A 91,455-nucleotide genomic window follows, 5' to 3' on the forward strand; every position below is an offset into this window, starting at 1 on the left:
TCAGGCCATCCTGCCAGAGGGTTTATTGTTGCTGGAGTAGTCCGGTAGCGATGCGTTTTAACAGGTCGTTGAAAATCTATCTGCGTTGCCGAATACCGCGTCAAAAACAGGCTCACAGCCAAAGGCTGAACGTGCTTTAGCACGGCCCCGAAGGGGCGAGCGGAGCGAGTCAAATGCTCATTTAGTTCACTAAACTCCGCTTTTCTGCCTGTGTATTCCTTGTCTCGACTGCCTCGCTCATGTTTTTCAACGGTCCGCAAAGGTCAGTTCAGCAGAAGCTTAGTTCTTCATGAACTGCTTGTAGTTCTCGGGGGTAACCAGCTGGAAGGGGATCCAGTTCCACTGCTCCACATTCTCACCCTTGGCCATTTTCAGAGCCACATCTACCGAGCCTGCACCCTGACCAGCAGCGTCCTGGAATACCGTTACATCCAGGTTGCCTTTTTCGATTTCGGTCAGTGCATCAGGGGTAGCGTCAACGCCACCGATGAAGTAGGGCTTGGGATCAACGCCCGCCTGCTGCAACGCCATGATGGCACCGATGGCCATTTCATCGTTGTTCGCGGCAATGACGTCGATCTTGGTGCCGTTGGTCAGCCAGTTGGTCATCAGGTCGATGGCTTCGTTACGTGACCAGTTGGCTACCTGCTTCTCAACGATTTTCATATCAGGGTGTTTGGCGACGACGTCTTCAACGTCCTTGGTACGCAACTGGGCCGCATTGGTGCCCAGTTCACCGACCATAATGGCCACGTTGCCTTTCTCACCGGCCAGCTTGGCCAGCTCCTGCATTTCCAGGGTGCCGGAATCCAGCTCGTTGGAGCCAACAAAGGCAACGCCTTCAGGCAGCTTGTCGGAATCGGGCTTGCGGTTGACGAATACCAGAGGAATCTTGGCCTCGGTAGCCAGCTTGATCATCTTGCCGGTGGCGGCGCTGTCTACAGGGTTGACGATGATGGCGTCAACACCGGAGGCAATGAAGTTCTGGATCTGACTGACCTGACGGCCGATGTCACCCTGAGCATCTTCAAAGTTGATCTCGGTACTTTGCTTTTTCGCCTCATCAGACATGTTGTTGCGAACGATGGTCAGGAAGTTGTCATCAAAATACGCCATGGAAACCCCAAGGGTGCTGGCCATGGCTGAGGTGCTGCTGATTGCGGAGATGGAAAGCGCCAGTAGCAGTTTTTTGGTATTCATTGTCGAGTCACTCCAGTTACGTTCTTTGTTGTATTTATGCTCACCAGGAGATCCCAGCAGTCACTTCGAGTGAGTGAAGTTGCTGGATGGCAACATCGCTGACGATAAGACGGTCAACCGTTGACAGGCATAAAGGTGCGCCTGAAATGGAAAATTGTCAATGTTTTTTTTGATTGATGGAATTTTTATTCCATTGCGCGAGTGACGTCTTTCCAGAATCAGCTTGCGCGGCTGAAACCTGCGTCATTACTGACTTTTGATCGGTGTGGTCAGGTCGGTGTCGAGGTCAAGACAAGCATAGACGCCGGCTGACTATAGGGAAAGTTTGACCTGAATTGATGGGTGTTGGCTGCGAATATCAGTGGAAATGGAATAGATATTTCATTTTGATTTTGCGCTGGATTAACGGGCATGAGTGCACACTGTAGCCACATTGTGTGGCTGAGGTGCCGCAGACCGAACGCATGCTGTCAAAGGATACATGCTGTCAAAGGATACATGCTGTCAAAGAACTGGTGTCGCCGGGCAAGCTGTGCCGGTCAACACTGATGGCAGTGATCTGCGCTGCTCCGCGCAGAGAAGGTAAAAACAACCGGCAGGAGCCGCCTGCCGGTTGTGAAAGTGATCAGGCAGGTGCCCGCGCCTGATCAATATGGGTAACAGGAGAAAACACAGAGCGTGATGGGTTACCGCCCCCCTCAGCCGTAGAACGCCGGGCGTGCAGGCATGGTAATGGCTTCGATCTGCTGGCTTTCCTGTGCTTTGACGCAGGCATCTGCCGCAACGGCGGCAGCGTAACCATCCCATGAGGAAGCGCCGCGCAACGTGCCACTCTGGACGCCGTCGAGGAAGTCCTGCAGTTCGACGTCATAGGCCGCGATAAAGCGCTGTTTCCAGTCGGTAAGAATGGTGGTGGCGAGCCTGGCGTCCTTGCGTACCAGCAGGCTCTGCGGTTCGGGCAGGTTGGCAATGCCTTCTTCACCGACTACCGAGCACTGAATGTCATAGCCGTAACGGCAGTTGACGAAGATCTCCACATCGATGCGGATACCTCTGGCGGTTTCCAGCAGTACGATCTGCGGATCTTTCAGCTTGCTGTGGGTATGGCGGGTGGCGCGTGGATACAGCACCTGAGCAGACACATAGTCATCATTCAGCAGCCAGCGGAACACATCCAGTTCGTGAATCAGGGTATCTACAATCGCCATTGGTGTAACGTAGGCTTCCGGTACGGTCGGGTTGCGATGAGCGGCATGGACCATCAGTGGCTGGCCGATACTGCCTTCATCAATGGCCTGTTTCAGCAGACGATAGCCACTGTCGTAGGGGCGCATGAAGCCGACCTGCACCATGCGTTTGCCAGCGGCGATCTCGGCTTCAACGATGCGCATGCAGCCTTCAGCGGTGGTGGCCAGTGGCTTTTCACAGAACACGTACTTGCCTGCGGCAATCGCTGCCAGAACGAACTCTTCATGGGTAGGACCCCAGGAGGTCACCAGAATGGCATCTATGTTGTCGGCCTTGATCAGCTCGTGGCCATTTTCATAGACAGTGGCATTCAGGTTCAGGCTGTCGACGACCTTGCGGGCCTGATCCAGGTTCACGTCGGTCACGGCCACGATCTGACCACCGGTCAGGGTCTGAGCGATACGACGAGCATGGTCAGCGCCGATGGCGCCGGTTCCGATAACACCCATTCTGATGGTCATGATGGATTCCTTGTTGACCGCGCTGTCACTGAGCGCGGCTTTAAATAGAAAAAAGAGGGAGCTGAATACACGATCTGCCGTGCGTCGCTTATTTCCAGTACTTGTCGATATAGCGCTGCATTTCCTGACGCATGAAGCGGCTGGACTGTTCGGCACGTTCTTCCCAGGCAAATACGCAACTGGACAGCACGCCGTCAAAACCGATTTCATGCAGGGTCCTGAAGAACACATCCCAGTCAATTTCACCTTCACCCATGTCCAGATGCTGGTGCACACGGGCAGTGGAGCCGGGCGGATTAACGATGTAGCGCAGCTGTGACGATCCCTTGTGGTTAAAGGTGTCAGCCACGCGGGCATGGGCCAGCACGCCCTGAGTGGCGCGAATGGTCTGGGCCAGATCATCCCCGTAGTAAAAGCTGTGCGGGGCGATGTAGGAGCACTTCACCGCGCTGGAATTGATGGTCTTGATGATGTTGACCGCCGGGTCGATCTGTTCCACCCAGTCTTCGGGATGAGGTTCGACACTGAGTGTCAGGCCTTCACGCTCAAGAATCGGGACCAGTACGTCCATGCTGCGCCAGAAGGCATTCTCGCAGGCTTCTGCGGTGTGGGTGCCGCTGCGGTCGGCGGCTGAGCGCTCCGGTGAACCGCCTCGGCCAAATTCGGAAATCAGCAGCGGGGCATCCATTTCGACAGCAATCTCGATAGTGCGCTTCCAGTTGTCCATCGCCATTTCCCACTCATCACGGTAGGGGCTGGACCAGCGGTACATGGGCTGCAGGGTCGCCAGACCGACATCATGATCTTTCAGGGCCTTTTTGAAGGCATGCAGACGCTCCGGATACACCCGTGGACGAGTCCACCACTGCAGAAAGTCAGCGCGGGGCGACAGCTCTATATAGTCGTAGCCCAGTTCCCTGGTCAGACGGCAGATTTCAGGCAGGGACAGATGACGGTGCATGTAGGGGTCGATGGCGATTTTCATTGTTGTAGTCCTCACTCGACGGTCTGTGGCCTGTTACTTGTTACCTGTGGCAACGGCCAGATTAGGGTATCCGCAACCGGCAGCCAGTAAATTCTGGCAAGCCAATCCCTATCCTGCTCATCGGTGATGAGCAGGAGGGAAGCGCAAATACGGTTACATCACATAACAGGTCGTTGAAAATCTATCTGCGTTGCCGAATACCGCGTCAAAAACAGGCTCACAGCCAAAGGCTGAACGTGCTTTAGCACGGCCCCGAAGGGGCGAGCGGAGCGAGTCAAATGCTCATTTAGTCCACTAAACTCCGCTTTTTCGCCTGTTTCTTGTGCCCTCGGGGTATTTCCTTGTCTCGGCTGCCTCGATAACGTTTTTCAACAGCCTGTTAAATAAGGGGTTATTCGGCCAGGCGGGCGCGAATGTAGTCCATGCTGTCCTTGACGGCGGCGATGGGGTCGGGCAGATCCCAGACTTCGGCAGAGAACGGCTCGAACGAGAAGTAGCCGGTGTAGCCGGTGGCCAGCAGCTGCTTGATCTGGCCGATGTTATCCAGACGGTCTTGCGGGCCAACCAGCACGCGGTGGGCATCCAGCATGTCGTTGAAGGAAATGGCCGGATCCTCAACACCGGAAATGTGTACCAGACCGGTCAGGGCGGGGAACATTTCCTGTTCTGCGGCACCCTTGTGGTGGAAGGTGTCGTGCACCAGACCAAAGCGGCCCTGTGCTTTCAGCCCTTCAATGGCGTCCACAGCAACACGCTTGGTGCGCATGGACGAGAAGGGGAAGCCCAGTGCTTCGACAAAACCCTGCAGGCCGTGTCTTTCCAGAATGGGCTGCAGGCCGGTAAGGGCCGTCTTGATGTCATCCACGCTGGCGAACGGGCCATTTTCGTTGAACGGGCACATGACCAGACCGATGGCACCGGCGGCGTTGGCCAGCTGCGCCTGTTTCTCCGCTTTGGCGGCCATCTCGTCATTCCAGACGTTGAAGGGATACAGCGCATTGATGCTCAGTACCCTGATGCCTCTGGCACGAGCGTATTCGCCGATCGCCGTGGCGCGCTGCAGTTCGGTGACACTGTTTTCCTGCACGTCGTTGCGCAGTTCAACCGCATCCACACCGAGACCTGCGGCGGCGTCAATCAGCTGTTCAGCTGTCAGGCCGGGGCAGATCATGTGGTTCAGCGAAAACCTGATGGCGATATCGGACATGTGCGGCTCCTTCAGATAGCTAAGCCTGATGTTGAAGTTTGTTGTTATTGCCCTGTCAGATACTGGCTGGCAGGTATCCCGTTTGCCTTCCGCTGGCGGTGCTATCTGTCCGAAGAGTCAGATATTCGCCGCGGTGTAGGTAAAAAACGGCAAGGTATGCTGCAGCGAACCCTGACCCTGATGACGGGTGGCTTCTTTCATCGCCTTGAGCAGGCGGCCAGCAGCCAGTTCCAGTGGGTGTGAAAGCACCACATCAATGGTGCCATCCGCCAGCGCGACGCGAGTCGCTGCCGTCAGCTCCATGCAGATCACAATCAGCTGTTGCGGGAGCTGATATTCACGCAGAGCCTCGCACACCCCTTCAATACCGCCTCCGGCGATATAGATCGCACCAAGGTCAGGATGCATCTCCAGCATTTCCACTGTTGACGCCTTGGCCAGCGGAATGTCTTCCAGACTGATCACGGTCTCCAGTACCTGTACCTCAGGAGCAAACTCGCGCAGGTAGGCGCGAAAGCTCATCTCGTTCTGTTCCTGATTCTGATAGCGGTGGCTGCCGATCATCAGCCCGATCTTGCTGCTATCCGGGCCGAGCTTGGTCAGGGTCCAGGCGGCCATCCTGCCCACCTTGCGGTAGTCCAGTCCGACGTAGCCTGCACAGTGTTCCGCCGTCAGGTCAGAAATCAGCGCTATCACCGGAATACCCTGCTGTGAAAGCTGGTCGATAGCCTGACTGATCAGCGGGTGGTCTGCTGCCACGATAGCCAGTACGTCGCATTCCTGCGCCAGCCGGTGCATCTGTTCAATGATCTGCCGCGGCACCAGCTCCTCCAGAAACACCACTCTGACATTGTCGTTGCGGTATTCGTGGGCGGTTGCCGTGGTCACAATGGCTTCCCCCAGATCGGCGTAAAACTGCGTTGAACGCTTCTGCAGAATAATGCCCATCCGGCATCCCTGAGCAGGTTCTTCCGCACGTCGCCGAATCAGATTGGTGCGTCTGAAGCCGATACGTTCCGCCGCTTCCAGTACCCGCTGCAGGGTGGCGGGCTTGACCGCTGCGCGTTTATTGATAACGCGGTCAACGGTAGCGACACCGACACCTGCCTCGCGGGCGACATCGGTCATGGTGGGTGTTATGGACATCGTTGCTGGCGTCCTTTGACGTTAGGGCGGTGAGTGCTGATGGCAATGCGGGCTCTCATGGAGCATGCGCACTGAGATCACACCTTGGTCGTCGCCATATTCAATGTCTATCGATTTTTGATAGCTGAATTGCCTTTGAGAGGGGGCAGCTATCAGAGTGCTGAGGTTCAGCTTCTTACTGTTTTTATTCACTGATGTTGTGGGGTGAGAGTCTAATCAGTGCACTCTGAGGTGCAATATGAGGGGATTGGTCGCTATCAAAACTATCAATTTGGTGCGGATTTTTTTGATAGATCTATCAAAAGTAGGGGTGATGCAAGCGATGATTTCCTTCAGGGAGTAATGCGGTAAATACAGCGACTGCCGTTACTCAGCAAATGCTGGCTGCGCTCTACCCGGGCGGGAGCCAGCAGGCGTCTGAACAGCTCCAGTTCGGAGCGGCAGAACTGCTGGCAGCGGCTGGCCGCGGCGCAGATCGGGCAGTGATGCTCAGTCAGAAGATAGCTGCCGTCCGGCTCGACCTGCCATTGCGCCATATAGCCTTCTTCGCTGCGCCGCTGTGCCAGAGCCTGCAAACGTGCTTCCAGATCGGTGCACTCTGCCAGCGCCTTAACGTAGTCGGCTTCACTGTCCTTCTCACGCTGGCTGATCAGCTGATCCAGACCGGCTTCGCCGAACAGCTGACTGATACTGTCCAGCAAGGTGACGGTCAGCTGGGCATGCCGGTCAGGAAAGCGCTGCCAGGCGGCATCGGTCAGAAACCAGCAGCGGCGCGGGCGACCGCGGCCTTCCGCCCGGTCTGTATAGGTCACCAGCCCCTGTTGTTCCAGTGCCTGCAGATGCTGTCGTGCGCCCATGGACGTCATCGACAGCCGTTCGGCCAGCTCAGCTGCACTCATTTCCCCCTGCGTTTTCAGCAGATAGATGATTTTTTCGTCGCTGGCCTGAGGGGGCAGGGCATGGTCTGTACTCATGGGGTTCGCTTTCCAGTGTGATGGGTGGGTTGCATCAGGACGGTGTAGTGGCATCAGCGATCGCTTTGCGCACACGTTTCAGGCGTACCGTCAGTTCTTTCTCCAGCTGCTTGTCACCGCGCTGGGCGGCGGCCTCCAGCCCGGTGCTGAAGGCCTGTTCAGCGGCCGGATGGTCCTGCTGTTCCATGGCCAGCAGGCCAAGCAGTCGCCAGGCGGCAGCGTACTGCGGATCGGCGTCGAGTGCGGCCTGCAGATGCTGACGGGCAAGGTTCAGGTCACCTTGCTGTTGCAGTGCCAGCGCAATGCTCATGCGTAACAGCGGCGAGTCACGGCCACTGTCGAGCATCTTCAGTAAGGGTTCCAGCTTGAGGGTAGCGGACATGATGGGCTCCCGTGCGGTGGTGGATGAAGGCATTATGGTGATCAGGAAGTATTAAAGCAATAAAACGCTTTACTTAATGGCGGGTGCTGGCTCTAATAAATAAACAATTTACTTTATTTAATTGGAGGGTTTCCGCTGTCGGGCCAGAATGGCCCAGACGATGAGCGGGTAACCATGATCTGTCAGTACTGGATGAAGGAGTCCATCCATGTCAGCACCACAATCAGCGTCATCGCCTGCCAATGAGCCTGTACGCGGGTATCGGCGCCTGTTGATCTCGCCCACCATGGCCGTGCTGTTTGTCACGGTATTTCTGTCCGTAGCGGGTTTCAGCCTGCCTTCCCCGGTCTTTGCACCGCTGTTACTGGAGCCGCAATCCGGCTTCTTTCCGCTGTCGGTGACGGATGTGGAGAGGAAAATCTGGCTGGGCGTGCTGATCGCTGTCTATCCGCTGTTGCAGCTGTTTGGTGCCCCCTGGCTGGGGCGAATGTCCGACCGCTATGGACGCAAATCCATGCTGCTGCTGTCTTTGCTGGGCGTCGCGGCGGGCTATCTGGTCATGGCGCTGGGGATGGCTCAGGACTCGCTGCTGGTGATGCTGCTGGGCCGCATGATCGAAGGCTGGTTCTGTGGCAATGTGGCCATTGCTCAGGCCATGGCTGCGGATATCAGCAGTCATGAGGAAAGGCCGCGTCATTTTGCCCTGCTCAGTATTGCGATGAATCTGGGCTGGGTGGTCGGCCCCATTATTGGCGGCTATGTGGCGAGCTGGACCGGTGAGTTCAGCATGGTGGGCTGGCTTGCCGCCGGGCTGGTGTTACTGAATGCGCTCTTTGCGCAGCTGGCGTTGCAGGAAGGTCAGCGTACTGTCGTCAGCAGCGACCCGGACATTACGCCGTCAGTGCCCCAGCAAGGTAACTGGCAGCTGCTGGTGGCCGCCCACCTGCGCCCGCTGTTTATCCTCACGGTGCTGAGCTATGCCACGGTGCAGCTGTATTTCACGTACTTCAACATGTGGCTGGTTGATCGCTTCACCTATTCACCGGTAGAGCTGGCTCACTGCGCCGTGCTGGTCAGCATGCCGATGATGCTCGGCTCCTGGCTTGGCAGCCGCATGGCCAGTCGCTTTGACAACACCACGCTGGGTATTGTCGGGCACAGTGTGATGGCGCTCGGTGTGTTGCTGTTTATCTTCCCTGAACAGCTGTGGGGGCTGGCACTTACGTTTCTGCCTGCCGGTATCGGCATGACGATTGGCGAGCTGGCGACGGCGGTGGCGGTTTCCAAAGCCGCTTCGGCCCGGCAGCAGGGGCAGGCGATGGGGCTGTATCGTGGCTTGACCGTCGCCTGTGAAATTCTCGCCGTCGCTCTGGGAAGTCTGCTGGTGATCTTCAATGTTGCCCTGACTTTTGTGCTGGCGGCACTTTTCAGTGCCCTGTGTGCGCTGGGCTTTCTGCGGCTGCGGCGACAACAGGCTCAGCAGCAGGTCAGTGAGCTCCTGCTGCGTCGGCATATCCCCAGAGTGTTGTGGAAGGACGTAGGGCTGGAGCAGAAGGGAGAGTAATTCTATAAAACGCGAAGACAGGGCAGAGATGAAGTCAGGCAGAGAAGAATACCGATGTGTACCTCTCTGCCTTTTGTCATCATCGCCAGTCAGATGAGACGACTGCCCGCGACTTTTTTGAGTTGTTTGGCAAAGGCTTTGTTGTCACCTTCGACATTGATCAGGATGGCCTCGCCGGGAAAGTCCATGACTTGCAGATGCTGTAGTACCGACAGTGCCAGCTTCTTATCGAAGAGGCCAAACTTGGTAGCAACCTTGTATCCCAGTACGAAGCAAGGGCGCTCAGGGAAGAAGTACACCTTTTTACGGACCAGAAAGGCGTTGGTCAGACCTTCAATTTTACGTAGTCGTTGCTGAAGGTCGGCAATGCTGGCCTCCCCCAGTTCATGGGGCAGGAAGGTGCTGCTGACATGCAGCTGGTTTCGCTCCTTGTGGGCGAAATACTCATCATGTTCACGCTGTCTAACCTTGTCATACAGATCGGCAGCAACCTCATGCTGACCCAATTGCCAGAAGTACTGCGCCAACTGTCGGTAGCCACCGATCATGAACTCCGGATCCTTGTTGATGACCTCATGCATCAGTTCAACACCCTGTTCCTCGGTGTTGCGCAACAATAATTGAGCAAGGGCGAAAGCGACTTGCAGGTCATCAGGCAGTTGCTCATTCAGGGCACGCAGTTGTGCAGTCGCACTTGCCAGATCGTTTTCATAATGAGCAGTCAGCTGGGCGCGATCATAAAGTTCCTGAGGGCTCAGAGTTTCGCCATCACTCACACGCTGATTTAGTGTGGCCAGCTGTTGTCTGGCCTCCTGAACTGTCTCAAAGCGTTCTTTCCAATGCTCTGCTACATCGGCGCTCCATTGCTGGTCAAAGTGATCCAGTAACGGCTGTTTCATTGCCCCAAGCAGTTCGAGGGCACTGTTTCCGGATGCCGGCGGGATCCACTGGGCTGTCGCCTGAAAAGCCTGAAGTCGGTCCTGCAGACTAGGATGGGTATCGTCGAACGTAGTTTGCTGGCGCAAATTGTCCGCAATCCAACCTTCATAGTCTGAAGTCAGCTGCTGCCTGATGCTCAAGCCAAACTCGCTGAAAGGCTGTGCCGCAGGACAGGCGGTATGCTCAGCCTGGCGGTGGATGTCTGGCCAGAATCGTTCACGCATATAACTATTGGCGACTTGTACACCTGTCAGCGCCTGAGCCAGGGCGGCAGGTGAGGTCAGTCGGGCGGCAACTGCATCAGCTTCGTACTCATTGGCCCGAGCCAGCGGAAAGGAATAGGCGTTGAAGCGGGGAATAAACCAGGACAGGAAAGGCTTGAACAAGTAGGTTACCCAGCCTTCCACACCTTCCAGCTGGCTTAGCAGCTGACTCCAGCGCAACCTTAGCCGATAAAGCCAATTACCCAGACGGCCGTGGCCACCTGATAAATGGCCATATTCGTGGGCCAGAACTGCCTTGAATTGTTCCGGCGTGAGCGTATGCATCAGTGGCAACCCAAGAATCAGGTAATTGCGATACCAGCCAAAAATGCCCAGACGGGGAGATTGCACAACGGCTGCATTCAGATCATCAGTGACCAGCACGTGGTCAAAGCGAGGGGCACGCAGTGCGGTGCGAATGCTATCAATCATTGCGAACAGCTCTGGTGCATCTGCCGCACTGATTTCCATTCCCTGAGGGCGAGGTACCTTGATATACATGGCCTTCAGCGTCAGCCATAACAGTGGCACGACAATAATCAGCAGTTTCACTCCGATCAGATGCAGTTTGGCAACTGACAGGGCCACAGCCAGAGTCATTACCAGCAGGAGCGCTAAAATGGCCAGCAAGTAGGCATTGCCTGCCAGTGCCAGCAAAAATACACGCAGTTTGTAGCTTGTCGGGTTGGCTTGAGCTTGCTTTTCCAGCGCGGTAACGCGTCGCTCAAATTCATCTTGAGTCATTGCAGCATCCATGTGTCAGAAGAGAGCCGGTTCTCAGCTCGGTGTCGCGAGTATAAAGAGTGTCAATTTGTAAGTCTTTTGTAATTGGCGGAAATATTTTGAATTTTATTGGCCGATATGAGTTGCCCCGAGCATCGCATCTGAAGGCGCGGTGTCGTGATCACTGACAACCTCCCGTCACAACCGTTTGCCAGATTACCTCTGCACTTTTTATGTCAAAGGCGGGTGTTAGGATGAGTACCGAGCTAAGGAGGCATCTCAATGAGACGTGAATCACGCAGTGCTAAACGGATACCTGTTGTCTCAAGGCTGGTCAGTGGCGTTTCACTCAGCCTGCTGCTGGTGGCCTCCTGTGCGCAGGCGGCCAGTATTACCTCTATCACGCCGTTGGGGCAGGCCCATGTGCCTTATCTGACGCAATTTCAGGGCACCACCATTGGAGGGCTGTCCGGCCTGAGCTGGTCTGCCGAGCAGCAGCATTTTGTTGCTATCAGTGATGACCGCAGTGAGCGCCAGCCAGCGCGCTTCTATACTTTCACGGTGCAGCTGTTCAATGGCAGGCTGACGGATGCCAGTGTGCAGTGGCAGCGCTTTACCACCTTGCTTGATCGTGACGGTAAGCCTTATGCAGAAAATGCGCTGGACCCGGAGGGCATCGCGCTGACCGGTAGTGATCGCGTTTATGTGTCCTCAGAGGGGGATGGCATCCGCCAGATTGCTCCCTTTATTAACGGTTACGACCTGCAGGGGCGCTGGCAGCAGTCACTGCCGATGCCCACGACGTTCTGGCCGGCGTCGGTGTTTGACCGCCTTAATCAGGGGATTCGTAATAATGACGCCTTTGAAAGCCTGACGGTAACACCAGACCGCGCCACCCTGTATTCCGCAACCGAAACAGCGCTCAAACAGGACGGCGAGGAGTCTACCCAGACGCATGGCAGCCCGGCGCGCATTCTGCAATACGCTCTGGCCGATGGCCGTTTGCTGCATCAATACCGTTACGACATCGATCCGGTGATTCCGCCCACGGGGACTTCGGTATCCGGTGGCTCTATCGGTCTTGCCGACATGCTGGCACTGGACAATCAGGGTACCTTACTGGCATTGGAACGCACTTACGTCAAAGGCGCGGGCAACCGGATTCGTCTGTACGAGGTGTCTCTGGCGGGGGCGACCGACATCAATACGCTGAAAAGCATCAGGGGCAACCAGCAAATTGTGCCAGCCAGTAAGAGACTAGTGGCTGATCTGGCAGACGATCTCAACGTGCCGCTGGACAACTTTGAAGGGCTGGCACTGGGCCCGAGGCTGGATGAGGGTCAGTACCTGTTGCTGCTGATCTCCGATGATAACTTCTCTGATAAGCAGCGGACTCTGATCGCAGGATTTGCCGTGACCATTTTGCCGTGACTATAAAGCATAGCTGTCGGGTTGCGTGTTGTGTTTGCACCCTGGCCGTATTAGGGATAGTTTTACGCGAAACTAAAAATAAGTTTTAAGTGAAACTAATTATAGGGAGATCGGTTACATGCAGACCGTGGCTGCTGACCTAGAGCTGTTCAGCTATTTCCGCTCATCGACGGCATATCGCCTGCGCATCGCGCTGAATCTGAAAGGCATTGACTACCGCATCACCCCGATCAACCTGCTCAAGGGCGAGCAGCGCAGCGAGGCCTATCTGCAGGTCAATCCACAGGGGCTGGTACCGGCCCTGCGGCTAGGGGATGGCCGCGTCCTGACCCAGTCCATGGCGATTCTGGAATGGCTGGAGGTGACCTATCCGCAGGCACCGTTATATCCCGACGATAGCTGGCAGCAGGCGCAGGTGCGCAGCCTGTGTATGGAGATCAGCTGTGATATCCATCCGCTGAACAACCTGCGTATTCTCAAGTATCTGGTCGGGCCGCTGGGGCGCAGCGATGAAGAAAAAACGGCCTGGTATCACCACTGGTTACATCAGGGATTCAGGGTGCTGGAAGCCCAGTTACCTGACTCGACCTACGCCGGCGGTGAACAGCCCAATATGGTGGACGTCTGCCTGATCCCGCAACTATACAACGCTTACCGGTTCGGACTGGACATGACGTCTTACCCGCGTATGCAGAACATCTATCACCACTGCAATCAGCTGGATGCCTTTATTCAGGCGGCACCGGAGCAGCAGCCTGACGCCGTGTAGTCTGCCCTCTGCTAAAACTGGCAGACACTGCCTGCCAGTCGCACGCGCCCAAATCCGGCATTGGCAGCCTGCGGTGTGATGGCGGCAAGCCGATCCAGACGAATATCCTGATCACCCGTGGCGCCGCGCAGGCGCAAGAATTCTTCCTTGTCGGCATTGACGAGGGTGGTAATGGCTTTGGCCTCAAAACGGCTGCCATCGGTCAGCTCGACCAGCAGCACGTAGCCGCGCATGCAGGCGATTTCCAGATAGTCGTGCAGATCACAGGAGATAGGCTGGTAGTGTGCTGATGAGTCAGACATGGCGTAGTGCTCGATTAACAGAGGTGGTTTTTCTTTGCCTGCTGCGGTGATGGCAAGCAAGAGCTGCCGATGAGGAAATGACAGGAATGAGCAAGCTGCAGTGCTGTTTGAGGTCGTCACTATGGGCGACAGCAAGGTGCTTGCCGCCCAATCGATCCCAGGGGGAGCTGACTACTTCAGTTTGACGATATCGCCCTTTAACGCGACCCCTGCCATGATTCCACCAGCATGGCACTCGAATTCTGAAGGACTGTTGACTTCATTCTTCTTGTAATAGCTATGAATGTTGACAATCGCGTTACCGCCCTCTTTTTTGGCGCGATCCTGCAATGATATCAAGGCTGACAACAACGCCCATTGGCAGGCCGCCTCATCGGTTTTACCTACGGCATTGGTCTTTTTATTGGTAACCACTCCCTCCAGTAGCTGCTTGGTCACCTGGCCGTGTTTCTGGTTGCCAAAGTAGAGCTGAATACTGGGATCCAACTTGGTTTTGAAGTCGGCGCTTTGCATGGCGCTGGCCAGAGGCAGCATATGCTTGGTATCGCGGGCCATGGCAATTGGAGAGGAGACAATGAGAGCCGACATGGCCAGTGGGGTAATAAAGTGGGCAAGTTTCACCGCAGCATCCTTTCTCGTATTAGCTTGGAGGCCCCGGATTATAAGGAACTCACAGAGTTCGAACAATCTGAAACTCTTTTATGTAATTTTGTTTCAATAGATTGTAAAAGTGGTTACAATCGCGCTCCGCAAAAATACTCCGCCTGGATTCTTTACTAAAGCTAGGCTTGCTTTTCTATTTCTTACTCTTTTGATCGCAGTTGCTGATTGCTGGGCGAGGGCCTAAGACAACAGGGACGTACAGGTTGGGGCCGTAAGTCTTGCTTGAATTCAATCTACATAGCTGGGCTGTGAATGTATCCGGCATCTGTGAGCTCAATAAGCCAGACTCCTGTACTCAAGAAGCGGGCTCCGGGCTTTTTCCTGCCATGCTGCGTCGTAGGTTGTCAGCCTTTGGAAGATTAGCCGCGACCACGTCGACTGAGCTGATCTCCCCTGACGAGTCAATACCGGTTGTGTTTGCCTCACGTCACGGTGATGCACACCGAACTCTTGAGTTGCTGCAAGCTCTGGCCTCCGGTGGAGATGTGTCTCCTGCTTCGTTCAGTATGTCGGTACATAACGCAGTAGCAGGAATACTGTCGATTGCTCGGGGCGACACAAGTGCTGTGACCGCTGTTGCAGCGGCAGACAATCTATTGCTGGCAGCGTTGTTAGAGGCATCTGCTCAACTGCAAGATGCACCACGCGTGTTGTGTGTACTGTGTGATTTGCCGTTACCCGCTCTGTATCCAGCGATTGAGGATGCTCCCACGGACCCATGGGCCCTGGCGTTACTGTTGGAGCGACCTGAGATCTCTGGCACTTCAGGTGATCGATATCTGCTGCAGCAAGCTATGCAAGTTGCGCTTCCAGCATACTCATCAGGTCCTGCTTTACTGCCGCTATTGCAAGGTGTGGTCACTAGGCTGTCTCTGCAAGCTGGATCTCCCGGCTGGGTGCTGACGCGCCGAGAGGAGGGGTTGCCATGACCATGTTGGGACGCATCTGGCGCTGGTGTGGGACGGCATTCAGCTTTCTGTTGTTTGGTGTTGGGGGGCTGCTGCTGAGTCTGGTGGTATTTCCTTTGCTCAGGTTGCTACCGGGTACTTCACAGCAACGCCAACGACGGGCTAAGTGTGTGATACACCGTACCTTTCGCTGTTACATCCTGATTATGCGTCTTTTAGGTGTTCTGACCTTTTCAGTAAAGGATCAGGAGCGTTTGCAAGGGGCCTCGTTGGTTCTGGCCAATCATCCATCGCTACTGGATGTCGTGTTTCTTATCGCCTTGATTCCCAATGCCAATTGTGTGGTTAAGGGGCGTCTGACTCGCCATCTTTGGACGCGTGGCCCAATTCAACAAGCCGGTTACATCCTCAATGAAGATGGCGAAGATGTCATCGAGACGGCCGCTCAGGCGATGGCAAGAGGCGACACACTGATTGTCTTCCCTGAAGGTACTCGTACTACGCCGGGAGCCTCACTGAGCCTGAAACGGGGTGCTGCACAGATTGCACTGCGTTGCCGAGCCGACATTACCCCGGTAATCATCCACTGCAGTCCGACCACCCTGACTAAGGAAGACCGGTGGTACGAGGTACCGGATGAGCGCGTGCATTTTACCTTGCAGATTAAACCCACTATTGCTGTCGCTCCCTATCTGGATGATGAAGTGACGTCGCGTTCTGCGCGTACTCTGGCAAGAGATTTAACCCACTATTTCAATCAAGAGGTTTCTGTCCATGAGCAGTCTGCACTTGGAACTGAAGAATATGATCATCGATGTGCTTGACCTGGAGGACATCGCTCCGGCTGACATTATTGATGCTGAAGCTCTGTTCGGGGATGGCTTGGGATTGGATTCCATCGATGCACTGGAGTTGGGGCTGGCACTGCAAAAACGTTACGGCATAAAACTTAATGCCGATTCAGAAGATACCCGTAAGCATTTCGCTAGCGTCAATGCGCTGGTTGATCTGGTCTCCAGCCAACGCATCTAAGGGCCAAGTGTGATGAATAGTCGTGAGGAAATTTTTGCGCGAATCAGTGCCATTCTGCAGGAGCTGTTTGAGGTCGATGCAGCAGATATTCACCTGCAGGCCAATCTCTACAGTGATCTGGATATTGACAGCATTGACGCCGTTGATCTGGTGGTTGAGCTGCAGAAAATTACCGGCAAGCGCATCAAGCCAGAAGACTTCAAATCTGTGCGTACTGTGCAGGATGTCGTGGTGGAGGTGGATAAGCTGGTGAACGGGACCACCGCCTAAAATGCTCAAAACGCTGCTGATCATAGTGTCGCTGTGCTATCCGCTGCTGGTGTACTTCCTGCTGAGGCAGGTCACCGCTGCGTGGTTGCTGCCACTGATGTTCGCGTTGCTACTGTGGCGGGCATGCAGTAGTCGTGATGTCGTCGAGCGGCGAGTATTGCTGCTGGCCCTGGTTATCGCCGTAGCACTGGTGCTGTGGTTGTCCCCAACCCAGACGTTGAAGCTTTATCCGGTCCTGATGAATGTTTCGATGCTGATGCTGTTTGCGCTGAGCCTGCGCCAGAAGCACAGCATGATTGAGCGTATTGCCCGCCTCAAGGAGCCGAATCTATCTGCAGAGGGGGTGCGTTATACCCGATGTGTGACCTGGGTCTGGACTGGCTTCTTTGCGTGTAACGGGGTCGTCGCCCTGGCAACAGTATTCATGAGTGACCAAATCTGGGGTGTGTATAACGGTGTGCTGGCCTATGCACTGATCGGCATTCTACTTGCCGGAGAGTGGCTGGTACGCAGAAGAATAAAGACCTCTGCGGTCAGCGAATAGCTATAGATAGAGTGATGACTGATAACTTTGCCACGACTTTAAAAATCGCCGATGACTGGCTGGCTGGTGTAATTCATGGTGAGCAGGACCGGATTGTTGCCGTGGATCGCGGACAGGTATTGCGACGGGAGCAGTTGCTGACACGAGTCCGTTACTGGTGCGCTTGTATCCAGCAGCACGACAGTGGTTCATTGTGGGGCCTGTACAACCCGGATGCCTTTGAGTTTTCTGCACAGCTTCTGGCGCTATGGTTGAGTGGTAAAACCGCTTGTCTGCCGGGGGATAATTTGCCAGAAACCCGTGCTGCGCTGCTGGAGCGGGTCTCCGCTGTGCTAGGAGACTGGGAGGGGGCGGTAACTGATAGTGCGAATGGGCAAGGCGTGCCGAGTCTGAGCTTGCCCGCGGCCGACGCGCTGGTAGTTGAAGTTTATACGTCTGGCTCGACTGGAGCGCCCAAGGCGATAGGCAAGAAGCTGCGGCAGCTAACGGCTGAGCTTCAGGCTCATGCTCAGCACTGGCCTTATCAGCCTGACGAAGTCGTGTTATCCACCGTCAGCCATCAGCACATCTACGGCTTGTTGTTTCGTATTCTCAGGCCTCTTGCCGAAGGGGTTCCCTTCGAACGCCGCCTCTGCCATTACCTGGAAGACCTGTACATCACGAGTCAATGCTATGGCCAGTCAACGCTGATCAGTAGCCCATCACACCTTGAACGGTTACCGCAAACGCCAGAATGGCAGATGCTGGGGAGGCGCTGGCAGCGAGTATTTTCCTCGGCAGCACCGCTATCACGGCAAACCAGTCTGCGTAACCAGACCTTCTTCGGCATGCCTATTGTTGAAATCTATGGCAGTTCGGAAACCGGCGGTATCGCATGGCGTATACAGCGTCCTGAACAGGAAGCCTGCTGGACACCGTTGGCCGGCGTAACGTTGCGCAGTGATCAGAATCAGTTGCTGGAGTTGCGTTCGCCGCATTTGCCAGATACAGGCTGGTACACCCAGCCAGATCGTATTGAATGGCAAGGAGAGGGCAGTGGCTTCCTGTTGTTGGGCCGTACAGATCGCATCGCCAAGATAGAAGGTAAACGCTTGTCACTTACCGCAATGGAACAGGCGTTGAACTCCCTTGGCGAGGTTGAGAAAGCGCATGCACTGGTGCTTTCTGGACGCCGCGACGAGGTCGCCGTAGTGCTGCAGTTGAGCCGCTGGGGTCAGCAGCAACGTCAGGCACTGGGACAACATGAACTGTTACGGGGTCTGAAAGCGGCCTTGGCGAGGCAGTTTGAGGCGGTGGTCTTACCACGTCGTTGGCGCATCGTGGAAGTGCTGCCGTGGAACAGCCAGGGCAAGCTGACTCAGCAGGCACTGCAGGCACTTTTTGCCCATACCGCCACTGCTCGACCTGCGTTGCCGCTGACAATCCAGTGTGATGTTACGGGCAATGAGGCGTGTTTGCAGTTGCAGATCCCCGATGAACTGCTCTATTTCGACGGGCACTTTGACCAGGCACCGATTCTGCCGGGGGTGGTGCAGGTGCACTGGGCTCAGTATTTTGCCAAAGAGTGCTTTGCTGAACAGTTCGGTACGCTGGGAGCCTTTGTCGGTCTTGAGCGCGTCAAATTCCAGCAACTGCTGCGGCCGTCCATGGCCCTGGAGTTGTTGCTGCAGCTGGAGCCTGACAAGGGCTATTTAACCTTCCAATATCGTACGGCAACTGTACCGTTTTCTTCGGGTAGGTTTCGCTATGTCGTTGAGTAGTATGCGTACTGCCATTCTTATTCCTGTCTACAACCACGAAGAGGCTATCGGTCTGACACTGCAGGCGGTGATGGCCTTTGGTTATCCGATCTTGCTGGTGGATGACGGTAGTCATCAGGGTTGCCAGCGAGTGCTGGAGTCCTTGCAACACGCTCATGCCGAGCAGGTGATGTTGCTGCGGCGTACTCACAACGGAGGTAAAGGTGCCGCGGTCAAGAGTGGTCTGCTTGAGTTGGAGCGACTTGGTTTCACTCATGCCGTGCAGGTCGATGCTGACGGTCAACATGACATTGAGCGACTACCGCAGTTACTGGCTGCTGCTGTTGATCATCCCGGCGCGCTGGTCAGTGGCTATCCGGAGTATGACGACAGTGTGCCTAAAGGTCGCTATCTGGCGCGCTATCTGACCCACGTGTGGGTGTGGATCAATACCTTGTCTCTGCAGATCAGAGATTCCATGTGTGGGTTTCGCGTTTATCCGGTACCTCAGGTCAATCAAATGCTGGCCAATGTCAAAACAGGGGATCGTATGGAGTTTGATCCTGAGCTGCTGGTGCACTGGTGCTGGCAGGGAGGCAGGCTGATCAATATACCGGTCCGGGTACACTACCCACTCGATGGGGTGTCTCATTTTCGTGTCCTGCATGACAACCTGCTGATTTCCCGGATGCATGCCAGCTTATTCTTCGGCATGTTGTGGCGTCTGCCACGTCTGTTACAGCGGCGGCTGCGCTCGGGCAAAGGAGCGCCCGGTGGCTAAGTCAGAAAGTGCCAAAGCCGCTCACTGGGCACAGCTGAGCGAGTCCGGCACCGTATTGGGCATGCGTCTTCTGTTGCTCGTCTACCGCTTGTTTGGACGTAGTGCGTTCTATCTGATTCTTTATCCTGTGATGGTGTACTACTACTGGCGTACGCCTGTGGCACGGGCGGCATCGCAACAGTTTCTGGCCAGAATACGGGTCCTGGAGCCGCAGGCAGTTCCTCGGTACTGGGCTGGTCTACGCCATTTTATGGCCTTTGGCGATGCTATCCTGGACAAGTTCCTGGCGTGGATGGGACGGATTCGCCGTGACGATGTGCAGTTCGACGAGCAGGCATCCATCGCACAGCTCGACCAGTCAGGCCGGGGGGGCGTCATTGTGGTGTCCCACCTGGGCAATATTGAAGTGTGCAGAGCCCTGGCGTATCGCCTGCCCGGCATTCGGCTGACCATTCTGGTACATACCCGGCATGCGGCGAAGTTTAATGCGTTGCTGTCCAGGCTGGCACCTGAATCACCGATCAATTTATTGCAGGTGACAGAGATGACGCCAGCGACTGCGATGTTGCTGGCTGAGAGGGTGGACGCGGGCGAATACGTGGTCATCGCCGGAGACAGGATTCCGGTATCGGGTGAGCTGCGCGTTTCTGGCGTCTCGTTCCTCGGTGCCAGGGCATTATTCCCTCAGGGGCCCTTTATTCTGGCTGCCCTGCTGCGCTGTCCAGTGATGCTGATGTTCTGCATAAAGCAGGGCAGCGGCTATCGTATCTATCTGGAACATTTTCTCGATGGTATCCACTTACCGCGCAAAAGCCGGCAACAAGCCCTGGATGCGGTGTTGCAGCAGTATGCGCAGCGCCTTGAGCACTATTGCCGCATAGCGCCCATGCAGTGGTTCAATTTCTTCCCTTTCTGGTGTGGCAATGACCAGGTCGAACAGTCTGACACAGTGGTAGATCGTAACAATGGATGAAGTCGTAGTATTTGATGGAACCCCCCTGAGTATCGAGCAGATCGTGGCGGTGGCCGAGTTACGTGGTAAGGCTGTGCTCAGCAGAACGACTGCGTATCAGCTCCGGATAGAAAAAGGGCCGGCGTTCTTGCAGCGACTGTTGGCTGAAGATGGCGAAATTTATGGCGTTACCACCGGCTACGGCGACTCCTGCACTACCAGTATTCCGGCTGAGTTGGTGGCTGAACTGCCTACTCATCTATATACCTTTCATGGCTGTGGAAGCGGCCGCATGCTCAACGACGAGGAAAGTCGAGCGGTAGTGGCCGCCCGTCTTGCCTCCCTGGCACAAGGTCATTCCGGCGTGACCTGGGCATTATTGGAGCAGCTGGAGCGATTGCTGGAGCATGACATTCTGCCGCAGATTCCGGCTGAAGGGTCGGTGGGGGCCAGTGGTGATCTGACGCCGTTATCCTATCTGGCTGCGGTGCTGTGTGGCGAGCGGGAAGTCCGTTACCGTGGCACCGTGCGTCCTACCGCCGAGGTGTTTGCCGAGCTGGACATTACGCCGTTACGACTAAAACCCAAGGAAGGCCTGGCACTGATGAATGGCACAGCAGTGATGACAGGTCTGGCCTGCCTGGCCTGGCATCGGGCCGACTATCTGGCGCGACTGGCGACCCGTATTACCGCTCTTAATACTCTGGTGCTGAAAGGCAATGCCCATCATTTCGATGAGCGTCTGTTTGCTGTCAAACCTCACCCAGGTCAGCAACAGATAGCACGCTGGCTGCGTGAGGACCTGCACTGCACGACGCCACCACGCAATTCGCAACGCTTGCAGGATCGCTACTCGTTACGCTGTGCACCGCATGTCATCGGTGTGCTGCAGGATGCGTTGTATTCGTTGCGAGGCTTTATCGAGAATGAACTCAACAGCGCCAATGACAATCCGATCATTGATGCTGAGGGTGAGCATGTGCTGCATGGCGGGCATTTCTACGGTGGCCATGTGGCCTTTGCTATGGATTCACTGAAGAACGCCATTGCCAATATCGCTGATCTGCTAGACCGGCAAATGGCGCAATTGATGGACATCCGCTACAACAATGGCCTGCCGTCCAATCTGTCTGGTGCCAGTGGCCCGCGCGCCGCCATTAATCACGGCCTCAAGGCCGTGCAGATCGCCGTCTCGGCCTGGACAGCCGAAGCCCTGAAACTGACTATGCCCGCCAGTGTCTTCTCGCGCTCAACTGAGTGCCACAATCAGGACAAAGTCAGCATGGGTACCATTGCCGCACGCGACTGTATCAGGGTTCTGCAACTGACTGAGCAGGTAGCAGCGGCGGTTTTGCTGGCGGCAACCCAGGGTTTGGAGCTGCGGCGTCGGCAGGGCGATCTGAGTGCCGAGGCATTACCTCAGGCGCTGGCTGCCAGCCACGAAGATGTGCGCCAATACGCCGCCTTTATTAATGAAGATCGTCGTCTTGATGGCGAGTTGAGTGCTCTGGTGGGGGCGATTCAGCGTCGCGAATGGTCCTTGTATGTCTCCTCAGCGCCAGCCGTGCTGGCGGGGGAGAACAACCATGCATAAGGCCGAAGTCGAGCTGGAAATTCCTTTTCATGATGTCGATATGATGGAAGTGGCCTGGCATGGGCATTATGTGCGCTATCTGGAACTGGCGCGCTGCAAACTGCTCGACAGCATCGATTACAACTACCCGCAAATGAAGGCCTCGGGATATGCATGGCCGGTCATTGAGCTAAACCTGCGCTATGCCCGCCCTCTGCGTTTTCAGCAGCGCATTCGGGTAGAGGCACAGGTAGTGGAGTGGGAGAACCGTCTCAAGGTGGCCTATACCATTCGCGACGCGGTGACCAATGAGCGGTTGACCCGTGCCCATACGGTGCAGGTTGCGGTGGAGATAGCCAGTGGTGAAATGCTATTTGCCTCGCCAGCCGTATTGCTGCAGCAACTGGGGGTCACGCTATGACCGGCCTGCGTTATTTTTGGTTGCTGCTGTTGTCACTTTCACCCCTCCTGGCCCAGGCATTGACCTTTACTGATCTGAGCCGATTGACACAGACTCCGGCGACGTTGTCCGGCCAGTTTCAGCAGCACAAGTACTTACAGGCGCTGGACACCACCATCGACTCCAATGGGCAGTTCAGCTATCGCCGCGATAAAGAAATTCGCTGGCAAACGCTGGCTCCGGTCGCTGATTTGCTGGTGATGACACCGCAGGGGTTGAGTGGCAGCAATACGGCCGCTGCTATGGCGGGGAATACGGATAGTAATCCCACTCTGGCCCTGGTGGGCACCCTGTTCTTTGCGGTGATGAGTGCCGACTGGCAGGTGCTGCAGCAGCATTTCAGTTTGACGGGCTCAGAGCAGGGGAAGGAGTGGAAGGCGACGTTGATTCCCCTTGATGATGACATCCGACTGGCAGTACAGCGTATAGAGCTGCAGGGGGATGCGTATCTGCATCATCTGGAGCTGTATGAAGTCAGTGGTGATCAGGTTCGGATCGAGTTTACAGATCTGACACCATGACTTCAGCGCAGTCCATAAACAACAAGCCTGTATTGGGGGCACTGCTCTGGGCGGTGGTGCTGGTGGTTGTTGTCATCCTGGCCTGGCTGCGTGAGCCGCAGCTGGACTCGAGCATCCTGGCCTTGTTGCCGAAGGAGAGCAGACAGCCTCTGCAACAGCAGGCCATTGATCAACTGGGGCAGGAATTTTCCAGGCGTCTGCTACTGCTTGTCCAGGCCGACAGTGCAGAGCAGGGCCGACACTTGGCCACCCAATTAGCGCAGCAACTTCAGCATGATCCCGGTATTGCTGAGCTGCAATGGCAGATTACCGCACAGCGGCTGCAGCAGCTCAGCCAGTTTTATCAACCATGGCGTTATCAGGTACTGGCACCGGCTCTTCAGCAGCCATTGCAGCAGGGGCAGTTTCATGACGTTGAGCAGCAGGCGCTGCGTCGGCTGCTAAGCCCCATCAGTGGCACGGCTGTCGATCTGATCAAGGACCCCTTTGCTTTGTTGCCTGCGTTACTCGACAGCTATCGGAATGAGCAGATTGCCGCTGATCATGGCCTGTTGCGGTTGGTTATGGCGGACAAACCGACCTATCTGCTGCTGGCTACTCTGTCTGGCGATGGTTTTGCCATGCCATTGCAGCAAACCTTGGTGCCTAAGTTGCTGCAGCTGCAGCAGCATGTACGTGAGCAAGGTGGACAGCTGTATCTCTCCGGCATGTTAATGCATGCCGCAGCCGGTGCGGCGCAGGCGCGAGGGGAAATATCAACCATCGGGCTGGTCTCGACGCTGGGTATCATTCTGTTGGTGCTGATCGCCTTTCGTCGCTGGTATATGCCGCTAATTGTATTGTTGCCGGTGGTGGTGGGATGTATTTTTGCTGTTGCCGTGACCGCTTTGTTCTTTGGTCGCCTGCATCTGATAACGCTGGCGTTTGGGGCGGGGCTGGTTGGGGTGTCGGTGGACTATGCCTTGCACTATCTGGCGGCTCATGGCCAGCCTGACGAGCGAAGCGTATTGCGGCGGATCCTGCCAGGGCTGCTGCTAGGGGGGGGCTCGAGCGTGCTGGCTTACGCAGCACAGGCGCTGGCGCCATTTCCCGGGCTGCGGCAGATGGCTTGTTTTGCCGTGGCAGGCCTGACGGGGGCCTGGTTGTCAGTTGTGCTGTGGTACCCCTGTTTGCTGGCGACTTTGCCGGTATCAGCCAGCCCAGTCGCTGCGACAGTAAAGCGAATGGTGCAGCGTATTCCCGCATTGCCAGCTGGTAAAGCGTCCACCCTGCTTGGTCTGCTGGCTGTTGTTGCCGTTGCACTGCTGGCATCAGGTCAGGCCAAAGACGACCTGCGGTTATTGCAGACTTCGCCGCAGCGTTTGCTGGATCAGGACATCAAGGTGGGAAAATTACTGGGGCAGAGCAGCAGCACACGTTTTCTGCTGGTGATGGCTCCAGACAATGAAACCTTGCTGCAGCGTGAAGAGCAACTGCTTGTCGGACTGCAAACGTTGCAGCAGCGTTATCCACGCCTGACGTTTGCCAGCCTTAGTCACTGGGTGCCCTCACAACGTGCTCAGGCTGCGAATCTGCAGCTGGTACGGCGACTCTATGCAGAGCAGGCCATGCTCTTCTTTCAGCAGTTATCTCGTCCCGAGCTGGCTAACCAGGCCAATGCTGCCCTTCTGGGTGATGGCGAGGCCTATTTGACGGTCGATGCCTGGCTGCGTTCGCCCTTGCAAGCCTGGGCTCCCGGCTTGTGGCTGCAAGGCGAGAGCGGGCAGGTCGCTGGTGTCATTCGTCTGGCGGCAGCCGAAGAGGTGGATGCTGATGCATTGAGCTCACTGGCCTCGACCGTGCCAGATACACAGTATGTGGATCATGTCAGGGACATCTCCGCGGTGCTGAACCACTATCGTCAGCAGATCAGTTTCTGGGTGGCGGGGGCCTATCTGCTGGTGTTGCTGTTACTGGTCTGGCGCTATGGCCGTCAGAGCTGGTTGGTGGTGGGGCCTCCTTTGGTCGCGGCACTGCTGGTGGCGGGGGTGTTGAGTCATATGGCTAATGGGCTGAACCTTTTCCACCTTTTGGCTTTGCTGCTGGTGCTGGGTCTGGGTCTGGATATGGGCATCTTTTTGCAGGAGGGCGAGAGCGAGGCTCATGTCTGGCTGGCAGTGAGTCTGTCGATGCTGACCTCGTTGCTGGCTTTTGGTTTGCTCGTGTTAAGTACTACTCCCTTGTTGCATGACTTTGGTTTGACGGTTCTGCTCGGACTGGGGGGGATATGGATGATGTCCATCGTTACGCGCAGTACGGCGCGCGATATATCGGTTGAAAACAGGAGTTTGTCACTGAATGAAAACTACGAACGGAATCGTTGATGCGTTGGTGATTGGCGCAGGACCGGCCGGGGTGCTGGTGTCGACGCTACTGCATCGCCTTGGCCATCGGGTGCAGGTGGTGGAGCAGAATCACTTTCCGCGCTTCTCCATTGGTGAAAGTCTGCTGCCTCAGTGCATGGCATTTCTTGCACAGGCAGACATGCTGGCCGCTGTCAGTCGTCAGGGCTATCAGTTTAAGAACGGCGCCGCCTTCGCTAAGACGGGGGAATATGAAGCGTTTGATTTCACCGACAAGTTCAGTGATGGGCCTGGTACCACTTTTCAAGTACCGCGGGCACCTTTCGATCAGGTGCTGGCTCAAGAGGCACAGCGTCAGGGGGTGCTGATCCGCTTTGGTCAGCGGGTTGAGTCTATTAGCCGTGACCAGGGCATCTCTCAGGTACAGGTCACCGATAAAGATGGCAATGTCGATACGATTGCTGCGCGTTTTGTGCTGGATGCCAGTGGCTTTGGGCGGGTGTTGCCACGATTGCTGGGATTGGAGGTGCCTTCGGATTTTCCGGCACGCAAGTCGGTAATGACCCATATCGAAGATGGTATTGATGATCCGGCCTATGACCGTCACAAGATTCTGATTACTGTGCATCCGCAGCACGCGGACGTGTGGTTCTGGCTGATACCATTCAGCAATGGCCGATGCTCCGTGGGGGTGGTGGGAGAGGTTGAGTTCTTCAAGGGTTACCACTGCGATGATGAGCAGCTGCTCAGGCAATTGATTGGTGAGGCTGGTTCACTGGCCACCTTGCTGCGTCATGCCCGTTTCGATACACCCTGCCGCTCCCATACTGGCTATGCCGCTAATGTCAGCCGCTTATTTGGTGAGGGCTTTGCCTTGTTGGGTAATGCCGGTGAATTCCTCGATCCGGTATTCTCCTCGGGCGTCACCATTGCCATGAAATCTGCCACCCTGGCGGCTGAGGCGTTGGATCGTCAGCTACGCGGTGAAGACGTGGACTGGCAAGCGGTCTACGCCGACCCGCTAAAGCAGGGGGTCGACACCTTCCGTGAGTTTGTGACTGCCTGGTATGACGGGCGTTTGCAGCATGTCATTTTTTCACGCAATAAAAATCCTGAAATTCGTCGGATGATCAGCGCTGTGCTGGCCGGTTATGCCTGGGATGAGAGCAACCCTTACGTGAAGGAGCCGGGGCGCTTGAGTACGCTGGCAGAATTGTGTCGGGAGCATCCATGAGCAAATGGTGGGTGCTGACAGTCATGCTGTGGCTTGGAGGGTGCGCCGTGCGTCCTTCGGCGCCACCGCCGTTACAGCTGTTGTCCATGGCGGGTGCCCCTCATGAAACAGGGGTGCTCAAACAAAAGGTGACACTGCAAAAGACCCGGGCTGTTCACTTCATCAGTGTTCTTCGTTTTGATCGGCAGGGGCTGCAAGGGGTTATTCTGCTGCCAACCGGGCAGACCGTGCTGAACTATCGCTATGCTGAACAACTGCAAACCACGCCAGCACATCCCCAACTTCCTGTGCAGGACATGCTGGCGCTGCTGCAGTTTGCGCTATGGCCAGCCACCGCTTTGCAAGCGTACCCGGAAGCCAATGCAGGCTGGCGTCTGCAACTGAGCGAAACCCAGCGTCAACTGTTCTGGTATGAGCAGCCGGTCTTGAGGGTGCGCTATGAGCATGAGCAGATTGATATCGATAACTATCAGAAAGGTTATTCACTGCACGTTGAGAATCTAGGGTCGTAGTGTGAGCGAAGTACATTGTTATATACAGGCCGTAGGCATGGTATCGGCTGCAGGCGACTCGTCGGCAACAGCGCTACAGAATGCGTGTGCGGGAAAGGAGTGTCTGACCTGGGAAGACCTGCCTGGTCGGAAAGGGCTGTTACCTGTGGGGCGGGTCAAAGGTGAGTTGCCTTGCGTTGAGGCTGAACAGGCACACTGGCATAGCCGCAACAACCAGCTGGCTTTGGCTGCCCTGCAGCAGATGTCGTCTCAGGTAGCTACGGCAATCGCGCGCTTTGGTCAGACACGTATTGGTGTTGTGATAGGTACCAGCACATCGGGTGTGGCAGACAACGAGGTGGCATTACAGGATTGGCGGGACGATTCTGCGTTGCCTGCTCACTTTGACTATCGACGTCAGGAGCTGGGGGCACCGGCTGCTTTTATTGCTCAGCACCTGCAGCTGGAGGGGCCGGCCTACGTGATTTCCACTGCCTGTTCATCGGGTGCCAAAGCCCTGGCATCGGCCAGAAGGTTACTGCGTGCCGGAGTCTGTGATGCGGTGATAGCTGGAGGTGTGGACAGCTTGTCGCAGCTGACCATCGCTGGCTTTAGTGCACTGGAGTCAGTAAGTGAACAGCGCTGCAACCCATTCAGCCAGCGGCGTGCAGGCATCAATATCGGTGAAGGTGCGGGGCTGTTTCTGCTCAGTCGTGAGCCTGCCAGAGTGGCGTTGCTGGGGGTAGGTGAGGGATCGGATGCCCATCATATTTCTGCCCCGGATCCCAGTGGCGCTGGCGCTGAACGGGTGATGCGGGCTGCTTTGGCTGATGCCGGGCTGCAGGCAGCGCAGATCGGCTACATCAATCTGCATGGTACGGCGACGCCGCTGAATGACAGCATGGAGGCCAAAGCCGTAAATCGAGTATTTGGCGCACACGTGCCTTGCAGTTCGACCAAACCCTTAACCGGCCATGCGTTAGGGGCAGCGGGTGCCATTGAGGCCGCCTTGTGCTGGCAGTTGCTCCAGCAAGGCAGGGCTGGGCAAACAGTAGCGCTGCCGGTGCATTTGTGGGATGGCGTAAGCGATCCGGAGATGGCAGCGATCAGGCTGGTCGAGCAGGGGGATCGTGGTGTAGTGGACTTTGTGTTGAGCTCATCTTTCGCCTTTGGTGGTAACAACATCGCTTTGATTCTGGGGAGAGTCAATGAAGCCGACCTTTAGTGTCACAGAAGTCGTCCCCCAGTCAGCAACCATGAGCCTGTTATCGGAGCTGGCTGACTATGGCGATGGCTGGTTGGAAACGCGGGTACATATCAATCCTTCCACCTTATTTTTGCAGGCAGAAGGTGTGCCTGGGTGGATTGGTATCGAATACATGGCACAGACGATCGGCGCACACGCCGGACTGTTGGAGCGTCAGCAAGGAAGAGCGCCTGAGATAGGCTTTCTGGTGGGTACCCGTCGCTATCTTTGCTCCAAGCCCTGGTTTTTGCTGGGAGAGACTCTGACCATTAGGGCTGAACAGAGCTATCGGGCAGATAATGGTCTGATGGTATTTGAATGTGAGATCAGAATTGATGATGCCCAGGTGGCATCAGCAGCACTTAATGTATACCAACCCGATGACGTGGCAGGCTACGTAGCGGGAGAGGTGTCTGGAGAAGTAAACGAATGAGTAACACGATACTGGTGACCGGTGCTAGCCGCGGTATCGGCGCTGCTATTGCAGAGCAATTGGCAAACGATGGTTTTGATCTTGTACTGCATTGCCGTTCCAGTATGGCAGAGCTCGCAGAGATGGCGGAAAAGATACGGGCGCAGGGCCGACGGGTACGTACTCTGCAGTTTGACGTGGCAGACCGCGCGGCCTGCCGCACGCAGCTGGAACAGGATATTGAGCTGCATGGTGCTTACTACGGAGTGGTATGTAATGCCGGGCTGACCCGTGACAATGCCTTTCCGGCCCTGACCGATGATGACTGGGATCAGGTACTGCGTACCAATCTGGATGGTCTTTACAATGTGCTGCATCCGGTCATCATGCCGATGATTCGTCGTCGCCAACCAGGGCGTATCGTGGCGTTATCCTCGGTATCCGGCATCATCGGCAATCGTGGTCAGGTCAATTACAGCGCCTCAAAGGCAGGTATCATCGGTGCCTGCAAGGCTCTGGCGGTGGAGTTGGGTAAGCGCAAGATCACGGTTAATTGTGTCGCTCCGGGCCTGGTCGATACCGGTATGACTGCCGAACTGCCCGTGGAGGAAATCCTCAAGGCAGTGCCTATGCAGCGAATGGGAAGGCCTGAAGAAGTCGCCGCCGCGGTCTCCTTTCTTTGCTCTGCTCAGGCGGGATATATCACCCGGCAAGTATTAGCTGTTAATGGGGGGCTGTGCTGATGAAGCGTGTTGTTATCACGGGCATGGCCGGTCTTTCTCCTATTGGCCATGACTGGAGCAGCATCCGCCAGCGGCTGAATGATCTGCAAACGGGCATTGAGCACATGTCCGACTGGGCGGCCTATGAGGGGTTGAATACGCGCCTTGCTGCACCGATCAGAGACTTCGTGATGCCAGCGCACTACAACCGTAAAGCCTTGCGCAGCATGGGACGTATTGCGCAGATGGCGACATTGGCAACAGAGCGCGCCCTGCAAGATGCCCATCTGCTTAATGATCCTGTTTTGCAGTCAGGGCAGGTGGGAGTGGCCTATGGTTCATCGGCAGGCTCCTGCAAGGCGATTGCCGAGTTCGGTAACATGCTGCTCAACTATTCTACCGGCGGCCTGAATGCCAACTCTTATATCAAGATGATGGCGCATACCGCACCGGTGAATATTGGCGTGCATTTTGGTCTGCGTGGTCGGGTCATCACCACTTCCAGTGCCTGTACCTCTGGTAGCCAGGGGATTGGGTATGCCTATGAGACGATTAAATATGGCCTGCAGAAGGTGATGGTGGCAGGGGGGGCTGAGGAACTGTCGCCTACGGAAGCAGCGGTTTTTGACACCCTCTATGCCACCAGCGTGCGCAATGATGAGCCAAGCATGACGCCACGCCCGTTTGATGCCGGACGTGATGGATTGGTCATCGGTGAAGGGGCAGGAACTCTGATATTGGAGGAGCTGGAACATGCCCAGGCGCGTGGCGCCCGGATCTACGCCGAAGTGGTGGGATTTGGCACCAACTCTGACGGTATGCATGTTACGCAGCCATCCAGTGACACCATGGAGGCGGCAATACGCCTGGCATTGGCCGATGCCGGTGTCGAGGCTGGCCAGATTGGCTACGTTAGTGCACATGGTACGGCCACAGACCGTGGTGACGTCGCAGAAAGCCATGCCACCCATGCTGTCTTTGGTCAGCAGGCTGCAATCAGCGCGTTTAAAAGTTTTACCGGCCATACACTCGGTGCCTGTGGTGCACTGGAAGCATGGGTTGCCATTGAAATGATGAATAGTGGCTGGTTCCATGCCACGGCCAATCTGCTCTCGGTTGATCCGCAGTGTGCCGATCTTGATTACATTGTTGCAGCCGGGCGCCGGTTAGAGACTGAGTACGTGATGAGCAACAACTTCGCCTTCGGTGGCATCAATACCTCGCTGATTTTCAAGCGTTGGCACGGTTAGATAGCTATAGGGCACAGTCATTGACCGCTGTGCCCCGGCTCCTCGTCTGGATTACTTCGCCGGGGAGTCCTAACAGGTCGTTGAAAATCTATCTGCGTTGCCGAATACCGCGTCAAAAACAGGCTCAAAATGCTCATTTAGTTCACTAAACTCCGCTTTTTCGCCTGTTCTTTCCTTGTCTCGGCTGCCTCGATAACGTTTTTCAACAGCCTGCTAAGGCTCGGTGATAAATGGCAGATGAGCGTGCTGGTAGCGTGGCAGTTTTATCTGCTGACGCAGGTGGATGAAGGTTTCGAGCACTACCTGCAAGCCATGCTGGCGTACCAACCAGCCGGGGATCATGCCATCGGGGTCGATGCTACCCTGATAACGGATCTGTACTTTCCCATTTGCCAGTGGGGTCAAGGTCCAACGTGCTTGTAGATAGCGTATCTGTATCCCTGTTTCACTGGCCTGTGGATCGTAACGGTTATGTATACTCAGCGTCAGCACCTGATGGCTGTCCTGGCTGAGTATGGAGCGGGTGACGGCCCAGCGCTCATGCACCAGCAGCGTTCCTTTAAAGCGGGTTTTGACTACATCTTCCTGATCTGAGTCGTGTTGCAGCAGGGTGACGGACTTTACCTGACTGATCCAGTCGCTGGCATGCTCGGTATCTTGCAGCATTGCTACGAAAGCGGCCAGGCTGGTGGTGAGCTCGGTTTCAGCGCGAACGTTAAAACGATGCTGGTTGTCCTGACGATACTGCACCGTCACGTTGTTTGTTGTACGCCACAATGTCCATGGTTCGGCACGTGCTGTTGATATTCCACAAAGTAGAATCAGTGCGAGCCACGATGAAACCTGCCGTAGTTGCTGCAGGTGTGCTGGAGTTTTTAGCTTTCCATTTGGCTGGCATACCTGCCTATCCATGTTCTTCTTCCCTGCTAGTGATCCACACATTCCTAAAATGTTGGCTGTTACCATCTGTTATTGCTGATGGCAGTATAGCCTACGCTTAAAAATCAACGATCTACATTGCCTTCTGGTGCGTGCCTGAGCGCTATGAACAGGTTCCTGGCTAAACCTGTGGGTTTGCGCTGCTGACTGTTCAGTTCCCTCGGCACCAGCACATCCTTAGCAAGCAGGATGGAACAAGCTGGCCACAACCCATTCCTGCAGGGAATCAGTCTTGTGCCTTCTTTTCGTTTTTGTCCGCCCGGACAAGTTGTTAAGCTTGCCGCCGTTCTGAACCTGGACGGCAATAATGGAACTGGAAATTACCACCCTGATCGTACTCGCGCTGGTTGCCCTGGTGGCTGGCTTTATTGACTCCATGGCTGGTGGCGGCGGGCTGATCACCATTCCGGCATTGCTGGCGGCAGGGGTGCCACCGACCATGGCGCTGGCGACCAACAAACTGCAAAGCAGTTTTGGCTCGTTTGCGGCCACGCTGTACTTCCTCAAACGCGGCATGATTGATCTGGCGTCGATGAAGTGGGCCGTCATCTGCACCTTCGTTGGCAGCGCACTGGGCACATTGCTGGTGCAGCAGATTGATTCCAGCCAGCTGAGCCGGATTCTGCCTTATCTGCTGGTGGGCTTTGCCTGCTATTTCCTGTTTTCCCCCCGTATCAGTGACAGCGACAGCCATCGCCGCCTGAGCTACAACGCCTTTGCGCTGCTGGTGGGAACAGGGGTGGGTTTCTACGATGGTTTCTTTGGCCCCGGAACCGGTTCCTTCTTCGCCATGGCCTTTGTGGCACTGGCCGGGCTGGGGATGGCGAAAGCGACGGCGCATACCAAGTTACTGAATTTCACCTCCAACATGGCCTCGCTGCTGTTCTTTATCATCGGTGGCAAAGTGTTGTGGACGGTAGGTCTGACCATGGCCATTGGGCAGATTCTGGGCGCGCGTCTGGGGTCGCGGATGGTGGTGGCCAAAGGGGTGAAGCTGATTCGTCCGCTACTGGTGACTGTCTCGCTGGTGATGTGTGGCCGCCTGTTGTGGCAGGGGCATCCTGAATGGTTTGCCTGGATCGGTGCCGGTCTGAAAGCAGTACTGCCGGTGTAGAAAACGGGGCTGGCTGCAGCGGGGAGTGCTTGCTGCAGCCATACGCACTTCAGTTATACGCTCAGCGGTCAATTCTGGTTGTTATATCCCTTCTTTTAACTGAGACGGTTGGCTGCGGGCAAAGTGGGCCTGCAGACAATCGATCAGACGTTGTACCCGCGGGCGCTCATAGACACTGGGTCGAAACAGCAGATTGATGGGGCGCTCAATCACAATAGGCAACGCAAAACGCTGGCTGGCCGGGATTTGCATGATGTCGGCCACTCCCAGTGGAATCACCGCAGGCATCAGGCCCAGCCGGCCTATATGGGCCACAGCAAAGAACGAGTTCATCTGCATCACCGGGTCCAGCCCTGCCTCTAGTAACAGCGGTTCCAGATGGCGATTGCTGGGAATACTCAGATCAATGCTCAGGCAGGCCAGTCGCTGACGATAATCCGGTGGCTGGTGATGCACCAGAATCAGCGGCTCCTGCATCAGGGTGCGATGGCTCAGACCCGGTGGAATCTTGATCTGTCCTGCACCGATACCGACCACGGCATCGCCGCTGCGCACTCGCTCAACGATGATGGGGGTGTGGTGGCTGGCAAAACTGAGGTGGGCATCCTGGCGCACGTAATCCTGCAGGAAGGGGCCGATATAGGCCGTCAGGATCGTCTCCGATGCGGCAATCTGCAGTGCGGTGGTATCGACGGTGCTGAGCTGGTCAAACAGCAGTCCTTTCAGTTCTCCCAGTGTCGGTGCCACAGTGAGCAGCAAGGCACGGGCATCCGCAGTCAGGCGTACCTGCCGGCCATCCGGCTCAATCAGCTTCTTGCCGAGACGATGCTCAAGATTGGCAATACGCTTGCTCACCGCCGACTGGGTTATGAACAACCGGCTGGCAGCACGGCTCATGGTGCCCTCACGCGCCAGCACTTCCAGTGTTTCCAGGCCTTCCAGCAGCATGGGGATTACCTATTCCTGAGGGGAATCAGAAGGGTAGTGAGGTGGCCGGTCCACGGTCAAGATGGAAAGGCTATGGATTGATAAGGCTTATCAGGATTTCTCAACCATTTTCTCTTCTGGCTGTTTATACTGCCCCTGCCTCTTTGGTTATAACCTTATGTCTATATAGATCTGGTAGTGATTGCCAGAGGCTTCCGGTAATAGCCCGTTCCCCGTCAGTCGTGCCACTGCATAGGTTAAAAGCATGTCGTTAGCGCGTTACTTTCCCTTTTTGCGCTGGGCCAGACCCACGCCCAGGGCGATGTTTGCCGATGCCAGAGCGGGTTTCAGTGTCGGGCTGGTGTTGGTGCCGCAGGCGGTTGCCTACGCCACGCTGGCGGGAATGCCACCGGAAACTGGGCTCTATGCGGCCATGATCCCCTCCATCATCGGTGTGCTGTGGGGCTCGTCGTCGTTACTGGCGGCGGGGCCGGTCGCCCTGACCGGGCTGCTGACCTTTGGCTCATTGCAGAATATGGGCACGCCGGGCTCGGCAGAGTGGGTGACGGCAGCCATGTGGCTGGCCATCTATTCCGGTCTGATTCAGTTTGCCCTGGGGGCCTTCAAGCTAGGGGCCATTGCCAACTTTGTCTCATTCCCGGCGCTGAAGGGGTTTATCAACGCTGCTGCGCTGATCATCATCTCGTCCCAGTTACCGGCATTGTTGGGTATCGAAGGGGGATGGAGCCTGCCTCATGTGCAGCAATGGGCATCCAGCCTGCTGATGCTGGACCTGACGACCATAACGACGCTCGCCATCGGCGCAGGGTCATTTGTCTTTCTGCTGGGTTTCAAGAAATGGATGCCGCAGCAACCGGCGGTGCTCTATGTCTGTCTGCTGGGCATTCTGATCAGTTATCTGACCGGCTTTGTTGGCGAGGGTGGCGCCGTTGTCGGTGCCTTGCCCAGCGGCTTGCCATCGCTGGTCATGCCGCAGGTGCTGACCTTTGATCAGCATCGCATGCTGCTGCCTGCAGCCCTGATTGTAGCGCTGGTGAGCTTTACCGAAGCCATGTCCAGTGCCCGCACCCTGTCGCGCAAGCGGGGCGAGCGATGGGATGAGAATCAGGAGCTGATCGGCCAGGGGCTGGCCAAGGTGGCCAGTGGCTTTTTCGGCGCTTTTCCTATCAGTGGCTCGTTTTCCCGTTCTGCGCTGAATCTGTACGTGGGGGCGACCAGCGGCTGGTCGTCGATCTATGCCGCGCTCTGTGTAGCCATCAGCCTGATGTTTTTCACCGGGCAACTGGCCCTGCTCCCCAAAGCAGTGCTGGCCGCGGTCATCATTGTGCCGGTACTGAACCTGCTGGATTTTGGTGTTTTCCTGAAGCTGGGCAAGAGCAGCCCTGAGGATGCACTGACGGCAGGCGTCACCTTTGTCACCACCCTGATCTCTGTGCCTCATTTACACTGGGGCGTGCTGTCTGGCTTTCTGCTGGCCATGCTTATCTCGGTTTACCGTCGCAGCCGTCCACGCATCATGGAAGTGGGCCTGCATGCGGAAGACCGGGTTTTCAGAGACAGGCAGCGCTGCGATCTGCCCCGGCTGCAGCGGCAGGTGCTGATGGTGCGTATCGACTCGGCGCTGATCTACACCACGGCACCGGCGCTGGAAAGTTTTGTACTGGATCATCTTGATGCCGAAACCCGGGAGGTGGTGATCCTCTGTGGCGGGATCAACGACATTGATGCCACCGGCATCGAGATGCTGACGGAGCTGTACCATTATCTCGACAAGCGACAGATTCGGCTGCGGCTGGCATCGGTAAAGCTGCAGGTCTGGCAGCGACTGGAGCGGGCGGGGTTCACCACGCTGATTGGCAGCAAGCAATGCTTCCTGACTGATGCGGATGTGATCCGCAGTTATGCCCCCGCACTCGCTCAAGTGTCCTAGGAGCCTGTCGGACTTAACACTAGTCTTACTGCGACAAAGCCGATTTTGGGCATTTTGCCCCCTCTCTTTCGTTAAATAGAATCACTATTCGCCTCAAGAGAGTGGACAAACTGCCTCAAATCGGACTTTGCCTCATGACAGCCGGTCAAGTCCGACAGGCTCCTAGCGGCAGCGTATTTCTCCCGGCGTTAAAACAACAACAGCCTCATTGCGAGGCTGTTGTTGTTTGTGCGGTGAGTGTTACATCACCAGCAGCAGGAGGGCGCCGAACAGGATGCGGTAGATACCAAAGGCCACGAACGTGAAGTGCGCCAGAAAGCGGATAAACAGCTTCATCACGATATAGGCGCTGATAAAGGCCACGATAAAACCGACAAGCAGCGGCATAAAGGACTCACCGGCAAACTCATGGTAGTGCTTGAGCAGATCGTAACCGCTGGCCGCCAGCATCACCGGCAAGGCCAGCAGGAAAGAAAACTCGGCACTGGCCTTGCGACTGAGGCCCACCAGCATGGCTCCGATAATGGTTGAGCCGGCACGGCTGGTGCCGGGGATCAGCGCAAACACCTGCGCAATGCCTATCCACAGGGCCTGTTTGTAGCTGAGGTTTTCCACATCGGTCACCGTGGCACGTTCCTCCTTGTAGAAGCGTTCAACGATAAGAAAAACGATACCACCGACGATAAACATGATGGCAACGATTTCGGGTGAGAACAGGGCCTTGATCTGCTTGCTGAACAGGAAGCCCACGGCACCTACCGGAATGAACGCCAGTATGACCTTCTTCCATAGCTCAACGTGTCTGAAGGTGAACTTGTCCGCGTAGTTGGCGGTCACGGCCAGAATGGCCGCCAGCTGGATAATCACCTCAAAGGCTTTGTTTTCGGCATTCTGATCCATGCCCAGCCATTGGCTGGCAATAATCAGGTGGCCGGTGGAAGAAATAGGCAGAAATTCAGTGATGCCTTCAACAAGGCCAAGCACCAGGGCTTGCAATATATCCATATCGACGATCCGTAGCAGAGTCGCGGAGGGAATTGAGAAGGCGGCTATCTTGGCATAACAAAATGTTTCCGCAAACCAGAGGGTGGGAAGGGATCAAGGAATATCGACTACCCTTAGAACTTGCCCCATTCTGACGTGCGCTGCATATAACAGCGTCAAGTGCGCCTTTACGGTTCTGCAGTCAGTGGCTGTGTGACGTCGTTCGCCACTGTTGAACAGCCAGTTATTGTTGGCCTCCGGGCCACAGGAGCGTCTTCACAATCTGCTGCGCGTCGGCTACCGGGCGTTGAAGAGACCGTCGGAATGCACCTTTACCCACCGTAAACGCCGCTTCCTCAGCTCTTTCTGCCTTGACTGGCTTTGGCTCGCGAGATCGTGAACACGGTCCGGGAGCGGCAGGAACCTGATATGAAACTACTGATTGGTGAAAACCACAGCTGCTTTGACATGTACACCCTGCAGGGGCTGATGGCCGCGGGGATGTGTATCGTCCGCGCCAGCTCAGGGGTGGAGCTGATGCAGAAACTGCAGCGTGATCGCTTTGATGTGGTGGTACTGGAGTCGGGGGACCTGGGGGGGATGACCAGCCGCGATATCTTTCTCGGCGTCCGCAGTGCTGGTCTGCAGGTGCCGGTGCTGTTCCTCTACAACGAAGCCCAGCGACCGCCCCTGCCTGCGCCTGTACCGGGTACTGACCAGCTCTGTTGTCCCATTTCCCTGAGTGTATTGCTGAGCCACCTGCAGACGCTTGAAAAGGGTCTGCCGACACCGGCGACTGATCAGCATTTCCGTCTGGCTGATCTGGATGTGGATCTGGATCGTCACTGTGCCAGCCGTGCAGGCTGCCCGCTCAGTCTGACCGAGCAGGAGTTTCGTCTGCTGGCGTTGCTGATCAGGCATCAGGGCCGCCCGGTGTCGCTGGCGGCCATCGGGCTGGCATTGCAGGACACCAGCCCGGATAGTGCACCTGAACGGCTGGAGCTGGCCATCCGTCAGTTGCGGGAAAAGGTGGATGAAGCGCACAAGGTGCACCTCATCCATAGCACGCCGGACAGGGGATATGTTCTCGAAGTCTCATAGAGCGGACAGGGCCCGGCATGCGATGCCGGGCAGCGTCGTTATGGCTGTACAGGAGGCTGCTGCGCAGCAGGCTGCCCGGGAATACGGGTGATTTCGCCTGCCTTCAGCGTTTGCCGATGGGTCAGTAACGGGAACAGTTTCATCCACAGTGCGACAACGGCCAGGGTGCCGAGCCCGCCTACCACAATGGCGGGCACCACGCCGAGCCAGGCGGCAGTCACACCGGATTCAAATTCCCCCAGCTGGTTGGAGGTGCCGATAAAAATGGAGTTGGCGGCACTGACGCGGCCGCGCATTTCGTCTGGCGTTTCCAGCTGTACCAGCGTAGAGCGGATGACCACGCTGATCATGTCCGACGCCCCCAGCACCCAGAGTGCCAGCAGTGACAGCAACAGGTGGGTAGACAGACCAAAAGCAATGGTGGCCAGCCCGAACATCGCCACCGCGGCGAACATGATCTTGCCTACATTGCGTCGCAGCGGGCGGCGGGCCAGATACACGGACATCATCACTGCTCCCAGCGCGGGTGCACAGCGTAGCAGACCGAGCCCCCACGGGCCGGTGTGCAGAATATCTTTGGCAACGATGGGCAGCAGGGCCGTGGCACCGCCAAGCAGGACGGCAAACATATCCAGAGAGATGGAGCCGAGGATCATCGGATTACGGCGAATAAAGACCATCCCGCCCAGCAGTGATTCCATGCTGACCGGCGCTTTGGCGGGCGCCTTGTACTCATACTGCAGGTTGAGCAGAAAGATCGCTGAAATCAGGAAGCACACCACACTGCTGCCATACAGGGCGGTCGGGCCAATCAGGTAGATCAGGCCGCCCAGGGCCGGGCCTGCAATTACAGTGGCTTCGCGGGCAGAAGCCATAAGAGCCACCGCACGTGACAGCAGATCAGGCGTTATCAGGTTGGGCAGCAGTGCCTGCGTGGCGGGCATCTCAAAGGCACGGGTCGCTCCCAGTGCGGCGGCACAGGCATAGATCATGGTGGCGCTGATGGAGTGGGTGAGATTGCCCAGCACCAGCACCGATACCGTGATGGCCATCACCAGCCGACAGATCAGCACGATGATGCGGCGGTTGTACTGATCAACCATATGGCCAGCCACCAGTGTCAGCGCCAGTTGTGGCAGAAACTGGGCCAGACCGACCAGACCCAGATTGAGGGCGCTGTTGGTGAGGTCGTACATCTGCCAGCCGATGCCCACGGCGAGCATCTGGAAGGCAAAGGAGGATGCGATCTGGCCAATCCAGAAGCGCATGAAAGCTTGGTGTTTCAGCAGGGACGTTTCCACTGTGTTGATCCGGGTGCGGTAGTGCGGAAGGGAAAGGTCCAGTAGTGTACCCGACTTGATTTTTATTTAAACAAACGATTAAACAACGTTGGTCGGCCAGGCCGGAACAATCCGCTGACGGAGTGCCCGGCTCAGCCAGCGATCATTGCTGACCGCTGTATCCGGAGGAAGGGTTACAGGAACATACCGCCTGATGCTTCAATTCTCTGCGCATTGATCCAGCGGTTGTCGTCGGAGAGCAGTGAGGCAATCACGCCGCCAATATCATCGGGCAGGCCAACCCGGCCGAGGGCCGTCTGTGAGGCGACAAAGTTGTTCACCTGCTCGTTGTCGCGTACCACACCACCGCCAAAGTCGGTCTCGATGGCACCGGGTGCCACCACGTTGACGGCAATCCCCCGTGCTCCCAGTTCCTTGGCCATGTAGCGGGTCAGCACTTCGATGCCGCCTTTCATCGCTGCATAGGCGGCGTATCCGGGCAGGGCAAAGCGGGCCAGACCGGTCGACAGGTTGACGATACGACCGCCATCCGCCATCAGTGGCAGCAGGGCCTGAGTCAGGAAGAAGGTGCCCTTGAGATGGATATTCATCAGGGTATCGAACTGTTCTTCAGTGGTTTCCATAAAGCTGGCGTGAATGCCGATACCGGCATTGTTGACCAGAAAATCGAAATGCTCGCGCTGCCAGTGCTGTGCCAGTGTCTGTTTTACCGTTGCGGCAAACGCGGGGAAGCTGCTGGCAACGGCCACATCCAGCTGCAGGGCCATGGCTCTGGCACCGGCTGCCGCGACCGCCGCGACGACTTCTTCCGCCTCAGCCTGCTGGCTGCGATAGGTGAAAATCACATCCACCCCTTTGCGGGCCAGATGCATGACGGTATTCCTGCCCAGACCACGGCTGCCGCCGGTTACGATTGCGATTTTGTTGCTCATGCTGTGCTCCATCTTTTGCTGGTGAAGGGCTGCTGGTGAAGAGCTGCCGGTGAAAGGCTGCGGGTGCGCTGACGCAGTGGAATGCAGCTCAATGCAGATCAGAACGGGCTCTTTGTCTGTGCCTGAATGCAGGCTGGTGTGACGGGAGCCTGATCTGTTGAAAGGCAGTCTATATTTCGTATCTGACCGGATAAATCAGCTATCCGTGTTTATACTGTTCGCCATGTCCGAACAGTAGGTGAGCTGATGAAAGAGCTGGATGCCATGCAAATCTTTATAAGGGTAGCTGAGCTGGCCAGTTTTACTGCTGCCGCTGACAGCCTGCGGCTACCCAAGTCCAGCGTTTCCACGGCGATCCAGCAGCTGGAAGAAATGCTCGATACCCGCCTGCTGCACCGGACTACCCGCCGTGTCAGCATGACGCCGGACGGTCAGGTGTTCTATGAACGCAGCAAGGACCTGCTGGCGGATATGGATGACCTGCGCACGCTGTTTCGGCATGAACAATCACAGCTGCAGGGGCGGCTGCGGGTGGATATGCCACTGGCGGTGGCACGTGACGTGGTGTTACCCAGACTGTCTGAGTTTCTGCAGCAGCATCCGGCTCTGAATATCGAAGTATGCAGCACCGACCGGCGTGTCGATCTGGTACGCGAGGGCTTTGACTGCGTTTTGCGCGCCGGGCATCTGGGCGACAGCAATCTGATCGCCGTGCCGGTCGGCCAGTATTACAACGTCAATTGCATCAGTGCCGGTTACGCCGCACGTTTCGGCATTCCTCAGACTCTGGATGATCTGGCCGGGCACCGGCTGGTGCATTACGTGGTCGAGCTGGGTGGCCGCCCCGATGACTTTGAATACCATGACCCTGCTCTGCCGCAGCAAACGGGCTATGTCCCGATGGCCGGTGCGGTAACCGTCAATAACTCCGAAGCCTATCTCAGCGCCTGTCTGGCCGGGCTTGGTATTATCCAGACCCCGCTGACCGGGGTGAAATCCTACCTTGCCTCCGGCGCATTGATTGAGGTGCTGCCTGAGTTTCGTCTGGCGCCGATGCCACTCTCTTTCGTTTATGCCAATCGTCGCCATTTGCCACGGCGGGTGAGGGTATTTATGGACTGGGTCAGGGAGATCATGGGCGAGAAGCTGCTTTAATTGCCTTTAAAACTACCTTTTACAGCCAGGCTGGAAGGGCTTGTTCCCCGCACATGTCATACGGGCTGATGGCAGAGTCGATGATTGTTTTTATTTCGTGAAGACATCTTTTGGAATTTTTGCGCTCTTTTTTCGTTGTCTGCCTCCTCATCGCCAGATAAAAACAAGGTCCTGACACCACACTCTCGCAGCGCCCGGCGCTGCCGATGGATGCGTGGACTAACAAGAAAAGGAGGTGGGAATGAGTAGCTTCAATGTCGGCGTTATCGGCATCGGTGATATCAGCGATGTCTATTTCGATAACCTGAAACTGTTCGATATTGTCAGGGTGCTGGGCTGTGCCGGACGTGATCTGGGCAAGGCCGAGGCCAAGGCGGCACAGCATGGCATTCCGCGAGCCTACCGCGATGCGATGGCGCTGATTGCAGACCCCGACATCGACATCATCCTTAACCTCACTCATCCCGCGGTACATGCCGAACTGAATCTGGCCGCACTGGCCGCAGGCAAGCATGTGTACAGTGAGAAGCCACTGGCCGCCAGCTTTGCCGATGGTCAGCGGATCATGGCTCTGGCGAAAGACAAAGGCCTGCGCGTGGGGTGTGCGCCGGATACCTTTCTCGGTGGCCGCTTGCAGGCCTGTCGCAAACTGATTGATGACGGCGTTATTGGTCAGGTTACCGCTGCCAGTGCCTTTGCTGTCAGCCATGGCATGGAGTGGTTTCATCCCAATCCTGCCTTTGTTTATCAGCAGGACTGCGGCCCGCTGCTGGATATCGGGCCCTATTATGTGACGGCACTCTTGTCTCTGCTCGGAACGGTCGAAAGTGGCTGTGCCCTGTCCAACCGCGCTTTTGCACAACGCACCATGCACTACGGCCCGCAGCAGGGGGAAACCTTCGAGGTCGGGGTAGATACCCATATCTCGGGCAATCTGGCGTTCAGCAACGGTGCAGTTGCTACTATCGTGACCAGTTTTGATGTCTGGGATTCGGAGCTGCCACGGTTGGAAATCTACGGCACCAAAGGCACGCTGTGCTTGCGGGATGTGGACCCTTGCGACGGTCCGAACCTGTTTGGTGGCACCTTGCTGCTCAGGACCGAGAGTAACTATCGCTGGAAAAACATGCCGCGCCAGACGCCCGGCAGTGACTGGATTGAGGTGGAAAGCCGCCATCCGTTTAACTCCGTCAGCCATGCCCGGAACAGCCGTGGTATCGGGCTGGTCGACATGGCCTACGCCATTCGCGATCAGCGCCCGGAGCGCGCCAGTGGGGCGATGGCACTGCATGCGCTGGAGGTGATGGATAAGCTGATCAACTCCGCCAGAAGCCGGACATTCTTTACCACCGAGACCCGCTTTGAGCGCCCGGCTGCGTTACCGATCGACTTTCCGGCCAGCGAGGGCTGAGCAGCGCTGATGAGGCAGCGGCTGCGTTACTGTTCCTGCAGGCGCAGCAGCTGCTCGAAGTCTTCCGCGCCCGGCCCCAGCGGCTGACCGAAACTGAACTCTACATAGTTACCGTTAGGGTCACGCAGGCCACAGTAATACCCCACCGGGAATGCCTCCTGACGGGGTGCCCAGACCAGACAACCGGCCGCCTCTGCGCGCGCGGCCAGTTTGTCCACCTCGGCTCTGGAGCCGAGGGCAAAGCCAAAATGACGGTAATCATTACCGGCCAGCTGCAAGTCTTGCCCACCGTTCATCAGTACAAAGATAAAATCGCTTTCCCGCCCGGGTTCGGCCATCCAGACAATCTGTTTGGCACCATGGCGCCGCTCGTGAATGGTGTACATGCCACAGTAGTCGGCGTAGAACGACACGCAGGCATCAAGATCGACCACATGCAGCGCAATATGGGTTATCCGCGGGCTGGGCATAGGCACCTCACTGATGGCGCTGGCTGACAGAACAATGAGCTGTTTATGGCCCCCGCAGGGGGGATTTCAACGCATTCACGTGCAGGAACCGGTTCTTACTCTTCACCACTACAAAACCGTTGTCGCTTTTAGCTACTACCAAATCGTTGTCACTCTTCACCAATACAAAACCGTTATCACTCTGAACAGGCCAAATAACCGTGACCCTGCTACCCTTGCCGACAGCGATCGCGATGGTCTGTAACAGGCCATCACACATCAGGGAAAAGGAAACTCCATGGCACAGGTAGTCGCAGTCAGCTGTTCAGAGCAGCACACATTTTCCAAACAGCCCGCCCGTCAGATTGAGCTGATCAAGGGCGAAGGGGTGGTGGGCGATGCCCATCGCGGCGTCACCGTACAGCATCGCTCCCGCGTCGCCAAAGATCCCAATCAGCCTAATTTGCGCCAGGTTCATCTGATCCAGCAGGAGCTGATCGAAGAGCTGCAGGGCAGAGGGTTTGCGGTCGAAGCGGGGACCATGGGCGAAAATATCACGACCTGTGGTCTTGATCTGCTGGCGCTGCCCACTGGCAGTGTGCTGACAATCGGGGAAACGGTGCGCATCGAGGTGACGGGATTACGCAACCCCTGTGCTCAGCTTGACCGCTATCAGCAGGGGCTGACCGCTGCAGTACTGGATCGGGATGAGCATGGTCAGCTGATCCGGCGCGCCGGTGTCATGGGTGTTGTGCTGCATGGCGGACCGGTGCAGGCGGGGGATAGTATTGCGATTAGCCTGCCTGCGTTACCCCATGCCCCTCTGGCGCCAGTATAAGAGTGCGGCGGAGCGAGCATACCCGATGGTGGGGCAAGCAAGATCGCTTGCCCGAACAGGAGTTACACGGATGAAACTGACCAGAAAGTCACTGGATCAGGCCGTTGAACAGCAGATTATCAGTGCTGATCAGGCCGAGCGGTTATGGGGGTTCTGGCGTAGCCAGCATGCCAATACGCCGCAATTCGACTTTACCCATGTGCTGTATTATCTCGGCGGCATGATCGCCATCGGCGCCATGACGCTGTTTATGAACCTCGGCTGGGAGGAGTTCGGTGGCTGGGGGGTGTTCTTTATTTCGTTGCTGTATGCCGGAGTGGGCCTGTGGTTTTCCCGCCATTTTGCCGACAGGGGGCTGATGATACCGGCGGGCATTTGCGCCACCTTCGCTGTTGCCCTGACGCCGCTGGCCATCTATGGCCTGCAGCAGGCACTGGGGGTCTGGCCTGATGACTCACCTTACCGCGATTACCATCGCTATATTCGCTGGCACTGGCTGTATATGGAGCTGGGAACGCTGGCGGTGGGGTGCATGGTGCTGTGGCGCTACCGTTATCCTTTTCTGGTGATGCCGATTGCCGTCACCCTCTGGTACATGTCCATGGACCTGACCACCATGCTTAACGGTGGGGACTATTCGTGGGAGCTGCGCAAGCTGGTGTCGCTTTATTGCGGTGCGCTGATGATCGGGCTGGCGCTGTGGGTGGATATCCGTTCACGCTTCAGTGCCGACTATGCGTTCTGGATCTACCTGTTTGGCGTGATGGCATTTTGGGGCGGCATGACGCTGCAGCATTCCGACAGTGAACTGAACAAGTTTATTTACTGCTGTATCAACCTGCTGATGATCGTTGTCGGAGTGGTGCTGATGCGCCGGGTGTTTGTGGTCTTTGGGGCTATTGGTGCCTGTCTGTACCTGGGGCATCTGGCGCAGGATGTGTTTGAAGACAGCTGGCTGTTTCCCGTCGCCCTGACCGCCATCGGCCTGCTGGTGATCTACCTCGGTGTACTCTGGCAAACGCAGGAACAGGCGCTGACTCAGCGTGCCCGCCAGCTGTTACCGACTGCCTTGCGGGAACTGCTGGAGCACCGTCAGTGATGGATATCTCAACCGCGCTGCGCCGGGGTGTTCATCGTTTTGTCGGCCTGGTGGTGATGGTGCCGAGCACGCTGATCGCCCTGTATCTGTCGATGACAGGGATTGGCTTTGAGCTGGGAGCCTATCAGCACCAGTCATCGCTGTATGCGGCGATGGCGGTACTGGTGGTCTTTGTAACGGGCTGGAGTGGCCTTTGTGCACTCTGGCTTTTGTACTTTTCCGTCAACCAGCAACGCCAGCTGCTCAAGCCGAAAACCGCAAGAATCGGAATGGGCTTACTGCTGTTCAGTTGCATTGCACTGATGCTGCTGTCTGGCGGTAACGTGCGTGTGCGGATTCTGCTCCATGGCTGGCCACTCTGGGCCGTGGCCTACTTCTATCTTGCCCATCGTGAGCTGCTGGCCAGCAAACCATAGCGAGCTGCCATAGCAGGGAAAATTGTAGGAAAACTGGTATCAAAGTGTCACAGCGCAGTCATCCGCCCTTCGTACGCTCAGGTCTCCACATGACTTGGCACAGAGGATGGATAGTCAGATGGCACATATGGAAAACACATCGGGTGCTATGCCATCAGGAGGGGTGGGCGGGATCTCTCGTATCAGCTGGTTCTTCGCCGCGCTGTTTCTGATCACCACCCTGTATTTTCTCAACTGGGGCCTGGGTTATACCCAGCACAACGCTCCCCTGATCTTCGTTCTTGCCTGCCTGTTCGGGCTGTTCATGGCGTTCAATATTGGCGGCAACGATGTCGCCAACTCCTTTGGTACCAGCGTCGGTGCCGGCACGCTCAGCATCAAACAGGCGCTGGTGATTGCGGCCATTTTCGAGGTCAGCGGCGCGATGATTGCCGGTGGTGAAGTCACCAAGACCATTCGTGACGGTATCGTCGATCTGTCACGGATGACCATCGCCCCCATGCAGTTTGTCTACATCATGATGTCGGCCTTGCTGGCCGCGGCACTGTGGCTGCTGTTTGCCACCAAAAAGGGCTACCCGGTTTCCACGACCCATTCCATCGTCGGCGGTATCGTCGGCAGCTCCATTACGCTGGGGATTCTGCTGAGCGGCACTGACTCGGCGCTGGCCTTGGTGCAGTGGGGCAAGATCGGCACGATTGCCCTGTCCTGGGTGATCTCACCGGTGCTGGGCGGCGCAGTGGCCTACGCGCTGTTCTACCTGATCAAGAAGCACATTCTCAACTACAACGACGATGCTGACCGGCAGCTGAAAAATATCAAACTGCAGAAGAAAGAGCTGAAGAAGGAGCACAAGAAAGCCTTCGAGCGCATGAGCGAGATTCAGCAGATTGCCTACACCTCGGCCATGGCGCGTGATGCCCATGCACGGGAAGACGATGACTTCGACCCGGCCGAGTTTGAGACGGACTACTACCGCAAGCAGCATGAGCTGGAAAGCCAGAAAGGCGATGTGCGTGCCAATCAGGCGCTGGAAATGTACGTCCCTGCGGTGGCCGCGCTGGGGGTGATGATCATCTCTGCCATGCTGATCTTCAAAGGCCTGAAGAACATGCATCTGGGCCTGTCGACCATCGACAACGTGCTGATCATGCTGATGGTCGCGGCAGCAGTGTGGATGGTGGTGTATATCTTTACCCGCACCCTGAAGGGCAAGTCGCTGGATACTTCTACCTTCCTGCTGTTCAGCTGGATGCAGGTGTTTACCGCCTCGGGCTTTGCGTTCAGCCACGGTGCCAATGATATCGCCAACGCTATCGGCCCCTTTGCTGCCATCATGGATGTGCTGCGTACCGGCGAAGTCGGCTCACAGGCAGCGGTCCCTCCTGCGGCGATGCTGACGTTCGGTGTCGCACTGATTGTCGGGCTCTGGTTTATCGGTAAGGAAGTGATCGCCACCGTTGGTCATAACCTGACCAAGATGCATCCCGCATCAGGCTTCTCGGCGGAGCTGGGGGCGGCCATTGTGGTGCTGCTGGCGTCCACCTTCGGCATTCCGGTATCCAGCACTCATATCCTGATCGGTGCCGTACTGGGTATTGGTCTGGTCAATCACCAGACCAACTGGGGCATGATGAAACCTATCGCTCTGGCCTGGATCATCACCCTGCCTGCAGCAGCGATACTCAGCGCCGTTATTTTTCTGGGGCTGCAGGCCGCGTTTTAACCGGTACACAACAACGTTTTAACGGTTACACATAAACTGTTAATGGGTGAAAAACTGTTAATGGGTACATAAAAACCAAGGGCCGGATAATTCGGCCCTTAGTTTATTCAGCAAGGCTGATCAGGGATCACGCCTTGGCCAGCTCAGCCTCGACCGCCTCAGAGATGGCGGCGGAATCCGGGGTGATACCGGGTGCCAGACGGGCCGCGATCTGGCCATCACGGCCAATTACGAACTTCTCGAAATTCCACACCACTTCAGGGGCCGCAGTCGGCTCGATCTGATAACCGCGCAGCATGGTTTCCATGGCTTCACGCTGGACAGTGGTGGGTTCAGCGCTGGTCAGATGGGCATACAGCGGATGCTTGTCTGCCCCCGTCACTACGATCTTGCTGAACATGGGAAAGGTTACATCGTAGGTGGAAGTGCAGAACTGCTGGATTTCCTCGTCAGTGCCCGGCTCCTGTCCCTTGAAGTCATTGGCGGGGAAGCCCAGCACCTCAAAACCGCGTTCCTGATAGGTCTTGTAGAGCTTCTCCAGCCCTTCGTACTGTTTGGTCAGGCCACACTTGGAGGCCACATTCACCACCAGCAGCACTTTGCCTTTGTAGCTTTCCAGCGTTGTTGCTTCACCTTTGATGGTGTTGACCGGGATAGTGTAGAAATCGGACATGAGGTTTCCTTAGGGTTCGTTTGGTCTTGAGAAAGCCGTTACTCGGGGTCAGCAACCAGAGCGCTGATCAGCTCTCCATATTGCTGCTGCAGGGGGAGATCAAGCCTTATCCAAGGTTGTTTGTCATGTCATAAGAGTGTTTCAGCACTACGAATATTTGTACTCTGTGACTTTCGCCTGGCACTTGAGTGAACTGCACTTTGCAGTAGGCCACCATAAAAACAACAGGAACCCTCATGCTCGATGACGCTATCACCCTGAAAAAGCTGGAAGTCTTTCTAACCTTTATGCAGACCGGCACGTTGGCGGAGGCAGCATCGGCGCTGGGGATGAGCACCGTTAGTATCCATCGTGCCATTCACTCGCTGGAGGAAGGGCTGAAGTGTCCGCTGTTCCGGCAGGAAGGGCGCCTGCTGACACCGCTGCCCAGTGCCCGGGTGCTGGAGGAGCAGGGGCGACAGGTGCTGGCTGCGCTGGAAGAAGCCGTCAAGGCGACCCGCGAGACAGCAGGTATCCACTCCAATCAGTTCAAACTGGGAGCGCTGTATTCCCTGACGCTGGCGACGGTGCCCAAGCTGATTGCCGGCCTCAAGTTACGCAAGGGCGATCTCAATATCGAGCTGACCCTCGATTCCAATCAGGTGCTGTTCCGTAAACTGCGTTCACTGGAGCTGGATGCCATTCTGGTGTCGCTGGACCGTGATTTCAGCGAGCCGGACTGTCTGGCGCTGCCGCTATTCAGTGATGACATCTTTCTCGCTGCGCCGCTGGGATCACCCTATGCCGACAGTCAGGAGGTGGGGCTGCCCGAGCTGAAAGATGCCACCTTCGTCACCCTGACGCAGGGGTTTGCCACCTACACCGACAGCTTTCGTGCCTTTGAGCGGGCCGGGTTTACTCCCAATGTGGTCATGCAGGTCAGTGATATTTTCTCGCTGATCAGCATGGTCAGCGCCGGGATGGGTTATGCCCTGTTACCGGGGCGCGTAGAGGCGGTGTTTGAAAACAAGATTCAGCTGATTCCCCTCAAGGACCCGTGCCGGATGCAGCAGCATATTGCCATGGTGTGTCTGGCCAGCCGTGAGCGCGATCCGCGTATCCTGCACTGTATCGCCGAGTGTCGGGCTTATGCCCGGCAGTATCTGCAGGAGAAGCAGGGTGTGTAGGCCATCCTTTTCGGCTATTGATAGAAGCGCGGTGGCCAACAGTGGCTGCCTGACTTTCCCACTGGTAATGGAATCCCATCATGCATGTTGCGCTCGAATCCCCTAATCAACCCGATGTTATCGCCCTGATCAGCGAGCTGGATGCCTATCAGGACACGCTCTACCCGCCCGAAGCACGCTACGCCCTTGATCTCTCCTCCCTGCAGCAGCCCAACGTGATATTCGCCGTGGCACGCAATGATGAAGGTGCGGCGCTTGGTTGTGGTGCGGTGGTGTTGCAACAGGGCTTCGGCGAAATCAAACGGATGTATGTCCGTTCCGCCGTAAGGGGGCAGGGCACGGCGCGGCAGATTATCGAAACGCTGGAAGCAGCCGCGCTGGATCGTGACTGCACCTTGCTGATGCTGGAGACCGGTCCGTATCAGACCGAAGCGTTGGCGTTTTACAGCAGGCAGGGGTATGCACGCTGTGCGCCCTTTGGGGATTATCCTGATCATCCGTTGAGTGTTTTTATGCAGCGTTTGTTGGTAAAGCAGTGATCCACACTCACTTCCACTCTTACCAAAAAGCCCCGTCCTCAGGACGGGGCAAACGCTATGACGCGGGTAAATCAGGCGGCAATGCCGCGGACGATAAAGAACAGGAGTGACGGGCCAAGCAGGCAGCCAAGGGCGGTGTAGAACGCCGCGGTGAGGCAGCCGTAAGGCACCAGTTTGGGATCGGTGGCGGCAAGGCCTGCGGCGACACCGCTGGACGTGCCCATCAGGCCGCCGAAGATAACAGCGGTACGCGGGTTGTTAAGGCCGATATAGGGCGCAACAAAGGGCGTGGCGATCATCACCAGAATGGCTTTGACCAGACCGGCTGCGATGGAGAGCGCCATCACCTCGGAGCTGGCACCAATGGCCGCCCCCGTGACCGGGCCGACGATGTAGGTCACGGCACCTGCGCCGATGGTGGTCAGGCTGACCGCATCGGTATAGCCAAAGGCCAGCGCCACCACCACACCGGCGACGAACGAGGAGCCAATCCCGAACAGCAGGGAAATCACGCCGGGCACACCTGCGCGTTTCAGCTCATCGATGTTCACCCCGAAGGCCGTGGCGACAATGGCGAAATCGCGCAGCATCGCACCCCCCATCAGACCAATGCCGGACAGCACGGAAATATCCACCAGCCCCTTCTTACCGCCGGTAAACAGGCCACCGAAGTAGGCCAGCAGCAAGCCAAGAAAAATAGCGATGGCGGAGCCGTGCAGGCGGCCTTGGGTAAAGCGTTGGGAAATCCAGTAGGACAGCCACATGGTGGCACCGATCACGGCAAAGCCACTGACCAGACCGTAACTGCTGATGACTTTTTGCAGAGCTTCGTACATGGCGGCACCTTAGGCTTGAGAAGTGGCAGATTCGGCTTTGACGCTGTTAGCGGTGGCGACGGGCTTTCCCATTTTGTCGAGCAGTGGTACCAGCGCGAACCCCGCAATCACGGCCACCACCCCGGCGGTAATGGCCATCGGGCCGCCGCTCAGTGCGCCGTACACATTTTGCTGGGCGGCCATGGCGACCACCACGGGGATATACACCGCGCTCCAGAACTCGATGCCCTGTTCCGTCTTGGGGTTCATCAAACCGCGCTTTTGCAGATAGGTGCCGGCAAAGATCAGCAGGATCATGGCGATCCCGACGCCGCCGACGTTGGCCGGTACGCCGATGGCAATACCGAGTAGTTGACCGATATAGATACCCGCCAGGGTACAGATGGACAGTAGTGCGACTCCGTAAATGATCATGGTGTGTCTCCAGCTTGGCTATTGTTTTTATTGCCTGTTAGAACGCGTTTACGGTCTTGCTTTACCTTTTCAGATTAAAAAGGCGGTACTGCAGTTTTCGTTGCTTTGTGGTCCTCATCGTCAGGGGGAGGCTATCCCGCTCATACCCGTACATCTCAGTGCTCTTTGGTTCTTTTCAGTGCTCTTCAGTTCTCTTCTGCTCGTCTTCAGTTCTCCGCCCGAAAGCCGTGCTGGCTGCTGACAGCAAGGCACTGACCCTGTGGCAGCAGACGCCTGAACAGGCTGGTCAGCGTGGCGCCCGGCGGCATTTCCAGCACCCGTTCGATGCCACGTTCCACCAGCATCTGGCTGGCAGCATGCCACCTTACCTGCCGGGCCATATTCCAGGCCAGATCATCAGCGATGTCCTCCGCCTTGCGGATAACTCTGGCCCGTGCCGCGCTGATATAGGCGCAGCGCGGCGGGCTGAATTCGACGCTGGCCACGGCATGTTGCAACGCTGCTGCAGGCTCCTGCAGCAGCGGGCAGTGAGATGGCACACTGACTTCCAGCAGGCGGGCGGCGCAGCTTTCCTGCTGCTGTACCAGTGTTGCCGCGGCCTGCAGGGCGTCAGAGCGACCGGCCAGTACCCACTGGTTCCCTGCATTCAGATTGGCCAGCCAGACGGGCTGCTGCTGTGCCTGCAGTTGCGCCACACTGCGTTCGACACAATCCAGACTGGCACCGACCAGTGCCAGCATGCCGTACCCCTGTGGAAAGGCCTGCTGCATCAGCTCGCCGCGCAGGCGGACCAGCCTGATCGCATCGGCAAAACTCAGGCTGTCAGCGATGACGGCTGCAGCATAGGCGCCAATGGACAAGCCCATCACGTAATCGGCCGTGATGTCCTGATGACGCAGCCAGCGCGCCCAGGCCACCCCGCTGATCAGCAGTGCCAGTTGCACATTACGGCTGTGCAGCAGTGCTTCAGCGCTGTCCAGATCGCTGAGAGGCTGCGCCAGCAGGCTTTCTGCCTCCTCCTGCACCTGATGAAACACCCCATGATCCGGCCAGCCCTGCAGCATGCCCGGTTGCTGTGCACCCTGACCGGGGAAGGTGAACGCCGTCAGCATGGGCTTGTCTCTGCGGGCGTTGCCGATTCGGCCGGGCAGGCGTGTGGCCTTGCCTGCCAGGGATCGGTCACCAGCTGCGGGCCAGCATTGCTCTTGAGCAAAATGCCTTGGCGCAATACCGGGCCCGGCCGGTTGTCGCTTTGCGCTGCCCACTCCGCCAGAGCGACGGCGCCCAGTGGCGTTTCCAGCTGAATATCCACCCGGCACAGTGGCGACAGGCCGAGCAGCTGCGACTGCCATTCTTGCGCCAGTGCCGGGCTGATGTGCGAAGGCGTGCGGATCAGCAGATCCAGATCACTGTCGTCATGCAGCAGTGGCTGTCCGCTGGCCAGTTCATAACCGAGACTGCCGGTAATGCCCCAGCGCAGGCCAAGCTCAGCCGCCCGCCCGGCAAGCTGATCGAGCATGCGCAATACCGGATGCGTCAGGCGCAGCGGGTGTCGGCACCAGCGCTGTTCGCTCACCAGCTGCTCCGGTGTCAGGCGCTCCAGCACTGCCGCACGCGGCAGGTAAGCGGCATAACGTTCAGCTTTGCTGGCACCTCGTACTCCGACGGGCAGCAGGTTGGCCGACGGAGGCTGGTCCCGGCGGATCACCACCGGACCCTGCACCTGTGCCAGCCACGCAGGAAGAGGGGTGATGCTTTCTGCTCCCGGCTGGGGGGCGGGCAGTAGTGCCGAGCGCGCCGCCCACAGCAGGTCATGCGCGGTCCAGTCACTCTCCTGCGCTGTGCCGGGCTGCCCAGCGGAGACGGCACGCTGCATCAGTGTGACTCCGGCTGCCAGCTCTGGCGCAAGCACTGTCTGACTTGCCGCGAGGCACCGCGATGTTCGCCCTGCAGGCGGCACTGCAGATGGCGATCATCAGCAGGCAGTTGCTGCAAAGCCTGCGTCAGCGCCTGCCGAACCCGCTCAATGTCCGCTTTATCGGGGTCGTCGGCATGCTGCACCGGAATCAGGCCTTCAATCAGCCCAAGGCTGGCGAAACTGTGTACGTCGTAGGCCATCGGCGGAATGCTGGCGGCCAGCTCATCCAGCTCGGCTTCACTGCGCAGGGTGACCCGTGCCGCTGAAGCCTTACCCATGGCGTGGATCAGTACCTTGCTGTCATCCAGCGCGAAGATGCGGTTGGCCTGATAACCGTGGGCGAGGAAGGCGCCCGACATGGCCTTGCCGACCAGCAGCGACAGCAGCGGATGGCCAGCCAGCCGTGCTCCGGCATAGGCAGCAGCGGCAGCGGCCAGCGCCTGATGGATACCCAGTGCTTCTTCGCGGCGGCCATAGGCCTGACTGGGCACATCGACGATGGCGATCAGTGCGCGTTTGACGGGCAGTTCAGCGTCAGCCCGTTGCGTCTCTTCAATCAGACTGGCCAGCGCCCAGCCTTCCAGCAGGCCGACTTCACCCTGACGGGCGCGGGGGAAGTGATTGCTGGCGTCAGGCCGGATAAGGATAAAACGACAGGCACGTCCGCCCAGCTCGCCATCGGCATAGCACACCGAGGGCACGGCGGCGCAGCGCCAGTCCGTTGCTGCGATCAGTGCCTGGCTCCATTGCTCACCCCGGCTGCTGCCCCAGTGCAGGTGGCCTGCCTCTGGCTGCGGTGCCGAAGCAGCAGGCTGTTGCAGGGCGAAGGCCAGCAATGTGCGGGCCTGCAAAGCGCTGATCTGGGTGTCGGTGTCGAGCTGCTGCAGGGCGGCCAGCATGGAGTCGGCACGGTCAGTGCGGTGGCTGGCGGGCAGGCCCTGTTGCAGCAGGCGGAGGGTCGCAGCACGCACAGCATCAGCATCATCACTGACAAAGGCATCCACCAGCGTACTGGCTACGCGCTGCTCGCCACCGGTCAGGCTCCAGATAAACGGGCGGTCGCGGGAGTCGTATTCGGCCACGCCGGCTTCCTGCTCGATGACCTGCGGGCCATTCAGGCCCAGACGGCCTTCCCGCGTCATCAGCAGATAGCTGCACAAGCCTGCTGCGATACCCATGCCGCCAAAGCAGCCGACCGGGCCGGTAATGATGCCAATAACGGGCTGATACTGGCGCAGCTCCACCACTGCCGCATGGATTTCAGCAATAGCCGCCAAACCCAGATTGGCCTCCTGCAGGCGCACTCCGCCGGTTTCCAGCACCAGTACCGCGCAGGTGGGAATACCCTGACGGTTGTCTTCAATCGCCAGCTCCAGTGCACCCGCTATCTTGGCCCCGGCCACTTCACCGAGGCTACCGCCCTGAAAGGCACCTTCGATGGCGGCCACCACGGCAGGCTGGCCATTCAGCCGCCCCTTGCCGATCACCACGCCGTCATCAAACTGGGTGACGATGCCTTGTTTCGGCAACCAAGGTGACGTCAGTCGGGCGAAGGGGTCCAGCAGTTCGGTAAAACTGCCGGGGTCGAGCAGGGCGGCGACCCGTTCACGGGCGCTGAGTTCAATAAAGTTGGCAGGTTGCCATCCTGTTGCGACGGGCTCAGCCATGGCTCACCTCCTGATCCTGCAGGGCCAGCTCCAGCGCCTGCTCAATGCGCAGACGAATGACACCGGGAGTAGCGGCGAAGTCGTGAATATCCATGCGCATGGCAGGGAAGGGCTGCACCGCTTCGATGCGCTCCAGCACCTGACGCCAGCGCGTTTCGCTGCTGGGGCTGGAGGTGAGGATATGAATATCGGCCTGTGCGGTGGTGCAGGGCTCGATCATCACTTCAAGATCACCGGAGCCGACGTAACCGACGAGGGCCCGGCGTTTGACGCCTGTATGGGCAGGGCGTTGAAAATGCAGGTTTTCCATCACTGCTCCTTATCGTTGTTGTTATCTGCACAGAGACTGTCGACGAACAGGGTGGCGGCCAGCAGATCAGCGGCACCTCCGGCGGAAGCGTTCAGTGCCAGCAGCTGCTGTTCCAGTTGCAGCAGTGCCCGGCGGCCAGCCAGTGCGCCACAGCCTCCCAGCGCCAGCACCTGCTGCGCGCCGGTTTGCAGAGTACGCAACCCGGCCATGCCTGCACGCGAGAGCACGCAGGTATCACTGAGGTGAGTCATGATCGCCAGCAGCGCATTGAGGCGGGCAATGGTTTCGCTGTCGCCGCGCTGACGGCTGCTGCGTAACTGCGGCAATGCCTGTTGCTGAATCTGCGGGAAGCCTTGCTGCGCCTGCTCCCGCGCACCGCTGACAGCATAGCGCTGGCAGGCCGTGCTGCCCTTGCTGGCAGAGCGCTGATGCAGCAGCGCCGGGTCAGGTAAGCGGGCCAGACGGGCGGCACCGTGCAGCAGCTGATCACTGTGAGTGCGGGTAATCAGGCCATCGGCGCTGTGTTGCGCGGCGGCGGCAGTCAGCAGACCCAGTGCCCAGATCGCGCCCCGATGTGTGTTTACACCGCCGGTGGTGGCCAGCATCGCCGCTTCCGCTTCACGCCCCAGCAGACCCAGCCGGGCCCGCAGATACAGTGGGTTATCGCTGTGCTGAGCGGCGGCGGCCATCTGCGCAAAATAGGGCTCCAGACAGCGTGCCGAATCCAGCATCAGCTGCAGATGCATATCGCTGTGCACGCCCTGACCACGCTGATCCACCAGTGCCGGTTTGGGGCTGAGCAGGGCTTCCTGTTCCAGCGCCCAGCGCGCGCTGGCGGCCAGTTGTCGGGCGCTGTCATGGGGAGTGAGCCTGCTGACAGGCTGCAATGAGGGGAGTGACATCGCTCAGCCTCCTTACCAGCTGCGGAATTTGGCGGGCGGCTGATACAGGCCACCGGACCAGTTTTGCAGCTCACCGATGCTTTTGGCTGCCAGCAGATTGCGGCTGGCATCGGCACGGCGAATACCAAGATCTTCGGGGTAGGCCACCAGCCCTTCCTCACGCAGGCGGGCGGTTTCCTTCGCATCCTGTTGCAAGCCAATGGGGGTTATCCCGGCCACGGCGGCAATCATGGCGCGGCGCTCATCCGAGCTGCTGGCCTTGTAGAGGTAGGCGATGCCGTCTTCGGTCAGCACGTGGGTGACGTCCTGCGCATAGATCATCACTGGTGCCAGTGGCATCTGATAATCACGGGCCATGGCCAGCGCATCCAGCTCTTGCACAAAGGTGGGCTTGTTGCTGTCCTGAAAGGTTTCCACCATCTGCACCACCAGCTTGCGGCCTTTGCTCAGCAGCGAGTTGTCGGTGACCATATCCAGCCAGGCTTTGGAGGCATGACGGCGGCCACCGGGGTCATGGCCCATGTTCGGCGCGCCGCCAAATCCGGCCAGACGGCCACGGGTGACGGTAGAGGAATGGCCTTCGCCATCCACCTGCAGGGTCGAGCCGATAAACATATCGACGGCGTACTGACCGGCCAGCTGACAGAAGGCGCGATTGGAGCGCATGGAGCCGTCGCGGCCGGTGAAAAACACATCCGGGCGGGCGGCGATATAGTCTTCCATCCCCAGTTCCGTGCCGAAGCAGTGCACGCTCTCGACCCAGCCTGACTCAATGGCCGGGATCAGGGTGGGATGGGGGTTCAGTGTCCAGTGGCGGCAGATCTTGCCTTTCAGCCCCAGTTGCTCGCCGTAGGTGGGTAACAGCAGCTCGATGGCGGCGGTATTGAAGCCGATGCCGTGGTTGAGCGACTGCACCTGATGGCGGGCATAGATACCGCGAATGGCCATCATCCCCATCAGCACATGCAGCGGAGTGATCAGGCGTGGGTCACGGGTAAACAGCGGCTCGATAAAGAAGGGCTTGTCGGCCTGTACGATAAAGTCGACCCAGGAGGCGGGCACATCGACGCGCGGCAGATCGCTGACATCATCGACAATCTCGTTGACCTGAAAGATCACGATGCCATCACGGAAGGCGGTCGCTTCCACCAGTGCCGGAGTGTCTTCGGTGCTGGGGCCAGTGTAGATATTGCCCTGACGATCCGCCTTGAAGCCTGCCAGCAGCGCCACCTGCGGGTTGAGATCGACAAACAGGCGGGCATACAGCTCGATATAGGTGTGGATGGCGCCGATCTCCAGCAGATCATCTTCCAGCAGCTGGCCGATGCGCAGGCTTTGCGGGCCGGAGAAGGAGAAGTCGAGCTTGCGGGCGATGCCTTTCTCGAACAGATCGAGATGCTCAGGGCGGCCGACGCTGGGCATGATCAGATGCAGATGGTTAACCACTGCCGGGCTGACCTCTGCCAGCGAGCGGGAGAGAAAGTCCGCCTGCTTCTGGTTGTTGCCTTCCAGCACCACCTTGTCACCGGGGCAGATCAGACGTTCCAGCGCCGTGACAATATCGGCCGTGGGGATAATCGGGCCACTGGCCAGATCGCTGAGGCGTTGCAGGCGTCGGTTCTTCTCCTGACGCCGGGTTTGCCAGTTGACTGGCGAAGCCATGGAGGCGTGCATGGTGTGTCCTCAAGTAGGGTTATTGTTTTTTCCAACACCCTAGGCCTGCGGAGCAGGGGCATCAATCAAGCTTGAGGATAGATCGTTACTCTGAGGGTAATGGTTGGGGGAGAGGAAGCGGTAATAGTGTTGTAATGTGGGCTAAAATGTTTTTCGAACACGGAGGAGGGATACATGAGTCAAGTTTGGAGAGAAGTCGCTGACCCAAGAAAGCATAGAGATTACATGTCTACCCGGAATGAGGGCGGAATCTCAATAGAGGTTCCTAAAGATAATTTGCTTAAACAGTGGGTATATTTCGCTCATGTGTGTAATTTCACTTTTCAGTTTTCCAGTATTGAACAAGTGAAAATGTGCAGGGAATATTTTTTAAAAAAGACCCATCCCTCGACAAGAGAAATAGGGCATGATCTTGAACACTATTGGCACTTTTGGTTTTCTAAATTACCCAAAGGAATAAAAAGAAAAAAACAAAGAGAGATGATTGTCAGAGCACTGGATGTAATTCTTGCTAATTGGAGTTAGCAAATATTTTTATTTTAGATTTTGAATCATGGTTTTAATTAATGGACTGCTTTTTTCTGATGATTAATACTTCGCTCAAACCTCGCTTTTGACACCGCTAAGCAGGTAAAAGTGTTGGGTTGAGCGATTTGGAGGAGGCTGCATTGTTTTGCTGCTGTAGTAAATTTTAAGCAACTTGTTATATGTTTTCTTACCTTTTTCGCGTTTTAAAAGCCGATACTATGCAGTTCCATAGTCTTGGGTTGTTAGATTCTGTCTTTTCTTTAAGCTCTGCCTTCAATTTTCCGATTGCTTTGTTTTTTCTATCAATGTCTTTTCTTTGCTCCCGTAGCTTGCCCACTCTTTTTTTCTTGTCAAGTATTAAATTTCGGTATCTATTCTGAAGCTCCCTGATTAAAGTTCGTAGTTCGTCGTTTGTTAAAGTATCGTCAGGATTTTTAAGTAGAGGATCTTTATCTATGCTCATCTGAAAGCTCTATATTATGGCAACGCTAATGAAAGACAAAAGAGCAGCTTGCGAGCTCTCACTTGCAGCAGAATTGCTGAGTCTCATTTCTAAGGTACCTGTGGAACGCCAGCTGCTTTGGCAATGCTCTGTATAGCCTGCTCAAGGGAGCTTTTTTGTTTTCGTAAATCTCCGTTATCTTGTCTCCCGTAAGCCATCACACAAGCAGCAACCGCATCAACGAAAAACGTGGAAGCAATGCGGGTCATCATCGTTGAGTAGGCCCATGCTTCTGAAGCCATTTTGTGCTTTTGGGAAGGAGATGCATCCAAAGCCAAAAGCCAAAGTAAGGTGTCTTCACCAGTAAGGTGACTAGCGCCACTTAGACGGTGGTAACTCTCGTAGTAGTCCGTCTTTCGGCCCATTGCCTCGAAACGGTAAAAGAGTGCTTTTGGCCATTCTGTATTTTTTTCGATTGGTTCGATGGAACATTGACTTTCGATGTGATCTACGTATAGGTGTAGCGTGCGAATTAATTCACTCCTCTCGTTAATCATTACAGAAATATTCTCTGCATAAGATTTGCTTTGAATTGCGCCCTTCCATTCCTTTAACTTTCGCTCATGTTCGTTTAACCAAGAGCGAAAAAAATGAAGGAGCGTACTCGACGTACCGAATGTTGCGAGGTACATAACATTTATTGAGCCCTCAACAACGGTCCTTGCAAGTACTTCAGCGCTTGCAGGAGATCCTGTGGCCATGGCAACAAGCATACCCTCTGAATGTTCAAAGACTCGTCCCAGAAGGTTGAGAAGGCTATGAATTCGAAATCCCGACTTTTTATCAGCGGGATCCAGTTCCCCAAGGTAGCCAATGGCAATGCGCTCTGCATCGTAGATAGCATCGGCGGCCACGAATACGTCACGAAGATCTGCCTTAGGAGCGATTTTAAATTTTTTTCTGAAATATGCCAAGTTGTTCATGTAGTTGTAATTCCCCCTGTGCTTACATTTTATTCTTGACTGAATGCGACTTATTATATTTCACCTCTATAGAAGGCATGGCTCTAGTAATGGAAGTTATATTGTATTTTTCCAAATTTGATTTTTTCAGATTTTGTATTCTTGATTTTTATTTTTGGTAAATATTCTAATAAAAGATTTTTCTATAATGAAGAAACACAACTAGAAAATGATAAATATGGCCAGCGTTAGTGTATTCGCATACTTTTTCCATTTCGGCCCCTAACTCCCCTCATCCTCCTTCCCCGGCATATGGGTAATCAGATAATCCAGAAAGGCTTTAACAGCGTGGGGCAGGGTGCGGCCGCTTAAGGTTTGCACTTCGATATTGCGCACATCCATACCACGGTCGCGAATACGCACGGCGCTGACCTGACCGCTGGCAATCATATGGCGCATGGAGATTTCGCCCGCCAGTGACACGCCGCCGTCAAAGGCGGAGAAGCGGTTCAGGGCCGCCATGTAGTTACTGACCAGGGCGGGCTCAAACAGCAGGCGCTGGCGGCTGCAGCAGATGTCAAACAGCTGGCGCACGGTGGTGTCCTGCTCGGGGACGGCGATGGGGTAGGGCTGCAGTTGCGCCAGTGACACCGTCTTACGTCTGGCCAGCGGATGCTGCGGGTGCAGCACCGCGTAGATCGGCGAGGGCTGGCGGTAGGCGACGTGAATATCCTTGGCCGGGGTGAGGCTGAAGGTAATGCCGATATCGGCGTCACCATGGCGAACGCGGCGCGATACTTCCGCCGGTGCGCTGACGTTGATATGAAAATGGATCCCTTCGTGCTCACGGCGGAAGTCGGCAATGCTGAAGGGCAGGAACTCCATGGCGAAGCCCTCCGAGCACGACACTCTGACATGGCCGCGATGCAGCCCCTCCAGCGCCTTGATTTCCGCCACTACCCGGTCTGATTCCAGCGCGGTCTTGCGGGCATGGGCGGCGAGCAGTTCACCGGCGGCGCTCAGCATCATGCCGCGCGGGCGGCGCTCAAACAGCACGGTGCCGAGTAAATCTTCAAGGCTGGCAATCTGTCGGCTGATGGCGCTGGGCGCCACATTGAGACGGGTTGAGGCCTCGCTGATGGAGCCGGTGCGCGCCACTTCGAGGAAGTAGCGCATGGCGGTATCTTGCAGCTGGGAGGCTTTGTTCATGGCATCTGCACACCTTTTTCAGGCTGTTGTAATCACATTTTCACAATCTGCGCGGGTTGCTCTCACCGCGTTAAACAGTCCTTCGGACGGCTGCTTCAGGCAATCAAGACGCCGCTTTCTCCGCTCTTTTCGCCTTGTCTGGCCTCGGTTTGCGCGATTGTGTACAGGTTTGAGGGCGGGCACGACGGCCCATTTATACCCTGCTTTATCACGCCATAGCTTTGCTTTTTCGGCAACGACAGTTTGCGAATATTATTATTGTGGCAATGATTTTCTTGGCATAGGTTGAAAAGCAGTTGCAGTACTTCGCTTGCTTTTGGATCCGGTAAAAAAGGAAATGCCTTATGCCTACGCCATGCTTTGCCTTGTCCCGTCCGCGCCTCGCTTTACTCAACACCCTGCTGGCCTGTTCCCTGACGGCACTGTCAGGCGCTGCGCTGGCCAACAAGGCTGACGATACCCTGGTCTACGCCTCTGACAGCGAGCCTGAAAACGTCAGCCCCTATCACAACAACCTGCGCGAAGGGGTCATTCTGGCCCATCTGGCATGGGATACCCTGCTGTACCGCGATCCTGCTTCCGGCGACTACAAGCCCATGCTGGCCACCGACTGGCAATGGGAAGACCCGACTCATCTGCTGCTGCATCTGCGCAAGGGCGTGACCTTCCATAACGGCGATCCGTTCACTGCCGACGATGTGGTGTTTACCTTCAACTACGTCACCTCGCCCGATTCCAAGGTGGTAACCCGCCAGAACACTGACTGGATCGACCATGCCGAAAAGGTGGATGACTTTACCGTGCGACTGGTGCTGAAGAAGCCATTCCCGGCGGCGTTTGAATATCTGTCTGGCCCGACGCCGATCTACCCGGCCAAGTACTTCCAGAAAGTGGGTCTTGAAGGGTTCAGTAAGGCGCCCATCGGCACCGGCCCTTACAAGATCACAGCCGTGCTCAGCGGTCAGGGCGTCAATCTGGAGCGCAATGACAACTACTTTGCCGACAGCCCCATCGGCAAGCCTGCCATTGGCAAGCTGAAGTTTGAGGTGATTCCCGATGCGGATACCCGCATTGCCCAGCTGATGACCGGCGCGGTGGACTGGATCTGGCGTGTGCCGTCGGATCAGGCTGACTCGATGAAGAGCATGCCCAATCTTGAGGTGCTGAGTGGCGAGACCATGCGTGTCGGCTATCTGGCGCTGGATGACCGTGGCACCTCGTCGCCTGATTCACCGTTCAAGAACGTGAAAGTGCGTGAGGCGATCAACTACGCCATCAACCGTGATGCGCTGGCGAATGAGCTGATTCGCGGTGGCAGCCAGCCGCTCTATACCCCCTGTTTCCCGCAGCAGTTTGGCTGTGATACCGAGGCGGCGGTGAAGTACCCCTATGATCCGGCCAAAGCCAAGGAGCTGCTGAAGGAAGCGGGCTACCCCAAAGGCTTTGAGACTGACATCTATGCCTATCGCGAGCGTGATCTGGCCGAGGCGATGATCGGTGATCTGCGCAAGGTGGGCATCACCGCCAAGCTGCATTACCTGACCTATGCGGCGCTGCGTACCGAGCAGCGTGCAGGCAAGACGCCCATCGTATTCCAGACCTGGGGCTCGTTCTCGGTGAATGATGTGTCGGCCTTTACCTCGGTCTACTTCAACGGTGGCGCCGATGATCAGGCGCAGGACCCGCAAGTGCAGCAGTGGCTGGCAGCGGCGGATACCTCCATCGACCCGGCGGTGCGCAAGGAAAACTACAGCAAGGCCATTGCACGCATCACCAAGGAGGCCTACTGGGCACCGATGTTCTCCTACTCCAGTAACTACGCCTTCAATAACGAGCTGAACTTCAAGGCCTATGCCGACGAGTTGCCACGCTTCTATGAGGCCAGCTGGAAGTAACAACCTGCTTCGCGAGTGATTAGCGGAGCGATGGCACAAGACCTGCTGAGAGGTTGATGCAGCGTGGTCTTGTGCGGTGACTGGCACCCAGCCCCACTCTGACAAGAGGAAACTGAGCCGGATACGAGGCGGTAGTGATACGGCCTCAGTACCCGCAGGTAAAGGAGTGAATCTATGTTGGCGTTTGTTGTGCGTCGATTGTTGGTGGCGCTGAGTGTCGCCTTCACGGTATCCGTGGTCAGCTTTATGCTGCTGCACCTTTCTGGTGATCTGGCGACGTCCATTGCCGGTCCCGAGGCCACCGCTGAGCAGGTGGAAGACATCCGCAAACAGTTCGGGCTCGATCAGCCTATCGTCATGCAGTATCTGCACTGGCTGTGGGATGCACTGCACTTTGATTTTGGCCGTTCCTACTACTTTCAGGACACGGTGATGGGGCTGATCGGCGAGCGCCTGCCCATTACCCTCACTCTGGGCGGCATTGCGCTGGCCGTCGCCACTCTGATTGCCATCCCGCTTGGTGTGCTGGCAGCCATCAAACAGGACACCTGGATCGACCGGCTGGCACTGCTGATCGCGGTGATTGGTCAGGCCATGCCCAGCTTCTGGTTTGGTCTGGCGCTGATCGTCATCTTCGCTGTCAATCTGCACTGGCTGCCCGCGGGCGGCAACGCTACCTGGCAGCACTTTATCCTCCCCGCCATTGCACTGGGGTATTACGCCACCCCGGCGATGATGCGTCTGACCCGTACCGGCATGCTGGAAGTGCTGGGCTCTGACTATATCCGTACCGCCCGGGCCAAGGGCCTGAATGAGCGCACGGTGATCTTCAAGCATGCGCTGCGCAATGCGGTGATCCCTGTGGTGGCACTGATGGCTGTGGAGCTGGGCTTTATGCTCGGTGGCTCGGTGGTAATCGAGTCGGTGTTTTCCCTCAAGGGGCTGGGCCAGCTGGCCTGGGATGCCATCGCCCGCAATGACTATCCGGTGGTGCAGGCCGTGGTGCTGATTATCGCCGTGTTCTATATCGCCCTGACTTTCCTCGCCGACGTGATCAACGCCATGCTTGATCCACGCCTGCGTGTTCGCTAGGAGGACTGACCATGTCACAGCCTGCTGTATCTCTGTCGCCTGCGACCTCCCTGTTACCCGTCGTTCCCGAGTGGCGGCGCATGCTGAACCGGGTGCTGGGCCATCATGGCCTGACTCTGGGCGCTGCCGTACTGGGCCTGATTGTGCTGGCGGCGCTGTTCGCCCCCTGGCTGGCACCTCATGACCCTTATGCGCAGGACGTCAGCCAGCGCATGATTCCGCCGATCTGGCACGACAAGGGCACCTGGGATCATGTTCTCGGTACCGATAAGCTCGGTCGCGATTACCTCAGTCGCCTGCTTTATGGTGCACGGATTTCCCTCACCATCGGCTTGGTGGCGGCCCTGATCTCCGGTCTGATCGGCACCACGCTGGGCGTGCTGGCCGGTTACTTCGGTGGCCGGGTTGATGCGGTCATCAGCTACATCATTACAACCCGACTGGCCCTGCCGGTGATTCTGGTGGCACTGGCCATGGCTTCGCTGGTGGGTGGCTCGCTGCAGGTGGTGATCATCCTGCTGGGGCTGCTGCTGTGGGACCGCTTTGCCGTGGTGGCACGCTCAACCACCCAGCAGCTGCGCGATGCCGAATTTATCGCCTCGGCCAAGGTGCTCGGTGCGTCTACGCCCTACATTCTGGTGCGTGAGCTGCTGCCCAACATCCTCAGCTCGCTGATTGTGGTGGTTACGCTGGAAATGGCCCACGCCATTCTGCTGGAGGCGACCCTGTCGTTCCTAGGCCTGGGTGTACAGCCACCGCTGCCTTCCTGGGGGCTGATGGTGGCAGAAGGGAAGGCCTACATGTTCTTCCAGCCCTGGGTCATCGCCGTTCCCGGTATTGCCCTGATGATTCTGGTGCTGGCCATCAATCTGGTGGGTGATGGCCTGCGGGATATGAATGCACCGGAAGGTCGCAACTGACCTGATAAGGAGAACGTCATGAGTGTATTGCTCGATGTGAAAAACCTGCAGGTCGATCTGCCGACCGCCAATGGCATGCTGCACGCGGTGCGCGGGATCGACTTTCAGGTCAATCGTGGCGAGATGCTGTGCATCGTCGGCGAGTCAGGCTGTGGCAAGTCGATGACGTCGATGGCGCTGATGGGCTTGCTGCCCAAGCGCGCGCAGTGTACTGCCGAGCGTATGGCCTTTGATGGCACCGATCTGCTGACGCTGTCGAAAAAGGAGCGCAATCAGATTCGTGGCATGCGCATGTCGATGATCTTTCAGGAGCCGATGACCTCACTGAATCCGTCTTACACCCTCGGCAACCAGCTCTGTGAAGGCATTCTCAAGCACAAGAAGATCAGCCGCAGCGAAGCCCGTGAGCGGGCGATCTATCTGCTTGAACGGGCCGGCGTCCCGTACGCGGCAGAACGGCTGGAGCAGTATCCGCATCAGCTGTCTGGCGGTTTGCGCCAGCGGGTGATGATCGCCATGGCGCTGATGTGTGAGCCTGACCTGATCATCGCCGATGAGCCGACCACGGCGCTGGATGTGACCATTCAGGCGCAGATACTGCGGTTGATCCGCGAGTTACAGCAGGAATTTGGTACGGCGGTGATTTTCATCACCCACGATCTCGGTGTGGTGGCGCGGATCGCCGACTGGGTGGCGGTGATGTACGCCGGTCAGGTGGTGGAAACCGCGTCTGCCCGGCAGCTGTTTTCGTCACCGGTGCATCCTTATACCCAGGGGCTGCTGAACTGTATTCCGGTGCCGGGGCGCACTGCTCCCGGTAGCCATCTGCAGGCGATTCCCGGCGTGGTGCCCAGTCTGGTGGGCGAGCTGCAGGGCTGTGCTTTCCGTAATCGCTGTGATCGTGCCAGTACCGAGTGCACCCGCAGCCAGCCGCAGTTGATCAGTGTTGACGGCGGGCAGCATCAGGTGCGCTGCCCGGTCATGACGCAGCAATGGCAGGAGGCAGTGTGATGCCTGATTTCGCTCTCGAACTGTGTGGTTTGTCACGGTACTTCCAGCTGAAGAAAGGGCTGTTCAAACCGGCCACCGTACTGAAGGCGGTGAACAATGTTTCGCTGCGCATTCCTCCCGGTCAGACACTGGGGCTGGTTGGCGAGTCCGGGTGCGGTAAGAGCACGCTGGCCAAGATGATTCTGGGGCTGCTGCCGCCCAGTGAAGGGGATGTACTGATCAATGACAAAGCTATTGATCTCAGTGATCGCCTGGCGCTGGCCAGACAGATCCAGCCGATCTTTCAGGACCCCTATTCCTCCCTCAACCCGCGCAAGACCATCGAGCAGATCATCCGCCTGCCGTTGCAGCTGCACGGGGTCGGGGATGCCGCCAGTCAGCGCAGGGCGGTGAAGGACATCAGTGATCTGGTGGGGCTGCCCGAGCGTTTGCTGCGTCAGTATCCCGGCCAGCTGTCCGGTGGTCAGCGTCAGCGGGTGGCTATCGCCCGGGCACTGATTCTCAAGCCGGCCATTCTGGTCTGTGATGAGCCGACCTCGGCGCTGGACGTGTCGGTGCAGGCTCAGATTCTCAATTTGCTGCTCGATCTCAAGCAGGAGCTGGGGCTGACCTATCTGTTTATCAGCCACAACCTCGGCGTGGTCGAGCATCTGGTCGACAAAGTGGCGGTGATGTATCGCGGCCAGATTGTCGAGCAGGGGGACCGTGACGCCATCTTCCACCATGCGCAGCATCCTTATACTCAGGCGTTGCTGTCATCGGTGCTGACGCCTGAGCCGGGGTTGGGGCTGCCGGAGTTGCCTGACAGCAGTCAGTGGGCTCAGGCCTCCTGAGCCGGTGGGCGATCGGCCACACGGCGTTGAAAAGATCTTCGGAGTGCACATTCAGGCTGACTGAACTGTGCTTCTTCCGTTCTTTTCGCTCTGTCTGGCCTCGGCTCGCGAGGTCGTGCTAGATGCGACAGAACACGCTCTGAACATTTCCTGACGTTGAATACGCCCTCCCTCTGGCAGGCCGCTGTCTGCCGGGGTTGGGGGAGCTTTGCCCTCATTGCGTTGTGACGCAGTACATTTTGAAGTAACAAAAACTGCCCGTTGCGGGTAGCTAAGGAGTTTGCCATGAGTCGCCAGCAGGCCATCCAGGCCGTGGAAGCCTACTTTGATGATGGTCGTTTCTTTACCGATCTGAACGAGCGGGTGCGTATCAAGAGCGAAAGCCAGAACCCGGAAAGAATTGCTGAACTGCATCGTTACCTGCACGAGATCATCGTGCCGCAACTGGAGGCACTGGGCTTTCGCTGGCAGCTGGTGGACAACCCGGCCGCCACGGAGCATGAGAAAGCCTGGCCGTTCCTGCTGGCTGAACGCATTGAAGACCCGGCCGCGCTGACGGTGCTGACCTACGGCCACGGCGATGTGGTCCGCGGCTATGACAGCCAGTGGAAAGCGGGCCTGTCACCCTGGGAAGTGGTGGTGCAGGGCGACCGCTGGTATGGCCGTGGGACGGCAGACAACAAGGGCCAGCATACGATCAATCTGGCGGCGCTGACGCAGGTGCTGGAGCAGCGGCAGGGCAAGCTCGGCTTTAACGTCAGGATCATTCTGGAGATGGGCGAGGAGTCCGGTTCGCCGGGGCTGGGTGCGGTGTGTGCCACTTACAAGGAGCAGTTGCAGGCCGATGTGTTTATTGCTTCCGATGGCCCCCGACTGGGTGCGGATCATCCCACGGTGTTTCTCGGCTCGCGGGGCTCTTTCAACTTCGATCTGACCGTCAGGCTGCGTGACAGCGGACATCACTCCGGCAACTGGGGCGGGCTGCTGAGCAATGCCGGCACCCGGCTGGCCCACGCCTGGGCATCCATGGTTGACAGCAAGGGGCGCATTCTGGTGCCGGGATTATTGCCGGACAGCCTGCCGCAGTCAGTACGCGATGCGCTGAAGGACATCAGCGTTGGTGGTGGCCCCAATGACCCGGAAGTGGATCCGCAGTGGGGAGAGCCGGGGCTGACCCCCACCGAGCGTGTATTTGGCTGGAATACGCTGGAGATGCTGGCCTGCAAGACCGGTAACCCGGAGGCGCCGGTCAATGCTATTCCCGGGCTGGCGTCGGCCCATTGCCAGATCCGCTATGTGGTGGGCAGCGACAGTCAGCACTTTATCGAGCACATCCGCGCGCATCTGGATCAGCATGGTTTCACCGATGTTGAGGCAGCCGCCCACGGTATGACGCAGATGGAGGCAACCCGGCTTGATCCGCAGGATCCGTGGGTGCAGTGGGCCTTGTCGTCGCTGGCACAGACCACCGGTAAGACGCCGGTACTGTTGCCGAATCTCGGTGGCTCGCTCCCTAACGATGTGTTTGCTCATATCCTCGGCCTGCCCACGCTGTGGGTGCCGCACTCCTATCCGGCCTGCAGCCAGCATGCCCCCAACGAGCATGTGCTGGCACCGGTCTGCCGGGAGGCGCTGCAGATCATGGCGGGCCTGTTCTGGGATCTGGCCGAGCAGGGCGAGGGTATCCGCCAGCAGCGGCAGCAGTAAACGCGACGGTGCTCCGGTTCCCCATCAGGCAGGTGCTGGTGGGGAACCGGGTAATGTCATGGGGCAGTTTTATTGACTCGACAGGGTAGCTGACTTGGCGTCAGATACAGTCTTTCTAATCCTCTCCTCATTTTTCATCTGTTCTGACAAGGAGCACTGCGATGACTTCCCTCTTGGCCGCCGAACCCCAGCAGCAGGGTGAGCTGTCCCGGCTGATGGCCGCCTGTGCCGATCAGGTTTGCGACTGGCTGGCGGGTCAGCAGCAGGCCATGATCGACTGCCTGCAGGCGTTGGTGGATACCGATTCCAACAGCTATGACCGCGATGGCGTCAATGCCGCCGGTGCGCTGATTCAAAGCTGGCTGGAAGCGGATGGTATCGAGTGTGTCTGGCACGCCAACGAGACGTACGGCGATGCGCTGGAGGCCCGCATTGGCGGGGGCCAGCAAGCGCCGGTGCTGCTGATGGGCCACCGCGATACGGTGTTCCCTAAAGGGACGGTTGAACAGCGGCCCTTTACCCGCGAGGGCATGAAGGCCTTTGGCCCGGGCGTGGCGGATATGAAGTCGGGGCTGGTGCTGAACTGCTTTGTGTTACGCGCCCTGCATCAGCTGCAGCAGCAGGGGAAGATGGCAATGCTGCCATTTCCGGTCGTGGCCCTGTTTACGGGCGATGAAGAAATTGGCTCGCCCGAGGGCCGGCATACTATTCGGCGGGTTGTCGAAGGCGCTCGCGCCGTCTTCAATGCGGAGCCGGGGCGCATCAGCGGCAATGTGGTGTCGGCCCGCAAAGGCGGCGCCAGCTTTGAAATCCAGGTACAGGGCAAGGCCGCGCATTCCGGCGTCAATCATGCCGATGGGGCCAGCGCTATCGGTGCGCTGGCTCATATCATTACTGCCCTGCACGGTCTGACGGACTACGAGGCAGGTGTCACTACCAACGTCGGTCTGATCTGCGGTGGGATGTCATCCAATACCGTGGCCGCCAGTGCTACCGCCAAGCTGGATCTGCGCTTTGTGACGCTGGAGCAGCGCGACCAGGCCTTTGCCCGGATTGAGGCGATTGTGGCGGCGGAGCATGTGCCGGGCACTTGTGCCAGCCTGATCCTGAAGTCGGAGTTTTCACCCTTTGAGGCGCGCATGAGTGAGCAGTTGCTGGCGTTGTACAAACAGCAGGCCGCAATCGTCGGATTTGCCGTTGATGGTGAGTTTACCGGGGGCTGCTCTGATGCAGGCTTCACCTCATCCATGGGGGTACCGACACTGTGTGGCACCGGGCCAGTGGGCGCGAAAATGCATACCGATGCGGAATTCTGTCTGCTCGATACCTTCGTCCCGCGGGCGCAGGCAGTGGCTCGCTCGGTATTGATGCTGGCGGCTGACTGACGGCAGGTTCACTTTTTTCAGGCAAAAAAAGGGCCCGGCGGGGGCGCCGGGCCAAGATGCGAGTAAGTCGCTCTTACTCTCAACCAACTTTACAAACACCAACGCAGTTGTGAGGGAATCCCAACTGCACGTACCAACAACGAAAGATCCTTAAGACAAAGAAGTAACGCAATAGTGATTAATGAACGTTGAAAACACCCACCTCACAATAAGCGCTCGCTCCTGCTGAGACAGTCAGGTTGTGCTGTTACCCCGCACCAATGACTTAAACCGAATCCATCAGACCAACCGGTCAATCCGTCCCATATCAAGAGTGAGGCCTGTTCTCGCTTCCCGATAAACATTGGATAGGTAACGTGAGCCGCCAAGAAGCGGAGTTGCATCAGCGTACAAGTTGCCTTGCGCTGAAGGTGTGCCCACCGCGCTGACTGATGCCTGGTTTCCTGCCGCATACGTCAGTCAGCACTGCGTGGTGGGTATGGAGACTATCGTCCGTGACGTTCCAGTCCTTGAAAGGCTTACAACATGAGCGTGGTGATCAGGCCTTGAACTGGGTCATCCAGCTCTTCATGGCGCTGCTGTAGGCATCGCTCAGCTCATCGAACACTTTGCTGCTGGCATCGCGTGCTTCCAGCATCAGGCCCATCTGCTTCTGGGCATTGCTGACGAACTTGCTGTCCAGGTTCTTGGCATAGACCGCCTGAGCATCGAAGGCAGCCACGATGTCTTTGGCAGAGGCCAGCTGCTTGGCCTGGTTGATGCTGCTGGAGACCAGCTCACGGCTGTATTCGGAATATTCTTTCAGCATGGTTTCGGCAGTCTTCTTACCGATTTCGCCCAGTTCGATCATGGGCTGATACACTTTCTTGATGTCTTCGAAGGCTGTCTTATACATAATGCGCTCCTCGTATGTTGCGCTGCACAAAGTTGATATGGATGATTTTTAAACAGCACTGGCATTATGTCAACAGCTATTTTGTGCGGTGCAATATAGAAAATTGTTTCAGCCTGAGCGGGTCTTTCCGGAGTGAAAGTAACGCTCTGATTTTATTGAATTTGGGCTTCAGGTAAGTGTGCCATAAGGTATGTTTCAGACTGTTGTCAGGCTTGGAGGAGTGAGACTCAGGGCAAACTGCACAGTTCTTTTGACATGGCAGATGGCGGTGAAGAGGGCATTTTTATCCAGTATAAAAACAGCAAAGCGCCATGTGAGGCGCTTTGCTGTTGTCTGGGGCAGTAACGTCGGGCAATTAGCCCGACTGGGTGGCCTGAATGGCTGTCAGGGCGATGGTAAAGACGATGTCTTCCACCAGTGCGCCGCGTGACAAGTCGTTCACCGGCTTGCGCATGCCTTGCAGCATGGGGCCGATACTGATGACGTTGGCACTGCGCTGGACCGCCTTGTAGGTGGTATTGCCGGTGTTCAGATCCGGGAAGATGAAGACCGTCGCCTTGCCCGCTACGGTGCTGCCCGGCGCCTTGCTGTGCGCGACGTTTTCCATGACGGCCGCATCGTATTGCAGCGGGCCGTCAATCAGCAGGTCAGGGCGGCGTTCACGGGCGATTCGGGTGGCGGTGATGACCTTGTCTACATCGGCACCGGTGCCGGAGCCGAGAGTGCTGTAGCTGATCATCGCCACGCGCGGCTCAACACCGAAGGCCCGGGCGGAGTCGGCACTCTGGATGGCAATCATCGCCAGCTCTTCAGCATTGGGGTCGGGGTTGATGGCGCAGTCGCCATACACCAGCACCTGATCGGGCAGACACATAAAGAAGATCGACGAGACCAGACTGTAACCCGGTGCCGTCTTGATCAGCTGCAGCGCAGGGCGGATGGTATTGGCTGTGGTGTGTACCGCACCGGAGACCAGTCCGTCGACCGTACCCTGATGCAGCATCATGGTGCCCAGTACCACATGGTCCTGCAGCTGTTCTTCGGCAATCAGATCAGTCATGCCTTTGCTCTTGCGCAGCTCGACCATCGGCGCCACGTAATCACGCCGCACGCTGTTGGGGTCGACGACCTCCACACCTTCACCGAGCACCACGCCACTCTGCTGGGCGATAAGACGGATTTCCTCCGGGTTACCGAGCAGTACGCAGCGGGCGATCTTGCGTTCGGCACAGATGGCCGCGGCCTTGATGGTGCGCGGCTCGTTGCCTTCGGGCAGAACGATGGTCTTGCTGGCGCGACGGGCGCGCTCGATCAGCTGGTAGCGGAAGGCCGGTGGCGACAGACGGCGCACATAGTCGCTGCTGCGGAAACTTTGCAGCCACTGATGATCGATATGCAGAGCACCTTCTTCCTTGACCTTGTTGATACGCTCGGCGTCATCCAGTGGCACTTCCTGATTGAAGCGCTGCATGGTGATGGCTGTCTGCCATGAGCCGGTAGAAATGGCCATCATCGGCAGGCCGCTGCGCATGGCCTGTTCACACAGGCTCATCACTGAGGGAGCGGGAGTGAAGCCGCCGGTAAATACCAGTGCCGCAATTTCCACCCCGTTGAGTGCGGCAAGACAGGTGGCCAGCACCACGTCATCACGATCACCGGGGGCGAACACCAGCGTACCGGGGCGCAGTTCATCAATGACGTTGGCCACACTGCGGGCCATCATGGCGATGCGCGTGACACGGCGTACCACCATGGCTCCCTCATTGATGATGGTGGCGTCGAAATAGCGGGCAATATCCAGTGCGCGGGGGGCGCTCAGGCCAGGCGTCCAGGGCAGGGTGCCCAGCAGGCGGAAGTCGTTGCTGAACAGAGTGCTTTGCTCACGCACCTGCTCGGCGCTGATGCTCTGGGTGAAGGTACGGTCCATGCTGGCATCTGGGCGGGTACGCCCTTCACGGTCGATGGGCGCTCCCAGTTTGTTGACGATGCAGCCCAGTACCCGTTTGTGTTCGATACCGCCATAGGCACGGGCGGTGATCTCGATGTGATCTTCCAGTTCGGCGGGGGTATCAATCCCCGGTGCGGCCACCAGCACAATCTCGGCATCCAGCGCACTGGCAATGGCCTTGTTGAGACGGGTCGAATAGTAGTGGCTCTGGGTCGGTACCAGCCCTTCGATGATAACCACATCGCAGTCATCAGGGCGGTAGTCTTCAAAACGACCGACGATTTCCTCCAGCAGTTCATCACCGCGATCTTCACTGAGCAGCCCTTCGATATAGCGAATTTCCAGCGGCGGCGCGATGGGATGCTTGCAGGAGGAAGCGAGCATCTGGGTAGAGCGCTCGGGGCCGCTGTCGCCGGGATGCAGCTGGGCAATGGGCTTGAAGAAATGCACCTTGATACCTTGCTGATCCATGGCATGGAACAGACCCAGTGCCGCTGTGGTGAGGCCGACACCCAGACCGGTCGGCACCAGCATCAGTGTTCTGATCATGCTTGCTCTCCTTGCGCGGCCGCTGCCAGCGCGACGCTGTCACGGGCAATCATCAGTTCTTCATTGGTGGGAATAACCCATGCCGCGGCGTGGCCGTTCTGACTGATCTTGCCTGCCTTGCCACGAATACACTGCTCGTTGGCTTCGCTGTCCAGCTGCAGACCCAAAAAGCCCAGCCAGTCGAGGGTGCGGGCTCGGATAAGCGAGGAGTTCTCGCCGATGCCACCGGTAAATACCAGCGCATCCAGACGGCCAAGGGGAATCATCAGCTCGCCGACGGCCTTGGCCAGACGATAGGCATAGATTTCCAGCGTCAGCTGTGCCTGCTCGTGGCCATTTGCTGCGGCTTCCTCGATGGTGCGGCAGTCATTGCTGAGGCCGGAAAGGCCCAGCAGCCCGCTCTTTTTCCACAGGATGGCATCGATTTCGTCAGTGCTTTTGTTCAGGCGATGAGCCAGATAGGCAATGATGCCCGGGTCAATGGAGCCGCAACGGGTGCCGTGCACAACGCCTTCAAGCGGGGTCAGGCCCATGGTGGTATCAACCGAGTGGCCATGCTTCACGGCGGTCAGGCTGGCACCATTACCCAGGTGAGCGATGATCAGCTTCAGCTCGGCCGCGGGCTTGTTCAGCAGGCGGGCGGCTTCAGCGGTGACATAGCGGCAACTGGTACCGTGGAAGCCGTAGCGGCGTACGCCAAGATCCCGGTAGTACTCGTAAGGCAGCGGGTAGAGGTAAGCGTAATCCGGCATTTGCTGATGGAAGGCCGTATCAAACACGGCCACCTGTGGCAGCTGCGGGAAGGCTTCCTGAGCGGCTTCGATCCCCAGCAGGTTGGCCGGGTTATGCAGCGGTGCCAGATTACTGCAGTCGGCAATACGCTGCTGACTCAGGCTGTCGATCAGAATGGCTTCACGGAAATGTTCGCCACCGTGGACCACACGATGGCCAATCGCCGTCAGCGACTGCACCAGCGCCGGATATCCCAGCAGGTACGTGACCAGTGCTTGCAGTGCAGACTTGTGAGTATGGGGTGTCAGTGCCTGTGTCTGCTTCGCACCGTTCTGCTTGAAGACGATTTCAGCATCGTCACTGCCCAGACGCTCGGCCATGCCTGACAAGGGCTGTTCGCCAGTGCTGGCATCGATGACCGCGAATTTGAGGGAGGAACTCCCGCAGTTGAGGACCAGTACATAGCTGGTCGCGCCGCTGGCGGGGGTACTGTTGATTGAGGCATCGTTCGTAGATGTCATGCGCACACTTCACTGAATAGTTGAATTCCTACCCCATAACGACCACGAGCCTGCGCTACCGCTGTCTTGAGAGCGGGGAAGGGCAGAGCTCAGGATTATTGTTGTTATGAAGCGTGAGGGGCACGTCGTTGAGTAACCATAGCCCATCCACGGTAATGGGCCACTTTTCCTGTCAGAACCTGTTTTCGATCTGCTGTGCGTCGGCCACCCGGCGTTGCAAAAACCTGCAGAATGCGCATTTACCGCCAGTAAACGCCGCTTCTTCAGCTCTTTTCGCCTTGTTTGGGCCTGACTCGCGAGATCGTGAACAGGTTCCTGGCAGTGGATTCTGCCTTGTTGTTATGGGTTGCCTGCAACCGGGCTGAGGTTGCAGAGCGGGTCAGTCACAAGGCTACCTGAGCGCGTGTGACAGAATAAGGGCAAACGTTACACCGCGGGGATGTCGCTGCTAAAGCGCATGGACAGGTCCACCGCCTTGCAATCTTTGGTCAGACCGCCGATGGAAATATAGTCAACGCCGGTTTCGGCGATGGGGACCAGCGTCAGGTCGGTCACGTTACCCGAGGCTTCCAGTTTGGCCCGGCCTGCGGTGAAGGCAACCGCATCACGCATCTGCTGCAGGGTAAAGTTATCCAGCATGATGATATCGGCACCGGCCTCCAGAGCCTGTTGCAGTTCGTTATGGTTTTCCACCTCGACTTCCACTGGCTTGCCGGGCGCCAGTTCGCGCGCCTTGCTGACGGCCTGGGCAATGCCACCGCAGGCCATGATGTGGTTTTCCTTGATCAGGAAAGCATCAAACAGGCCAATGCGATGATTGAAACAGCCCCCCAGGGTGACTGCATATTTCTGCGCCATACGCAAACCGGGCAGAGTTTTACGGGTGTCGAGAATACGCACCTGGGTATGGTCTACCAGATCAGCGTAATGGCGGCAGCGGCTGGAAGTGGCGGACAAGGTTTGCAGAAAGTTCAGGGCAGTACGCTCGGCGGTCAGCAAGGAGCGGGCAGGCCCAATCAGGCTGAACAGGCGGGTATTGGGGCAGACCTGATCGCCTTCGTTGATATGCCATTGCACCTTGATCTGCGGGTCTACCTGACGGAAAACTTCATCCACCCAGGGGCGGCCACTGATGACGGCTTCATCACGGGAAATCACCGTAGCGGCAGCCATACGCTCTGCGGGAATCAGCGCCGCCGTGATATCACCGGCACCTATATCTTCTGCCAGTGCATTGCGTACGGTGTCTTCAATTCCCAGATGCTGCATTATTTTTCTACCTTGTAGTCGCTGGTATGAGTAGGTTTTGCTAATTCGCGATGCTGCCCGGCACGTAAATACGTTTTGTGCGCTGCAGACGCTGACTGCTCCATGCTCGCCATTTACCGGGCAAATCATTAACCGAGTAATTGAGCAGTGTGAAATCGAGAGTGCGGGATTTTACTGAACTTTAGTGGTAAAACCCAAGCGCAGTTGCCCCTGATGTGTAACCTTCAGGCTGAATTCACAGAACTTTTTGCCGAAGATCATGACTTTATCCATTCCTCTGAGCATTACCGATGGCTGGCTTGATTTGGCCCGCAAAGTACCGTCGCCCAACCATAATGAGCGACCTGCGGATGAGGTCAGTTTGCTGGTGATTCACAATATCAGCCTGCCGCCCTGTCAGTTTGGCGGCCCCTATATCGAGCAGCTATTTACCAACTGCCTTGATCCGGATGCACACCCGTTTTTTGCCGAGATTGCTTCGCTGCGTGTGGCGGCACATCTGCTGATTCGTCGCGATGGTGAACTGGCGCAGTTCGTCAGCTTTGACCAGCGCGCGTGGCACGCTGGCGTATCGAGTTTTGCCGGGCGGGAGGGCTGCAATGATTTCTCCATCGGCATCGAGATGGAAGGCTCTGACTTCGAGCCCTTCACTGCGGTGCAGTATCAGCAGCTGGCTGCGGTCACGGAGGCGATTCAGCGAGCCTATCCGCAGATCAGTGCTGAACGTATTACCGGCCATAGTGATATTGCCCCCGGGCGCAAGACGGACCCGGGCCCGTATTTCGACTGGGAGCACTACCGGGCCTTGCTTCCTGCTTCAGCAAAATCGTGACGCTTTTGCTAACGAGAATGGTTGGCTTTTATACTTGGCTGCGACCAGATCAGAGTGAGAGCGCCAACCGTGATGGATAAAGTGCTGGAAGTGAAGGGCCTGCAGTGCAGCTATGATGGGCAGCCGGTAGTCAGCGAGGTCAGCTTTCATCTGCATGAGGGTGAAATCGCCTGCCTGCTTGGCCCCAGCGGTTGCGGCAAGACCACCGTGTTGCGGGCGCTGGCGGGGTTCAATGCCGTCGATGGCGGAGAAATTGAACTCTATGGGCGGGTGCTGTCTGCTGCAGGTGTGCACCTGCCACCTGAGCAGCGTCGCATCGGCATGGTATTTCAGGACTATGCGCTGTTTCCGCATCTGACCGTCGCGCAGAACATTGCCTTCGGCCTGAAGGGCGTAAGCCGTAAGGACGCCGATACCCGGGTCAGCGAACTGTTAAGTCTGGTGCAGCTGGAAGGAAAGGGGCAGCGCTATCCCCACGAACTTTCCGGCGGCCAGCAGCAGCGAGTAGCACTGGCCCGTGCACTGGCACCCCGGCCCGATCTGTTGCTGATGGATGAACCGTTCTCCAATCTGGATACCGATCTGCGTCGTCATCTGGCTCGTGAAGTACGGGAGATTCTCAAACAGCAGGGCATCCCCGCGGTGCTCGTGACCCACGATCAGGAAGAAGCCTTCGCCTTCTCCGACAAGGTCGGTGTGCTGGCGGAGGGTCGTCTGCATCAGTGGGATTCTCCCTATAACCTCTATTATTCTCCCAGCAGCCCGCGGGTAGCGGCCTTTGTCGGCAAGGGTGAATTTATTCCCGGCACCGTGCGTGATGGTTTGCTTTGTACCGACGTGGGTAATGTGATGCTGACCTGCAATCAATGGCAGGACGGTGATGAGGTGCAGCTGTTTGTGCGTCCTCATGAAATTGTCCCCGCTGATGCTGAAGGGGCTCAGGCACAGATTCTGGCCAAGGAGTTCCTCGGCACGACCACCCTTTATACGCTGCAGCTGTCGAGCGGGCGGCTGGTGTCATCGGCTGTCGACAGCCATATTGATCTGCAGGTGGGCGACGCTGTCACTGTCAGTCTGCAGCCGCCCCGGCCGGTAACCTTTGCCGCTGCCTGACTGACCTGTGCCTGTTCACAGTCGGCACAGGCCGTCAGCAACATATCAGCAGCATAAAAGACGCAGAGCGCGTCTTTTATGCTTTCCGGGGGCTGTATGTTTTTCAGCCGCGTCAGGTAGTGCAGAGACGTTATTGGATGCGATAGCGGCGGGTTGCCGTGATCGTGCGGCTCAGCAGAATGACCGGAATAATCCCCACCAGTACGATCAGCAGCGCTGCCAGCGAGGCCTCTGGCAGGCGTTCATCCGAGGCATACTGATAGACGTGAATGGCCAGTGTGTCGAAATTGAAAGGGCGCAGCACCAGTGTGGTCGGCAGCTCCTTCATGCAGTCGACAAACACTACCAGTACGGCGGTCAGCAAGCCGCCGCGTATCAGCGGCAGATGCACTTTCACCAGCGTCTGGCTGGCGTTATAGCCCATCGAGCGGCAGGCCATGTCCATGGACGGCGTCACCTTGCCCAGACTGGATTCCACAGAGCCTGCAGATATAGCCAGAAAGCGCACGCTATAGGCAAACAGCAGAGTAAAGAGGGTGCCACTGAGCAGCAGGCCGGTGGAGATGCCGAGACTGCTGCGCAGCCAGCCATCCAGGGTGTTATCGAACGCGGCAAAGGGAATGATGATACCGATGGCCAGTACCGCACTGGGCATGGCGTAACCCAGCGTGGCTGCCTGCGTCATGCTGCTCAGCAGGCGACTTCTATGCAGGCGTTTGGCGTAGGCCAGTAACAGGCCCAGCACGGTGCAGAACACGGCAGCGGCCAGTGCCAGTGCCAGACTGTTCCAGGCCAGCCGGAGGAAGTCCGGGCTCCAGCTTTGTTCAGCGTGCCGCCAGGCGTAACGGGTCAGATCCAGCAGAGGCACGATGAAGCCTGCGAACACGGGCAGCACACAGGCGGTCCAGGCCAGCACTGCTCTGAATCCGCGTAACCGGTGTAGCTGGATGGCCTTGAAGCGATCCCCCTGCTGAAACTGGCGCTGCCGTGAACGTCCCTGCTTTTCCATGACAATCAGCACGACCACGAAGATCAGCATCAGGGCGGCAAGCTGTGCTGCACCGCCCAGATTGCCCATGTTCAGCCAGGTATCGTAGATGCCTGCCGTAAGTGTTTTAACGGCAAAAAAATCGACGGTACCAAAGTCGTTGAGGGTCTCCATCATCACCAGTGACAGACCGACCGCAATGGCCGGGCGGGCCATGGGTAACGACACGCGCAGAAATGCCTGTAATGGCGTGCAACCCAGCGTCCGTGCAGCATCTTTCACGGTGGCTGCCTGTTCAAGAAAGCTGGCTCTGGCCAGCAGATAAACATAGGGATAGAGCACCAGTCCCAGCATCCAGATGGCACCACCCAGACTGCGAATAGGAGGAAACCAGTAATCGCGCTGTGTCTTCCAGCTGAATAGCTCCCGCAGCCATGCCTGCAGTGGCCCTGAATATTCCAGCAGGTCGGTATAGACATAGGCGATCACATAGGCCGGTACCGCCATGGGTAAGAGCAGCGCCCACTCGAAAACGCGGCGTCCGGGAAAGTGGTAGGTGCTGATCAGCCAGGCACTGACAATGCCGATGGACCCCGCCAGTACGCCTACTCCCAGCATCAGTGTGAGGGTGGTTATAACATAGTTGGGCAGGACAGTGGACAGCAGGTGGGGCCAGATATTGTCAGCGGGAAACAGTGCCAGCCAGAAAATCGACAGCAGCGGCAAGGCAACCATGATGGCGGCCACAGCAGCACTCAATAGCCAGCCCTGGCCGTTGATACTGCGCTGTCTGGAGTAGGAGAGGAATGCCATGTTAGGGATTCTCTGCATTGCCACGTCAGGGCTCAAGATCGTTGGCAAGGTCTTGCTCAGGATCTGCTGCGGCAGAAAATAAAAACCGAAAGCAGCATGCCGCTTTCGGTGACTATGAATATCAGCCCATCGGGCCAGTCACTGGCTGAGAACAAGAGATGCAGGCCAAGGGGGAGACCTCATCTGCCAGTGTGTTATCCACTTCCGCTGTGGGGTGATTGATCCTGCTTAGTTATCGAAGCCAACCTTGTCGACCAGCTTGCTGGCCGCTTCACGGGTCTCGGCAATCTTCACCAGCGGCAGTTCATCCTGTTTGAAGTCGCCCAGGTAACTTTGCAGCAGTTCGGAGCGCTGCACGCCTGCCTTGACCGGAAACTCCTGATTCAGGTCGGCATACATATGCTGGGCTTCGTCCTGACTGAGGAACTCCATCAGTTTGATGGCGTTGTCCTTGTGCGGGGCATACTTGGCCAGGGAGATGCCGGAGATATTCATATGGGTACCGCGATCCTGCTGATTGGGCGCAATGGGAGTTACCTGTTTGGCCCACTCGATCTCTTCAGGGTTTTCCTGATTGTTCAGCATCTTGAAGAAGTAGTAGGAGTTGCCAATGGCCAGATCGCACTGACCTTCTGCAATAGCGCGAATTTGTGCCCGGTCGTTCCCTTCAGGGCGGCGCGCCAGATTGGCTTTGACACCCGTTAGCCATTGCTCGGCTTCAGCCTCGCCGTGATGGCTGATCATCGAGCCGATCAGGCCCAGGTTGTAATTGTGTTTACCGCTGCGGGTACAGATGCGGCCCTGCCATTTAGGATCGGCCAGCTGCTCGTAGGAAGTGATTTCACCCTGCTGAACGCGGTCTTTGGATGCATAAATCAGGCGGGCCCGCGACGTCAGTGCAAACCAGTGGTTGTCCGGGTCCTGAAAGTGCTGGGGAATATTCTGCTCCAGCAGTTCACTGGTCACCGGCTGGCTCAGACCACGGGTTTTGACATCGTGTACTACACCAATATCTACCGTCATGATCAGATCGGCCGGGCTGTTCTGACCCTCATTCTGCAGGCGTTCCAGCAGGCCTTTGTCAGCGTAGACCACATTGACCTTGACCCCGGTTTTCTGGGTGAACTGATCAAACATCGGTTGAATCAGAAAGGGGGCGCGATAGGAATAAACATTCACTTCTTCTGCCGCGTTGACTGAAGTGGTGATGGCGGCAACCGTTAACAACAAGACTGACGGTTTAAACATGACTCTCTCCGGACTGCATCTGCCCAACAACAGGTCATTGCGAGGAGATGCTAGGGTGAACTCAGGATAAAACGCGAATCAGTCTCATTGAACGTAAAAAATGAGTCAATATTTTTTGCACTTTTTGTGCAATTTTTAAAGCTCTGCCTGAGTGGACAAGTGTCTGTGTTTGGATGCGTTCGCTGAAAAGCATTACAGGAGCCTGAGCTCCTGTAATGTGGGGACGAGGGTGTGTGAGGGCAGGTTACTGGCTCAGCTGCACCCAGATTTCACCCACCGGGTTACCACGGCTGTCGGTGGCGACCACCGCGTAGCGCTTGCCTTCACCATGCTCCGAGTACTGACGGAGCAGCCGTGACTTGTCGGGCTCAATCAGATAGCCACGATCATCATTGGGCATTTTGCTGGGGGTTTCGGGTACCCAGCCGCGGAAGTTGAGCGTGACCGTCTCATCATTGCTGCCATCGCCGAAGCTACTGATCAGCTCCAGCCGGTCAGCCGGTGCCAGTTTGAGCGTATCGCCACTGAGCAGAACGTGATGTTTGTCATTGACTGCGACCACGAAGACACGGGTGACGTTCTGGCGATGATCATGCTGTTCCTGCTTTTGCTTGTCGGCATAGCGCGCATACTGCTCGTCACTCAGGGCTTTGATATCAATGCTGCCAAACTTCTGGCCTTCCTTGCGGAATACCATCTGGGTGTCCTTGCCAACCCTGAAGCTTTGCTTGAAGTCATTGAGGTTGCCATAGCCCAGCAGATCCATGGTCACGCCGCGCTTGTAGTCGGTGCCGATATCCACCACCTGAACCTCATCATTACGGCGGATAGTCAGGGTGTCCTTGTCTTTCAGCATGTGCGGCACGCCATTGACCATCACTTCGGTGTAGTGCAGCCCTGAAGTGGGAATCAGGATACGTGGGGCTTCAGCGACAATACCCAGGCGTTCCATAAAGGCATTGATCACCAGATTGTGATAGAGAATCTTGTCTTCCAGTGAGGGCAGATTTTTCGATGCTTCAACGCCAAAAGCTGGCAGGCACTCCTTGCGCAGTGCGTAATAGGTTGCTGTTTTACGCATCTCTGAATAAGGGGTATCCGGATCGGCGGTACGGGTATTGAAGAAGTGCAGGTGATGCTGCTCGTTGCTGATCCTGCTGTTCACTTCGCCCAGCACGCTGTCCGCCATTTCCTGCAATGGCAGCACGGAACCGTCATCGCAGGTGAAGTTGGCGCTGTCAGCAATCAGTGACTGCCCGTAGCGATTGGGGTTACGCAGGCTGTCTACATAGACCGGTGAGTGATAACCCCAGCCGTCATGCAGGTGCAGAAACAGGTCGGCCTGTGACATCAGTTCCTTGAGCTTGCCAACCACCTGATACATCGGGCCGGTCTTAGCCTCATCGTGGAATTGGCGATTCATATCTCCATCGGGGCCGCGATCACCCAGGATGATGGACTTCAGGTTGGCACGAGGAACGACGATCAGGTTGCCTTTCTCCAGCACCAGATCAGGGTAAAGGTCAGCAGACAGATAGCCGCCCGGCTCATCACCCTGTATCCCGCCGATCAGCAGCAGGGTTTTTCCATCCTGGCGACCCTTGACGTAATAGACATTCAGCTCGTAATCAGAGCCTGCAAAAAACACTTCGTGGCTGCTGCTTGGGCGGGTGTCGGCACGCACCGTACAGGTGCAGCTGAGCATTGCCGCCAGACTCAGGGCAAGACTAGTTATTTTTTTCATTTCAATGCAGTCCAGGACTCGGAAACAATACTGAAGTCGCCAGGACAGCCGCTCAGCATCAGTGTTTTGATACCCACGTCAGAGTAATTGTCACTCTGGTAGTTCTGCTTAAAAGTGACGCGGTAGAGATCGCCCTTGACCGGGGCAATCTGCAGATTGGAATAGCTGATCTTCTGCTCGGGACGCTGGGCAAAAATGCCACTTTTGTAGACCTGCCAGTCGGCCAGCTTCTTGCCGCCATCATAGGTGAACTGGGGGTTATAGAGCGCCAGATATTCGAAAATCTCGTTTTTGCTCCAGGTGTCGATCCACTTGTCAACGAAGCGGGTTGCCTCTGCCGTCAGAATAGGCTGGATGGGCAGGGCGATGCTGTCCTCGGCCACCAGACTCAGCTTGTCACCATCAGGCTTGAAGAACAGGCGCTTGTGGTCGTAGGAGAACAGATTGGCTGCGCAGTAGGTCTGATTGAAGTCGAACACGACCTGCTTGCCGTCTTCTTTAAAAGCATAGATATTGCTGATCTTGATATCGCGCTCGGGGTAGGCTGCTGCCAGTGCCTTCTTCTTCGCTACCCAGGCATCACGGTTGAGGCCGTTGGCATCATGGAAGGTGGGGTGAAGAATTTTGGCCAGTGAGGTGATGTCGGCGTTGTTCCAGTCCTTGAAGAAGGCATCCAGCTGTTTAAACAGACTGGCCTTTCGCGCCTCGTAGGCGGCAGGTGTCATGAACTCAGTCTTGGGGCTGATGATGATATTGGTGCCCGGTTTGAGCACGGGTTCCAGTTCACGGATTTCCTTGTTCTGGAACGCTACACAGCCACGCGTGGCGACTTTACTAGGATCGTTGTCATCTCGACCGTGCAGCCAGATGCCGCTGCCATTACGACCTTCAATGCGGTCCAGCGGGTTGGGGTAATCCAGCGGGAAGGCGCCGCTGCCATAGACGGGAGCCAGCTGTGAGTCGGGAATGAACTTCTCGATACGGTAAACCCCTTCCGGCGTTTTCAGGTCGCCTTCGCTCTGTTTGTCGCCGTCCTGCTGACCGAATTGCAGGTGAGTAATTTCTCGCACTACATGGGGGATATCATTCTCCATGTGCACCAGATAGGCATTCTTGCGCTGCTTATCGATCAGAATGGAGGTGGTAGGCTCGGCATCCCGGCTAAATAGATGAGCAGGCAGCTGCGAAGCTAGTTTCTTCTCTTCTGCTGTAGGCTCATCGGCATGGCTGACTGAGCTGAGTGTCAGCGCGGTCGTCAGCACTGCAAGCAGCAATCTGCCTTGCTTTTTCAAGGGTACCGACAAACGCTCGCGGCGATATCTGATCTTGGCTGCTTGGTCCATGGACAGTATTGCTTCCACATGTCAGGAATAATGAAGGCACTAACTGAAGCAACAGCACGACGGCAGCTGAGTTAAAGGGACTGGTAACCTGCTTCATCTGGTGAGCTTGCGGCCCCTGCGGAAAAGCTGAATTCAGGGTGCGAGGACAATAGTTTTACAGCACTCAGCGTTAAGACACTGACAGCCAGATGAAGACAAAGTGTGCAGAGATACCCTGAGAAAGCACTCGTCGGTTGGTGCTCCATCCACCACCTGATCCAGAGTAGCAACGGTTGATCTGATCGCCTGGGGTGGTTAAGCGTACCCTGAGGCAACGCTTTATTTAGAACCAATTCGTATTGTTTCAAAAATTCAATCTGCGGCATTCTACCTGTGGCCGTATATTGCTGCAAACGCTGCCGAGCATCTCCACATTTTTATGCGAACAGGTGTGCGGGAGCAGGTGCTGCTATTATTATCCCTGCTCATCGATGTGGACTTTGCCTGGCAGCAGACCGACAGTTAGCGGACGTGAAAAGGGTGAGTTTGGCGGGTGACCGCGTAGGGCATATACTCTAGCGACGTTGTCCGAGGGGGGGGCGCTCTTTGTGCGTTAACCGTTGGTCCTCTGGTGGCTGCGAACCAAGGTGAGTTTGCTGCAACGTTTAGGTGTACTCTGTTTTATTGACACGGATATCAAGGAATTCATCCATGCCCTATATTGAACGAAATGCCGATGGGCAGATCATCGCAGTGTACGCTGTGGAGCAGCCGCAAGCTCACGAGTTTCTTGAGCCAGATGATCAGGAGCTGCAACAGTTTCTGTTTCAGGATAACGGTCGCACCTTTGCCTACATGCGCCAGTCTGACCTTGAGCTGCAGCGCGTCCTTGAGGATGTGATCGATCTGCTGATCGATAAGGGCATACTGATGTTTACCGACCTTCCGGTTGAGGCCCAGAAAAAGCTGGTTGGGCGTAAGCGAGTACGTCAGGTTCTGAAAAATCGCAACACTATTCTGGGTACTGACGACGAGGATGATCCTCTGCCGTTATAGCCTTCCAGCACGCGCCCGGGCTGAATTGCAATTGCTTTGGGGCGTCGCTACAATCGCCTCACCTCTGGCCCCGTCACCACTGGCGTAGTGGTCTTTCATGCAGATTTTGAAAGGGAAATGCGCTGTTGGTTTCCCTTTTTCGAGCCAAAAATACCTCCGATGAAAGCGCACAAGATTACAACCGCGCCTGTCCCAATGCGTTGGGTGGGGCCTATCAGAATCAGTGGCAATATCATGGATGCAGAGGTCTCAGTGCCCCTGGCAACCTATGAATCCCCCCTTTGGCCCTCTGTTGGTCGTGGTGCCCGCGTTTCCATGCTGTGCGAAGGCGGTATCAAGGCCACGCTTGTCGATGAGCGTATGTCTCGCTCCATCCTGCTGGAAGCCGCCGATGCCGGCGCCGCACTTAGCGCCATTACCAGCCTCAATTGTCGTCGTGACGAAATGCAGGCAGTGGTATCCACCAGCAGCCGCTTTGCCCGCCTGATCGATGTGCGTCATCAGATCCTGGGGAACCTGTTATTCGTCCGCCTGGAATTCACCACAGGCGACGCCTCCGGCCACAATATGGTGACCAACGCCGCTGATCATCTGATGCGCTGGATCCTGCAGAGCTATCCGCAGCTCAGTTACAGTTCCATTTCCGGCAATTTCTGCTCAGACAAAAAGCCTACCGCCGTGAATGGCATTCTTGGTCGTGGTAAGAACGTCATCACCGAGATTCTGATCCCCCGTGACATCTGTGAGCGTCGGTTGAAAACCACGCCGGAGAAAGTGGTTGATCTCAATATCAAAAAGAACCTGATCGGCACTATGCTGGCGGGGGGACTGCGCAGTGCCAATGCGCACTACGCCAATATGCTGTTGGCTTTCTATCTGGCTACTGGGCAGGATGCGGCCAATATCGTTGAGGGTTCGCAGGGGATGACCCACGCCGAAGTGCGTAATGGCGATCTGTATTTTTCCTGTACCCTGCCTAATCTGATCGTAGGTTCCGTGGGTAATGGCAAGGGGCTGGATTTTGTTGAAGACAATCTGACCCGACTGGGCTGCCGTGAGCCCCGTGAGACCGGTGCCAATGCCCGCCGTCTGGCCGTCATTTGTGCGGCAACTGTACTTTGCGGTGAGTTGTCACTGCTGGCGGCCCAAACCAATCCTGGCGAGTTGATGGAAGCGCATATTCAGCTGGAGCGCGGATGAGTAACTCGACCAATGATCGCAAGATTGAGCATATCCGCGTAATTGAAGAAGACCCTGACACTGATCGTCAGGGTGACCATTTTGCCTCCTGGCACCTGATGCATCGCGCCCTGCCGGAAATTGACTACGCTGAGGTTGATCCTGGCGTGAGCTTTCTTGGCAAACGTCTGTCCTTTCCCCTGCTGATCTCTTCCATGACGGGGGGCGATCACGAGCTGGTGCTGCGGGTCAACCGCAATCTGGCGCAGGCTGCCGAAGCAACCGGTGTCGCCATGGGCGTTGGCTCCCAGCGGGTGATGTTCACCCATCCCGAATCCTGCAACAGCTTTGCCTTGCGCCAGTGGGCACCAACCACGGTGCTGCTGGGGAATCTCGGTGCCGTTCAGCTCAACTATGGTTTCGGGCTGGAGGAAGCACAAAGTGCTATCAACATCATGCAGGCGGATGGTCTATTCTTGCACCTGAACCCGCTGCAGGAAGCTGTGCAGCCGGAAGGTGACCGCAACTTTAAAGGGCTCGCTGCCAAGATCGCTGCTTTGCAGGCTGAGCTGACCACGCCGCTGATTCTGAAGGAGGTCGGCTGTGGTATGACGCCAGCTGATATCGAACTGGGGTTGGCGGCTGGTATTCGTTATTTTGATCTCGCCGGTAGCGGTGGTACGTCGTGGAGCCGTATTGAGCATCATCGGCGTGGCCGTGGCGATCTTGGCCTGCGGATGCAGGACTGGGGTATCCCGACGCCGGTTGCGCTGGACTGGGCCCGTCCGTATCAGGAAAGAGCGACATTTATCGCCAGTGGTGGGCTGCGTAACGGTTTGGACATGATCAAGTCTGTTATACTCGGCGGCTCTCTGTGTGGCCTGGCTGCGCCCTTGCTGAAGCCTGCCATGGAGTCTGCCGAGGCCGTGATTGCCGTGATAGAAGGGGTTAAGCAGGAGTTCACCACCGCGATGTTTTTGCTGGGGGTAACCCGTGTTGAACAGCTCCACCTAAATGATGCCTTGCTTTGGCGCAGGTAACAGGAACTGAGTCTCTATATGAAGGTTGGCATTGAAGATATTTGTTTCTACACCGCCAGTTATTACCTGGACTTACAGGTATTGGCTGAGGTGCACCAGATAGATGTAGAGAAGTTCTATGCTGGTATCGGGCAAGAGCAGATGAGCATGGCTGCGCCAGACGAAGACATCGTCACTATGGCAGCGGCTGCGGCTCTCCCGGTAGTGGAAGGTCAGGACAAAAGCGCCATCCGTACCCTGCTGTTTGCCAGTGAAAGTGGTATCGATCAGTCCAAATCCGCTGGCGTCTATGTGCATCGCCTGCTGGAGCTGGACCCCGCCTGCCGTGTTGTAGAGCTGAAGCAGGCGTGTTACAGCGCCACTTCCGCCATCCAGATGGCCTGTGCTCTGGTTGCCCGTCAGCCACAGCAGAAGGTGCTGGTGATAGCCTCCGACATTGCTCGTTATGATCTGGATTCGTCCGGCGAGCCGACGCAGGGCTGTGGAGCCGTGGCGATGCTGATCAGTGCCGATCCTAAAATCATGGAAGTGGAGCCGGTATCCGGGCTCTACACCGAAGATGTGATGGACTTCTGGCGTCCCAACTATCGTGGAACGGCGCTAGTAGATGGCAAGTACTCCACCAAGGTCTATCTGAAGTCTCTCAAACACGCCTGGCTGGATTATCAGCAGCAGGGCGGGCATGCGTTCTCTGAGTTCAACTATTTTTGCTATCACCAGCCTTTTACCCGTATGGCGCAAAAGGCCCACAGCCATTTGCTGAAACAGGTTGGTGCCAGTTTGTCTGCGGCAGAAGCCGAAGCTCAGATTGCCGATACCCTAAGCTACAACCGCAGTATCGGCAACAGCTACACCGCCTCAATCTATATCGGCCTGACGTCCCTGCTGGAAAATGCAGAGCATGACCTGGCTGGTCAGCGCGTCGGCTTCTTCAGCTATGGCTCGGGTTGCGTGGCAGAGCTGTTCTCTGGTGTGGTACAGCCGGGCTATCAGGCTCATCTGCACAAAGACTATCACCAGACTTTGCTTGCCCGTCGCCAGTCGGTGGATTACGCCACGTATCGTCGCCTGTATGACTACCCCAATCCGGTTGATGGCGGCGAGCATGCTATTGCCGCTGAAACTACCGGTCCTTTCCGTCTGGCTGCTATCAGCCAGCACAAGCGCATCTACGAAAAAACAGCATCATGATTCAGGCCAGTGCCCCCGCGAAAGTCATCGTCAGTGGTGATCACTCAGCAGTCTACGGGGCACCTGCTCTGGTAGCTGCCGTCTCTCCCCGTGCCCGAGTACGACTGGCTAAGGTCGACTCACCGGTCGTGCGCCTGCATGCCGATGGCGAAACCACTGAGCTGACCGTGGCAGAGACGCTGGAGCTGCAGGAAGAGCTGGACGAGCTGCACGATGCCTTTATGGAAGGTGAGATTCGCGTCGACGAGATTATGGAGTCAGGCCGCGAGCTGTTCTTCTATACCATGGCGCAGTGGCTGCAGCCTGATGCTCGCAGCGGCGTTGAGCTGTGGCTGGAGTCAGATATCCCGGTCAGCAGTGGTTTGGGCTCGTCTGCTGCAACTATCGCGGCGGCATGTAAGGCTGCAGGGGAGTTCTTCGGCGAACCCTTTGAAGACAATGATGCGCTGATCGCACTGGTCAAATTTATCGAGCGTCTGCAACACGGCCGTGGCAGTGCCATGGACGCATCTGCTGTGGTGACAGGCGGCGTGATTCGCCTGATTGATGGCAAGGTCATGCCCAGTGCACCGCTGGATGCTGACTGGTGGGTGGTGTTTACCGGTAAGGCCGCCTGCTCCACCGGTGAGTGCGTGGCCAGAGTGCGTGAGCGTTTTGCCACATCGCCGGTCTGGCAGGATTTTGCTGAGGTCACCCGCAGTATGACGGCGGCGCTGGCAGAGCAGAACGAAGCGTACCTGCAGGCCGCTATTCGCGAAAATCACCGGCTGCTGGTTAAGATTGGTGTGGTGCCGAAGCTGATCGATGGCTTTATCGCCGAGATTGAAGCACTGGGCGGTGCGGCCAAGGTCTGTGGCGCAGGCAGTATCCGTGGTGACAATGCGGGCGTCGTGCTGGTGCGCGGTGTGAACCCCACCGAGCTGGCGGCCAGACATGGTTTCAAATGTACAACCATCACAGGTGAGCACGACGGTGTACGCCTGGAATAAGATTCGTACCTCTGCCCCCGGTAACCTGATGGTGATGGGGGAACATGCCGTATTGCATGGCCAGTGGGCCCTGGGGGCGGCGGTGGATAAGCGTATCCACCTTGAGCTGCAACCTCGGGCAGACCGGCAGGTCATTATCCATTCCGCTCTGGCGGAATATCACAGTGATCTGGATCAGCTGGAAGACCACCCCAATCTGAGCTTTGTGCTCAAGGTCATCACGCTGATGCAGCCGCAGTCTGGCTTCGAGCTGACCATTGTTTCCGAGTTCAGTCATACCGTTGGCCTTGGCTCCTCCGCCGCCGTAACCGTCGCGCTGGTGGCGGCACTGATGGCCTGGCACGCCGGTCATGCCAGTCTCGACCGCCGAATTCTGCTGGCTACCGCCCATGAAACCGTACTGGCCGTGCAGGGCCGTGGCTCGGGTACGGATCTGGCAACCAGTGTGCACGGCGGACTGATTGCCTATCGCATGGCACAGCGCGAAGTAATCCCTCTCCCCGGTTTATGGCCCATTGCGCTGGTCTACGCGGGCTACAAGACACCGACTCCGGTGGTCATACGCCATATTGCGGCCGCTGCGGAAGCCAACACCGCGCTGTATGACAGCCTCTACCAGCTGATGGGTGACTGCGCCGAACAGGCCATGGCCGCACTGGAAGTGTCGGATCTCCCCGGGTTTGCCCGTTGTCTGAACATGCAGCATGGCTTGCTGGATGCGCTGGGAGTCTGCGATGCGAGTCTGGCGGATATCGTTTATCGCCTGCGTGGCATGGACGGAGTACTGGCTGCGAAGATTTCAGGCTCTGGTCTGGGCGACTGCATTCTGGCGCTGGGCAGAGTGGAGCCAGACCTGTTGCCCTACGAAGTGATTGATGTAGCCATGAGTGACCGAGGAGTGGAAATTGAGTTTGTCGCCTGCTGAAGCCCTGCGCCTGTACCTGCCGGAGTGCACTCCTGTACTGCAAACGCAGGCAGAAGCCTTTGCACCGAGCAATATCGCCCTGTGCAAGTACTGGGGCAAGCGTCAGGCCGCCCTGAATCTGCCGGTCAACAGCTCGCTGTCCATCAGTCTGGGAGAGCTTGGCACTCGTACCCGGCTGCAGGTGATCGATGCTCCAAGTGATGAAGTCTGGCTTAACGGTCAGCAGCTGGATGCCGACAGTCGCTTTGTTCGCAAGGTGTCGCAATTCATTGATCTGTTCCGCTCCCTGACACCTGCCCGTTTTCGGGTGACCACCCACAACAATATTCCTACTGCTGCCGGGCTGGCATCATCAGCCTCCGGATTTGCGGCTCTGACGCTGGCACTGGCGGGCATCTATGCGATTCCTCGCGATGGCCGCAGCCTGTCTCGTATCGCGCGGATGGGCAGCGGCAGTGCATCACGTTCGCTGTTCTGCGGTTTTGCCCAATGGCATAAAGGTGAGCTGGACGACGGCAGTGACAGCTTTGCCGAGGTACTGTCTGAAGCGTGGCCCGACCTGCGTATCGGGGTGGTGGAAATTACCACTGCCGAGAAAAGCGTCGATTCCCGTGCGGGGATGACCCGTACCACCGACAGCTGTCTGCTTTATGAAAAATGGCCACAGCAGGCTGCCCGTGATTTGCAGACCTTACGCCAGGCTATTGCTGCACAGGATTTCACCTTGCTGGGCGAGACCGCCGAGCACAACGCCCTGTCCATGCACGCCACCATGATCGCCTCCTGGCCGCCGCTGTTGTATTGGCAGCCCGCCAGTATTGAGGCCATGCAGCAGGTCTGGCAGTGCCGGGCGCAGGGCATTGAGGTGTATTTCACTATGGATGCCGGCCCCAACATCAAACTGCTGTTCCAGCAGCACAGTATTGAGGCTGTACGTGCCTGTTTCCCCACCATGACGGTTGTTGATCCCTGGCATGGTCCTGACCCCCTGCAAGGCTGAAGTGCCCTGGGCACAGATTAAAGGCATCATCTTCGACAAGGACGGTACCCTGGTGGATTTCTACCCCACCTGGATACCGCTCTATCATCTGGCCCTGCGTGAGCTGGCGCGTCGGGCGCCACTGGCTGCAGGGCAGGATGCAACCTTTGCGCAGTTGCTTAGCGTCAGTGGCTTTACTGACGGACAACGGCTGAACCCTGACTCGCCACTGGTACACAGTGACCCCGAGACGATCCTGCGTCTGTGGGGCAGTGTACTGGGTGTTCATCAGGTGGATGTGCTGGAAGGGTGGGTCGCGCCGGTGTTTGCCGAGCATTACTTGCAACACCTGCGTACACCCTGTGATTTGCCCGCACTCTGCCGCTGGCTGAGCGAGCGCAAGCTGGTTCTGGCTCTGGTCACGTCAGACTCACAGCACTATGGTGACGCCGCGGTGAAGGCGCTGGGGATAGCACCGTGGATCACGCCCGTCATCGGTTCAGATCAGGGGCTGGCTGCCAAGCCTGATCCGGCCATGGTGCATGCCTGTCTGCAACGTTGGCAGCTGGACGCTTCCCGGATCGCGGTGATTGGCGATCATCCGAAAGACCTGCAAATGGGTCGTGCGGCAGGGGCCGGGCGTGTCATCGGCGTGCTCAGCGGTGCCAGCAGCGCTGCCGAGCTGGCGCCCTGGTGCGATGAAATCTGGCCCCATATTGGCTATTTACGGTCAGTGCTAACTCAGGTCTGACCCTGTCAACATCATCTCCCGGGTTACGCTTGCTGCAACCCTTGTGCGCTGAGTTTGTCACTGTCGCAACGCTTGTGATGGCTTGGCTTGGCTTGGCTTGGACGGATCAACGCTTTTGCTCGCTCTTGTTGCTGTTGCTGTTGCTGTTGCTGTTGCTGTTGCTGTTGCTGTTGCTGTTGCTGTTGCTGTTGCTGTTGCTGTTGCTGTTGCT

General features: G+C 57.1%; 87 protein-coding genes. 50 read left to right on the forward strand and 37 right to left on the reverse strand.

Annotation, left to right across the window (positions count from 1 at the left end):
* Positions 1-279: 279 nt before the first annotated feature.
* The 7 genes from WH50_RS12060 to WH50_RS12095 form a co-directional block, all read right to left on the reverse strand.
* Complete coding sequence (locus WH50_RS12060; protein ID WP_110187532.1) at positions 280-1,200, reverse strand: sugar ABC transporter substrate-binding protein; 921 nt, start codon at positions 1,198-1,200, stop codon at positions 280-282.
* Between the two features lie 698 nt (positions 1,201-1,898).
* Positions 1,899-2,909 (reverse strand): bifunctional inositol 2-dehydrogenase/D-chiro-inositol 1-dehydrogenase, encoded by a 1,011-nt coding sequence (gene iolG, locus WH50_RS12070; protein ID WP_110187534.1) that lies wholly within the window; start codon positions 2,907-2,909, stop codon positions 1,899-1,901.
* An 88-nt stretch (positions 2,910-2,997) separates the two neighbouring features.
* Positions 2,998-3,894, reverse strand: a complete 897-nt coding sequence (locus tag WH50_RS12075) for a sugar phosphate isomerase/epimerase family protein (protein WP_110187535.1) — start codon at positions 3,892-3,894, stop codon at positions 2,998-3,000.
* 391 nt (positions 3,895-4,285) lie between these two features.
* The gene (locus tag WH50_RS12080; protein WP_110187536.1) at positions 4,286-5,101 is read right to left on the reverse strand and encodes a TIM barrel protein; all 816 of its coding nucleotides are present in this window, start codon (positions 5,099-5,101) and stop codon (positions 4,286-4,288) included.
* A gap of 117 nt (positions 5,102-5,218) precedes the next feature.
* Entirely contained in the window at positions 5,219-6,247 is a 1,029-nt protein-coding gene (locus WH50_RS12085) for a LacI family DNA-binding transcriptional regulator (RefSeq protein WP_207780281.1), read from the reverse strand.
* Positions 6,248-6,579: 332 nt separating this feature from the next.
* A complete protein-coding gene (locus WH50_RS12090) occupies positions 6,580-7,221 on the reverse strand; it encodes a helix-turn-helix transcriptional regulator (RefSeq protein ID WP_110187537.1) in 642 nt (213 codons plus the stop codon).
* A 34-nt stretch (positions 7,222-7,255) separates the two neighbouring features.
* A complete protein-coding gene (locus WH50_RS12095) occupies positions 7,256-7,603 on the reverse strand; it encodes a tetratricopeptide repeat protein (RefSeq protein ID WP_110187604.1) in 348 nt (115 codons plus the stop codon).
* Between the two features lie 208 nt (positions 7,604-7,811).
* Between WH50_RS12095 and WH50_RS12100 the strand changes: the two genes are divergently transcribed.
* Positions 7,812-9,167, forward strand: a complete 1,356-nt coding sequence (locus tag WH50_RS12100; protein WP_110187538.1) for an MFS transporter — start codon at positions 7,812-7,814, stop codon at positions 9,165-9,167.
* A gap of 89 nt (positions 9,168-9,256) precedes the next feature.
* Here the strand turns inward: WH50_RS12100 and WH50_RS12105 are convergent, their stop codons facing one another.
* Entirely contained in the window at positions 9,257-11,113 is a 1,857-nt protein-coding gene (locus WH50_RS12105; protein ID WP_165838407.1) for a M48 family metallopeptidase, read from the reverse strand.
* A gap of 261 nt (positions 11,114-11,374) precedes the next feature.
* Here WH50_RS12105 and WH50_RS12110 point away from each other — a divergent pair, with 261 nt between their 5' ends.
* Together WH50_RS12110 and maiA are read left to right on the forward strand one after the other, a co-directional pair.
* On the forward strand, positions 11,375-12,523 hold the full coding sequence (locus tag WH50_RS12110; protein WP_110187540.1) for an esterase-like activity of phytase family protein: 1,149 nt from the start codon (positions 11,375-11,377) through the stop codon (positions 12,521-12,523).
* 118 nt (positions 12,524-12,641) lie between these two features.
* Positions 12,642-13,292: a maleylacetoacetate isomerase gene (maiA, locus tag WH50_RS12115; RefSeq protein WP_110187541.1), complete on the forward strand. Its 651-nt coding sequence runs from the start codon at positions 12,642-12,644 to the stop codon at positions 13,290-13,292.
* 11 nt (positions 13,293-13,303) lie between these two features.
* Here the strand turns inward: maiA and WH50_RS12120 are convergent, their stop codons facing one another.
* Together WH50_RS12120 and WH50_RS12125 are read right to left on the reverse strand one after the other, a co-directional pair.
* Positions 13,304-13,594 carry a Rho-binding antiterminator gene (locus WH50_RS12120; RefSeq protein WP_110187605.1) on the reverse strand — a complete coding sequence of 97 codons (291 nt, stop codon included), beginning with the start codon at positions 13,592-13,594 and terminating at the stop codon, positions 13,304-13,306.
* Between the two features lie 171 nt (positions 13,595-13,765).
* Positions 13,766-14,215: an excinuclease ATPase subunit gene (locus WH50_RS12125; RefSeq protein WP_243410091.1), complete on the reverse strand. Its 450-nt coding sequence runs from the start codon at positions 14,213-14,215 to the stop codon at positions 13,766-13,768.
* Positions 14,216-14,505: 290 nt separating this feature from the next.
* On the opposite strand from WH50_RS12125, the gene WH50_RS27270 reads away from it, so the two are divergent.
* From WH50_RS27270 to WH50_RS12215, 18 genes are read left to right on the forward strand one after another with little or no spacing between them, the layout of a single operon-like run.
* Complete coding sequence (locus WH50_RS27270) at positions 14,506-15,186, forward strand: beta-ketoacyl synthase chain length factor (protein WP_412053329.1); 681 nt, start codon at positions 14,506-14,508, stop codon at positions 15,184-15,186.
* Positions 15,183-15,989: a lysophospholipid acyltransferase family protein gene (locus tag WH50_RS12135; protein ID WP_243410092.1), complete on the forward strand. Its 807-nt coding sequence runs from the start codon at positions 15,183-15,185 to the stop codon at positions 15,987-15,989. The genes WH50_RS27270 and WH50_RS12135 overlap by 4 nt, the downstream gene beginning before the upstream one ends.
* Positions 15,940-16,197 (forward strand): phosphopantetheine-binding protein, encoded by a 258-nt coding sequence (locus tag WH50_RS12140; protein WP_110187543.1) that lies wholly within the window; start codon positions 15,940-15,942, stop codon positions 16,195-16,197. The genes WH50_RS12135 and WH50_RS12140 overlap by 50 nt, the downstream gene beginning before the upstream one ends.
* A gap of 12 nt (positions 16,198-16,209) precedes the next feature.
* Positions 16,210-16,467, forward strand: a complete 258-nt coding sequence (locus tag WH50_RS12145) for an acyl carrier protein (protein ID WP_110187544.1) — start codon at positions 16,210-16,212, stop codon at positions 16,465-16,467.
* A 1-nt stretch (position 16,468) separates the two neighbouring features.
* The gene (locus tag WH50_RS12150; protein ID WP_110187545.1) at positions 16,469-17,011 is read left to right on the forward strand and encodes a COG4648 family protein; all 543 of its coding nucleotides are present in this window, start codon (positions 16,469-16,471) and stop codon (positions 17,009-17,011) included.
* Positions 17,012-17,025: 14 nt separating this feature from the next.
* Complete coding sequence (locus WH50_RS12155) at positions 17,026-18,771, forward strand: ApeI family dehydratase (RefSeq protein WP_110187546.1); 1,746 nt, start codon at positions 17,026-17,028, stop codon at positions 18,769-18,771.
* A complete protein-coding gene (locus WH50_RS12160; RefSeq protein WP_110187547.1) occupies positions 18,758-19,531 on the forward strand; it encodes a glycosyltransferase family 2 protein in 774 nt (257 codons plus the stop codon). Before WH50_RS12155 ends, WH50_RS12160 begins: the two co-directional genes overlap by 14 nt.
* The gene (locus WH50_RS12165; protein ID WP_110187548.1) at positions 19,524-20,504 is read left to right on the forward strand and encodes an LpxL/LpxP family acyltransferase; all 981 of its coding nucleotides are present in this window, start codon (positions 19,524-19,526) and stop codon (positions 20,502-20,504) included. The genes WH50_RS12160 and WH50_RS12165 overlap by 8 nt, the downstream gene beginning before the upstream one ends.
* Positions 20,497-22,077 carry an HAL/PAL/TAL family ammonia-lyase gene (locus WH50_RS12170; protein ID WP_110187549.1) on the forward strand — a complete coding sequence of 527 codons (1,581 nt, stop codon included), beginning with the start codon at positions 20,497-20,499 and terminating at the stop codon, positions 22,075-22,077. The genes WH50_RS12165 and WH50_RS12170 overlap by 8 nt, the downstream gene beginning before the upstream one ends.
* Positions 22,070-22,477, forward strand: coding sequence for an acyl-CoA thioesterase (locus tag WH50_RS12175; protein WP_110187550.1), 408 nt, complete (start codon positions 22,070-22,072; stop codon positions 22,475-22,477). The genes WH50_RS12170 and WH50_RS12175 overlap by 8 nt, the downstream gene beginning before the upstream one ends.
* Complete coding sequence (locus WH50_RS12180; RefSeq protein WP_110187551.1) at positions 22,474-23,037, forward strand: outer membrane lipoprotein carrier protein LolA; 564 nt, start codon at positions 22,474-22,476, stop codon at positions 23,035-23,037. The genes WH50_RS12175 and WH50_RS12180 overlap by 4 nt, the downstream gene beginning before the upstream one ends.
* Positions 23,034-25,400: an MMPL family transporter gene (locus WH50_RS12185; protein ID WP_110187552.1), complete on the forward strand. Its 2,367-nt coding sequence runs from the start codon at positions 23,034-23,036 to the stop codon at positions 25,398-25,400. Before WH50_RS12180 ends, WH50_RS12185 begins: the two co-directional genes overlap by 4 nt.
* Entirely contained in the window at positions 25,375-26,613 is a 1,239-nt protein-coding gene (locus tag WH50_RS12190) for an NAD(P)/FAD-dependent oxidoreductase (RefSeq protein ID WP_110187553.1), read from the forward strand. The genes WH50_RS12185 and WH50_RS12190 overlap by 26 nt, the downstream gene beginning before the upstream one ends.
* Entirely contained in the window at positions 26,610-27,125 is a 516-nt protein-coding gene (locus WH50_RS12195; RefSeq protein WP_110187554.1) for a DUF3261 domain-containing protein, read from the forward strand. The genes WH50_RS12190 and WH50_RS12195 overlap by 4 nt, the downstream gene beginning before the upstream one ends.
* 1 nt (position 27,126) lies before the next feature.
* A complete protein-coding gene (locus WH50_RS12200) occupies positions 27,127-28,329 on the forward strand; it encodes a beta-ketoacyl-[acyl-carrier-protein] synthase family protein (protein WP_110187555.1) in 1,203 nt (400 codons plus the stop codon).
* Positions 28,313-28,783 (forward strand): hotdog family protein, encoded by a 471-nt coding sequence (locus WH50_RS12205; protein WP_133251319.1) that lies wholly within the window; start codon positions 28,313-28,315, stop codon positions 28,781-28,783. The genes WH50_RS12200 and WH50_RS12205 overlap by 17 nt, the downstream gene beginning before the upstream one ends.
* Complete coding sequence (gene fabG / locus WH50_RS12210) at positions 28,780-29,505, forward strand: 3-oxoacyl-ACP reductase FabG (protein WP_110187557.1); 726 nt, start codon at positions 28,780-28,782, stop codon at positions 29,503-29,505. The genes WH50_RS12205 and fabG overlap by 4 nt, the downstream gene beginning before the upstream one ends.
* Positions 29,505-30,734 (forward strand): beta-ketoacyl-ACP synthase, encoded by a 1,230-nt coding sequence (locus tag WH50_RS12215; RefSeq protein WP_110187558.1) that lies wholly within the window; start codon positions 29,505-29,507, stop codon positions 30,732-30,734. The genes fabG and WH50_RS12215 overlap by 1 nt, the downstream gene beginning before the upstream one ends.
* Positions 30,735-30,947: 213 nt before the next feature.
* Here WH50_RS12215 and WH50_RS12220 read toward each other — a convergent pair whose 3' ends face one another.
* Complete coding sequence (locus WH50_RS12220) at positions 30,948-31,700, reverse strand: START domain-containing protein (protein WP_110187559.1); 753 nt, start codon at positions 31,698-31,700, stop codon at positions 30,948-30,950.
* 280 nt (positions 31,701-31,980) lie between these two features.
* On the opposite strand from WH50_RS12220, the gene WH50_RS12225 reads away from it, so the two are divergent.
* Positions 31,981-32,787, forward strand: coding sequence for a TSUP family transporter (locus WH50_RS12225; protein ID WP_110187560.1), 807 nt, complete (start codon positions 31,981-31,983; stop codon positions 32,785-32,787).
* Between the two features lie 81 nt (positions 32,788-32,868).
* Here WH50_RS12225 and WH50_RS12230 read toward each other — a convergent pair whose 3' ends face one another.
* Complete coding sequence (locus tag WH50_RS12230; protein WP_110187561.1) at positions 32,869-33,735, reverse strand: LysR family transcriptional regulator; 867 nt, start codon at positions 33,733-33,735, stop codon at positions 32,869-32,871.
* Between the two features lie 244 nt (positions 33,736-33,979).
* Here WH50_RS12230 and WH50_RS12235 point away from each other — a divergent pair, with 244 nt between their 5' ends.
* Entirely contained in the window at positions 33,980-35,665 is a 1,686-nt protein-coding gene (locus WH50_RS12235) for a SulP family inorganic anion transporter (RefSeq protein WP_110187562.1), read from the forward strand.
* A 240-nt stretch (positions 35,666-35,905) separates the two neighbouring features.
* Here the strand turns inward: WH50_RS12235 and WH50_RS12240 are convergent, their stop codons facing one another.
* Positions 35,906-36,670, reverse strand: coding sequence for an undecaprenyl-diphosphate phosphatase (locus tag WH50_RS12240; RefSeq protein WP_110187563.1), 765 nt, complete (start codon positions 36,668-36,670; stop codon positions 35,906-35,908).
* 408 nt (positions 36,671-37,078) lie between these two features.
* On the opposite strand from WH50_RS12240, the gene WH50_RS12245 reads away from it, so the two are divergent.
* Positions 37,079-37,750 (forward strand): winged helix-turn-helix domain-containing protein, encoded by a 672-nt coding sequence (locus WH50_RS12245; RefSeq protein WP_110187564.1) that lies wholly within the window; start codon positions 37,079-37,081, stop codon positions 37,748-37,750.
* Positions 37,751-37,788: 38 nt separating this feature from the next.
* Here WH50_RS12245 and WH50_RS12250 read toward each other — a convergent pair whose 3' ends face one another.
* Positions 37,789-39,051: an MFS transporter gene (locus WH50_RS12250; RefSeq protein WP_110187565.1), complete on the reverse strand. Its 1,263-nt coding sequence runs from the start codon at positions 39,049-39,051 to the stop codon at positions 37,789-37,791.
* Positions 39,052-39,224: 173 nt separating this feature from the next.
* Positions 39,225-39,983 carry an SDR family NAD(P)-dependent oxidoreductase gene (locus tag WH50_RS12255; RefSeq protein ID WP_110187608.1) on the reverse strand — a complete coding sequence of 253 codons (759 nt, stop codon included), beginning with the start codon at positions 39,981-39,983 and terminating at the stop codon, positions 39,225-39,227.
* A gap of 246 nt (positions 39,984-40,229) precedes the next feature.
* On the opposite strand from WH50_RS12255, the gene WH50_RS12260 reads away from it, so the two are divergent.
* Together WH50_RS12260 and WH50_RS12265 are read left to right on the forward strand one after the other, a co-directional pair.
* Positions 40,230-41,138 (forward strand): LysR family transcriptional regulator, encoded by a 909-nt coding sequence (locus WH50_RS12260; RefSeq protein WP_207780283.1) that lies wholly within the window; start codon positions 40,230-40,232, stop codon positions 41,136-41,138.
* A 241-nt stretch (positions 41,139-41,379) separates the two neighbouring features.
* Entirely contained in the window at positions 41,380-42,549 is a 1,170-nt protein-coding gene (locus WH50_RS12265) for a Gfo/Idh/MocA family protein (RefSeq protein ID WP_110187567.1), read from the forward strand.
* A 26-nt stretch (positions 42,550-42,575) separates the two neighbouring features.
* Here WH50_RS12265 and WH50_RS12270 read toward each other — a convergent pair whose 3' ends face one another.
* Entirely contained in the window at positions 42,576-43,019 is a 444-nt protein-coding gene (locus WH50_RS12270; RefSeq protein WP_104156540.1) for a VOC family protein, read from the reverse strand.
* A 277-nt stretch (positions 43,020-43,296) separates the two neighbouring features.
* On the opposite strand from WH50_RS12270, the gene WH50_RS12280 reads away from it, so the two are divergent.
* From WH50_RS12280 to WH50_RS12295, 4 genes are all read left to right on the forward strand, one after another.
* Entirely contained in the window at positions 43,297-43,836 is a 540-nt protein-coding gene (locus tag WH50_RS12280; protein ID WP_110187569.1) for an MOSC domain-containing protein, read from the forward strand.
* A gap of 70 nt (positions 43,837-43,906) precedes the next feature.
* Positions 43,907-44,935, forward strand: coding sequence for a DUF2157 domain-containing protein (locus WH50_RS12285; protein ID WP_110187570.1), 1,029 nt, complete (start codon positions 43,907-43,909; stop codon positions 44,933-44,935).
* Entirely contained in the window at positions 44,935-45,351 is a 417-nt protein-coding gene (locus WH50_RS12290; RefSeq protein ID WP_110187571.1) for a hypothetical protein, read from the forward strand. The genes WH50_RS12285 and WH50_RS12290 overlap by 1 nt, the downstream gene beginning before the upstream one ends.
* Before the next feature lie 118 nt (positions 45,352-45,469).
* On the forward strand, positions 45,470-47,077 hold the full coding sequence (locus WH50_RS12295; protein ID WP_207780284.1) for an inorganic phosphate transporter: 1,608 nt from the start codon (positions 45,470-45,472) through the stop codon (positions 47,075-47,077).
* A 127-nt stretch (positions 47,078-47,204) separates the two neighbouring features.
* Here the strand turns inward: WH50_RS12295 and WH50_RS12300 are convergent, their stop codons facing one another.
* Positions 47,205-47,750 carry a glutathione peroxidase gene (locus WH50_RS12300; RefSeq protein WP_110187572.1) on the reverse strand — a complete coding sequence of 182 codons (546 nt, stop codon included), beginning with the start codon at positions 47,748-47,750 and terminating at the stop codon, positions 47,205-47,207.
* Between the two features lie 236 nt (positions 47,751-47,986).
* Here WH50_RS12300 and WH50_RS12305 point away from each other — a divergent pair, with 236 nt between their 5' ends.
* Together WH50_RS12305 and WH50_RS12310 are read left to right on the forward strand one after the other, a co-directional pair.
* Complete coding sequence (locus WH50_RS12305; RefSeq protein WP_104151641.1) at positions 47,987-48,916, forward strand: LysR family transcriptional regulator; 930 nt, start codon at positions 47,987-47,989, stop codon at positions 48,914-48,916.
* Between the two features lie 80 nt (positions 48,917-48,996).
* Positions 48,997-49,455: a GNAT family N-acetyltransferase gene (locus tag WH50_RS12310; protein WP_110187573.1), complete on the forward strand. Its 459-nt coding sequence runs from the start codon at positions 48,997-48,999 to the stop codon at positions 49,453-49,455.
* A gap of 71 nt (positions 49,456-49,526) precedes the next feature.
* Here the strand turns inward: WH50_RS12310 and madM are convergent, their stop codons facing one another.
* The 8 genes from madM to mdcA form a co-directional block, all read right to left on the reverse strand.
* Positions 49,527-50,291, reverse strand: coding sequence for a malonate transporter subunit MadM (gene madM / locus WH50_RS12315; protein WP_110187574.1), 765 nt, complete (start codon positions 50,289-50,291; stop codon positions 49,527-49,529).
* A gap of 9 nt (positions 50,292-50,300) precedes the next feature.
* A complete protein-coding gene (madL, locus tag WH50_RS12320; RefSeq protein ID WP_110187575.1) occupies positions 50,301-50,705 on the reverse strand; it encodes a malonate transporter subunit MadL in 405 nt (134 codons plus the stop codon).
* 206 nt (positions 50,706-50,911) lie between these two features.
* Positions 50,912-51,817 (reverse strand): ACP S-malonyltransferase, encoded by a 906-nt coding sequence (locus WH50_RS12325; RefSeq protein WP_110187576.1) that lies wholly within the window; start codon positions 51,815-51,817, stop codon positions 50,912-50,914.
* Positions 51,811-52,581, reverse strand: a complete 771-nt coding sequence (locus tag WH50_RS12330) for a malonate decarboxylase holo-ACP synthase (protein WP_110187577.1) — start codon at positions 52,579-52,581, stop codon at positions 51,811-51,813. The genes WH50_RS12325 and WH50_RS12330 overlap by 7 nt, the downstream gene beginning before the upstream one ends.
* Entirely contained in the window at positions 52,581-54,290 is a 1,710-nt protein-coding gene (locus tag WH50_RS12335; RefSeq protein WP_110187578.1) for a biotin-independent malonate decarboxylase subunit beta, read from the reverse strand. The genes WH50_RS12330 and WH50_RS12335 overlap by 1 nt, the downstream gene beginning before the upstream one ends.
* Positions 54,283-54,600: a malonate decarboxylase acyl carrier protein gene (gene mdcC, locus WH50_RS12340; RefSeq protein ID WP_104151648.1), complete on the reverse strand. Its 318-nt coding sequence runs from the start codon at positions 54,598-54,600 to the stop codon at positions 54,283-54,285. The genes WH50_RS12335 and mdcC overlap by 8 nt, the downstream gene beginning before the upstream one ends.
* Positions 54,600-55,502, reverse strand: a complete 903-nt coding sequence (locus WH50_RS12345) for a triphosphoribosyl-dephospho-CoA synthase (RefSeq protein ID WP_110187579.1) — start codon at positions 55,500-55,502, stop codon at positions 54,600-54,602. Before WH50_RS12345 ends, mdcC begins: the two co-directional genes overlap by 1 nt.
* 12 nt (positions 55,503-55,514) lie before the next feature.
* Positions 55,515-57,176 (reverse strand): malonate decarboxylase subunit alpha, encoded by a 1,662-nt coding sequence (mdcA, locus tag WH50_RS12350; protein WP_110187580.1) that lies wholly within the window; start codon positions 57,174-57,176, stop codon positions 55,515-55,517.
* A gap of 174 nt (positions 57,177-57,350) precedes the next feature.
* Here mdcA and WH50_RS12355 point away from each other — a divergent pair, with 174 nt between their 5' ends.
* On the forward strand, positions 57,351-57,701 hold the full coding sequence (locus tag WH50_RS12355) for a hypothetical protein (protein ID WP_110187581.1): 351 nt from the start codon (positions 57,351-57,353) through the stop codon (positions 57,699-57,701).
* 190 nt (positions 57,702-57,891) lie between these two features.
* Here WH50_RS12355 and WH50_RS12360 read toward each other — a convergent pair whose 3' ends face one another.
* The 3 genes from WH50_RS12360 to WH50_RS12370 all read right to left on the reverse strand — a co-directional run bounded on the left by WH50_RS12360 (position 57,892) and on the right by WH50_RS12370 (position 60,317).
* On the reverse strand, positions 57,892-58,167 hold the full coding sequence (locus WH50_RS12360) for a hypothetical protein (protein WP_110187582.1): 276 nt from the start codon (positions 58,165-58,167) through the stop codon (positions 57,892-57,894).
* An 89-nt stretch (positions 58,168-58,256) separates the two neighbouring features.
* Entirely contained in the window at positions 58,257-59,129 is an 873-nt protein-coding gene (locus WH50_RS12365) for a DUF5677 domain-containing protein (protein ID WP_110187583.1), read from the reverse strand.
* 261 nt (positions 59,130-59,390) lie between these two features.
* Positions 59,391-60,317, reverse strand: a complete 927-nt coding sequence (locus WH50_RS12370; protein WP_104151655.1) for a LysR family transcriptional regulator — start codon at positions 60,315-60,317, stop codon at positions 59,391-59,393.
* A gap of 344 nt (positions 60,318-60,661) precedes the next feature.
* Here WH50_RS12370 and WH50_RS12375 point away from each other — a divergent pair, with 344 nt between their 5' ends.
* The 7 genes from WH50_RS12375 (at position 60,662) to WH50_RS12405 (ending at position 69,160) form a co-directional block, all read left to right on the forward strand.
* Positions 60,662-62,212, forward strand: a complete 1,551-nt coding sequence (locus WH50_RS12375) for an ABC transporter substrate-binding protein (RefSeq protein ID WP_104151656.1) — start codon at positions 60,662-60,664, stop codon at positions 62,210-62,212.
* Positions 62,213-62,386: 174 nt separating this feature from the next.
* Positions 62,387-63,304 carry an ABC transporter permease gene (locus WH50_RS12380; RefSeq protein ID WP_104151657.1) on the forward strand — a complete coding sequence of 306 codons (918 nt, stop codon included), beginning with the start codon at positions 62,387-62,389 and terminating at the stop codon, positions 63,302-63,304.
* A gap of 11 nt (positions 63,305-63,315) precedes the next feature.
* A complete protein-coding gene (locus tag WH50_RS12385) occupies positions 63,316-64,224 on the forward strand; it encodes an ABC transporter permease (protein ID WP_104151658.1) in 909 nt (302 codons plus the stop codon).
* A gap of 18 nt (positions 64,225-64,242) precedes the next feature.
* On the forward strand, positions 64,243-65,235 hold the full coding sequence (locus WH50_RS12390) for an ABC transporter ATP-binding protein (protein WP_110187584.1): 993 nt from the start codon (positions 64,243-64,245) through the stop codon (positions 65,233-65,235).
* The gene (locus WH50_RS12395) at positions 65,235-66,068 is read left to right on the forward strand and encodes an ATP-binding cassette domain-containing protein (protein ID WP_110187585.1); all 834 of its coding nucleotides are present in this window, start codon (positions 65,235-65,237) and stop codon (positions 66,066-66,068) included. Before WH50_RS12390 ends, WH50_RS12395 begins: the two co-directional genes overlap by 1 nt.
* A 285-nt stretch (positions 66,069-66,353) precedes the next feature.
* Positions 66,354-67,775 carry a M20 family metallopeptidase gene (locus WH50_RS12400; protein WP_110187586.1) on the forward strand — a complete coding sequence of 474 codons (1,422 nt, stop codon included), beginning with the start codon at positions 66,354-66,356 and terminating at the stop codon, positions 67,773-67,775.
* Positions 67,776-67,936: 161 nt separating this feature from the next.
* Complete coding sequence (locus WH50_RS12405) at positions 67,937-69,160, forward strand: M20 family metallopeptidase (RefSeq protein WP_207780285.1); 1,224 nt, start codon at positions 67,937-67,939, stop codon at positions 69,158-69,160.
* Positions 69,161-69,698: 538 nt separating this feature from the next.
* Here the strand turns inward: WH50_RS12405 and WH50_RS12410 are convergent.
* From WH50_RS12410 to nadC, 4 genes are all read right to left on the reverse strand, one after another.
* Entirely contained in the window at positions 69,699-70,055 is a 357-nt protein-coding gene (locus tag WH50_RS12410; protein ID WP_104151662.1) for a phasin family protein, read from the reverse strand.
* Between the two features lie 355 nt (positions 70,056-70,410).
* On the reverse strand, positions 70,411-72,552 hold the full coding sequence (gene pta, locus WH50_RS12415; protein WP_110187587.1) for a phosphate acetyltransferase: 2,142 nt from the start codon (positions 72,550-72,552) through the stop codon (positions 70,411-70,413).
* Positions 72,549-73,805, reverse strand: coding sequence for an acetate kinase (locus WH50_RS12420; protein WP_110187588.1), 1,257 nt, complete (start codon positions 73,803-73,805; stop codon positions 72,549-72,551). The genes pta and WH50_RS12420 overlap by 4 nt, the downstream gene beginning before the upstream one ends.
* 426 nt (positions 73,806-74,231) lie before the next feature.
* Entirely contained in the window at positions 74,232-75,074 is an 843-nt protein-coding gene (gene nadC / locus WH50_RS12425) for a carboxylating nicotinate-nucleotide diphosphorylase (RefSeq protein WP_110187589.1), read from the reverse strand.
* A gap of 259 nt (positions 75,075-75,333) precedes the next feature.
* Here nadC and ampD point away from each other — a divergent pair, with 259 nt between their 5' ends.
* Together ampD and WH50_RS12435 are read left to right on the forward strand one after the other, a co-directional pair.
* Entirely contained in the window at positions 75,334-75,906 is a 573-nt protein-coding gene (gene ampD / locus WH50_RS12430) for a 1,6-anhydro-N-acetylmuramyl-L-alanine amidase AmpD (RefSeq protein WP_110187590.1), read from the forward strand.
* 72 nt (positions 75,907-75,978) lie between these two features.
* Positions 75,979-77,019: an ABC transporter ATP-binding protein gene (locus WH50_RS12435; RefSeq protein ID WP_110187591.1), complete on the forward strand. Its 1,041-nt coding sequence runs from the start codon at positions 75,979-75,981 to the stop codon at positions 77,017-77,019.
* 130 nt (positions 77,020-77,149) lie between these two features.
* Here WH50_RS12435 and WH50_RS12440 read toward each other — a convergent pair whose 3' ends face one another.
* The 4 genes from WH50_RS12440 to WH50_RS12455 form a co-directional block, all read right to left on the reverse strand.
* Entirely contained in the window at positions 77,150-78,820 is a 1,671-nt protein-coding gene (locus tag WH50_RS12440) for an ABC transporter permease (protein ID WP_243410093.1), read from the reverse strand.
* Between the two features lie 228 nt (positions 78,821-79,048).
* Positions 79,049-80,068, reverse strand: coding sequence for a Fe(3+) ABC transporter substrate-binding protein (locus tag WH50_RS12445; protein ID WP_110187593.1), 1,020 nt, complete (start codon positions 80,066-80,068; stop codon positions 79,049-79,051).
* A gap of 244 nt (positions 80,069-80,312) precedes the next feature.
* Positions 80,313-81,812 carry a M14/M99 family metallopeptidase gene (locus tag WH50_RS12450; RefSeq protein ID WP_110187594.1) on the reverse strand — a complete coding sequence of 500 codons (1,500 nt, stop codon included), beginning with the start codon at positions 81,810-81,812 and terminating at the stop codon, positions 80,313-80,315.
* Positions 81,809-83,155 (reverse strand): L,D-transpeptidase family protein, encoded by a 1,347-nt coding sequence (locus WH50_RS12455; RefSeq protein ID WP_110187595.1) that lies wholly within the window; start codon positions 83,153-83,155, stop codon positions 81,809-81,811. The genes WH50_RS12450 and WH50_RS12455 overlap by 4 nt, the downstream gene beginning before the upstream one ends.
* Before the next feature lie 690 nt (positions 83,156-83,845).
* Here WH50_RS12455 and WH50_RS12460 point away from each other — a divergent pair.
* The 8 genes from WH50_RS12460 (at position 83,846) to WH50_RS12495 (ending at position 91,244) form a co-directional block, all read left to right on the forward strand.
* Positions 83,846-84,190 carry a hypothetical protein gene (locus WH50_RS12460; RefSeq protein ID WP_110187596.1) on the forward strand — a complete coding sequence of 115 codons (345 nt, stop codon included), beginning with the start codon at positions 83,846-83,848 and terminating at the stop codon, positions 84,188-84,190.
* Positions 84,191-84,349: 159 nt separating this feature from the next.
* Positions 84,350-85,390: a hydroxymethylglutaryl-CoA reductase gene (locus WH50_RS12465; protein ID WP_110187597.1), complete on the forward strand. Its 1,041-nt coding sequence runs from the start codon at positions 84,350-84,352 to the stop codon at positions 85,388-85,390.
* Positions 85,387-86,409, forward strand: a complete 1,023-nt coding sequence (gene fni / locus WH50_RS12470) for a type 2 isopentenyl-diphosphate Delta-isomerase (RefSeq protein WP_110187598.1) — start codon at positions 85,387-85,389, stop codon at positions 86,407-86,409. Before WH50_RS12465 ends, fni begins: the two co-directional genes overlap by 4 nt.
* 18 nt (positions 86,410-86,427) lie before the next feature.
* Entirely contained in the window at positions 86,428-87,600 is a 1,173-nt protein-coding gene (locus tag WH50_RS12475) for a hydroxymethylglutaryl-CoA synthase (protein ID WP_110187599.1), read from the forward strand.
* Positions 87,597-88,589: a mevalonate kinase family protein gene (locus WH50_RS12480; protein ID WP_104151677.1), complete on the forward strand. Its 993-nt coding sequence runs from the start codon at positions 87,597-87,599 to the stop codon at positions 88,587-88,589. The genes WH50_RS12475 and WH50_RS12480 overlap by 4 nt, the downstream gene beginning before the upstream one ends.
* Positions 88,573-89,514, forward strand: a complete 942-nt coding sequence (locus WH50_RS12485) for a mevalonate kinase family protein (protein ID WP_243410095.1) — start codon at positions 88,573-88,575, stop codon at positions 89,512-89,514. The genes WH50_RS12480 and WH50_RS12485 overlap by 17 nt, the downstream gene beginning before the upstream one ends.
* The gene (mvaD, locus tag WH50_RS12490) at positions 89,495-90,514 is read left to right on the forward strand and encodes a diphosphomevalonate decarboxylase (protein WP_110187601.1); all 1,020 of its coding nucleotides are present in this window, start codon (positions 89,495-89,497) and stop codon (positions 90,512-90,514) included. Before WH50_RS12485 ends, mvaD begins: the two co-directional genes overlap by 20 nt.
* The gene (locus WH50_RS12495; RefSeq protein ID WP_110187602.1) at positions 90,489-91,244 is read left to right on the forward strand and encodes an HAD family hydrolase; all 756 of its coding nucleotides are present in this window, start codon (positions 90,489-90,491) and stop codon (positions 91,242-91,244) included. The genes mvaD and WH50_RS12495 overlap by 26 nt, the downstream gene beginning before the upstream one ends.
* A gap of 23 nt (positions 91,245-91,267) precedes the next feature.
* Here the strand turns inward: WH50_RS12495 and WH50_RS26330 are convergent.
* Positions 91,268-91,455, reverse strand: a 188-nt coding sequence (locus tag WH50_RS26330) for a hypothetical protein (protein WP_207780286.1), incomplete at its 5' end; no start/stop codon positions are given.

Origin of the sequence: Pokkaliibacter plantistimulans (assembly GCF_003194385.1) — a bacterium.
In the GTDB taxonomy this organism is placed as follows: Bacteria; Pseudomonadota; Gammaproteobacteria; order Pseudomonadales; family Balneatricaceae; genus Pokkaliibacter; species Pokkaliibacter plantistimulans.

Excerpts from the sequence above, each read along its gene's own strand:
- WH50_RS12060 (WP_110187532.1), bottom strand. The coding sequence starts at position 1,200 with ATGAATACCAAAAAACTGCTACTGGCGCTTTCCATCTCCGCAATCAGC.
- iolG (WP_110187534.1), bottom strand. The coding sequence starts at position 2,909 with ATGACCATCAGAATGGGTGTTATCGGAACCGGCGCCATCGGCGCTGAC.
- WH50_RS12075 (WP_110187535.1), bottom strand. The coding sequence starts at position 3,894 with ATGAAAATCGCCATCGACCCCTACATGCACCGTCATCTGTCCCTGCCT.
- WH50_RS12080 (WP_110187536.1), bottom strand. The coding sequence starts at position 5,101 with ATGTCCGATATCGCCATCAGGTTTTCGCTGAACCACATGATCTGCCCC.
- WH50_RS12085 (WP_207780281.1), bottom strand. The coding sequence starts at position 6,247 with ATGTCCATAACACCCACCATGACCGATGTCGCCCGCGAGGCAGGTGTC.
- WH50_RS12090 (WP_110187537.1), bottom strand. The coding sequence starts at position 7,221 with ATGAGTACAGACCATGCCCTGCCCCCTCAGGCCAGCGACGAAAAAATC.
- WH50_RS12095 (WP_110187604.1), bottom strand. The coding sequence starts at position 7,603 with ATGTCCGCTACCCTCAAGCTGGAACCCTTACTGAAGATGCTCGACAGT.
- WH50_RS12100 (WP_110187538.1), top strand. The coding sequence starts at position 7,812 with ATGTCAGCACCACAATCAGCGTCATCGCCTGCCAATGAGCCTGTACGC.
- WH50_RS12105 (WP_165838407.1), bottom strand. The coding sequence starts at position 11,113 with ATGACTCAAGATGAATTTGAGCGACGCGTTACCGCGCTGGAAAAGCAA.
- WH50_RS12110 (WP_110187540.1), top strand. The coding sequence starts at position 11,375 with ATGAGACGTGAATCACGCAGTGCTAAACGGATACCTGTTGTCTCAAGG.
- maiA (WP_110187541.1), top strand. The coding sequence starts at position 12,642 with ATGCAGACCGTGGCTGCTGACCTAGAGCTGTTCAGCTATTTCCGCTCA.
- WH50_RS12120 (WP_110187605.1), bottom strand. The coding sequence starts at position 13,594 with ATGTCTGACTCATCAGCACACTACCAGCCTATCTCCTGTGATCTGCAC.
- WH50_RS12135 (WP_243410092.1), top strand. The coding sequence starts at position 15,183 with ATGACCATGTTGGGACGCATCTGGCGCTGGTGTGGGACGGCATTCAGC.
- WH50_RS12140 (WP_110187543.1), top strand. The coding sequence starts at position 15,940 with ATGAGCAGTCTGCACTTGGAACTGAAGAATATGATCATCGATGTGCTT.
- WH50_RS12145 (WP_110187544.1), top strand. The coding sequence starts at position 16,210 with ATGAATAGTCGTGAGGAAATTTTTGCGCGAATCAGTGCCATTCTGCAG.
- WH50_RS12150 (WP_110187545.1), top strand. The coding sequence starts at position 16,469 with ATGCTCAAAACGCTGCTGATCATAGTGTCGCTGTGCTATCCGCTGCTG.
- WH50_RS12155 (WP_110187546.1), top strand. The coding sequence starts at position 17,026 with ATGACTGATAACTTTGCCACGACTTTAAAAATCGCCGATGACTGGCTG.
- WH50_RS12160 (WP_110187547.1), top strand. The coding sequence starts at position 18,758 with ATGTCGTTGAGTAGTATGCGTACTGCCATTCTTATTCCTGTCTACAAC.
- WH50_RS12170 (WP_110187549.1), top strand. The coding sequence starts at position 20,497 with ATGGATGAAGTCGTAGTATTTGATGGAACCCCCCTGAGTATCGAGCAG.
- WH50_RS12175 (WP_110187550.1), top strand. The coding sequence starts at position 22,070 with ATGCATAAGGCCGAAGTCGAGCTGGAAATTCCTTTTCATGATGTCGAT.
- WH50_RS12180 (WP_110187551.1), top strand. The coding sequence starts at position 22,474 with ATGACCGGCCTGCGTTATTTTTGGTTGCTGCTGTTGTCACTTTCACCC.
- WH50_RS12185 (WP_110187552.1), top strand. The coding sequence starts at position 23,034 with ATGACTTCAGCGCAGTCCATAAACAACAAGCCTGTATTGGGGGCACTG.
- WH50_RS12190 (WP_110187553.1), top strand. The coding sequence starts at position 25,375 with ATGAAAACTACGAACGGAATCGTTGATGCGTTGGTGATTGGCGCAGGA.
- WH50_RS12195 (WP_110187554.1), top strand. The coding sequence starts at position 26,610 with ATGAGCAAATGGTGGGTGCTGACAGTCATGCTGTGGCTTGGAGGGTGC.
- WH50_RS12205 (WP_133251319.1), top strand. The coding sequence starts at position 28,313 with ATGAAGCCGACCTTTAGTGTCACAGAAGTCGTCCCCCAGTCAGCAACC.
- fabG (WP_110187557.1), top strand. The coding sequence starts at position 28,780 with ATGAGTAACACGATACTGGTGACCGGTGCTAGCCGCGGTATCGGCGCT.
- WH50_RS12215 (WP_110187558.1), top strand. The coding sequence starts at position 29,505 with ATGAAGCGTGTTGTTATCACGGGCATGGCCGGTCTTTCTCCTATTGGC.
- WH50_RS12220 (WP_110187559.1), bottom strand. The coding sequence starts at position 31,700 with ATGGTAACAGCCAACATTTTAGGAATGTGTGGATCACTAGCAGGGAAG.
- WH50_RS12225 (WP_110187560.1), top strand. The coding sequence starts at position 31,981 with ATGGAACTGGAAATTACCACCCTGATCGTACTCGCGCTGGTTGCCCTG.
- WH50_RS12230 (WP_110187561.1), bottom strand. The coding sequence starts at position 33,735 with ATGCTGCTGGAAGGCCTGGAAACACTGGAAGTGCTGGCGCGTGAGGGC.
- WH50_RS12235 (WP_110187562.1), top strand. The coding sequence starts at position 33,980 with ATGTCGTTAGCGCGTTACTTTCCCTTTTTGCGCTGGGCCAGACCCACG.
- WH50_RS12240 (WP_110187563.1), bottom strand. The coding sequence starts at position 36,670 with ATGGATATATTGCAAGCCCTGGTGCTTGGCCTTGTTGAAGGCATCACT.
- WH50_RS12245 (WP_110187564.1), top strand. The coding sequence starts at position 37,079 with ATGAAACTACTGATTGGTGAAAACCACAGCTGCTTTGACATGTACACC.
- WH50_RS12255 (WP_110187608.1), bottom strand. The coding sequence starts at position 39,983 with ATGAGCAACAAAATCGCAATCGTAACCGGCGGCAGCCGTGGTCTGGGC.
- WH50_RS12260 (WP_207780283.1), top strand. The coding sequence starts at position 40,230 with ATGAAAGAGCTGGATGCCATGCAAATCTTTATAAGGGTAGCTGAGCTG.
- WH50_RS12265 (WP_110187567.1), top strand. The coding sequence starts at position 41,380 with ATGAGTAGCTTCAATGTCGGCGTTATCGGCATCGGTGATATCAGCGAT.
- WH50_RS12270 (WP_104156540.1), bottom strand. The coding sequence starts at position 43,019 with ATGCCCAGCCCGCGGATAACCCATATTGCGCTGCATGTGGTCGATCTT.
- WH50_RS12280 (WP_110187569.1), top strand. The coding sequence starts at position 43,297 with ATGGCACAGGTAGTCGCAGTCAGCTGTTCAGAGCAGCACACATTTTCC.
- WH50_RS12285 (WP_110187570.1), top strand. The coding sequence starts at position 43,907 with ATGAAACTGACCAGAAAGTCACTGGATCAGGCCGTTGAACAGCAGATT.
- WH50_RS12290 (WP_110187571.1), top strand. The coding sequence starts at position 44,935 with ATGGATATCTCAACCGCGCTGCGCCGGGGTGTTCATCGTTTTGTCGGC.
- WH50_RS12295 (WP_207780284.1), top strand. The coding sequence starts at position 45,470 with ATGGCACATATGGAAAACACATCGGGTGCTATGCCATCAGGAGGGGTG.
- WH50_RS12300 (WP_110187572.1), bottom strand. The coding sequence starts at position 47,750 with ATGTCCGATTTCTACACTATCCCGGTCAACACCATCAAAGGTGAAGCA.
- WH50_RS12305 (WP_104151641.1), top strand. The coding sequence starts at position 47,987 with ATGCTCGATGACGCTATCACCCTGAAAAAGCTGGAAGTCTTTCTAACC.
- WH50_RS12310 (WP_110187573.1), top strand. The coding sequence starts at position 48,997 with ATGCATGTTGCGCTCGAATCCCCTAATCAACCCGATGTTATCGCCCTG.
- madM (WP_110187574.1), bottom strand. The coding sequence starts at position 50,291 with ATGTACGAAGCTCTGCAAAAAGTCATCAGCAGTTACGGTCTGGTCAGT.
- madL (WP_110187575.1), bottom strand. The coding sequence starts at position 50,705 with ATGATCATTTACGGAGTCGCACTACTGTCCATCTGTACCCTGGCGGGT.
- WH50_RS12325 (WP_110187576.1), bottom strand. The coding sequence starts at position 51,817 with ATGCTGACGGCGTTCACCTTCCCCGGTCAGGGTGCACAGCAACCGGGC.
- WH50_RS12330 (WP_110187577.1), bottom strand. The coding sequence starts at position 52,581 with ATGCAGCGTGCCGTCTCCGCTGGGCAGCCCGGCACAGCGCAGGAGAGT.
- WH50_RS12335 (WP_110187578.1), bottom strand. The coding sequence starts at position 54,290 with ATGGCTGAGCCCGTCGCAACAGGATGGCAACCTGCCAACTTTATTGAA.
- mdcC (WP_104151648.1), bottom strand. The coding sequence starts at position 54,600 with ATGGAAAACCTGCATTTTCAACGCCCTGCCCATACAGGCGTCAAACGC.
- WH50_RS12345 (WP_110187579.1), bottom strand. The coding sequence starts at position 55,502 with ATGTCACTCCCCTCATTGCAGCCTGTCAGCAGGCTCACTCCCCATGAC.
- mdcA (WP_110187580.1), bottom strand. The coding sequence starts at position 57,176 with ATGCACGCCTCCATGGCTTCGCCAGTCAACTGGCAAACCCGGCGTCAG.
- WH50_RS12355 (WP_110187581.1), top strand. The coding sequence starts at position 57,351 with ATGAGTCAAGTTTGGAGAGAAGTCGCTGACCCAAGAAAGCATAGAGAT.
- WH50_RS12360 (WP_110187582.1), bottom strand. The coding sequence starts at position 58,167 with ATGAGCATAGATAAAGATCCTCTACTTAAAAATCCTGACGATACTTTA.
- WH50_RS12365 (WP_110187583.1), bottom strand. The coding sequence starts at position 59,129 with ATGAACAACTTGGCATATTTCAGAAAAAAATTTAAAATCGCTCCTAAG.
- WH50_RS12370 (WP_104151655.1), bottom strand. The coding sequence starts at position 60,317 with ATGAACAAAGCCTCCCAGCTGCAAGATACCGCCATGCGCTACTTCCTC.
- WH50_RS12375 (WP_104151656.1), top strand. The coding sequence starts at position 60,662 with ATGCCTACGCCATGCTTTGCCTTGTCCCGTCCGCGCCTCGCTTTACTC.
- WH50_RS12380 (WP_104151657.1), top strand. The coding sequence starts at position 62,387 with ATGTTGGCGTTTGTTGTGCGTCGATTGTTGGTGGCGCTGAGTGTCGCC.
- WH50_RS12385 (WP_104151658.1), top strand. The coding sequence starts at position 63,316 with ATGTCACAGCCTGCTGTATCTCTGTCGCCTGCGACCTCCCTGTTACCC.
- WH50_RS12390 (WP_110187584.1), top strand. The coding sequence starts at position 64,243 with ATGAGTGTATTGCTCGATGTGAAAAACCTGCAGGTCGATCTGCCGACC.
- WH50_RS12395 (WP_110187585.1), top strand. The coding sequence starts at position 65,235 with ATGCCTGATTTCGCTCTCGAACTGTGTGGTTTGTCACGGTACTTCCAG.
- WH50_RS12400 (WP_110187586.1), top strand. The coding sequence starts at position 66,354 with ATGAGTCGCCAGCAGGCCATCCAGGCCGTGGAAGCCTACTTTGATGAT.
- WH50_RS12405 (WP_207780285.1), top strand. The coding sequence starts at position 67,937 with ATGACTTCCCTCTTGGCCGCCGAACCCCAGCAGCAGGGTGAGCTGTCC.
- WH50_RS12410 (WP_104151662.1), bottom strand. The coding sequence starts at position 70,055 with ATGTATAAGACAGCCTTCGAAGACATCAAGAAAGTGTATCAGCCCATG.
- pta (WP_110187587.1), bottom strand. The coding sequence starts at position 72,552 with ATGATCAGAACACTGATGCTGGTGCCGACCGGTCTGGGTGTCGGCCTC.
- WH50_RS12420 (WP_110187588.1), bottom strand. The coding sequence starts at position 73,805 with ATGACATCTACGAACGATGCCTCAATCAACAGTACCCCCGCCAGCGGC.
- nadC (WP_110187589.1), bottom strand. The coding sequence starts at position 75,074 with ATGCAGCATCTGGGAATTGAAGACACCGTACGCAATGCACTGGCAGAA.
- ampD (WP_110187590.1), top strand. The coding sequence starts at position 75,334 with ATGACTTTATCCATTCCTCTGAGCATTACCGATGGCTGGCTTGATTTG.
- WH50_RS12435 (WP_110187591.1), top strand. The coding sequence starts at position 75,979 with ATGGATAAAGTGCTGGAAGTGAAGGGCCTGCAGTGCAGCTATGATGGG.
- WH50_RS12440 (WP_243410093.1), bottom strand. The coding sequence starts at position 78,820 with ATGGCATTCCTCTCCTACTCCAGACAGCGCAGTATCAACGGCCAGGGC.
- WH50_RS12445 (WP_110187593.1), bottom strand. The coding sequence starts at position 80,068 with ATGTTTAAACCGTCAGTCTTGTTGTTAACGGTTGCCGCCATCACCACT.
- WH50_RS12450 (WP_110187594.1), bottom strand. The coding sequence starts at position 81,812 with ATGAAAAAAATAACTAGTCTTGCCCTGAGTCTGGCGGCAATGCTCAGC.
- WH50_RS12455 (WP_110187595.1), bottom strand. The coding sequence starts at position 83,155 with ATGGACCAAGCAGCCAAGATCAGATATCGCCGCGAGCGTTTGTCGGTA.
- WH50_RS12460 (WP_110187596.1), top strand. The coding sequence starts at position 83,846 with ATGCCCTATATTGAACGAAATGCCGATGGGCAGATCATCGCAGTGTAC.
- WH50_RS12465 (WP_110187597.1), top strand. The coding sequence starts at position 84,350 with ATGAAAGCGCACAAGATTACAACCGCGCCTGTCCCAATGCGTTGGGTG.
- fni (WP_110187598.1), top strand. The coding sequence starts at position 85,387 with ATGAGTAACTCGACCAATGATCGCAAGATTGAGCATATCCGCGTAATT.
- WH50_RS12475 (WP_110187599.1), top strand. The coding sequence starts at position 86,428 with ATGAAGGTTGGCATTGAAGATATTTGTTTCTACACCGCCAGTTATTAC.
- WH50_RS12480 (WP_104151677.1), top strand. The coding sequence starts at position 87,597 with ATGATTCAGGCCAGTGCCCCCGCGAAAGTCATCGTCAGTGGTGATCAC.
- WH50_RS12495 (WP_110187602.1), top strand. The coding sequence starts at position 90,489 with ATGGTCCTGACCCCCTGCAAGGCTGAAGTGCCCTGGGCACAGATTAAA.